General features: G+C 60.9%; 102 protein-coding genes and 2 pseudogenes (2 of these 104 running past the window's edge). 66 read left to right on the forward strand and 38 right to left on the reverse strand.

Annotation, left to right across the window (positions count from 1 at the left end; translation table 11 throughout):
- Together CRO59_RS21680 and CRO59_RS21685 are read left to right on the forward strand one after the other, a co-directional pair.
- Positions 1-1,303, forward strand: the 3' portion of a protein-coding gene (locus tag CRO59_RS21680) for an iron ABC transporter permease (protein ID WP_097089857.1). 293 nt of this gene lie to the left of the window's left edge; 1,303 of the gene's 1,596 nt are visible here — the last part of the coding sequence; its start codon lies off the left edge, out of view; it ends in the stop codon at positions 1,301-1,303.
- On the forward strand, positions 1,300-2,358 hold the full coding sequence (locus tag CRO59_RS21685; RefSeq protein ID WP_097089739.1) for an ABC transporter ATP-binding protein: 1,059 nt from the start codon (positions 1,300-1,302) through the stop codon (positions 2,356-2,358). Before CRO59_RS21680 ends, CRO59_RS21685 begins: the two co-directional genes overlap by 4 nt.
- Here CRO59_RS21685 and xerC read toward each other — a convergent pair whose 3' ends face one another.
- Positions 2,359-3,249, reverse strand: a complete 891-nt coding sequence (gene xerC, locus CRO59_RS21690) for a tyrosine recombinase XerC (protein WP_027611947.1) — start codon at positions 3,247-3,249, stop codon at positions 2,359-2,361.
- Between the two features lie 437 nt (positions 3,250-3,686).
- Between xerC and arnB the strand changes: the two genes are divergently transcribed.
- The 14 genes from arnB to CRO59_RS21760 all read left to right on the forward strand — a co-directional run bounded on the left by arnB (position 3,687) and on the right by CRO59_RS21760 (position 19,362).
- Positions 3,687-4,835 carry a UDP-4-amino-4-deoxy-L-arabinose aminotransferase gene (gene arnB, locus CRO59_RS21695; protein WP_097089737.1) on the forward strand — a complete coding sequence of 383 codons (1,149 nt, stop codon included), beginning with the start codon at positions 3,687-3,689 and terminating at the stop codon, positions 4,833-4,835.
- Positions 4,832-5,863 (forward strand): undecaprenyl-phosphate 4-deoxy-4-formamido-L-arabinose transferase, encoded by a 1,032-nt coding sequence (gene arnC / locus CRO59_RS21700; RefSeq protein WP_097089735.1) that lies wholly within the window; start codon positions 4,832-4,834, stop codon positions 5,861-5,863. Before arnB ends, arnC begins: the two co-directional genes overlap by 4 nt.
- A complete protein-coding gene (gene arnA, locus CRO59_RS21705) occupies positions 5,860-7,851 on the forward strand; it encodes a bifunctional UDP-4-amino-4-deoxy-L-arabinose formyltransferase/UDP-glucuronic acid oxidase ArnA (RefSeq protein WP_097089734.1) in 1,992 nt (663 codons plus the stop codon). The genes arnC and arnA overlap by 4 nt, the downstream gene beginning before the upstream one ends.
- Positions 7,851-8,735: a 4-deoxy-4-formamido-L-arabinose-phosphoundecaprenol deformylase gene (gene arnD / locus CRO59_RS21710; protein WP_097089732.1), complete on the forward strand. Its 885-nt coding sequence runs from the start codon at positions 7,851-7,853 to the stop codon at positions 8,733-8,735. Before arnA ends, arnD begins: the two co-directional genes overlap by 1 nt.
- The gene (gene arnT, locus CRO59_RS21715) at positions 8,732-10,381 is read left to right on the forward strand and encodes a lipid IV(A) 4-amino-4-deoxy-L-arabinosyltransferase (protein WP_097089731.1); all 1,650 of its coding nucleotides are present in this window, start codon (positions 8,732-8,734) and stop codon (positions 10,379-10,381) included. The genes arnD and arnT overlap by 4 nt, the downstream gene beginning before the upstream one ends.
- On the forward strand, positions 10,378-10,722 hold the full coding sequence (gene arnE / locus CRO59_RS21720) for a 4-amino-4-deoxy-L-arabinose-phosphoundecaprenol flippase subunit ArnE (protein ID WP_097089729.1): 345 nt from the start codon (positions 10,378-10,380) through the stop codon (positions 10,720-10,722). Before arnT ends, arnE begins: the two co-directional genes overlap by 4 nt.
- Complete coding sequence (gene arnF / locus CRO59_RS21725) at positions 10,719-11,132, forward strand: 4-amino-4-deoxy-L-arabinose-phosphoundecaprenol flippase subunit ArnF (protein WP_097089727.1); 414 nt, start codon at positions 10,719-10,721, stop codon at positions 11,130-11,132. Before arnE ends, arnF begins: the two co-directional genes overlap by 4 nt.
- Positions 11,129-12,508 (forward strand): UDP-glucose/GDP-mannose dehydrogenase family protein, encoded by a 1,380-nt coding sequence (locus tag CRO59_RS21730; protein ID WP_097089726.1) that lies wholly within the window; start codon positions 11,129-11,131, stop codon positions 12,506-12,508. Before arnF ends, CRO59_RS21730 begins: the two co-directional genes overlap by 4 nt.
- On the forward strand, positions 12,505-14,103 hold the full coding sequence (locus CRO59_RS21735; RefSeq protein ID WP_097089724.1) for a glycosyltransferase family 39 protein: 1,599 nt from the start codon (positions 12,505-12,507) through the stop codon (positions 14,101-14,103). The genes CRO59_RS21730 and CRO59_RS21735 overlap by 4 nt, the downstream gene beginning before the upstream one ends.
- Positions 14,104-14,183: 80 nt before the next feature.
- Positions 14,184-14,702: a GNAT family N-acetyltransferase gene (locus CRO59_RS21740; protein ID WP_097089856.1), complete on the forward strand. Its 519-nt coding sequence runs from the start codon at positions 14,184-14,186 to the stop codon at positions 14,700-14,702.
- A gap of 142 nt (positions 14,703-14,844) precedes the next feature.
- Positions 14,845-16,023: an MFS transporter gene (locus CRO59_RS21745; RefSeq protein ID WP_097089722.1), complete on the forward strand. Its 1,179-nt coding sequence runs from the start codon at positions 14,845-14,847 to the stop codon at positions 16,021-16,023.
- A 154-nt stretch (positions 16,024-16,177) separates the two neighbouring features.
- Positions 16,178-16,864, forward strand: coding sequence for an HPP family protein (locus CRO59_RS21750; RefSeq protein WP_097089720.1), 687 nt, complete (start codon positions 16,178-16,180; stop codon positions 16,862-16,864).
- A 236-nt stretch (positions 16,865-17,100) separates the two neighbouring features.
- The gene (locus CRO59_RS21755; protein ID WP_097089718.1) at positions 17,101-18,207 is read left to right on the forward strand and encodes an enoyl-CoA hydratase/isomerase family protein; all 1,107 of its coding nucleotides are present in this window, start codon (positions 17,101-17,103) and stop codon (positions 18,205-18,207) included.
- A 3-nt stretch (positions 18,208-18,210) separates the two neighbouring features.
- Complete coding sequence (locus tag CRO59_RS21760) at positions 18,211-19,362, forward strand: acyl-CoA dehydrogenase family protein (RefSeq protein WP_007969526.1); 1,152 nt, start codon at positions 18,211-18,213, stop codon at positions 19,360-19,362.
- A gap of 186 nt (positions 19,363-19,548) precedes the next feature.
- Here CRO59_RS21760 and CRO59_RS21765 read toward each other — a convergent pair whose 3' ends face one another.
- The 6 genes from CRO59_RS21765 to CRO59_RS21790 form a co-directional block, all read right to left on the reverse strand.
- A complete protein-coding gene (locus CRO59_RS21765) occupies positions 19,549-20,322 on the reverse strand; it encodes an enoyl-CoA hydratase (RefSeq protein WP_097089717.1) in 774 nt (257 codons plus the stop codon).
- Positions 20,323-20,337: 15 nt separating this feature from the next.
- Complete coding sequence (locus tag CRO59_RS21770) at positions 20,338-21,465, reverse strand: acyl-CoA dehydrogenase (RefSeq protein WP_096796065.1); 1,128 nt, start codon at positions 21,463-21,465, stop codon at positions 20,338-20,340.
- A 142-nt stretch (positions 21,466-21,607) separates the two neighbouring features.
- Positions 21,608-22,801: an acetyl-CoA C-acyltransferase gene (locus CRO59_RS21775; protein ID WP_097089715.1), complete on the reverse strand. Its 1,194-nt coding sequence runs from the start codon at positions 22,799-22,801 to the stop codon at positions 21,608-21,610.
- A gap of 12 nt (positions 22,802-22,813) precedes the next feature.
- Entirely contained in the window at positions 22,814-23,575 is a 762-nt protein-coding gene (locus CRO59_RS21780; RefSeq protein ID WP_097089713.1) for an SDR family NAD(P)-dependent oxidoreductase, read from the reverse strand.
- Between the two features lie 15 nt (positions 23,576-23,590).
- The gene (locus CRO59_RS21785; protein ID WP_097089711.1) at positions 23,591-25,255 is read right to left on the reverse strand and encodes an AMP-binding protein; all 1,665 of its coding nucleotides are present in this window, start codon (positions 25,253-25,255) and stop codon (positions 23,591-23,593) included.
- A gap of 365 nt (positions 25,256-25,620) precedes the next feature.
- Positions 25,621-26,637, reverse strand: coding sequence for an AraC family transcriptional regulator (locus CRO59_RS21790; RefSeq protein WP_097089709.1), 1,017 nt, complete (start codon positions 26,635-26,637; stop codon positions 25,621-25,623).
- Positions 26,638-26,927: 290 nt separating this feature from the next.
- On the opposite strand from CRO59_RS21790, the gene efeU reads away from it, so the two are divergent.
- The 4 genes from efeU to efeO (CRO59_RS21810) are packed head-to-tail and all read left to right on the forward strand — an operon-like array spanning position 26,928 to position 31,156.
- Positions 26,928-27,782: an iron uptake transporter permease EfeU gene (gene efeU, locus CRO59_RS21795; protein ID WP_097089708.1), complete on the forward strand. Its 855-nt coding sequence runs from the start codon at positions 26,928-26,930 to the stop codon at positions 27,780-27,782.
- A gap of 8 nt (positions 27,783-27,790) precedes the next feature.
- Positions 27,791-28,990, forward strand: a complete 1,200-nt coding sequence (efeO, locus tag CRO59_RS21800; protein WP_097089705.1) for an iron uptake system protein EfeO — start codon at positions 27,791-27,793, stop codon at positions 28,988-28,990.
- A 17-nt stretch (positions 28,991-29,007) separates the two neighbouring features.
- Positions 29,008-30,306, forward strand: coding sequence for an iron uptake transporter deferrochelatase/peroxidase subunit (gene efeB, locus CRO59_RS21805; RefSeq protein ID WP_097089703.1), 1,299 nt, complete (start codon positions 29,008-29,010; stop codon positions 30,304-30,306).
- Positions 30,307-30,331: 25 nt separating this feature from the next.
- Positions 30,332-31,156 carry an iron uptake system protein EfeO gene (gene efeO / locus CRO59_RS21810; RefSeq protein WP_097089701.1) on the forward strand — a complete coding sequence of 275 codons (825 nt, stop codon included), beginning with the start codon at positions 30,332-30,334 and terminating at the stop codon, positions 31,154-31,156.
- 123 nt (positions 31,157-31,279) lie between these two features.
- Here efeO (CRO59_RS21810) and pssA read toward each other — a convergent pair whose 3' ends face one another.
- Positions 31,280-32,623, reverse strand: coding sequence for a CDP-diacylglycerol--serine O-phosphatidyltransferase (gene pssA / locus CRO59_RS21815; RefSeq protein ID WP_097089699.1), 1,344 nt, complete (start codon positions 32,621-32,623; stop codon positions 31,280-31,282).
- A gap of 217 nt (positions 32,624-32,840) precedes the next feature.
- Here pssA and CRO59_RS21820 point away from each other — a divergent pair, with 217 nt between their 5' ends.
- Both CRO59_RS21820 and CRO59_RS21825 read left to right on the forward strand, forming a co-directional pair.
- Positions 32,841-33,404 carry a TetR/AcrR family transcriptional regulator gene (locus tag CRO59_RS21820; RefSeq protein WP_096796073.1) on the forward strand — a complete coding sequence of 188 codons (564 nt, stop codon included), beginning with the start codon at positions 32,841-32,843 and terminating at the stop codon, positions 33,402-33,404.
- Positions 33,405-33,460: 56 nt separating this feature from the next.
- The gene (locus CRO59_RS21825) at positions 33,461-33,940 is read left to right on the forward strand and encodes a nuclear transport factor 2 family protein (RefSeq protein WP_007963424.1); all 480 of its coding nucleotides are present in this window, start codon (positions 33,461-33,463) and stop codon (positions 33,938-33,940) included.
- Between the two features lie 122 nt (positions 33,941-34,062).
- On the opposite strand, the gene sfnG is transcribed toward CRO59_RS21825, so the two are convergent.
- On the reverse strand, positions 34,063-35,145 hold the full coding sequence (sfnG, locus tag CRO59_RS21830; RefSeq protein ID WP_097089698.1) for a dimethylsulfone monooxygenase SfnG: 1,083 nt from the start codon (positions 35,143-35,145) through the stop codon (positions 34,063-34,065).
- A gap of 333 nt (positions 35,146-35,478) precedes the next feature.
- Between sfnG and CRO59_RS21835 the strand changes: the two genes are divergently transcribed.
- Positions 35,479-36,258, forward strand: coding sequence for a TSUP family transporter (locus CRO59_RS21835; protein ID WP_027611974.1), 780 nt, complete (start codon positions 35,479-35,481; stop codon positions 36,256-36,258).
- Here CRO59_RS21835 and nudC read toward each other — a convergent pair.
- The 3 genes from nudC to CRO59_RS21850 all read right to left on the reverse strand — a co-directional run bounded on the left by nudC (position 36,226) and on the right by CRO59_RS21850 (position 38,870).
- Complete coding sequence (gene nudC / locus CRO59_RS21840) at positions 36,226-37,056, reverse strand: NAD(+) diphosphatase (protein ID WP_097089696.1); 831 nt, start codon at positions 37,054-37,056, stop codon at positions 36,226-36,228. The two genes, CRO59_RS21835 and nudC, sit on opposite strands and share 33 nt — an antisense overlap.
- 6 nt (positions 37,057-37,062) lie before the next feature.
- Complete coding sequence (locus tag CRO59_RS21845) at positions 37,063-37,875, reverse strand: crotonase/enoyl-CoA hydratase family protein (protein ID WP_097089694.1); 813 nt, start codon at positions 37,873-37,875, stop codon at positions 37,063-37,065.
- Between the two features lie 221 nt (positions 37,876-38,096).
- Entirely contained in the window at positions 38,097-38,870 is a 774-nt protein-coding gene (locus tag CRO59_RS21850; RefSeq protein ID WP_097089693.1) for a class I SAM-dependent methyltransferase, read from the reverse strand.
- Positions 38,871-39,045: 175 nt separating this feature from the next.
- Here CRO59_RS21850 and CRO59_RS21855 point away from each other — a divergent pair, with 175 nt between their 5' ends.
- The 4 genes from CRO59_RS21855 to pncA all read left to right on the forward strand — a co-directional run bounded on the left by CRO59_RS21855 (position 39,046) and on the right by pncA (position 41,559).
- A complete protein-coding gene (locus CRO59_RS21855; RefSeq protein WP_097089691.1) occupies positions 39,046-39,579 on the forward strand; it encodes a tetratricopeptide repeat protein in 534 nt (177 codons plus the stop codon).
- Between the two features lie 63 nt (positions 39,580-39,642).
- Positions 39,643-40,128, forward strand: coding sequence for a sigma-70 family RNA polymerase sigma factor (locus tag CRO59_RS21860; protein ID WP_219738077.1), 486 nt, complete (start codon positions 39,643-39,645; stop codon positions 40,126-40,128).
- On the forward strand, positions 40,125-40,883 hold the full coding sequence (locus CRO59_RS21865) for an anti-sigma factor (protein ID WP_097089690.1): 759 nt from the start codon (positions 40,125-40,127) through the stop codon (positions 40,881-40,883). The genes CRO59_RS21860 and CRO59_RS21865 overlap by 4 nt, the downstream gene beginning before the upstream one ends.
- A gap of 49 nt (positions 40,884-40,932) precedes the next feature.
- Positions 40,933-41,559 carry a bifunctional nicotinamidase/pyrazinamidase gene (gene pncA / locus CRO59_RS21870; protein ID WP_097089688.1) on the forward strand — a complete coding sequence of 209 codons (627 nt, stop codon included), beginning with the start codon at positions 40,933-40,935 and terminating at the stop codon, positions 41,557-41,559.
- A 111-nt stretch (positions 41,560-41,670) separates the two neighbouring features.
- On the opposite strand, the gene CRO59_RS21875 is transcribed toward pncA, so the two are convergent.
- Entirely contained in the window at positions 41,671-42,972 is a 1,302-nt protein-coding gene (locus CRO59_RS21875) for an ATP-binding protein (protein WP_097089686.1), read from the reverse strand.
- A 4-nt stretch (positions 42,973-42,976) separates the two neighbouring features.
- Positions 42,977-43,678 carry a response regulator transcription factor gene (locus CRO59_RS21880; RefSeq protein WP_097089685.1) on the reverse strand — a complete coding sequence of 234 codons (702 nt, stop codon included), beginning with the start codon at positions 43,676-43,678 and terminating at the stop codon, positions 42,977-42,979.
- A gap of 275 nt (positions 43,679-43,953) precedes the next feature.
- Here CRO59_RS21880 and CRO59_RS21885 point away from each other — a divergent pair, with 275 nt between their 5' ends.
- The 8 genes from CRO59_RS21885 to CRO59_RS21920 all read left to right on the forward strand — a co-directional run bounded on the left by CRO59_RS21885 (position 43,954) and on the right by CRO59_RS21920 (position 54,558).
- Complete coding sequence (locus CRO59_RS21885) at positions 43,954-45,111, forward strand: efflux RND transporter periplasmic adaptor subunit (RefSeq protein WP_097089683.1); 1,158 nt, start codon at positions 43,954-43,956, stop codon at positions 45,109-45,111.
- Positions 45,112-45,126: 15 nt separating this feature from the next.
- Entirely contained in the window at positions 45,127-48,225 is a 3,099-nt protein-coding gene (locus CRO59_RS21890; protein ID WP_097089682.1) for an efflux RND transporter permease subunit, read from the forward strand.
- A gap of 176 nt (positions 48,226-48,401) precedes the next feature.
- A complete protein-coding gene (locus CRO59_RS21895; RefSeq protein ID WP_027611985.1) occupies positions 48,402-49,043 on the forward strand; it encodes a DUF1345 domain-containing protein in 642 nt (213 codons plus the stop codon).
- Between the two features lie 165 nt (positions 49,044-49,208).
- On the forward strand, positions 49,209-50,234 hold the full coding sequence (locus CRO59_RS21900; protein ID WP_097089855.1) for a LacI family DNA-binding transcriptional regulator: 1,026 nt from the start codon (positions 49,209-49,211) through the stop codon (positions 50,232-50,234).
- 154 nt (positions 50,235-50,388) lie between these two features.
- Positions 50,389-51,171 (forward strand): sugar phosphate isomerase/epimerase, encoded by a 783-nt coding sequence (locus CRO59_RS21905; protein WP_097089680.1) that lies wholly within the window; start codon positions 50,389-50,391, stop codon positions 51,169-51,171.
- Entirely contained in the window at positions 51,164-52,171 is a 1,008-nt protein-coding gene (locus CRO59_RS21910; RefSeq protein ID WP_097089679.1) for a sugar kinase, read from the forward strand. The genes CRO59_RS21905 and CRO59_RS21910 overlap by 8 nt, the downstream gene beginning before the upstream one ends.
- A gap of 96 nt (positions 52,172-52,267) precedes the next feature.
- Positions 52,268-53,566, forward strand: a complete 1,299-nt coding sequence (locus tag CRO59_RS21915) for an MFS transporter (protein WP_097089677.1) — start codon at positions 52,268-52,270, stop codon at positions 53,564-53,566.
- Between the two features lie 14 nt (positions 53,567-53,580).
- The gene (locus tag CRO59_RS21920; RefSeq protein WP_097089675.1) at positions 53,581-54,558 is read left to right on the forward strand and encodes a D-glycerate dehydrogenase; all 978 of its coding nucleotides are present in this window, start codon (positions 53,581-53,583) and stop codon (positions 54,556-54,558) included.
- A 143-nt stretch (positions 54,559-54,701) separates the two neighbouring features.
- On the opposite strand, the gene CRO59_RS21925 is transcribed toward CRO59_RS21920, so the two are convergent.
- Entirely contained in the window at positions 54,702-55,889 is a 1,188-nt protein-coding gene (locus tag CRO59_RS21925) for a pyridoxal phosphate-dependent aminotransferase (protein WP_097089673.1), read from the reverse strand.
- Between the two features lie 232 nt (positions 55,890-56,121).
- On the opposite strand from CRO59_RS21925, the gene CRO59_RS21930 reads away from it, so the two are divergent.
- A complete protein-coding gene (locus CRO59_RS21930; protein WP_097089672.1) occupies positions 56,122-56,856 on the forward strand; it encodes a hypothetical protein in 735 nt (244 codons plus the stop codon).
- Between the two features lie 68 nt (positions 56,857-56,924).
- Here CRO59_RS21930 and CRO59_RS21935 read toward each other — a convergent pair whose 3' ends face one another.
- The 3 genes from CRO59_RS21935 to CRO59_RS21945 all read right to left on the reverse strand — a co-directional run bounded on the left by CRO59_RS21935 (position 56,925) and on the right by CRO59_RS21945 (position 61,273).
- On the reverse strand, positions 56,925-58,550 hold the full coding sequence (locus tag CRO59_RS21935) for a methyl-accepting chemotaxis protein (protein ID WP_097089670.1): 1,626 nt from the start codon (positions 58,548-58,550) through the stop codon (positions 56,925-56,927).
- Between the two features lie 246 nt (positions 58,551-58,796).
- Positions 58,797-59,939, reverse strand: coding sequence for a glycerate kinase (locus CRO59_RS21940; protein ID WP_097089668.1), 1,143 nt, complete (start codon positions 59,937-59,939; stop codon positions 58,797-58,799).
- A gap of 215 nt (positions 59,940-60,154) precedes the next feature.
- The gene (locus CRO59_RS21945) at positions 60,155-61,273 is read right to left on the reverse strand and encodes a sugar diacid recognition domain-containing protein (protein ID WP_097089667.1); all 1,119 of its coding nucleotides are present in this window, start codon (positions 61,271-61,273) and stop codon (positions 60,155-60,157) included.
- A 172-nt stretch (positions 61,274-61,445) separates the two neighbouring features.
- On the opposite strand from CRO59_RS21945, the gene CRO59_RS21950 reads away from it, so the two are divergent.
- The 4 genes from CRO59_RS21950 to rarD all read left to right on the forward strand — a co-directional run bounded on the left by CRO59_RS21950 (position 61,446) and on the right by rarD (position 66,058).
- Positions 61,446-62,756, forward strand: a complete 1,311-nt coding sequence (locus tag CRO59_RS21950; protein ID WP_027611996.1) for an MFS transporter — start codon at positions 61,446-61,448, stop codon at positions 62,754-62,756.
- A gap of 177 nt (positions 62,757-62,933) precedes the next feature.
- Positions 62,934-63,833: a LysR family transcriptional regulator gene (locus tag CRO59_RS21955; protein ID WP_097089665.1), complete on the forward strand. Its 900-nt coding sequence runs from the start codon at positions 62,934-62,936 to the stop codon at positions 63,831-63,833.
- Positions 63,834-63,902: 69 nt separating this feature from the next.
- The gene (locus tag CRO59_RS21960) at positions 63,903-64,916 is read left to right on the forward strand and encodes an aldo/keto reductase (RefSeq protein WP_097089663.1); all 1,014 of its coding nucleotides are present in this window, start codon (positions 63,903-63,905) and stop codon (positions 64,914-64,916) included.
- Between the two features lie 260 nt (positions 64,917-65,176).
- Positions 65,177-66,058, forward strand: coding sequence for an EamA family transporter RarD (rarD, locus tag CRO59_RS21965; RefSeq protein WP_097089662.1), 882 nt, complete (start codon positions 65,177-65,179; stop codon positions 66,056-66,058).
- A gap of 178 nt (positions 66,059-66,236) precedes the next feature.
- Here rarD and hppD read toward each other — a convergent pair whose 3' ends face one another.
- Positions 66,237-67,313 (reverse strand): 4-hydroxyphenylpyruvate dioxygenase, encoded by a 1,077-nt coding sequence (gene hppD / locus CRO59_RS21970; RefSeq protein ID WP_097089660.1) that lies wholly within the window; start codon positions 67,311-67,313, stop codon positions 66,237-66,239.
- Between the two features lie 245 nt (positions 67,314-67,558).
- A complete protein-coding gene (locus CRO59_RS21975; RefSeq protein WP_097089658.1) occupies positions 67,559-68,506 on the reverse strand; it encodes a DMT family transporter in 948 nt (315 codons plus the stop codon).
- 78 nt (positions 68,507-68,584) lie between these two features.
- On the opposite strand from CRO59_RS21975, the gene CRO59_RS21980 reads away from it, so the two are divergent.
- The 3 genes from CRO59_RS21980 (at position 68,585) to CRO59_RS21990 (ending at position 71,708) form a co-directional block, all read left to right on the forward strand.
- Positions 68,585-69,457 carry a LysR family transcriptional regulator gene (locus CRO59_RS21980; protein ID WP_097089656.1) on the forward strand — a complete coding sequence of 291 codons (873 nt, stop codon included), beginning with the start codon at positions 68,585-68,587 and terminating at the stop codon, positions 69,455-69,457.
- A 115-nt stretch (positions 69,458-69,572) separates the two neighbouring features.
- Complete coding sequence (locus CRO59_RS21985; protein ID WP_097089655.1) at positions 69,573-71,108, forward strand: EAL domain-containing protein; 1,536 nt, start codon at positions 69,573-69,575, stop codon at positions 71,106-71,108.
- Positions 71,109-71,342: 234 nt separating this feature from the next.
- Positions 71,343-71,708 (forward strand): histone-like nucleoid-structuring protein, MvaT/MvaU family, encoded by a 366-nt coding sequence (locus tag CRO59_RS21990; protein ID WP_003224630.1) that lies wholly within the window; start codon positions 71,343-71,345, stop codon positions 71,706-71,708.
- A gap of 217 nt (positions 71,709-71,925) precedes the next feature.
- Here CRO59_RS21990 and CRO59_RS21995 read toward each other — a convergent pair whose 3' ends face one another.
- The gene (locus CRO59_RS21995; RefSeq protein WP_097089854.1) at positions 71,926-72,444 is read right to left on the reverse strand and encodes a DUF4946 domain-containing protein; all 519 of its coding nucleotides are present in this window, start codon (positions 72,442-72,444) and stop codon (positions 71,926-71,928) included.
- Between the two features lie 139 nt (positions 72,445-72,583).
- Here CRO59_RS21995 and gloA point away from each other — a divergent pair, with 139 nt between their 5' ends.
- Positions 72,584-73,105, forward strand: a complete 522-nt coding sequence (gene gloA, locus CRO59_RS22000) for a lactoylglutathione lyase (protein WP_007963339.1) — start codon at positions 72,584-72,586, stop codon at positions 73,103-73,105.
- 176 nt (positions 73,106-73,281) lie between these two features.
- Here gloA and ahpF read toward each other — a convergent pair whose 3' ends face one another.
- The 3 genes from ahpF to CRO59_RS22015 all read right to left on the reverse strand — a co-directional run bounded on the left by ahpF (position 73,282) and on the right by CRO59_RS22015 (position 76,615).
- A complete protein-coding gene (gene ahpF / locus CRO59_RS22005) occupies positions 73,282-74,844 on the reverse strand; it encodes an alkyl hydroperoxide reductase subunit F (protein WP_097089653.1) in 1,563 nt (520 codons plus the stop codon).
- A gap of 132 nt (positions 74,845-74,976) precedes the next feature.
- Positions 74,977-75,540, reverse strand: coding sequence for an alkyl hydroperoxide reductase subunit C (gene ahpC / locus CRO59_RS22010; protein ID WP_003224621.1), 564 nt, complete (start codon positions 75,538-75,540; stop codon positions 74,977-74,979).
- A 136-nt stretch (positions 75,541-75,676) separates the two neighbouring features.
- A complete protein-coding gene (locus tag CRO59_RS22015; RefSeq protein WP_007963337.1) occupies positions 75,677-76,615 on the reverse strand; it encodes a site-specific integrase in 939 nt (312 codons plus the stop codon).
- Positions 76,616-76,792: 177 nt separating this feature from the next.
- Between CRO59_RS22015 and CRO59_RS22020 the strand changes: the two genes are divergently transcribed.
- Positions 76,793-77,809: a DNA-binding protein gene (locus tag CRO59_RS22020; protein ID WP_027612008.1), complete on the forward strand. Its 1,017-nt coding sequence runs from the start codon at positions 76,793-76,795 to the stop codon at positions 77,807-77,809.
- Here the strand turns inward: CRO59_RS22020 and gorA are convergent.
- Both gorA and CRO59_RS28610 read right to left on the reverse strand, forming a co-directional pair.
- The gene (gene gorA, locus CRO59_RS22025) at positions 77,806-79,164 is read right to left on the reverse strand and encodes a glutathione-disulfide reductase (protein WP_097089651.1); all 1,359 of its coding nucleotides are present in this window, start codon (positions 79,162-79,164) and stop codon (positions 77,806-77,808) included. The genes CRO59_RS22020 and gorA overlap by 4 nt on opposite strands.
- 40 nt (positions 79,165-79,204) lie before the next feature.
- Positions 79,205-79,375, reverse strand: coding sequence for a GPO family capsid scaffolding protein (locus tag CRO59_RS28610; RefSeq protein WP_143503118.1), 171 nt, complete (start codon positions 79,373-79,375; stop codon positions 79,205-79,207).
- Between CRO59_RS28610 and CRO59_RS22030 the strand changes: the two genes are divergently transcribed.
- Complete coding sequence (locus tag CRO59_RS22030; RefSeq protein ID WP_097089650.1) at positions 79,362-81,647, forward strand: TonB-dependent siderophore receptor; 2,286 nt, start codon at positions 79,362-79,364, stop codon at positions 81,645-81,647. The genes CRO59_RS28610 and CRO59_RS22030 overlap by 14 nt on opposite strands.
- Before the next feature lie 198 nt (positions 81,648-81,845).
- Positions 81,846-82,055, forward strand: coding sequence for a hypothetical protein (locus CRO59_RS22035; RefSeq protein ID WP_097089648.1), 210 nt, complete (start codon positions 81,846-81,848; stop codon positions 82,053-82,055).
- Between the two features lie 84 nt (positions 82,056-82,139).
- On the opposite strand, the gene CRO59_RS22040 is transcribed toward CRO59_RS22035, so the two are convergent.
- The 5 genes from CRO59_RS22040 to CRO59_RS22060 all read right to left on the reverse strand — a co-directional run bounded on the left by CRO59_RS22040 (position 82,140) and on the right by CRO59_RS22060 (position 86,680).
- Positions 82,140-82,637, reverse strand: a complete 498-nt coding sequence (locus CRO59_RS22040) for a GNAT family N-acetyltransferase (protein ID WP_097089853.1) — start codon at positions 82,635-82,637, stop codon at positions 82,140-82,142.
- A 108-nt stretch (positions 82,638-82,745) separates the two neighbouring features.
- Entirely contained in the window at positions 82,746-83,327 is a 582-nt protein-coding gene (locus CRO59_RS22045; RefSeq protein WP_097089646.1) for a DinB family protein, read from the reverse strand.
- A gap of 17 nt (positions 83,328-83,344) precedes the next feature.
- A complete protein-coding gene (gene zapE, locus CRO59_RS22050; RefSeq protein WP_097089644.1) occupies positions 83,345-84,463 on the reverse strand; it encodes a cell division protein ZapE in 1,119 nt (372 codons plus the stop codon).
- Positions 84,464-84,612: 149 nt separating this feature from the next.
- Positions 84,613-85,572: an agmatinase gene (gene speB, locus CRO59_RS22055; protein ID WP_097089642.1), complete on the reverse strand. Its 960-nt coding sequence runs from the start codon at positions 85,570-85,572 to the stop codon at positions 84,613-84,615.
- A gap of 16 nt (positions 85,573-85,588) precedes the next feature.
- Entirely contained in the window at positions 85,589-86,680 is a 1,092-nt protein-coding gene (locus CRO59_RS22060; protein ID WP_097089852.1) for a polyamine ABC transporter substrate-binding protein, read from the reverse strand.
- A 99-nt stretch (positions 86,681-86,779) separates the two neighbouring features.
- Between CRO59_RS22060 and CRO59_RS22065 the strand changes: the two genes are divergently transcribed.
- The 3 genes from CRO59_RS22065 (at position 86,780) to CRO59_RS22075 (ending at position 89,894) form a co-directional block, all read left to right on the forward strand.
- Positions 86,780-87,673: a LysR family transcriptional regulator gene (locus CRO59_RS22065; RefSeq protein ID WP_097089640.1), complete on the forward strand. Its 894-nt coding sequence runs from the start codon at positions 86,780-86,782 to the stop codon at positions 87,671-87,673.
- A gap of 215 nt (positions 87,674-87,888) precedes the next feature.
- The gene (locus CRO59_RS22070; protein ID WP_097089639.1) at positions 87,889-89,355 is read left to right on the forward strand and encodes a nucleobase:cation symporter-2 family protein; all 1,467 of its coding nucleotides are present in this window, start codon (positions 87,889-87,891) and stop codon (positions 89,353-89,355) included.
- Between the two features lie 65 nt (positions 89,356-89,420).
- Positions 89,421-89,894: an LEA type 2 family protein gene (locus CRO59_RS22075; RefSeq protein WP_007966053.1), complete on the forward strand. Its 474-nt coding sequence runs from the start codon at positions 89,421-89,423 to the stop codon at positions 89,892-89,894.
- Between the two features lie 133 nt (positions 89,895-90,027).
- Here CRO59_RS22075 and CRO59_RS22080 read toward each other — a convergent pair whose 3' ends face one another.
- Positions 90,028-90,951: a carbon-nitrogen hydrolase family protein gene (locus CRO59_RS22080; RefSeq protein ID WP_097089638.1), complete on the reverse strand. Its 924-nt coding sequence runs from the start codon at positions 90,949-90,951 to the stop codon at positions 90,028-90,030.
- 84 nt (positions 90,952-91,035) lie between these two features.
- Between CRO59_RS22080 and CRO59_RS22085 the strand changes: the two genes are divergently transcribed.
- Positions 91,036-91,950 (forward strand): LysR family transcriptional regulator, encoded by a 915-nt coding sequence (locus tag CRO59_RS22085; RefSeq protein WP_096797506.1) that lies wholly within the window; start codon positions 91,036-91,038, stop codon positions 91,948-91,950.
- Between the two features lie 8 nt (positions 91,951-91,958).
- On the opposite strand, the gene CRO59_RS22090 is transcribed toward CRO59_RS22085, so the two are convergent.
- On the reverse strand, positions 91,959-92,213 hold the full coding sequence (locus CRO59_RS22090) for a hypothetical protein (protein ID WP_003224595.1): 255 nt from the start codon (positions 92,211-92,213) through the stop codon (positions 91,959-91,961).
- Positions 92,214-92,366: 153 nt separating this feature from the next.
- Between CRO59_RS22090 and CRO59_RS22095 the strand changes: the two genes are divergently transcribed.
- Complete coding sequence (locus CRO59_RS22095) at positions 92,367-92,684, forward strand: YqjD family protein (protein WP_007961870.1); 318 nt, start codon at positions 92,367-92,369, stop codon at positions 92,682-92,684.
- Between the two features lie 65 nt (positions 92,685-92,749).
- Here CRO59_RS22095 and CRO59_RS22100 read toward each other — a convergent pair whose 3' ends face one another.
- Positions 92,750-93,790, reverse strand: a complete 1,041-nt coding sequence (locus CRO59_RS22100; protein ID WP_097089636.1) for an Ldh family oxidoreductase — start codon at positions 93,788-93,790, stop codon at positions 92,750-92,752.
- 233 nt (positions 93,791-94,023) lie between these two features.
- On the opposite strand from CRO59_RS22100, the gene CRO59_RS22105 reads away from it, so the two are divergent.
- Positions 94,024-98,850 carry a hypothetical protein gene (locus tag CRO59_RS22105; protein WP_371917834.1) on the forward strand — a complete coding sequence of 1,609 codons (4,827 nt, stop codon included), beginning with the start codon at positions 94,024-94,026 and terminating at the stop codon, positions 98,848-98,850.
- A 54-nt stretch (positions 98,851-98,904) separates the two neighbouring features.
- On the opposite strand, the gene CRO59_RS22110 is transcribed toward CRO59_RS22105, so the two are convergent.
- Entirely contained in the window at positions 98,905-99,174 is a 270-nt protein-coding gene (locus CRO59_RS22110; protein WP_007961867.1) for a PepSY domain-containing protein, read from the reverse strand.
- A gap of 152 nt (positions 99,175-99,326) precedes the next feature.
- Between CRO59_RS22110 and CRO59_RS22115 the strand changes: the two genes are divergently transcribed.
- The gene (locus CRO59_RS22115; protein WP_097089633.1) at positions 99,327-100,334 is read left to right on the forward strand and encodes a FecR family protein; all 1,008 of its coding nucleotides are present in this window, start codon (positions 99,327-99,329) and stop codon (positions 100,332-100,334) included.
- Positions 100,335-100,422: 88 nt separating this feature from the next.
- Here the strand turns inward: CRO59_RS22115 and CRO59_RS22120 are convergent, their stop codons facing one another.
- Positions 100,423-102,768, reverse strand: coding sequence for an acylase (locus CRO59_RS22120; protein WP_097089631.1), 2,346 nt, complete (start codon positions 102,766-102,768; stop codon positions 100,423-100,425).
- A 277-nt stretch (positions 102,769-103,045) separates the two neighbouring features.
- On the opposite strand from CRO59_RS22120, the gene CRO59_RS22125 reads away from it, so the two are divergent.
- Complete coding sequence (locus tag CRO59_RS22125; protein ID WP_027612026.1) at positions 103,046-103,423, forward strand: fe2+ zn2+ uptake regulation protein; 378 nt, start codon at positions 103,046-103,048, stop codon at positions 103,421-103,423.
- A gap of 18 nt (positions 103,424-103,441) precedes the next feature.
- Here CRO59_RS22125 and CRO59_RS22130 read toward each other — a convergent pair whose 3' ends face one another.
- A complete protein-coding gene (locus tag CRO59_RS22130; RefSeq protein ID WP_007961862.1) occupies positions 103,442-103,630 on the reverse strand; it encodes a hypothetical protein in 189 nt (62 codons plus the stop codon).
- A 157-nt stretch (positions 103,631-103,787) separates the two neighbouring features.
- Between CRO59_RS22130 and CRO59_RS29025 the strand changes: the two genes are divergently transcribed.
- The 6 genes from CRO59_RS29025 to CRO59_RS22155 all read left to right on the forward strand — a co-directional run bounded on the left by CRO59_RS29025 (position 103,788) and on the right by CRO59_RS22155 (position 111,236).
- Positions 103,788-103,922: a hypothetical protein gene (locus CRO59_RS29025; protein WP_256578470.1), complete on the forward strand. Its 135-nt coding sequence runs from the start codon at positions 103,788-103,790 to the stop codon at positions 103,920-103,922.
- Between the two features lie 264 nt (positions 103,923-104,186).
- Complete coding sequence (locus CRO59_RS22135; RefSeq protein ID WP_097089851.1) at positions 104,187-105,443, forward strand: MdfA family multidrug efflux MFS transporter; 1,257 nt, start codon at positions 104,187-104,189, stop codon at positions 105,441-105,443.
- Positions 105,440-106,570 (forward strand): acyl-protein synthase, encoded by a 1,131-nt coding sequence (locus CRO59_RS22140; RefSeq protein ID WP_097089630.1) that lies wholly within the window; start codon positions 105,440-105,442, stop codon positions 106,568-106,570. Before CRO59_RS22135 ends, CRO59_RS22140 begins: the two co-directional genes overlap by 4 nt.
- Before the next feature lies 1 nt (position 106,571).
- Positions 106,572-108,974, forward strand: coding sequence for an aldehyde dehydrogenase family protein (locus CRO59_RS22145; RefSeq protein WP_097089628.1), 2,403 nt, complete (start codon positions 106,572-106,574; stop codon positions 108,972-108,974).
- A 49-nt stretch (positions 108,975-109,023) separates the two neighbouring features.
- Positions 109,024-110,313, forward strand: coding sequence for a phenylacetate--CoA ligase family protein (locus CRO59_RS22150; protein ID WP_097089627.1), 1,290 nt, complete (start codon positions 109,024-109,026; stop codon positions 110,311-110,313).
- Positions 110,313-111,236 carry a GNAT family N-acetyltransferase gene (locus CRO59_RS22155; protein ID WP_097089625.1) on the forward strand — a complete coding sequence of 308 codons (924 nt, stop codon included), beginning with the start codon at positions 110,313-110,315 and terminating at the stop codon, positions 111,234-111,236. Before CRO59_RS22150 ends, CRO59_RS22155 begins: the two co-directional genes overlap by 1 nt.
- Before the next feature lie 48 nt (positions 111,237-111,284).
- Here CRO59_RS22155 and CRO59_RS22160 read toward each other — a convergent pair whose 3' ends face one another.
- Positions 111,285-111,812 (reverse strand): hypothetical protein, encoded by a 528-nt coding sequence (locus CRO59_RS22160; RefSeq protein WP_027612032.1) that lies wholly within the window; start codon positions 111,810-111,812, stop codon positions 111,285-111,287.
- 381 nt (positions 111,813-112,193) lie between these two features.
- On the opposite strand from CRO59_RS22160, the pseudogene CRO59_RS29315 reads away from it, so the two are divergent.
- The 5 genes and pseudogenes from CRO59_RS29315 to CRO59_RS22180 all read left to right on the forward strand — a co-directional run.
- Positions 112,194-113,324: pseudogene (locus tag CRO59_RS29315) on the forward strand (cache domain-containing protein); the annotation flags it as partial.
- Between the two features lie 333 nt (positions 113,325-113,657).
- Positions 113,658-114,185 (forward strand): annotated as a pseudogene (locus CRO59_RS29320) (methyl-accepting chemotaxis protein); the annotation flags it as partial.
- Positions 114,186-114,349: 164 nt separating this feature from the next.
- Positions 114,350-114,796: a DUF411 domain-containing protein gene (locus tag CRO59_RS22170; protein ID WP_097089624.1), complete on the forward strand. Its 447-nt coding sequence runs from the start codon at positions 114,350-114,352 to the stop codon at positions 114,794-114,796.
- A complete protein-coding gene (locus tag CRO59_RS22175) occupies positions 114,796-115,230 on the forward strand; it encodes a YqaA family protein (protein ID WP_097089622.1) in 435 nt (144 codons plus the stop codon). Before CRO59_RS22170 ends, CRO59_RS22175 begins: the two co-directional genes overlap by 1 nt.
- Before the next feature lie 86 nt (positions 115,231-115,316).
- On the forward strand, positions 115,317-115,343 hold the 5' end (the start) of the coding sequence (locus CRO59_RS22180; protein WP_097089620.1) for an alpha/beta fold hydrolase. The gene runs 1,026 nt beyond the window's last position; the window shows 27 of its 1,053 coding nt (coding positions 1-27); it begins with the start codon at positions 115,317-115,319; its stop codon lies beyond the right edge, outside the window.

Below are 115,343 nucleotides of genomic sequence, written 5' to 3' on the forward strand. Positions count from 1 at the left end.
GCTGACCGAACGCAGCAATCTGCCCGGCCGCCGCTTGTGGTCAGTGCTGGCGGTGGCTCCGCTGGCCGTGCCGGCGTTCGTCCACAGTTATGCGTGGGTCAGCCTGATTCCGTCGATCCACGGTCTGCCGGCCGGTGTGCTGGTGTCGGTGATCGCCTATTTCCCGTTTCTGTATTTGCCGATTGCCGCGACCTTGCGCCGTCTCGATCCGGCGATTGAAGACGTCGCGCAATCCTTGGGACTCAAGCCGTGGGCGGTGTTCTTTCGGGTGGTGTTGCCGCAATTGCGCCTGGCAATCTGCGGTGGCGCGTTGTTGGTCGGTCTGCATTTGCTGGCCGAGTACGGCTTGTACGCGATGATCCGTTTCGACACCTTCACCACGGCGATCTTCGATCAGTTCAAATCGACGTTTAACGGCCCGGCGGCCAACATGCTCGCTGGCGTTCTGGCGCTGTGCTGTCTGGCGATGCTCACCGCCGAATCTGCCGCCCGTGGCAACGCCCGCTATGCGCGAGTCGGTTCCGGCAGCGCCCGGGACCAGCGCAGCGTGCAACTGGGGCGTGGCGCGACAACTCTGGCGTTACTGTTGCAAACCCTGACCTGCCTGCTGGCCCTCGGTGTGCCGTTGCTCACGCTGGGCCGCTGGCTGGTGGCCGGTGGTGTGCAGGTCTGGCAAGGTGACGAGTTGCTGCCGGCGCTGCTGCAAACCTTGTCTTACGGAGTGGCCGGCGCATTGCTGACCAGTGTCGCGGCGATCCCCATCGCGTGGCTGTCGATCCGCTCGCCGGGCAAACTGCAGCGCTTGCTGGAAGGCTGCAATTACATCACCAGTTCACTGCCCGGCATTGTCGTTGCTTTGGCGTTGGTCACCGTGACCATTCATTTCGCCCGGCCGATCTACCAGACCACCATCACCGTGCTGCTGGCTTACCTGCTGATGTTCCTGCCCCGGGCGCTGGTCAGCCTGCGCGCCGGTTTCGCACAGGCCCCGGTCGAGCTGGAAAACATCGCGCAAAGCCTTGGCCGCTCGCCGATACGCGCATTGTGGCTGATCACCGTACGCCTGGCAGCTCCCGGCGCGGCGGCAGGTGCGGCACTGGTGTTCCTGGCAATCACCAATGAACTGACCGCAACCCTGCTGCTGGCGCCCAACGGCACGCGGACCCTCGCTACCGGTTTCTGGGCGATGACCAGCGAAATCGATTACGCCGCCGCCGCGCCCTACGCGTTCTTGATGATCCTGCTTTCACTGCCGCTGACGGCCATTCTCTATCACCAATCCAGGCGTACCGCTGGCCGATGAACGCTCTCGAACTGCTCAACCTCAGTAAAACCTTCGGCGCGCAGAAGGCGCTCGACGACGTCAGCCTCAACGTGCCGACCGGCAGCCGCACGGTGATCGTCGGCCCCTCCGGTTCCGGCAAGACCACGCTGTTGCGGATGATCGCCGGCTTCGAGTTTCCCGACAGCGGCAGCATTACGCTCAACGGCCAGACGCTGGTCGACCGCAGCCACGCAGTGCCGGCCTATCAACGGCAGATCGGCTACGTCCCGCAGGACGGCGCGTTGTTCCCGCACATGACGGTGGCGGCGAACATCGGTTTCGGCCTGGCCCTGACCGGTGCGGCCCGCACCCAGCGCATCCTTGAGTTGATGGACAGCGTCGCCCTCGACGCCAACATGGCCAACCGTTGGCCCCACGAATTGTCCGGTGGCCAGCAACAGCGGGTCTCGCTGGCCCGTGCACTGGCGCAACAGCCACGGCTGATGCTGCTGGACGAGCCGTTCTCCGCCCTCGACACCGGTTTGCGCAGTGCCATGCGCAAAATGGTCGCGCGCCTGCTCGAAGACGCCGGCGTCACCACCATTCTGGTGACTCACGATCAGAGCGAAGCGTTGTCGTTTGCCGATCAATTGGCGGTGATGCGCAGCGGCCGGCTGGTGCAGTCCGGGCATCCGATGGATCTCTACCGCTATCCGCAGGATGAACAGACCGCGCACTTTCTCGGCGAAGCGGTGGTCCTGCCCGCGCGAATCGAGGCGGGTTGGGCGCATTGCGATCTGGGTCAGGTGGCGGTGAACAGCAACGGCTTCAGCGGCGCCGCGCAGATCATGCTGCGCCCCGAGCAATTGCAGATCGCCGAAGGGGCATCTGACAGTCAAGGCTGCCATGCGCTGGTCACCGACCGTGACTTTGCCGGCAACACCTGCACCCTGACGGTTGAACTGAGCTCATCCGCGACTCAGGATCCGGCCCGTTCGATTCTGGTGCGCAGCTCCGGCATGCACGCGCCGCCCGCCGGCAGCGCGGTGCAGCTGTCGGTACTCGGTGCGGCGCATGTGTTTGGCCTGAACTGATCAGAGATCGAAGCGATCCACCGCCCGCCGCCGCTCGTTGTCATCGCGCACATCGTAGTTGGCGGTGGTCTGGATGTTGCTGTGATGCGCCAGTTTCTGCGCGATCGACAGGTCGTGCTCCTCGATCACCCGAGTGATGAACGAGCGACGGAAATCGTGGGGCATGATCTTCACCCCGACCTGCGTGCCGCGCTGGCGAGCGATGTAGTAGATCGCATGCTTGGTGATCCGCTCGCGGGTGATGTGGCTGCCACGGCGAATGCGGTTGAACAGGAAGGCATCGTCGCTCTCGCCTTCCTTGAGTTGTGAACGGCGCAGTTCGAGCCACGCGTCGAGCTTGCTGAAGGCCCATGCCGGTGCGTATTTGATCAACTGTTTGTTGCCCTTGGCGGTGACGCACAGGCTGCGCTCGCTGAAATCGACCTGATTCAGATCCAGGTCCACCGACTCCGACTTGCGCATGCCGGTGCCGTACAGCAACGCGATGATCGCTGCATCACGCAGGCCCTGCGGGCGCGGGTCCGCGGCGCAGACTTCCATCAATTCGTGAATCAGCGTGCGCTTGAGATTGCGCCCCTGAGACAGCCGCGTGCCGGCGATGCCCTTGACCGAACGCATCTTCAGAAGATGTTCCTGGCTGATCAGACTCATGCGCCAGGCCTCGTTCATCACCCCGCGCACCGCATTCACATACAACGAAGAAGTGTTCGGTGCGTAGTTGTCTGCGCGTAATGCAGCGACGAGCGCTACAACATCTTCCGGTTGCAAGGCATGCCAGGGAATCTCTTCGACATTCATGTCTTCAAAGCCCAGGCGATCGGCCGCATCTTGCAGCACGTAACGCATGGTCAATTGGCTGGAGGGCGCCAAACGCGCGAGGTACAGGCTCATCGGGTTGGTTTTTGGAGCGTCGGGGGTTGCAGCAACTAAATCAATCAAACGTTAAACCTTGAGTAAAAAATGTACAGCACTACAACAACTAACAAATGCAATGTACTTGAAGTAAAGAAGGTACTTGAGCGGCACTGTCCGACAAAAAACTGCGATCGACGGCAGAAGCCTGAACAGCGGCTGTATAAGTGACAGATAAACGATTCGCCAACCGGTTTTTCATGTTCCTTTCACAAAAACCGGCATAACCTTAATTCCCATAGGTACGGTAGTGGCTATGCCCAACCTGCCGGGCAAATCGTGAAAAGTCAATCAATCCCCGACGTCATGCTTTTTTCGCCAACTTATTGATGCAATAGCGCTTTTCTGTGTCTACGCTGAGGCTGGATCCAATAATCGCGTGAATCCATCCTTTATTTTTTTGTAATGAGGTGCCCATGAGTCAGGCGTTTCTCCCCTTCTCCCGCCCAAGTATTGGCGACGAGGAAATTGCCGCTGTCGAGCAGGTGTTGCGCTCAGGCTGGATCACCACGGGGCCGAAAAACCAGGCACTCGAAGAGCAATTTGCGCAGTACGTGGGTTGCAAGCACGCGGTGGCCTTGTCTTCGGCCACCGGCGGCATGCACATCACCCTGTTGGCCCTGGGCATCGGCCCGGGCGACGAAGTCATCACCCCGTCGCAGACCTGGGTTTCGACCGCGAACATGATCTCCCTGCTAGGCGCCAAACCGGTGTTTGTCGATGTCGACCGCGACACGCTGATGACCGACGCTGCGCGCATCGAAGTGGCCATCACCCCGCGAACCAAGGCAATCATTCCGGTGCACTACGCCGGCGCTGCGTTCGATCTTGATCCGCTGTATGCCCTGGCCGACAAGCACGGCATCCCGGTCATCGAAGACGCCGCCCACGCCGCCGGCACCCGCTACAAGGGGCGCCACGTCGGTTCGCAAGGCACGGCGATCTTCTCGTTCCATGCGATCAAGAATATGACCTGTGCCGAAGGCGCGATGTTCGTCACCGACGACGAAGCGCTCGCCAGCCGCGTGCGCATGCTCAAATTCCACGGCCTGGGCGTTGACGCCTATGACCGTCTGACCGGTGGCCGCAAGCCGCAGGCGCAAGTGATGGAACCGGGCTTCAAGTACAACCTGGCCGACATCAACGCCGCGATTGCCCTGGTGCAGCTGCAACGTCTGGACGAAATCAACGCCCGGCGCACCGAGCTGGCCACCAGCTACCTGCAAAAGTTCGAAGGCCTGCCGGTGCAACCGCTGGCCCTGCCCGCCTATGCCCAGCAACACGCCTGGCACCTGTTCATCCTGCGCATCGACAGCGAGCGTTGCGGCATGGATCGCGAAGCCTTCATGAAGGCGTTGCAGGATCAGGGCATCGGCACCGGTATCCATTTCATCGCCACCCACCTGCACACCTGGTATCGCCAGCGTGACCCCGACCTCTACCTGCCCAACACCGAATGGAACTCGGCGCGGCTGTGCTCGATTCCGCTGTTCCCCGACATGACCGGTCAAGACCTTGACCGGGTGGTCGGTGCCATCGCACACATCATGGAAAAACGCCTGTGAAACCTTATCCAATCCGTAGCGTGTCGATCGTCATCCCGGTCTACAACGAACAGGAAAGTCTGCCCGAACTGCTGCGTCGTACCGAGGCGGCCTGCCGCCAACTGAATCACGATTTCGAAATCGTGCTGGTCGACGACGGCAGCCGCGACGAATCGGCGAACATGCTCGAAGAAGCCGCCGGGCGTGAAAACAGCCCGTTCGTGGCGGTCATTCTCAACCGCAACTATGGTCAGCACGCGGCGATCATGGCCGGTTTCGAACAGTGCAAGGGCGACGTGGTGATCACCCTCGACGCCGACCTGCAGAACCCGCCGGAGGAAATCCCCCGGCTGGTGGCCGAAGCCGAAAAAGGTTACGACGTGGTCGGCACCGTGCGCGGCAATCGTCAGGATTCGGCGCTGCGTCGCTATCCGTCGAAGCTGATCAACCTTGCCGTGCAGCGCTCCACCGGCGTCGCCATGAGCGACTACGGCTGCATGCTGCGCGCCTACCGCCGCACGATCATCGACGCAATGCTCGCCTGCCGCGAACGCAGCACGTTCATCCCGATCCTGGCCAACAGCTTCGCCCGTCACACCACCGAAATCGTCGTGGCCCACGCCGAGCGTGAACACGGCGACTCGAAGTACAGCCCGATGCGCCTGATCAACCTGATGTTCGATCTGGTCACCTGCATGACCACCACCCCGCTGCGTCTGCTGAGCATCGTCGGCTTCGCCATGGCCGGCTTGGGCGTGCTGTTCGCGATTGCGTTGATTGTCTTGCGTCTGGCCTTCGGTGCCGGTTGGGCCGGTGACGGCATGTTCGTGCTGTTCGCCGTACTGTTTGTGTTCACCGGTGGTCAGTTCATCGGCATGGGGCTGCTGGGTGAATACCTCGGCCGCATGTACAGCGATGTGCGCGCCCGTCCGCGTTTCTTCATCGAAAAGGTGTTGCGCAGCCAGCCGGCCGCTCCGGCCCCTGCCGTCACCGTTGATGGTCTTTCTTCTACCGCTACTTCTTCCACTTCCGATCAGGTTCTCTCATGAGTGCAAAAACTGTTGTCTTCGCCTACCACGATATTGGCTGCGCCGGCATTGAAGCCCTGCTCAACAGCGGCTATGACATTGCAGCAGTGTTCACTCACGCCGATGATCCGAAAGAAAACGCGTTCTATGCCTCGGTTGCACAGCTGTGCGCCAACAAAGGCATCCCGGTGCACGCCCCGGAAGACGCCAACCACCCGCTGTGGATCGAGCGCATCGCCAAGCTGGACCCGGAGTACATTTTCTCCTTCTACTACCGCAATCTGCTGAGCGAACCACTGCTGGCCCTGGCCAAAAAAGGCGCGTTCAACCTGCACGGTTCGCTGCTGCCACGCTATCGCGGCCGCGCTCCGGCGAACTGGGTGCTGGTCAACGGCGAAACCGAAACCGGCGTGACCCTGCACCGCATGGTCAAGCGCGCTGATGCCGGCGCCATCGTTGCCCAGCAGCGCGTTGCCATCGAGCGCAGCGACACCGGCCTGACCCTGCACGCCAAACTGCGCACCGCCGCCAGCGATCTGCTGCGCGACACCCTGCCGAACATGCTGCAAGGCAAGATCACTGAAACCCCACAGGACGAATCGAAAGCCACCGTGTTCGGTCGTCGCACCCCGGCGGACGGCAAACTGGTCTGGGCCAAACCGGCCGAAGAACTGTTCAACCTGGTGCGCGCCGTCACCCGTCCTTACCCGGGCGCGTTCTGCGCCGTGGGCGAACACAAACTGATTGTCTGGAGCGCCGAGGTCGTCAAGGGCAACGAAGGCCAGGCGCCAGGTCGCGTGATCAGCGTCGATCCGCTGCGCATTGCCTGCGGTCAAGACTCGCTGGTGATCAACGCCGGTCAGCGCAACGACAACGGTCTGTACCTCAGCGGCCCGCAACTGGCCAACGAACTGGGTCTGGTCGATGGCTCGTTGCTGCGCGGCGCCGAATCCGGTCGTGCGCCACGTCGCACTCGTGTGCTGATCCTCGGTGTCAACGGCTTCATCGGTAACCACCTGTCCGAGCGCCTGCTGCGTGACGACCGCTACGAAGTCTACGGTCTGGACATCGGCTCCGACGCCATCGACCGTCTGCGCAGCCACCCGAACTTCCACTTCGTCGAAGGCGACATCAGCATTCACTCCGAGTGGATCGAGTACCACATCAAGAAGTGCGACGTGGTCCTGCCGCTGGTGGCCATCGCCACCCCGATCGAATACACCCGCAACCCACTGCGCGTATTCGAACTGGACTTCGAAGAGAACCTGAAACTGGTTCGCTACTGCGTCAAGTACAACAAGCGCGTGATCTTCCCGTCGACCTCCGAAGTCTATGGCATGTGCCAGGACAAGAACTTCGACGAAGACAGCTCGAACCTGATCGTTGGCCCGATCAACAAGCAGCGCTGGATCTACTCGGTCTCCAAACAACTGCTGGACCGCGTGATCTGGGCTTACGGCGCCAAGGGCCTGAATTTCACCCTGTTCCGTCCATTCAACTGGATGGGCCCGCGTCTGGACCGTCTGGATTCGGCCCGTATCGGCAGCTCCCGCGCCATCACCCAACTGATCCTCAACCTGGTGGAAGGCACGCCGATCCGTCTGTTCGACGGTGGCGAGCAGAAGCGTTGCTTCACTGACATCGCTGACGGCGTTGAAGCCCTGGCGCGGATCATCGACAACGACAACGATGTCTGCAACGGCCAGATCATCAACATCGGCAACCCGGACAACGAAGCCAGCATCCGTCAGTTGGGCGAAGAGCTGCTGCGTCAGTTCGAAGCGCACCCGCTGCGTCACAACTTCCCGCCGTTCGCCGGTTTCCGCGACGTGGAAAGCAAGGCGTTCTACGGTGCCGGTTACCAGGACGTGGAACACCGCAAGCCAAGCATCGCCAACGCCAAGCGCCTGCTGAACTGGGAGCCGACCGTGGAAATGCGCGAGACCATCGGCAACACCCTGGACTTCTTCCTGCGTGAAGCCATGCTCGAAATCGCGGACAAGAAGTAATGCAGGCAGGTCTTCGTATCGATGTCGACACCTACCGTGGCACCCGAGAAGGTGTGCCGCGGCTGCTGGAGATGCTCGACGAGGCGCAGGTCAAGGCAACGTTTTTCTTCAGTGTCGGCCCGGACAACATGGGTCGGCATCTGTGGCGCCTGATCCGCCCGCAGTTCCTCTGGAAAATGCTGCGCTCCAACGCTGCCGGCCTCTACGGCTGGGACATTTTGCTGGCCGGCACTGCCTGGCCCGGCAAACCGATTGGCCGTGATCTCGGGCACCTGATGCGTCAGGCCCGGGACGCCGGTCACGAAGTCGGCCTGCACGCCTGGGATCACCATGGCTGGCAGGCCAACGCCGGGCGCTGGAGCGACGCGCAACTGATCGAACAGATCCGGCGCGGCGTCGACACCTTGAGCGACATCCTCGGCGAAAAGATCCAGTGTTCGGCCGCCGCCGGTTGGCGTGCGGACGAGCGCGTGATCGAGGCCAAGCAGACCTTCGGCTTTCGCTATAACAGCGATTGCCGCGGGCAGAGCCTGTTCCGTCCGCTGCTGGCGGACGGCTCGCTGGGAACTCCGCAGATTCCGGTGGACCTGCCGACCTTCGACGAAGTCGTCGGCCCGCACGTGGCAGCCAAGGACTTCAACGCCTTCATCCTCGACCGGTTCCAGGCGCAAGCATTCAACGTCTACACCATTCATGCCGAAGTAGAAGGGATTCTGATGGCTCAGGATTTTCGTCAGTTGCTGGCCGATGCACGCCAGCGCAACATTGACTTCAAACCCTTGGGCGACTTGTTGCCCGAGTTTTTCAACACCCTGCCCGTGGGCCGCGTGCAACGCGGTGTGCTCGAAGGCCGTGAAGGCTGGCTGGGAGTGCAAGGCGCATGACCAGACGCTGGGCACTGCCGCTGTTGGTCGGCCTCTGTCTGCTGGCCTATCTGTTGCCATTGAGCACCCATGGCCTGTGGATCCCCGACGAAACCCGTTACGCACAGATCAGCCAGGACATGCTGCTCAGTGGCAATTGGGTGTCGCCGCATTTCATGGGGCTGCGGTATTTCGAGAAACCGATTGCCGGCTACTGGATGATCGCCATCGGCCAGGAATTGTTCGGACAGAACCTGTTCGGCGTGCGCTTCGCGTCGGCCCTCAGCACGGCTTTGAGTGTGCTGCTGGCCTACCTGGTCGCGCGCAGGTTATGGAACGATCCGCGCAAGAGCTTCGTCTGCGCCCTGCTCTATATGAGCTTCACCGTCGTCGCCGGTCAGGCCGGGTACGCCAACCTCGATCCGCAATTCACCTTCTGGGTCAACCTGAGTCTGGTGGCGCTGTGGTTTGCGCTCGACAGCCGCAGCACCGGGCAACGGCTGGGCGCGTGGGCACTACTGGGGCTGGCCTGCGGCATGGGCTTCATGACCAAGGGCTTTCTCGCCTGGTTGCTGCCGGTACTGATCGCGTTGCCGTGGATGCTTTGGCAAAAACGCTGGCGCGAACTGCTGGTGTTCGGTCCGGTGGCGATCGCCATCGCGATCATCGTCAGCTTGCCGTGGGCGCTGGCGGTGCACGCACAAGAACCGGATTACTGGCGGTTCTTCTTCTGGCACGAACACATCCGGCGCTTTGCCGGTGACGATGCGCAGCACGATGCACCGTGGTGGTTCTACCTGCCGCTGCTGGTGGCGTTCAGTCTGCCGTGGGTTGGCCTGTTGCCGACCGCGTTCAAGCAAGCCTGGCAAACCCGGGCCCAGCCGAACATGGTTTTCCTGCTGTTGTGGCTGTGGCTGCCGCTGGGCTTTTTCAGCCTGAGCAACGGCAAGCTGCCGACCTACATTCTGCCGTGCCTGTTGCCATTGGCACTGCTGCTGGGCAATGCGCTGGCTGATCGCCTGCGTCTGGAACAAGGTCGGGCACTGGGGATCAACGGCCTGTTGAACCTGTTGCTGGGTGTGGTCACGCTGATCGCACTGGTTTACTTGCAATTGAACAAACCGGTGTACGACCACGAACTGCACAGCCTGGTGCTGGTGTTCATCGCCCTGATCGGCTGGATCATCGCCAACCTGGCGCAAGCGTTCCTGCCGTTGCAGTGCTGGGCGGCGCCGGCGTTGGGCAGTCTGTTGCTGGTGGGAATCCTGCCGGCGGCGTTGCCCAAATCGGTGGTGGCCAACAAAACCCCGGATCAGTTCATCCGCCACCATGTCACCGAACTGTCCGGCGCCACGCACCTGCTGAGCAATGATCTGGGTGCGGCGGCAGCGCTGGCCTGGCGCATGAAACAACCAGCGGTCGCGCTGTACAACACGGTCGGCGAACTCAAATACGGTCTGTCCTACCCGGAAGGCGCCGAGCGCCGACTCACCAAGGACAACGTTCAACAATGGGTACGTGAAGCGCGCCGCAGCGGCTCGGTCGGCGTGCTGATGCGTGTCAAGGGTCAGGACGAGCTCGAAGAGCTGGACCTGCTGCCCAAGGACGGCACCCGTTACGAATCGGGCAATCTGGTGATCATGGTGTTGCCCAAGGATCCGTCATGAGCTGGTTGCTGTTACTGACGGCGTGTCTGTTGACCTGCCTGGGGCAAGTCGCGCAGAAATTCGCCGTGGAGAGCTGGCGCGGCGTTGATTCGTCCTGGGCCGACAAACTGCGTTCGCCGTGGTTGTGGCTGGCGCTGTTTTCACTCGGCAGCGGGCTGCTGGTCTGGCTGCTGGTGCTGCAACGTCTTGAAGTGGGCATCGCTTACCCGATGCTCAGCCTCAACTTCGTGCTGATCACCCTGATTGCCCGCTTCGTCTTTCGCGAGCCCATCGACCGCCAGCATTGGCTGGGCGTGGCGCTGGTGATCGGCGGCGTGGTTTTGCTGGGGCAACAGTCATGAACCAGGCTCGTGGAATCGGTTTTGCTCTGGGCAGCGTAATGCTGGTCAGTGGCGCCCAACTGGGCATGCGCTGGAGCATGACGCGCCTGCCACAACCGGAACAATGGCTGACGGCGCTGAGCGCCGGCAGTGTCGATCTGTCGGCAATGGCCGTGGTGGTGGCGGCGATTTTCGCCTACGCCCTGTCGATGCTCTGCTGGCTCGCGGCATTGCGCGATCTGCCGTTGGGCCGGGCTTATTCACTATTGAGCATCAGCTACGCGCTGGTGTACCTGCTGGCGGCCAGTCTGCCGCTGTTCAACGAATCGTTCAGTTTCACTAAATCGCTGGGCGTGGCAATGGTCATGCTCGGGGTCATCACTATTAACACTCGTCCGTCTCGTGCGCCCGAATTCAGGAGTGCTCCATGAAAATCACAGTATTTGGTAGCGGTTATGTCGGCCTGGTACAGGCCGCCGTGTTGGCCGAAGTCGGTCACGACGTCGTGTGCATGGACATCGATCAGAAGAAAGTCGAACTGCTGCGCCAGGGTCACGTCAGCATCTTCGAACCGGGCCTGTCGAGCCTGGTGCGCGAAGGCCTGGACTCCGGCCGCCTGCATTTCACCTCGGATGAAAAGCTCGCCGTACAACACGGTCGCGTGGCGTTCATCGCCGTGGGTACACCGTCCAGCGAAGACGGCTCGGCCGATCTGAAATACGTGCTGTCGGTGGGTGACGCCGTGGCGCGCCATCGTGAGCAGCCGCTGATCCTGGTGGAGAAATCCACCGTACCGGTCGGCACCGGCGACACCCTGCGTGCGCACATTCAGGCCGCGCTGGACAAGGCCGGTCGTGAGCTGCAGTTCGATATCGTCTCCAACCCGGAATTCCTCAAGGAAGGTTCGGCGGTGTCCGACTGCCGTCGTCCGGACCGCATCGTCATCGGCTGTGAAGGTGACGAAGTGCAAGATGTGATGCGCGACCTGTACTCGCCATTCAACCGCAACCATGACCGCATCATGTTCATGGACCTGCGTAGCGCCGAGCTGACCAAATACGCTGCCAACTGCATGCTGGCGACCAAGATCAGCTTCATCAACCAGATTGCCGAACTGGCCGAACACCTGGGCGCCGACATCGAGTCGGTCCGTCAGGGCATCGGTGCCGACACGCGCATCGGTTACCACTTCATCTACCCGGGCTGCGGTTATGGTGGCTCGTGCTTCCCGAAAGACATGCGCGCGCTGATCCACAGCGCCGAGCAGGCACACTGCTCCAGTGACCTGCTGCAAGCGGTCGAGGCGATCAACGAGCGGCAGAAGCACAAGCTGTTCGACCGTATCAACGCGTTCTACAAGGGTGACCTGCGCGGCAAGACCTTTGCCCTGTGGGGCCTGGCGTTCAAGCCAAACACCGACGACATGCGCGACGCACCGAGCCGCGTGCTGCTCGATTCGCTGTTCGCCGCCGGCGCCAGCGTGCGCGCGTTCGACCCGGAAGCCATGCAGGAAACCCAGCATCTGTACCCGAACGAAGAAAAACTGATGCTGATGGGCACCCCGGAATCGGTGCTGGCGGGTTCCGATGCGCTGATCATCTGCACCGAATGGCAGCAGTTCAAGGCGCCGGACTTCGACCTGATCGAGCAACGCCTGAAAGCCCCGGTGATCTTCGACGGCCGCAACCTGTACGACGCCGAGCGTCTGGCGCGCAACGGCTTCAAGTACTTCCCGATCGGCCGTGGCGACTCGCGCAAACTGCCGATGCCGCTGCAGCAATGGTCTGACAAAGCGGACGTCGCTTGATCACGTTGTCGCCTGTCATCCGCCGGCAGTCCCTGATCGCAGGGCTGCTGGCACTGTTGCTGTTCATCGCCGGGGTTTACAGACAGGCGCCCATTGGCTTCGATTCACGTTTCGTACTGTTTGCCCAGGAGATGCTCCGGCACGGGCCAACGGTATTCCCGACCACTTACGGTGAGCCGTACGCCGACTATTCGGCGCTCTCGACGCTGTTCATCTGGTTGTTGTCGTTGCCCTTTGGCGCGGTCAACACCCTCACGGCATGGCTGCCGAGCGCGATTGCCGGCGGGGTGATCGTGACGTTGATGTATCGGTTGCTGGCGGTGCATTCGCAACGCTGGGCCCTGATCAGCATCGCGCTGTTGATGCTCACCAGCACCTTCGTCACCGAAGTGCGCGCGGTGTCGCAAGACCTGATGCTCGCCGCCGTGGCGCTGTCGGTGTTTTATCTGGGCTATGCGCACGACCACTTCGGCTCGCGCCGGCGCTGGCCGCTGATCTTTGTCCTGTTGTTGCTGGGCTTCGGGATTCGCGGGCCTATCGGCCTGGTGGTACCGACCGGCATGCTCTGCAGTTACTACCTGCTCAACCGTGAGTGGAAACGCCTCTTCGTGTTCGGCGTGATCGCTTCTGTGTTACTCGCAGCGTGTGTCAGCCTGCTGTTGTGGCTGGCGAAACTCAGCGGTGGCGAAGCCTTCCTGCAAGACGTGATTCGTATGCAGTTCATGGGGCGCATGGACGGCAGTGAGGGCGTCAGTGGTTCGCTGTATTACTTCACCAGCTCCATCGGTAACTACGCACTGGCGTATCCGCTGGCGATTCTGGCGTTGGCCGCGACCTGGCTGAGCAAGCCGCATCAGCGCGGGCCGGCCTTGCGTCTGGTGCAATATTGCGCCGCCGCCGGGCTGATCGTCATGGTCGGCTTGTCGATTCCACAGGCGAAGAAGGCGCGTTACCTGCTGCCGATGTTGCCGATGGCGGCGATCATCGCCGCGTACCCGTTTCAGGTGCTGCACGGACGAGTGTTCGGCGTATTGCGTGGGGTGATTCAAGGTATCTGGCTGGTGACGCCGGGACTGTTGATGGTGGCCCTGCTGGTTGCCAAACGCCGCTTTCCCGAGCAACTCGACGGCATCACTCTGGTGCTGATCGTACTCGGCGTTCTGCAATTGCTCGCGTTGGCGCGTCTGATGATCCCGCGCTGGCGGGCCGAAGTGTTGGCGCTGTGCTCGGTGTTAGCCTTGTGGACGGTGTATGCCGCGGTGTTCGAACCGGTGGAGCGACGTCTGTACGATACGCAGGCGTTCAGTCGTGCTGCCTTCGCGCAGGTGCAGCAGAACCCGGCCCCGCTGGTGCTGCACGGCATGGGCAAAGACGCCAAGGCGATCAAGTTCATGGTCAACGTCGAGCAGGACCTGCAACCGCAGTTCACCGAAACGGTGCAGCAACTCGAAGCCCTCAAAGCCCCGGTCTGGCTGATGATGGACAGCAAGGACCTGCAATCGCTGCAAGGCACCCCGCTGGCCAGCCTGCAACCGGTGCTGACCGGGCGTTTCGACAAGAACGATTACGTGCTGTTGTATCTGAAGCCCTTGTAGGAACTGATTGAGGCTGCGATCTTTTGCGCTTTCAGGAAAAAGATCGCAGCCTGCGGCAGCTTCTACAGGGACTGTTTACCATGAGTTTTGTTGTACGCCGGGCGCGGCAGAATGATGCCGCCGCCCTCCCCGCCATCGAACGCTCGGCCGCCGAGCTGTTTCGCACAGATCCTACCCTCGCCTGGCTTGCCGACACCGACGTGGCAAGCGCCGCGCAACACCGCCAAGCCATCGACAATGCCTACGTCTGGGTCGCCGAAAACACCTCGGCGCAACTCGCAGGGTTTATCCGCGCGCTGGATTTCGACAACCAACTGCACATTGAAGAACTGTCGGTCAGCCTGGCATTTCAGGGGCAAGGCGTGGGTCGTCGACTGGTGTTGACTGCGATCGAACATGCCCGCCATGAGCAATTGCGCGCGGTGACCCTGACCACGTTTCGCGACGTGCCGTGGAATGCGCCGTTTTATCAGCGGATGGGGTTTGTGGAAGTCGAACCCGGTGAGCACGCAGCGCATTTGCTCGACGCTTTGCAGAAAGAAGTCGAGCATGGTTTTGCCGCCGAGCGACGCTGCGCCATGCACCTGATATTGCCCTGACAGGACAAATCCCTTGTAGGAGCGAGCCTGCTCGCGATAGCGTCCTGTCAGTCAACTGGGTTGGCGCCTGACACTCGGTATTCGCGAGCAGGCTCGCTCCCACAAGGTTTCTCATCATAAAAATAAGGACATTTGCACTGCCGTGGCCACCTACTCCCGCCTGATCCGCCGACTGATGATCACCTCGCTGAGCATCGTCATCAGCCGTGCCCTGATCAGCCCGCTGCTGACCTTGTTTCTCAGCAACAAACTGGGCCTCAACCCGCAGGACGTCGGTCTGCTGTTGGGCATCGCCGTGTTCAGTGCCACGCTGTTGTCGCTGTACGGCGGCTACATCATCGATCGACTCGACAAGCGCCAACTATTGATCCTGACCATGCTTTCCAGCGGTGTCGGCCTGATGCTGCTGACCTTCGCGCAGAATCTGTACCTGGTCACGCTGGTGCTGATCATCAGTGAAACGGCGTCGGCGCTGTTCCTGATCTGTTCCAAAGCGATGCTCAGTGAAAACCTGCCGGTCGGCCAGCGGGTCAAGGCGTTTTCGCTGAACTACACGCTGACCAATATTGGCTACGCCGTCGGCCCGATGATCGGCGTGGTGATTGCCGGGGTTCAGCCTTCAGCGCCGTTTATCGTCGCGGGGCTGATTGCCGCTGGCAGCGTTTTTCTGCTGCTGGGCGTGTCCCGCGAGGCCAGTCCGGAGTCGCAGGCTAGCCCCCCGCAGAGTTTCCTGAACACCCTGATCATTCTGAAAAACGACCGCACGATGATCCTGTTCACCCTCGGTTGCTTGCTCAGCACCCTGGTTCACGGGCGCTTCACCCTGTACCTGTCGCAGTATCTGCTGGTGACCCACACGCAGGAGCAGACCCTCGACACCATGGCCGCCCTGCTCGCCTGCAACGCGATCACGGTGATCCTGCTGCAATACCAGATCGGGCGCTTCCTCAAGCGTGAGCACCTGCGGTTCTGGATTGCCGGCGGCACCACGTTGTTCATCGTCGGCCTGATCGGCTTTAGCCTGGCCGACAGTCTGGTCGGCTGGTGCGTGGCGATGTTCATCTTCACCCTCGGCGAGATGATCATTTACCCGGCGGATTTCCTCTTCGTCGACACCCTCGCTCCCGAAGAGCTGCGCGGCAGTTACTACGGCGCACAGAATCTCGCGGCACTGGGCGGTGCGCTGAGTCCGGTGATGTGCGGGTTTCTGCTGATGCACACGCCGGCGCCGAGCATGTTCTACGCCTTGAGCGCTCTGGCGGGGCTGGGTGGGTATTTGTGTTTTGTCAGCGGACGCCGCGTGGCGACAACTCAAAAATAATGCACTGAAGCAGCATTTATATGAATTTGTCAGCATCGACTTTGCACGGCACACTGTGCGCGTTCCTCCCCCAATAGTTGGAACGCTTCGAGGACTTTCCGAAACGGACAAGTCCTTTTTTTTGCCCCGAATTTACTGCAAGGACCCGATTCACATGCTCGCTCGCTGGTTGCCCGCCGCCATCAACACCCGCCCCACCGAATGGAGCCGCGCCGCGATCGGCATGGCGCTGGGCACTTTGTTCAGCGTCTGGGTGTGCAGTCAGGTGTTCGGCATTGAGGTCGCGTATCACCTGATCGGGCCGTTGGGCGCTTCAGCGGTGTTGCTGTTTGCCGTCTCATCGGGCGCCCTCGCGCAACCCTGGTCGATCATCGGCGGCTACCTGTGCGCCAGCGTGGTCGCGCTGCTGGTGGCCCACGTCCTCGGCCGAACCCTCGGCAGCGCCTGCCTGGCGGCGGGCATGGCACTGATCCTGATGTGTTGGCTGCGTTGCCTGCATCCACCGGCCGGCGCCTTGGCGCTGACGCTGGTGCTGGCCGATCCGGCCACCATCGCCATGGACTGGAAAGCCATGGAACCGGTGATGCTCGCCGCCGCGTGCATGCTGCTCAGCGCGCTGGCCTACAACAACCTGACGCGCATCCGCTACCCCAAGCGCCCGGCCGAGCCAGCACCGGCACTGGCACCGGTCGATAGCCAGGCAATTACCGCTGAGGATTTGAAACTGGCACTGGCCGACATGGAAGCGTTCATCGACGTCACTCCCGAAGACCTCGAACAACTGATCCACGCCAGCGAACTGCACGCCAAACGCCGCAGCATCGGCGAAGTCTTCTCCTGACATCCCACGCTCCCTGTAGGAGCTGTCGAGTGCAACGAGGCTGCGATCTTTCAAGATCAAAAGATCGCAGCCTTCGGCAGCTCCTACACCCGCAGATAGCGATTTTTTCTTAAGGCAAAAACGCAAACTCCCCCTGCACATATCCCGGTTGTACACGGCAAATTTGCACTGTTACGATCCGTCAACGCTCGCGCGCGAGCTTCTCGAATAAAGACAATAAAAGCAGGGAGTTAGTGATGACTGCTCAGGCTTCATCCCCGCGGACGCCGTCCATGGATGCCACGCCAGACGAAGTGCTGGCCGAGGTTCGCAATCACATCGGTCACCTGACCCTCAACCGCCCCGCCGGTCTCAACGCCATCACCCTCGACATGGTTCGTCAGTTGCAGCAGCAACTCGATGCCTGGGCGACTGACGCCAGCGTGCACGCCGTGGTGCTGCGCGGTGCCGGTGAAAAGGCGTTCTGCGCCGGTGGCGACATTCGTTCGCTGTACGACAGCTTCAAAAGCAGCGACACGCTGCACGAAGATTTCTTCGTCGAGGAATACGCCCTCGACCTGACGCTTCATCATTACCGCAAACCGGTGCTGGCCTTGATGGACGGTTTCGTCCTCGGCGGCGGCATGGGCCTGGTGCAAGGTGCGGATTTGCGGGTGGTCACCGAAAAGAGTCGGCTGGCGATGCCGGAAGTGGCGATCGGTTATTTCCCCGATGTCGGCGGCAGCTATTTCCTCTCGCGGATTCCCGGTGAACTGGGGATCTATCTGGGCGTCAGCGGCGTGCAGATTCGTGCGGCCGATGCGTTGTACTGCGGGCTCGCGGACTGGTTTGTCGACAGCAGCAAACTGTCGAGCCTCGACGAACAACTCGATCACCTGGAATGGCGCGACACGCCGCTCAAGGATCTGCAGGGCCTGCTGGCGAAAAACGGCGTGCAAACCCTGGCCGATGCACCGCTGGAGAAACTGCGCCCGGCCATCGACCACTTCTTCGCCCTGCCGGACGTGCCGAGCATCGTCGAGCAACTGCGCGCGGTCACCGTCGCCGACAGCCATGAGTGGGCGACCACCACCGCTGACCTGCTGGAGACCCGCTCGCCACTGGCGATGGCCGTGACCCTGGAAATGCTCCGTCGCGGTCGGCACCTGAGCCTGGAACACTGTTTCGCCCTCGAACTGCATCTGGATCGCCAGTGGTTCGAACGCGGCGACCTGATCGAGGGCGTGCGCGCCCTGCTGATCGACAAAGACAAGACACCACGCTGGAACCCGCCGACCCTTGCTGCGCTGGACGCCGGGCATGTCGCGAGTTTCTTCCACGGTTTTACTGAGAGCGGGAGCTGAGCCATGCACGATCTCGAACTGACTGAAGAACAAGTGATGATCCGCGACATGGCCCGGGACTTCGCCCGTGGCGAAATCGCACCGCATGCGCAAGCCTGGGAAAAGGCCGGCTGGATCGACGACGCGCTGGTGGCGAAGATGGGCGAACTCGGTTTGCTCGGCATGGTGGTGCCCGAGGAATGGGGCGGCACTTATGTCGATTACGTGGCCTATGCGCTGGCGGTGGAAGAGATTTCTGCCGGCGACGGCGCCACCGGTGCGTTCATGAGCATCCACAACTCGGTGGGCTGCGGGCCGGTATTGAATTACGGCAGCGAAGAACAGAAAAAGACCTGGCTGGCGGATCTCGCCAGTGGCCAGACGATTGGCTGCTTCTGCCTCACCGAACCGCAGGCCGGCTCCGAAGCGCACAACCTGCGCACCCGCGCCGAACTGCGCGACGGCCAGTGGGTGATCAACGGCGCCAAGCAATTCGTCAGCAATGGCAAACGGGCGAAACTGGCGATCGTGTTTGCGGTGACCGATCCGGATCTGGGCAAGAAAGGCATTTCCGCGTTCCTGGTGCCCACCGATACTGCGGGTTTCATCGTCGATCGCACCGAACACAAAATGGGCATCCGCGCCTCCGACACCTGCGCGGTGACCCTGAACAACTGCAGCATTCCCGAGGCCAATCTGCTCGGCGAGCGCGGCAAGGGTCTGGCGATTGCCCTGTCCAACCTCGAAGGCGGCCGCATCGGCATCGCCGCGCAAGCCTTGGGCATCGCCCGGGCCGCGTTTGAAGCGGCGCTGGTGTATTCCCGCGATCGCATCCAGTTCGGCAAGCCGATCAACGAACACCAGAGCATCGCCAACCTGCTGGCCGACATGCACATGCAAATCAACGCGGCGCGCTTGATGATCCTGCACGCGGCGCGCCTGCGCACGGCGGGCAAACCGTGCCTGTCGGAGGCCTCACAGGCCAAACTGTTCGCCTCGGAAATGGCCGAAAAGGTCTGCTCCTCGGCGATTCAGATTCATGGCGGGTATGGGTATCTGGAGGACTATCCGGTCGAGAAGTACTACCGCGATGCGCGGATTACCCAGATCTACGAGGGATCGAGCGAGATTCAGCGGATGGTGATTGCGCGGGAGCTGAAGAACTACCAACTGTAAAAGCAAAAGATCGCAGCCTTCGGCAGCTCCTACAGGAAAACTGTGTAGGAGCTGCCGAAGGCTGCGATCTATTGATGTTGCCTCAAAAGCTTCGCGAGCAAGCCCGCTCCCACACTGGATTTGTGTACGACGCAGATCCAGTGTGGGAGCGGGCTTGCTCGCGAAGGCGTCAGTCAGCTCAGCGCATTATTTGCCCTGAAATTCCGGCGCACGCTTGGCCACAAACGCCGCCATGCCTTCCTTCTGATCCTGCGTGGCAAACGCCGCATGGAACACCCGGCGCTCGAAGCGCACGCCTTCGGTCAGGTTGACCTCAAAGGCACGGTTGACGCTTTCCTTGACCATCATCGCAATCGGTAGCGATTTACTGGCGATCACCGCGGCGACTTTCAGCGCCTCGTCGAGCAGCTCATCACTCGGCACGATCCGCGCAACGATGCCGCAGCGTTCGGCTTCCACCGCATCGATCATCCGCCCGCTGAGGCACATTTCCATGGCCTTGGCTTTGCCCACGGCGCGGGTCAGGCGCTGGGTGCCGCCCATGCCCGGGAGCACGCCGAGGTTGATTTCCGGCTGACCGAATTTGGCGTTGTCACCGGCCAGGATGAAGTCGCACATCAGCGCCAGTTCGCAGCCGCCACCGAGGGCAAAGCCGTTGACCGCAGCAATGATCGGCTTACGGCGGTTGGCCACACGGTCGCTGTCGCTGAACAGATCATCCATGTAGATCTGCGGGTAGGTCAGTTCGGCCATTTCCTTGATGTCGGCGCCGGCGGCGAAGGCTTTCTTCGAACCGGTGATGACGATGCAACCGATGTTCGCATCCGCTTCCAGACCATCGAGGGCATGGTTCACTTCGCTGACCAGTTGCGCGTTCAGGGCATTCAGCGCCTGCGGCCGGTTGAGAGTGATCAGGCCGACGCGGCCGTGGTTTTCCAGCAGAATCGTTTCGTAAGTCATGGGCAAGATTCCTTGTCAGAGATTGCGCGAAATAACCATGCGCTGAATGTCGCTGGTGCCTTCGTAAATCTGGCAGACGCGCACGTCGCGGTAGATGCGTTCCAGCGGGAAGTCGTTGAGATAACCGTAACCGCCCAGCGTCTGCAACGCCATCGAGCAAACCTTCTCGGCCATTTCCGAGGCGAACAGTTTCGCCATCGAAGCCTCGACCAGCGCCGGCTGACCGCTGTCACGCAGGGCCGCGGCGTAATGCACCATCTGCCGGGCGACGGCGATCTGCGTGGCCATGTCGGCGAGACGGAAGGCCACCGCCTGGTGCTCGATGATCGGTTTTCCGAAAGTGTCGCGCTCACGTGCATAGTCGCGGGCCGCTTCGAACGCAGCGCGGGCCATGCCCACCGCTTGCGAGGCGATGCCGACCCGCCCGCCTTCGAGGTTGGCCAGGGCGATTTTGTAGCCTTCGCCCTCCTCACCCAAGCGATTGGCGACCGGCACTTTGACGTCTTCAAACAGAATCTGGCAGGTGTCCGACGCGTGCTGGCCGAGCTTGTCTTCGACCCGTGCGACTTTGTAGCCGGGCGAATCGGTGGGCACGATGAACGCCGTGATGCCGCGCTTGCCGGCACTCGGATCGGTCACCGCAAATACAATCACGATCCCGGCGTTCTGCCCGGAAGTGATGAACTGTTTGCAGCCGTTCAGCACGTAGTGCTCACCTTCCAACCGTGCGCGGGTTTTCAGGCTGCTGGCGTCGGAACCGGCCTGCGGTTCGGTCAAGGCGAAGGCGCCGAGCATGGCGCCGCTGGCCAACGGTTTGAGGAAGCGTTCGCGCTGGTCGTCGTTGCCGAACTTGAGAATCGGCACGCAGCCCACCGAGTTGTGCACGCTCATGATGGTCGAGCAGGCGCCGTCGCCGGCGGCGATTTCTTCCAGGGCCATGGCGTACGCCAGGTAGCCGGTGTCACAGCCGCCCCACTGCTCCGGCACGAGCATGCCGAAGAAGCCCAGTTCGGCCATCTCGCCGATGGCTTCCTTGGGGAAACGATGCTCGCGATCCCACTCGGCGGCGAACGGTTTCAGCCGTTCCTCGGCGAACTGCCGGGCCATGTCGCGGATCTGGGTTTGGTCTTCGTTGGGAATCATGGTGAATCCTTAAATCCGGGTTACCACACAGAACCCCTGTGGGAGCGAGCCTGCTCGCGAAAGCGGTGTGTCAGTTAAGCAAACATTGACTGACACGACGCCTTCGCGAGCAGGCTCGCTCCCACACGGATTGGCGTTTGTTTCAATAAACGCATTCCACGGCCATCGCCGTGGCTTCACCGCCGCCGATGCAGATCGCCGCGATCCCGCGTTTCAGGTTTTTCTGGCGCAGGGCCGAGAGCAAGGTCACCAGAATCCGCGCGCCCGAGGCCCCGATCGGATGGCCCAGCGCGCAGGCGCCGCCGTGCACGTTGAGCTTGTCGTGGGGAATTTCCAGGTGGGTCATCGCCGCCATCGCCACCACGGCGAACGCTTCGTTGATTTCGAACAGATCGACCTCGTTCAACGCCCAACCGGTCTTCTTCACCAGCTTCTTGATCGCGCCAATCGGTGCCACCGGGAACAGGCCCGGCGTGTCGGCAAATGCCGCGTGACCATGAATCACCGCCAGCGGTTTAAGCCCGAGTTTCTGCGCTTGCGACTGGCGCATCAGCACCAGTGCCGCCGCACCGTCGGAGATCGAGCTAGAGTTGGCCGCCGTTACAGTGCCGCCTTCGCGGAACGCCGGTTTCAGCGAGGCGACTTTGTCCAGTTTGGCTTTCGGCGGCTGCTCGTCGTTGCAGATCAGCACCTGTTCTTTGCCGACGGTCACGGTCAGCGGCACGATCTCGGCCTTGAAGCTGCCGTCCTTGATCGCCTGTTGGGCCCGAGTGGTCGAAGCGATGGCAAACGCATCCTGGGCTTCGCGGCTGAAGTCGTTGGTTTCGGCGCAGTCTTCGGCGAAGGTGCCCATCAGACGGCCCTTGTCGTAGGCGTCTTCGAGGCCGTCGAGGAACATCGAATCGAGCACCCGGCCATGGCCCATGCGGTAACCGGCGCGAGCACGGTCGAGCAGGTATGGCGAGTTGGACATGCTTTCCATGCCGCCGGCGATCACCACGTCGGCGCTGCCGGCCAGCAGCATGTCGTGGGCGAGAATGGTGGTCTCCATGCCCGAGCCGCACATCTTATTGACCGTGGTGCAGCGCGTCGACTTATCCAGCCCGGCACCCAAAGCTGCCTGCCGCGCCGGCGCCTGACCGAGGCCGGCCGGCAATACGCAACCGAACAACACTTCGTCGACCGCATCGCTGGCAACCCCGGCGCGCTCAACCGCGGCCTTGATCGCAGCAGCACCGAGTTGCGGCGCGGTGAGGCTTTTCAGTTCGCCCTGAAAACCGCCCATCGGGGTGCGGACGGCGCTGACGATAACAATCGGATCGTTGGCAATAGTCATGACAAATCCTCCTTACTTGGCGGCCATGCGCAAGGCGCCGTCGAGACGGATCACCTCACCGTTGAGCATGCTGTTTTCGATGATATGCCGAACCAGCGCGGCGTACTCGGCAGGTTTGCCAAGACGCGGCGGGAACGGCACGCCAGCGGCCAGCGACTCGCGCACTTCCGGGGTCATGCCGGCCATCATCGGGGTTTCGAAAATGCCCGGGGCGATGGTCATCACGCGGATGCCGAAGCGCGCCAGTTCGCGGGCGGCCGGCAGGGTCAGGCTGGCGATCGCGCCTTTGGAGGCGGAATACGCGGCCTGGCCGATCTGGCCGTCGAACGCAGCGACCGAAGCGGTGTTGATGATTACCCCGCGCTCGCCATCGGCATTCGCCTCGCTCTCGGCGATGGCCGCCGCGGCCAGACGCAGCATGTTGAAGCTGCCGATCAGGTTGACGTTGATCACCTGGGCAAAACTCGACAGCGCATGCGGGCCGTTCTTGCCGAGAATCTTCTCGCCACGGACGATGCCGGCGCAGTTGACCAGACCGTTGAGGCTGCCAAAGGCTTTGAGCGTCGCCTGCACCGCAGCTTCGGCAGCGGCTTCATTGCTGATATCGGCCACCACACTTTGCGCGCCAAGGCGCTGGGCCTGAGCGGCTACCGCTTCGGCGTTCATGTCCACCAGCATCACTTTGGCGCCGGCGCTGACCAGCAACTCAGCGCTGGCCGCGCCCAGGCCGGAGGCGCCGCCGGTGACGATAAAAACCTTGTTCTCGATCTGCATGACTGACTTCCTGATTCAAGCTGAAACGTTGTGCGCCGCGGCCTCTTGAGCCTTGGCGATTTCCTGGTTGCGCAAGATAAAGCGCTGCAATTTGCCGCTTGGGGTTTTCGGCAATTCGCTGACAAATTCGATTTCCCGCGGGTACGAATGCGCGGCCAAGCGTTTGCGCACGTGTTGCCGCAACTCTTCGGCCAGCGCCGGTTCGGCGCGGTATTGCGGGTTGAGCACGACGAAGGCCTTGACCAGTTCGGTGCGCTCCGGATCCGGCTTGCCGACCACGGCGGCTTCGACCACCGCCGGGTGTTCGATCAGCGCGCTTTCGACGTCGAACGGGCCGACGCGATATCCGGAAGTGGTGATCACGTCATCACTACGCCCGACGAAGCTGATGCTGCCGTCCGGGTTCCACTCCACGGTATCGCCGCTGAGGTAATAATCGCCGACGAAGGCTTTGGTCGGCACGCCCTCGTAGCCGCCGAACCAGCACATCGGCGACTGGGTGCGGTCGATGGCGAGAATGCCCGGCTGGCCGACACCGAGTTCGTTGTAGTGCTCGTCGAGCACCACGATGCGATGGCCCGGCGAGGCGAAACCAGCGGCGCCGAGGTGGATCGGGTGCTGCAGACCGTGGTGGTTGCACAGGACCATGCCCAGTTCGGTCTGGCCGTAATGGTCGTGAATGACTACGCCGAGATTGTCGGCGAACCAGCGGATCACTTCCGGGTTGAGCGGCTCGCCAGCGCTGCTGACGATGCGCAGCTTGCCCTTGATCGACTTGGCGAACTCGTTGCCGCCGGCAATCAACAGACGATACGCGGTTGGCGAACCGGTTAGGTTGGTGATGGCGTATTTGTTGATCACCCGGCAGGTGCTTTCGAGGGTGAACGGGCCATCGTAAAAGGTGATCGGATGCCCCATCGCCATCGGCCCGGTGACGCCGAAATAGATGCCGTAGGCCCAGCCCGGATCGGCGACGTTCCAGAACGAATCTTCGGGACGCAGATCCACCGCGTCGCGGGTGTAGCTCTGGAACGCGACGATCGCCTTGAGCGGCACCGACAGCGCTTTCGACGGGCCGGTGGTGCCCGAGGTGAACATCAGCAGGAACGGGTCTTCGCCGCTCAGCAGCACCGGCTCGCAGAGATTGGAATAGTTGGCCAGCTCGGCCCAGAAACTGAAATCGCCACGGACGATGCCCTGGCCCTTGGCGCCGCCGACGGTGACGATGGTCGGGCATTCGCTGACTTCAGCGAGTTTCGGCCGGTTGACCGCGTCGGTGACCACTACTTTGGCGCCGGAGCTGTTCAGGCGATGTTCGATGGCCTTGGGGCCGAACGCGGTGAACAGCGGCTGATACACCGCACCAATGCGCCAGGTGGCGAACACGGTGATGAGCAATTCGATGTTGCGTGGCAGCAGACCGGCGACCTTGTCGCCCTTTTGCACGCCTTGTTCGAGAAGGAAATTGGCGAAACGCGCGGCTTGGTCTTGCAGCTCGCTGAAGGTGTACGTGGCACTCGCGCCGTCGCGGCCCTCCCAGAACAACGCAATGCGCCCCGGCAAGGCGTGGCGGTCGCAACATTCGACGCAGGCGTTGAGCGCCTCCAGCGTGCCGCTGAGCGCAGCGTCCACGGTGTGCTGATAGTTGAACTGTTCAGTGGCAGACAAGTAATCGCGCATTGCCAGAATCCCTCGGTGTTTTTATTAGGCTGGGAACCGTAAACAACACAGGGATAGTCGCGCTGCGGCGCTGAGGCGGCAATGGTCAAAGCCATCAAAGTGGCTGACTGGTTTGGCCAAGGTTCGAGAGATGTACAGGCTGGACTGACGCCTTCGGGAGCAAGCCCCCTCCCACAGGGAATTGCATTTCACAATGAGGGATCAGCCACAAAAGCAAGGGAGGCTGCAATCACAGAAGGAATGCATTTCAAATGGAAGGCCACCTGGGTAAGCCAGGCAGGCTGCAAATACCAGGAAAAATGCATTTCAAATGTGGGAGGGGGCTTGCTCCCGAAGAGGCCTGATCAGGCTACAAACAGTCCGGATCAGACCGCTTCGTTGAGGATCAGCGTGCGGTAATGCCCCGGATTGGACCCCGACCACTTGCGAAACGCCTTGTAGAACGAACTCGCATCGGCAAACCCCAGCCGTGTGGCGATCTCGACGAAGCTGATCGACGGCTCCGCCAGCCAGGTGATCGCCAACTCCTTGCGCACGCTGTCCTTGAGGCCCTGATAGGTCTGCCCTTCCTCGGACAAACGCCGGCGCAGGGTCGAGGCGGACATGCACAGCTGTTGCGCCAGCGCCTCGGTCTCCGGCCACTGTTCGGCGGGTAGCTGCCGCAGGTCCTGTTTGATCCGGCTGGCGAGGCTTTCCGGGTCGCGGTACTTGACGAGAATGTTCGCCGGCGCATGGGCCAGAAAGCGTTTCAGTTCTTCGGCCGTACGCTTGATCGGCAGGTCGAGGCAGTCAGCAGCAAAGATCATCCGCGTACGCGGACGCTCGAAGCGCAGGTTTTCCGAGAACATCACCCGGTAGTCGTCGCAGAAGTCCGGCTCGGCGCAGCGCAGTTCGATCGCCAGAATCGGAATCCGCCGCCCCGCCAGCCAACAGGCCACGCCGTGGACGATCATCCAGTAGGTGAAATAGGTAAACGCCCGACGCGGCTCGGGATCGTCTTCGAGCAGGACGATTTCCGCCAGGCTCTGCTGATGCGCCAATTGCGCGGGCATTTTTTCCAGCATCAAGGAGAGGAAATTCAGGCCCATGCCCAGGCCGGCGGCCAGCGTCGGTTGCGCCATGGCGCTGCGGCAAAGGAACTCAAGGCTGCCGGACTTTAGCCGACGCGGATCCATGCCGAAGAACTCGTCATCGCCGCGCCGGGCCAGCAAGCGCCAGAGTCTGGCGTATTGCGAGGCAGGCACCCGACCTTGCTCGCTGTGCAGCAGCGCCGGAGCAATCCCGACCTTGTTCAAGACTTCATCCGTGGCCACGCCCGGGGCACAACTTTGCAGCAGCGCTTCACGCACCAGTTGCACGGCGATGGTGTCTTTTTCCGACATGGAGCGAGGCAGACCTTGTTGTTTTCGGGTGAGTGGCATCTTAACGCAGGATGCGAATTCAGCACGAATCCCCTGTGGGAGCGGGCTTGCTCGCGAAGGCGATGTGTCAGCAACATCCTTATCGACTGACGCGCCGCCTTCGCGAGCAAGCCCGCTCCCACAGGGATTTGTGCGTGGCAAAAAACAGGTTGTTCAGCTTGCGTTCAGGTTTATGTCAATCATTGTCATGTGAGAATGGTTGTCATTATGTTACAACTTGTAACTTCTTCGAATGACTTAGTGGACACCGAATGCTCGTTCCCTTTCTGATCATGCTGCGCGAAGGCATTGAAGCCGCGCTGATCGTTGGCATCATCGCCAGCTACCTGCAACAGACCGGTCGTGGCCAGTGGATGCCGGCAGTGTGGATCGGCGTCTTCCTCGCCGCCGCGCTGGCGCTGCTGGTCGGCGGCGGTCTGGAGCTGGTCAGCGCCGAATTCCCACAGAAACAGCAGGAGTTGTTCGAAGGCATTGTCGGATTCGTCGCGGTGGGTATTCTCAGCTCGATGGTGTTCTGGATGCGCAAGGTTGCGCGCTCAATCAAGCATTCGCTGCAAGCCTCGCTCGATCACGCCCTGACCTCGTCAAAGCATCAGGTGATCGCGCTGATCGCCATGGTGTTCTTCGCCGTGGCTCGCGAAGGCCTGGAAACCGTGTTCTTCCTGCTCGCCGTGTTCCAGCAGAGCGAAGGCCCGGGCGCGCCGATCGGTGCCCTGCTCGGCCTGGTGCTGGCGATTGTTGTCGGCTTCCTGATCTACAGCGGCAGCATGCGCCTGAACCTCTCGGCGTTCTTCAAGTGGACCGGGTTGTTCATTCTGGTGGTCGCCGCCGGGATCCTCGCCAATTCGGTGCAAGCCCTGCATGAAGCCGGCGTGTGGAATCACCTGCAAACCGTGCTGTTCGACTTCAGCGCGACGCTGCCGATGGACGGCCCGCTGGGTTCGGTGCTGGCCGGCATGTTCGGGTATCAGGATGCGCCGACCGTCAGCACTCTCGGTGCGTACCTGATCTATCTGGTGCTGGCGCTGGTGATGTTTTTCTACCCCGCCGCGCCGGCCTCGAGCGCTGACGCCGCCGGCAAATCGTCTTCCGTTTCCAGCCAATAAGGACCTCCATGTCAAAGCCTAATACTCCTCAGGCCTCCCCTCCCCGCGCCTTGCGCTGGGCGGTGGCCGGTTCGGTGGTCGTGATGATCGCCGCCGGCGGCTTGTTCTACTACGCCTCGAAAATGGCCGCGGCCAAGCGTCAGCACAACCATGATGAAGTCGTGGTCAACATCAACGCGCACAGCTGTGATCCGAATGAGCTGACGGTTCCCGCCGGCCGCGCCAGTTTCCGCATCGTCAACCGCTCCGACCGCGCGGTGGAGTGGGAAATCCTCGACGGCGTGCTGGTGATCGAAGAGCGCGAAAACATCGCGCCGGGCCTGAGCCAGGTGATCAACGCCAACCTGCAACCCGGCGACTATGCGATCACTTGCGGTCTGCTGAGCAATCCACGTGGCGTACTGCACGTAACGCCGACTGCGGCTTCCGATGCTGCCGCCAAGGCCAAGCCGTCGATGGTTGCTTTCGTCGGGCCGCTGTCGGAGTTTCGCGTGTATCTGGCGACGCAGGGCAGCGCGCTGATCAAAGCCGTGACCGCGCTGAATCAGGCGATTGCCGGTGGCGACCTGGCCCAGGCGCAAGCGCTGTACCTGCCGGCACGTGCCGCTTACCAGCGTCTGGCACCTGCCGCGCAACGGCTGGCCGAACTGGACAACAGCATCAATGCCCGCGCCGATTACTTCGAAAAACGCGAACAGGATCCGGCCTTCGTCGGTTTCCACCGCATCGAATACGCGCTGTTCCAGCAACGCAGCCTCGATGGCTTGAACCCGGTTGCCGAGCGTCTGCTGGCCGACGTCACCACCCTAAAACAGCAACTGCTGGCCCAATCGCTGCCACCGGAGCAACTGGTGAGCATCGTGGTGCGCAACCTCAACACCCTGGCCGACGTGCGCGCCGCCAGCGGTGAAGAGGCACGCTACAGCCACGCCGACCTCAACGGCTTCGCCAGCAACCTGGAAACCGCGCACAAAGTCGTCGAGCTGCTGCGGCCGATGCTGACCAAGTCAGCGCCGGATCTGCTGCCGAAAATCGACGCGGCGCTGAGCGATTTCGACAGCGTACTGAACAGCTTCAAGGTCAAGGACGGCTACGCCACTTACGACACGGTCAGTGGCGAACAACGCAAACAGATCGCCGACAAGGCTCAGGCCCTGGCTGACGCTCTGGATGGCATCGATCCCGCCCTCGGCCTTTCCGGCCTGTAAGCAGAAGACGAATACCGATGAAAGAATTGCAAAACCTCGACCTGCAACGTCGCCGCCTGCTGATGGGCATGGGTGTCGCCGGCGTCGCCCTGGCCGGTTCGGCCCTGAGCTGTCCGGCGATGGCTGCGGCCCCGGCGCAAGTCACCGAAGCGCCGAGCAGCGACAAGACCGAAGACCGCCACGATTTCCACGGCGTGCACCAGACCGGGATCGTCACCCCGCGTCCGGCGTCCGGCATGTTCGTGTCGTTCGACGTACTGGCTAGCGATCGCGAAGACCTTGAGCGGCTGTTCCGTACCCTCAACGAGCGCATCGCGTTCCTGATGAAGGGCGGCCCGGTGGCGCAGATCGACCCGAAACTGCCGCCACCGGATTCCGGCATCCTCGGCCCGGTGGTGACTCCGGACAACCTGACCATCACCGTCTCGGTGGGCGAGTCGCTGTTCGACGAGCGCTTCGGCCTGGCCGCCGCCAAACCGAAGCGCCTGCAACGCATGGTCGGCTTCCCCAATGATGCACTGGAGGCCGATTGCTGCCACGGCGATCTGAGCCTGCAATTCTGCTCGAACACCGCCGACACCAACATTCACGCCCTGCGCGACATCGTCAAGAACCTGCCGGACCTGCTGCTGGTGCGCTGGAAACAGGAAGGCAGCGTGCCGCCGCAAGCTCCGGCCAAACCGGGGGTGCCGGCGCAATCGGCGCGTAACTTTCTCGGTTTCCGCGACGGCTCGGCCAACCCCGATTCAAACGATGCCAAGGCCATGGACAAGATTGTCTGGGTGCAACCGGGCAGCGATGAGCCGGCGTGGGCGGCCCACGGCAGCTATCAAGCGGTGCGGATCATCCGCAATTTTGTCGAGCGCTGGGATCGTACGCCGTTGCAGGAACAGGAAAGCATCATCGGCAGGGTCAAGACCACGGGTGCGCCGATGGGCGCCAACCATGAAACCGAAGTCCCGGATTACAGCAAAGACCCGGAAGGCAAACTGACCAAGCTCGACGCACACATTCGCCTGGCCAACCCGCGCACCGCCGCGAGCCAGGCCAATCTGATCCTGCGCCGGCCGTTCAACTACTCCAACGGCGTGAACAAGAACGGCCAGCTCGACATGGGCCTGCTGTTCATCTGCTACCAGGCCGATCTGGAAAAAGGCTTCATCACCGTGCAGACCCGGCTCAACGGCGAGCCGCTTGAGGAATACCTCAAACCGGTCGGCGGCGGTTACTTCTTCACCCTTCCGGGTGTCACCGGCGACAAGGATTTCATCGGTCGCTCGCTGCTCAACGCCACCCAACCCAAAACAGCTGCCTAACCATAAAAAACCTCGGAGCCGCTCCATGAAAAAGTCGCCACTCGCGTTACTGCTGACCCTCGGTTTGCTCAACACCCCGCTGTCGGCGTTCGCCGCGACGGCGCCACTGGATCTGGTCGGCCCGGTGTCGGACTACAAGATCTACGTCACCGAGCAACTGGATGAACTGGGCAGCCACACCAAACAATTCACCGATGCGGTGAAGAAAGGCGATCTGGCCACTGCGCAAAAGCTCTACGCGCCGACCCGCGTCTACTACGAGTCGATCGAGCCGATTGCCGAGCTGTTCAGTGACCTTGATGCGTCCATCGACTCGCGCGTCGACGACCACGAAAAAGGCGTGAAGGCTGAAGATTTCACCGGTTTTCACCGCATTGAATATTCACTGTTCTCGGAGAAAACCACTGAAGGCCTGACCGCTCTGGCGGACAAGCTCGACAGCGATGTGAAAGACCTGCAAACCCGCGTTGCCGGCCTGACCTTCCCGCCGGAGAAAGTCGTCGGTGGTGCTGCTGCTCTGCTGGAAGAGGTTGCCGCGACCAAGATCTCCGGTGAAGAAGACCGTTACAGCCACACCGACCTGTATGACTTCCAGGGCAACATCGACGGCGCGAAGAAAATCGTCGACCTGTTCCGTCCGCAGATCGAAAAACAGGACAAGGCGTTCGTCGCCAAAGTCGACAAGAACTTCGCCACCGTGGACAAGATCCTCGCCAAGTACACGACCAAGGACGGTGGTTTCGAGACTTATGACAAGGTGAAGGACAACGATCGCAAGGCGCTGGTTGGCCCGGTCAATACCTTGGCGGAAGACCTGTCCACGTTGCGTGGCAAGCTGGGTCTGAACTGATTGATGTAGAGGCCTTAAGTGCCCCATCGCGAGCAGGCTCACTCCTACAGTTGGAATGCATTCCCCTGTAGGAGTGAGCCTGCTCGCGATAGCGGTTTTAACCGCACCGAATAATCTGAAAGTTTACAAAATCCGGTAGAGCAACCGCTCGATCCGCACCCGACTCACGCGCTTGAGAAACTTCGCCACCCCCGCCGGGTACTCCGGCAAGGTCTCCAGGTTCTGGAAGCTGGCAATCCGCGTGGTGTTGCGGAAAATCTCTTGCTGCTCCTTCGCCCGTGGCTCAAGCCACTCGCCTTGCGGATCATCGATCAGCAGCGCGTTTTCCAGGTCGAGGCGGAACGCCCGCGGATTGAGGTTGTTGCCGGTCAGCAGCGTATAGCGCTGGTCGACCCACATGCCCTTGAGGTGATAGCTGTTGTCGCCGTCACGCCACAGGTGCAGGTTCAACTGGCCGCTGTCGATGTTGCGCTGATGGCGCTGGGCAAAACGCCGCAGGCTGATTTCGTACAGATACGGCAACGCCGCAATCACCTTGAACGGCTCGCTCGGCGGAATGTAGAAATCGTTGGCGGTCTTGTCGCCGACCACGATGTCGATCTTCACCCCACGGGCCAGCGCGCGATTGATCTCGCGGATGATCGGCAGCGGCAGATTGAAGTACGGCGTACAGATGGTCAGCTGCTGTTGCGCACTGGCGATCAGCTCGACAATCACCCGGTTCAACGGATTGTTCTTGCCCACGCCCAGCAGCGGACTTACCGACAGGCCGGTATGCGCGGTGCTGCCGGCGCTGGTGTCGTACGCCGCATATTTGAGACGGCTGCGCAGGTCGCCGATGTCGTTGCGCAAGCTGCGGGTAGTCGGCAGGTTGGGCAGGTCGAGGCGATGCACAGCTTTGGATTCGATCAGGCCGTGCTTGACCAGGTGATGCATTGAATCCGCCAGTTCGCGGCTGTGCAGCACGTGGTAGCGGTCGAAACGGTACTTGTCGAACTTGTGCAGGTAGACGTTGTTCAGGCTCGCACCGCTGTAAACCACGCAATCGTCGATCACGAAGCCTTTCAGATGCAGGACGCCGAACAGTTCGCGGGTCTGCACCGGTACGCCGTAGACCGGCACTTCGCTCTGATGGGTGCGGGTCATTTCCTGATACCACGCCGAGTTGCCCGGCTGTTTGCCGGCGCCGATCAGCCCGCGCTGGGCGCGCAGCCAGTCAACCACCACGACGATCTCCAGCTCCGGGCGCTTGAGCTTGGCGGCGTGCAAGGCATCGAGGATTTCCTGACCGGCCTCGTCGTGCTGCAGATACAGCGCAACGATGTAGATGCGCCGGGTCGCCTCGGCGATTTTCTCCAGCAGGCAACGACGGAACTCGGCGGCGCCGGACAGAATGGTCACGGCCTCGGCAGTCAGCGGAAAGCTGCGCAGTTTGGGCAGCAAAGAGCGTTTGAAAAGCAACGGCATAGGGCTCGCAATGGGTCGAATCCGAAGAACCCGAGAGCTTACACCATCAACCGGTTCGGGTCTTGTTACTGTCTGTAATGCCCCCTTCGCGAGCAGGCTCGCTCCCACAATGGATCGCATTTCAAATGTGGGAGCGAGCCTGCTCGCGAAAGCGGTATGGCAGACACAAAAAAATAACCGCTTGACCAAGGAGAACGATCGTTCTACTGTTAGCCGCATGAACGAAATCACTGACACCTCGACCCGCGACATCATTCTGGACGTCACCGAAAAGTTGATCTACAAAAGTGGCATCGCGGCCACCGGCATGGATCTTCTGGTGAAAACCGCCGGCGTCTCCAGAAAAAGCATCTACCGCTACTTCGCCAACAAGGAGGAGCTGACCGTCGCTGCCCTGCAACGCCGCGATGTGCGCTGGATGCATTGGTACAGAAGTGCTGTCGATCAAGCCGAAACCCCGGCCGACCGCCTGCTCAACCTGTTTACCGTGCTCAAAAGCTGGTTCGCTTCGGAAGGTTTCCGTGGCTGTGCCTTCATCAATACCAGTGGCGAGACCGGTGATCCTGAAGACCCGGTGCGCCAGGTCGCCAAAGACCACAAACAGAAGCTGCTCGACTACCTGTGCGAGCTGTGTACCGAACATGGCGTCGAAGATCCGCAACGTCTGGCCAGACAATTGCTGATCCTGATTGACGGCGCCATTACCGTAGCGCTTGTGATGGGTGATCACAGTGCCGCTGATAATGCGCAATGCATGGCGCGTAAGTTATTGGACCTGTAACGCCTTAAATAAGCCTCAACCGTTGTTTAATCGTTAATTAGATCGGGAGACTGAAAATGTCGACTGCTGCCCAAGTGCGTCCGCCTTTACCGCCGTTCAACCGTGAATCGGCTATCGAAAAAGTACGTCTGGCCGAGGATGGCTGGAACTCTCGCGATCCCGAGAAGGTGTCGTTGGCCTACACCCTCGACACAAAATGGCGCAACCGCGCCGAGTTCGCCAACAACCGAGAGGAAGCCAAGGCCTTCCTGACCCGCAAATGGGCCAAGGAACTTGATTACCGCTTGATCAAGGAACTTTGGGCGTATTCGGACACGCGGATTGCCGTGCGCTATGCCTATGAATGGCGCGACGATTCGGGCAACTGGTTTCGTTCCTACGGCAATGAAAACTGGGAGTTCGATGAGCACGGGCTGATGTTCCAGCGCTATGCCTGCATCAACGACATGCCGATCAAGGAAAGCGAGCGCAAGTTCCATTGGCCGCTGGGTCGGCGTCCGGATGATCATCCGGGGCTTTCTGACCTGGGCCTCTAAGTTCACATAGTTCCAATTGTAGGAGTGAGCCTGCTCGCGATAGCGGTGTGTCAGTCAGCCTGAATATCGACTGTTCATACGCAATCGCGAGCAGGCTCACTCCTACAGGAGATTTGTTGGGGTCAGGCTACTGCGGCAGTCCTTTCAGCCTCCAGCTCGCGCACCAACGGCAACACACGTTTGCCGAAATACTCCACCTCCTCCTGAAAGTGCAGAAACCCCGCCAACACCAGATCCACCCCCACCGCTTTCAGCGCCACAATCCGCTCGGCAATCTGCTGTGGCGTGCCGATCAGGTTGGTCTTGAAGCCATCGTTGTATTGCACCAGATCCTCGAACGTCGATTTCGCCCAGTTGCCCTCACCTTCCGGCGACGCCCTGCCCGCTTGCTTCGCTGCGTCACCAAAGGCGTTAACCGCTTCCGGGTCAGCCTGGTCGATGATCTGCGCCAGTACCGCGCGCGCTTCTTCTTCAGTGTCGCGAGCAATCACGAAGGCGTTGACGCCGATCTTCACCGAATGATTGTTGGCTGCCGCTTTGGCCCGGATGTCATCGACCTGCGCCTTGATCCCTTCGACACTGTTGCCGTTGGTGAAATACCAGTCCGAGACCCGCGCCGCCATGTCTCGTGCCGCACGGGAACTGCCGCCCTGAAAGATTTCCGGGCGGCCCAGCGGTTTCGGTTTGAGGGTGTAATGGTCGAAGCGGTAGAAGTCGCCGCGAAAGCTGAAGTTATCCTGGCTCCAGATCCCGCGCAACGAACGAATGAATTCCTCCGAGCGCCGATAGCGCTCGTCGTGTTCCAGCCAATGTTCGCCGATGGCCTGGAATTCGCCCTTGAACCAACCGCTGACGATGTTCACCGCAATCCGGCCGTTGGTGAGTTGATCGATGGTCGCCAGTTGCTTGGCTGCCAGCGCCGGCTGCCATGGCCCCGGCAGAATCGCCGCGATGACTTTGAGCCTGGTGGTAGCCGCCAGCAGCGCATGACTGAACGCCACCGACTCATGCTGGAACTCGGCACCGTAACCGGCGGTAAAGCGGATCTGCGTCAGGGCGTACTCGAACCCGGCCGCTTCGGCGAGTTGCGCGAGTTTGCGGTTGTAGTCGATGCCCCAGTCGGTGCGCTGCTCGATCTTGCTGACCACCAGGCCGCCACTGACGTTCGGCACCCAGTAGGCGAATTTCACGGCTTGCTTGCTCATTGGCGTGTCCTCGGGACATTGGGAAGGTCAATGGGACAGAGCAGCAAGCGTGCCAGGCTAGGAATGCCTGGTTTTGTTGGGTTTCGGGGTGGAGTTGATGTTTTGTGGAAGGGAGATTTGTTGCCGGGTTGTTGTGTGGGCAACAGTTGGATTGGTGGCGGCATGAAGAATGTCTTCGCGAGCAGGCTCGCTCCCACAGGGTGGAATGCGTTTCAAAATGTGGGAGCGAGCCTGCTCGCGAAGGCGTCAGACGGGTCGCCGCAACAGTTGGATACAGGTAACATGACCGCCTTCCCCGCAGCCCTTCTGCGCCCTGCCGAATAAGCCGATTCCATGCCTTTCGAACTCAGCGTTGACCTCACCACCCTGGCCGTTCTGGCCCTTGTCGCTTTCATTGCCGGTTTCATCGACGCCATTGCCGGCGGCGGCGGTCTGTTGACCACCCCGGCGCTGCTCACTGCCGGCCTGCCACCGCACCTGGTGCTGGGCACCAACAAACTGAGTTCGACGTTCGGCTCGGCCACCGCCAGTTTCACCTTCTACCGACGCAAACTGTTCCACCCCCGGCAGTGGATGCACGCGATCGTCGGCACCCTGGTCGGGGCGCTGACCGGTGCCATCGTCGCCCATTATCTGCCGGCGGAATGGCTGAACAAGATGCTGCCGGTGATCGTCTTCGCCTGTGGCCTGTATCTGTTGTTCGGCGGCACGCCCAAAGCGCCGCTGGACAGCGACGCGCCGATCAAGAAGAAATGGCAATCGACCCAAGGCTTCAGCCTCGGTTTCTACGACGGCGTGGCCGGCCCCGGCACGGGTGCGTTCTGGACCGTCAGCAGCCTGCTGCTCTACCCGATCGACCTGGTCAAGGCCAGCGGGGTGGCGCGCAGCATGAACTTCGTCAGCAACATCGCGGCGCTGTCGGTGTTCGTGTTTTCCGGGCAAGTGGACTGGATCATCGGCCTGAGCATGGGCCTGTCGGTGATGGTCGGCGCGTTCTTCGGGGCGCGCACCGCGATCAGCGGCGGCGCCAAGTTCATTCGTCCGGTGTTCATCACCGTGGTATTGGGTTTGACCGTGCGCCTAGCCTGGCAACACTGGTTCAGCGTGGCCTAAGCGGCGGGCCACGTAGACGTCGATCAGATAACGGGCAATCGATTTTGACGCCGGCAACGGCGGCAGATCGTGCACGTTGAACCATTGGGCGTCTTCGATCTCGTCTTCCTGGCAGACGATCTCGCCCCCGGCGTATTCGGCATGGAAGCCGAGCATCATCGAATGCGGGAACGGCCAGCACTGGCTGCCCATGTACTGGATGTTCTTCACTTCGATGCTGACCTCCTCGCGCACCTCGCGAATCAGACAGTCCTCCGCCGACTCGCCCGGCTCGGCGAACCCGGCCAGCGTGCTGTAGACCCCGGTGACGAAACGCGGTGAGCGCGCCAGCAGGATCTCGTCGCCACGGGTCACCAGCACGATCATGCTCGGCGAAATCCGCGGGTAACTGCGCAGGTCGCACGGCTGGCAATACATCGCTCGCTCGCGCGGCACCTGCGTCATCGCCTGCCCACAGTTGCCGCAGAAGCGATGTTCACGCGCCCAGGTGCCGATCTGCGCGGCATAGCCCAGCACCTTATAGACGGTGTGATCGCCATCGAGCATGAACGCCCGCAGACCTTTCCAGTTGCAGCCCGGCACCTCGCTGGAGCTGTGCAATTCCAGCAGATACACCGGCTCGCCATCGAGATGGCCGATGCCGTGTTCGGTGAGAATCGACAACTCCTGACGCTTGAGCCATTCCCGCGGGAACAGCGCGCCGTTGTCATCGAACAGAAAGCCTTCGGGGCTGCGCGCCACGGCCCAGCCGCCGGGTTGATCGGTGTCCAGTACTGCAGTGGTCCAGCGAGCTGTCATGGTTTCTCAATCCAGAAATTCGGGTTTCTGTTTACTCATATGGGCGGCCATGGCCACGCGCAAGTCGGTGGATTGCAACATGGCGGCGTTCCAGGTGGCAACGTATTCGAGGCCGTCGTCGATGCGATGGTCGCGCATGTAGCTGATCATTTCCTTGGTGCCGGTGACCGCGATTGGCGATTTGCCGGCGATCTCGCGAGCAATGTCCATCACGCCTTCGAGCAGCAGCTCCTTGTCAGCGTAAACGCGATTGACCAGACCGATGCTGCGCGCTTCATCTGCGCCGAAAGTGCGCCCGGTGTAAGCCAGTTCACGCAGCATGCCGTCCCCGATGATCCGTGGCAACCGTTGCAAAGTGCCAACATCGGCGGCCATGCCGATATCGATTTCCTTGATCGAGAATTGCGCGTCTTCGGCGGCGTAGCGCATGTCGCAGGCGGCGATCAGGTCGATCGCACCGCCGAGGCAGTAGCCCTGAATCGCCGCCAGTACCGGTTTGCGACAGTTGTCGACGGCGTTGAACGAGGCTTGCAGGGTGAGAATCTTGCGCCGCAGCAGGCGTGCGTTACGGCCGACGTCCTTGCCCAGTTCGTTGGCGACGCCGGCGAGCATCATCAGGTCGATGCCGGAGGAAAAATGTTTACCGTTACCGCTGAGCACCACCACCCGCACTTCATCGGTGTCATCGATCCACTGGAAAATCTCGACGATCTCGCTCCAGAACGCAGCATTCATCGAGTTGATCTTTTCCGGACGATTGATCTGCACATGCGCGATGTTGTCGGCCAGTTCGACGCTGAAGGCGGTGTATTGAGTCATGGCAGTGATCCTTTACCGGGCTGAAAATGAGGCCCGAACTATACCAAGGCATCACGATGGCGGTTCGGCCAAATGCGGGACTGCTTCGAGAGATGCAGTGTCAGGGCTGGCCTCTTCGCGAGCAGGCTCGCTCCCACATTGATATTCAGTGAACGCAGTTTCTGCATTCACCACCGATCCTCGTGGGAGCGAGCCTGCTCGCGAAGGGCTGCACCGCCGATCTAACAGACCTTCACCGCCACATAAGCCGCCGTCTCATAAGGCACCGTCAGCACATGCCGCCCACGCAACGCCGGCTCCGAGGCAATCAGCGCGCGAATCTGCTCATCAACCTTGTCGCGCTGCGTCTGCGGCAATGCGGCAATAAAGCTCGTGGAGCGCACCCGATTGAAAATCACGTCTTCCGGCGAGCCGGTGTGTCCGTGATGAAACTGCTGCAACTGCAACCGCCCGAACGCCGGATGCGGAAACGCCTGACGCCATTGGCCGGTGTAGTAACGCGGCGTGTCCCCCTCCAGCGCATTCACGATAGCGTCGAGTTTCGGCACCCAGCTGACCTGTGTATCGCGCAGGTTCCAGATAAGGCCAAGCTTGCCGCCAGGCTTGAGCACGCGGGCGATTTCCGTCAGGGCTTCCGGGGTGGCGAACCAATGGAACGCCTGCGCGCAGACCACTGCATCCACCGACGCGTCAGGCAGTGGCAGATCGGTCGCGGTACCGCTCACCGCCAACACCTGCGGCCAGGCAGCGGAAAGTTTTTCCAGCATCTGCGCCACCGGTTCCACGGCGATCACCTGCGCGTCGGTGGCCGCCAGCCGTCCGGTGAACTTGCCGGTGCCGGCGCCCAGATCGATGACGGTCTTGTGACTGTCCAGACCCAACGTCTGGGTCAGCCACTGGCTGACCTGCGGCGGGTAGTCCGGGCGGCCCTTGATGTAGGTGTCAGCGGCAGTCTTGTAGCCGGCAGCAGCGGAGTGATGGACCTGATCTTTCATGGCAGTTCCTCGTGTGTCAGCGCCGGGGCATGGCAAAGCGCTGGATGGACGGCAGGCGTAGCCGAGCATAACGCCGCGATTTGCGCGTACCTTGAACAGAGCCTGACAAAGCAATGAATAAAATGCCGGGCTGTGGTGTTCAAAGTGAAACATAACCCTCTGTGGAGCCTTGCCCATGACTATCCGTTCCGTTATGTTCGCCGCCCCGTTGCTGCTGGTCACCGTGTTGTCCGCATCGATGGCGTTTGCCAACGGTGATGAAAGCGCGCCCGTGCAGAAGCCCAACTGCCCCAAAGGCCAGGTCTGGGACAGCAAATCACAGAAATGTGTGCTGCAGACCAGCAGCGCCGTACGGGATGTCGATCGCACCGACTATGCCTACCGATTGGCCAAGGACGGTCGCTACGAAGAGGCCCTGGCCCTGCTCGACACCCTGCAACAACCGAACACCGCCAAAGCCCTCAACTATCGCGGTTACGCCACGCGAAAACTGGGGCGTACCGATGAAGGCATCGGCTATTACCTGCAATCGGTGAAACTCGATCCGCAGTACGCGCAAGTGCGTGAATACCTCGGCGAAGCCTATGTGATCAAAGGCCGCGTCGACCTGGCGCAGGAGCAATTGCAGCAGATCAAATCGATTTGCGGCACCGCCTGCGAGGAATACCAGGACCTGGCTGAAGCCATCAACGATTCATCGAAAACCTGACATAGATAAAGGAACGCCATCATCGTCAGCGATCAGGCATTCAGAGCGGAACTCGGACAGCATCTGGCGCGGCTGTGGCGCTACGGCCTGCTGCTGTCGCGCAATCGTCACGTGGCCGAGGATCTGGTGCAGGCCACGTGTGTGCGGGCGCTGGAACGTGTCGGCCAATATGTGGCCGGCACGCGCATGGATCGCTGGCTGCTGAGCATCTTGCATTCAATCTGGCTCAACGAAGTGCGCGCCCGCCGGGTGCGTCAGGGCGCCGGTCAGGTCGATGCCGACGGGCAACTGGCCTTCGATGGCGAATACGCCGCGCAGACTCATGTGATGGCGGCGCAGGTGATCCGCCGGGTCGATGCGTTGCCGGAGACCCAACGCGAAACCGTGTACCTGGCCTATGTCGAAGGCCTGTCCTACCGCGAAGTCGCCGAGATCCTGCAAGTGCCGATCGGCACGGTGATGAGCCGTCTGGCCACCGCGCGACTGAAACTGGCTGAATATCCGCCCCTGCAAGCCGTGCCGAAAACCACCGGAGGTGACCACCCATGAACAGGCCCTCCGACGAACAACTGGTGGCCTACCTCGATGACGAGCTGGACCCCGCGTATCGCAGCCAGCTCGACAGCGCGATTGCCGACGACCCGTTGCTCAGCCTGCGCGTGCAATGGTTCGAACGCAGCAGCCTGCCGTACAAGGATGCCTATGACGAACTGGCGCAACAGGCACCGCTGGAACGTTTGCAGGCGCGCCTCGATGCCATCCCCGCCCCTCAGCAGCCAGGCCTGAGCAGACGCTGGTTCATCGGTGCGGCCGCCGCGAGTCTGCTGGCGGGCGGCGTGTTGGCCGATCGCCTGTTTCTCGCCTGGCAAACGCAGCAAACGCATAACTGGCGCGCCCTGGTGGGCGACTACATGGCACTGTATGTGCCGCAAACCCTCGATCACCTGCCCAGTGACGAAGCCAGCCAGCGATCGCAACTGCGTGCGGTAGATGCACGCTTGGGGCTGAGTCTGTCGCCGGCACTGGTGAAGTTGCCGGGCGCCGAACTCAAGCGTGCACAAATGCTCGAGTACGACGGTGTGCCGATTGCGCAACTGACCTATCTCGATGCGAAACACGGGCCGCTGGCCTTGTGCGTGACTCGCTCCAACAGTGGCAGCCAGCCTTTGGCGCACGAACGGCGCCACGAAATGAACGTGGTGTACTGGACCGAAGGTGAGCATGCGTGGATGTTGATCGGGCACAACCCGGCGCCGGCGCTGGAAGACCTGGCAAAACACCTGGTCGACAAGCTGGGCGCGTGAGTGCCGCTCCACTATGCTGAGCGGGTGATTATCCAAGGAGGAAGCCCCGATGCAGATTTCACCCCGCACCGCCCTGCTGGTCATTGACGTGCAGAACGACTTCATCCCCGGCGGCCAGTTGGCCGTGCCCGAAGGCGATCAGATCGTGCCGCTGATCAATCGCCTCGGTGGCCTGTTCAAACAGGTGGTGATTGCCCAGGACTGGCACCCGAGCGGCCACGCGTCCTTTGCCTCAAGCCACCCCGGATACCAGCCTTACGAGGTAATTCAGTTGCCCTACGGCGAGCAGGTACTCTGGCCGGAGCATTGTGTGCAAGGCACTGCCGGCGCCGAGTTTCACCCCGAGCTGAACCTGCCGCACGCGCAACTGATCATCCGCAAGGGCTGTAATCCGGACATCGACAGCTATTCGGCGTTTCTCGAAGCGGACCGGCGCACCACCACCGGTCTGGCCGGTTATCTGAAGGAGCGCGGTATCGACACGGTGTACATGGTCGGTCTGGCGCTGGATTTCTGCGTGATGTTTTCTGCGCTGGATGCACGGGCGGCGGGGTTCAACGCGTTCGTGGTGCTGGATGCCTGTCGTGCCATTGACAGGGATGGGTCACTGGCAGCGGCGATGGAGCGGATGCAGACGGCTGGGGTTGGCTTGATTCAGTCGAACCAACTGATCTGACCAACACAAAACCCCTGTGGGAGCGGGCTTGCTCGCGAAAGGTGTGTCAGATTAATTTATGTCGACTGACACTCCGCCTTCGCGAGCAAGCCCGCTCCCACGGGTTTCGGGTCAAGTCATGTCAGGCAACCACAACCTGAACCGCGCCCCACCCAGCGGCGAACTTTCAACCGTCAAGGTCCCGCCCTGCGCCTCCAGCGCCCGACGGCTGATGGCCAGGCCCAGACCAAAGCCGCCGGTAGCCCGATCACGACTGCGATCAAGTCGATAAAACGGTTCGAAAATCCGCTCACGCTCATCATCCGGGATGCCAATGCCATCGTCGTCGACCCAGATCTCGCAACCATCGGGGCTGACCTGCACGCCAATCTGAATGCGTTTTTCGCAATAGCGCATGGCATTGCGCAGCAGGTTCTGGATCGCTCGGGCGGTCAGGCGCGGATCCAGCGTGAAACGTTCGAGCTGACCGTGCAGCAGCACATCGATGACGATGTCCGGCGAGTCCAGTTCTTCATCGACACTGCCCAGAATGCTGTCGATGAACTCATCCAGCGAAACCTCGACCTGTTCCGGCAACTGCGCCGGGTTCTGCAGGCGGCTGTAGGACAGCAGTTCCAGCACCAGCTCATCCAGTTCCCGAATGTGCGCGACCAGTCCTTGCAGGCGCTCGCGACTGGTCGCCGGCAAATCATCGGACAGCGCCAGGGCCAGACCAAAGTCCAGACGGGTCAGCGGCGTGCGCAATTCGTGGGACACCGCATTCAGCAGGTCGCGCTGCTGGTTGAGCAGATTTTCGATATCGCCGGCCATGGTGTCGAACACGTTGGCCAGGCTGCCGATGTTGGAACTGGCGGGGATCTGCGTGCGCTCGTTCAGGTGGCCCTTGCCGAAGCGTTCGGCAGTGCCCTTGAGGCGCTCCAGATCGCGCCAGTGCGGACGAATCCACAGCAGCAGGCAGGCGAGCATGCTCGCACCGATCAGCACGTTGATGCTCCAGTACAACAGATTGACGTCCAGCGGATCCGGGGGTACCACCATTTGCACGGCGACGTCATCGTTCAGCGGCGTGACCGCCAAGGTGCGCCATCCCCAATCGCCAATGCGCACCACGTTTTCCCCTGCGCGCAAACGCACCTGCTCTGCGGCGGTGAACCCGGCGTCGTCGATACGTGCGAGAGCGATGTGCAGCGGCTGGAAGTCCTTGTCCATCGACTGCGCCAGTGCCGGCCACTGATCCTGCGGCACCGCGTGAAACTGCCGGGTGATCAGCGATTGCAGGCCGCGCGAGTAGTCGAGGTTGTAGGTGATGAAGCGCTCGCGGAACGCCATGATCACCAGATCCGGCACCAGATAGATCGCCGCGCTGTAGGAGACGATCGTCACCAGATACAGGCGAAACAGGATTCTGAACATCAGCTCAGCATTCCCACTCGGAGCGGCTGAACAGGTAGCCCTTGCCCCATACCGTCTTGATCTTGCGCGCCTCGCCGGCGTGGTCGTCGAACTTGCGCCGCAGCTTGGAAATCGCCACGTCTACCGAACGGTCGGTGCCGTTGAACTCGATGCCGCGCAGGCGTTGCAGGATTTGATCGCGGCTCAGCACTTCCCCGGCGTGTCGGGCCAGCACCACCAGCAAATTGTATTCGCCGCTGGACAGCTCCACCGGTTGCTCGCGCCAGGTCACGGTGCGCTCGGACAAGTCGATGCACAGATTGCCCATGACGATGCGGTCATTGACCGTCAGCGGTTCACCGAGGCTGCTGCGCCGCAGCAAAGTACGCACCCGGGCCAGCAAAACCCGGGGCTCGCAGGGTTTGGTGACGTAATCGTCGGCGCCCATTTCCAGGCCCAGCACCTGATCGTGGCTGTCGTCGCGGGCGGTCAGCATCAGGATCGGCAGGGTTGCCGAATCGGCGCGCAGCAAGCGGCAGACTTGCAGGCCGTCGAGGCCCGGCAGCATCAGGTCGAGGATCACCAGATCCGGCGGATTGATCCGTGCCCGCTCGCGCACGTGGTCACCACGGCCAATCACGCTGACGGAATAGCCGTTGCGCTCCAGGTAGCTGGAAATCAGTTCGGCGAGGGCGGTGTCGTCTTCGACCAGGAGGATGTTGGGCATGGGGTGTTCCAGGAAAATGCAGTGGCGACTGTTTGGGCCTCATCGCGAGCAGGCTCACTCCTACAAGGTTCGTGTCTGGCACAGTTCCAATGTAGGAGTGAGCCTGCTCGCGATGGCGGTTTATCTGTCGCAATAAATTTCAAGGCGTAAAGGATATACGCCCTCGCCCGTCCCTGAGTAAAACCCTTACACAATTTCACACAGCGCCTACAAAGCTTCACCGCTACCCTCGGCGTCTGGCCTTAGGATGCGGGCTTCAATATTGGGGGTGGTACATGTCAAAAAATCTTCTGGCCGGGCTCGGCCTGATCGCCGCTGCGCTGTTGCTGAGCGCCTGTGATTCGTCCTCGAAGGCCGAAGAAGAAGCGCCGCCAGCCACCGTGCGCATCGAGACCATCGAGGCCCGCCCCCTGTCGATCAGCAGCGAACTGAGCGGGCGGATCGCCGCGCCACGCATCGCCGAAGTGCGCGCCCGGGTGGCCGGCGTGGTGCTGCAACGGACCTTCCGTGAAGGCAGCGACGTGAAAAAGGGTGACGTGCTGTTTCGCATCGACCCGGCGCCGTTCAAGGCTGACCTGGACAGCGCCGAAGCCGCGCTGCGCAAGGCCGAGGCCAATGCCTTCCAGGCCAGGTTGCAGGAACAACGCTACGCACAGTTGATCGATGACAAGGCCATCAGCGCTCAGGATTACGACAACGCCCGCGCCAATGCCCGGCAAACCGCCGCCGACGTGGCAGCCAATAAAGCTGCGGTAGAACGGGCGAAGCTGAACCTCGGCTACGCCACCGTCACCGCGCCGATTTCCGGGCGTGTCGGTCGTGCTCTGGTCACCGAAGGCGCACTGGTCGGGCAGAATGAAACCACGCCGCTGGCGCTGATCCAGCAGCTCAACCCGATCTACGCCGACCTCACCCAGTCGACCCGTGAGCTCAATGAGCTGCGTCGCGCTTTCCGTTCCGGGCAGTTGCAGGCAGTCGGTCAGGATCAGGTCAAGACCACGCTGATTCAGGATGACGGCAGCCTTTATCCGTTGCCGGGCAAATTGCTGTTCAGCGACATCAGCGTCGATCCGGGCACCGGCCAGATCATTCTGCGCAGCGAGTTCCCCAATCCCGATCTCGACCTGCTGCCGGGCAGCTTCATCCGTGTACGTCTGCAACAAGCCACCGTACAGAACGGCATCACCGTGCCGCAACGTGCGGTGCAGCGTGACAGCGCGGGTATCGCCCAGGTGCTGACCGTCGACGAGCAGATGCGCGTCGCCCAGCAGCCGGTGCAACTGGGCGCGGTGCAGAACGACCGCTGGATCGTCACCGGCGGCCTCAAGCCCGGCGACCGCATTGTCATCGAAGGCCTGCAACACGCCCGTCCAGGCGAAAAAGTGCAGATCGACGACACCCCTCTTCCACTTGCCCAGACCTCTGGTCAGTAAGCAGGACGCTTTCATATGCCGCAGTTCTTTATCGATCGCCCGGTGTTCGCCTGGGTTGTCGCCCTGTTCATCCTGTTGGCCGGTGCGCTGGCCATTCCGCAATTGCCGGTGGCGCAGTACCCCGATGTCGCGCCGCCACAGATCGAAATCTACGCGGTGTACCCTGGCGCCTCGGCGCAGACCGTCGATGAAAGCGTGGTCAGCCTGATCGAAGAAGAGCTCAACGGCGCCGATCACCTGCTGTACTTCGAATCGCAGAGCAGCCTCGGCAGCGCGACGATCAAGGCCACCTTCCAGCCGGGCACTAACCCGGAGCTGGCGCAGGTGGATGTGCAGAACCGCCTCAAAGTGGTCGAGTCGCGCCTGCCGCAGGCAGTCAATCAGCAAGGCCTGCAGGTGGAGAAAGTCTCTGCCGGTTTCCTGCTGCTGATCACCCTGACCTCCAGCGACGGCAAGCTCGATGACGTGGCGCTCAGTGATTATCTGGCGCGCAACGTGATGAACGAGATCAAACGCATCGACGGCGTCGGCAAGGCGCAGTTATATGGTGCCGAGCGGGCGATGCGGATCTGGATCGATCCGCAGAAGCTGATCGGTTTCAACCTGACCCCGGCTGACGTCAACGCCGCCATCGTCGCGCAGAACGCCCAGGTGTCGGCGGGTAGTATTGGCGACTTGCCCAATCCGTCCTCGCAGGAAATCACCGCGACCATTCTGGTCAAGGGGCAGTTGTCGACGCCGGAAGAGTTCGCCGACATCGTGCTCAAGGCCAATCCTGACGGCTCCACCGTGCGCATCGGCGATGTGGCACGGGTCGAAGTCGGCAGTCAGGAATACCAGTTCGGCACGCGCCTGAACGGCAAGCCGTCCACCGCCGTCGGCGTGCAACTGGCCCCGGGGGCCAATGCCTTGGCGACCGCCACTTTGATCCGGGCGAAGATGGACGAGCTGTCGCGCTACTTCCCCGCGGGCGTCGAATACAAGATTCCGTACGACACCTCGCCGTTCGTCAAAGTCTCGATCACCAAAGTGGTTTACACCTTGGGCGAAGCGATGCTGCTGGTGTTTGCGGTGATGTTCCTGTTCCTGCAGAACATCCGCTACACGCTGATTCCAACGCTGGTGGTGCCAGTGGCCCTGATGGGCACCTTCGCCACCATGCTCGCGCTGGGTTTCTCGATCAACGTGCTGACCATGTTCGGCATGGTCCTGGCGATCGGCATTCTGGTGGACGATGCTATTGTCGTGGTGGAAAACGTCGAGCGGATCATGGCCACTGAAGGCCTGTCGCCGAAAGAAGCGACGCGCAAGGCGATGAAGCAGATTACCGGGGCGATCATCGGCATTACCCTGGTGCTGGTGGCGGTATTCATCCCGATGGCGTTCATGCAGGGTTCGGTGGGCGTGATTTACCGGCAGTTCTCGCTGTCGATGGCGACCTCGATCCTGTTCTCGGCGTTTCTGGCCCTGACGCTGACGCCTGCACTGTGCGCCACGCTGCTCAAGCCAATTGCCAAGGGCGAGCACCACGAGAAAAGCGGATTCTTCGGCTGGTTCAACCGCCGCTTCGAGCAACTGACCGATCGCTATCAAGGCTGGGTCGGCTACGCGCTGAAGCGCAGCGGGCGTTATCTGCTGATCTACGGCGTGCTGCTGATCGGCATGGGCCTGTGCTTTGCGCGTCTGCCCTCCTCGTTCCTGCCGGTTGAGGATCAGGGGTACACCATCACCGATATCCAGCTGCCGCCGGGTGCAAGCAAGAACCGTACGGTGCAGGTGGTCGAGCAGATCGAAGCGCACAACGCCAGTGAACCGGGGGTTGGCGACAGCACGGTGATTCTCGGCTTCAGCTTCTCCGGCAGCGGGCAGAATGCGGCGCTGGCGTTTACCACCCTCAAGGACTGGTCGGAGCGCGGCAGCGACGATTCGGCTACGTCGATTGCCGATCGCGCCAATATCGCCCTGAGCCAGATCAAGGATGCCATCGCGTTCGCTGTGTTGCCGCCGCCGGTTGACGGCCTCGGCACGTCGAGCGGCTTCGAATTCCGTCTGCAGGATCGCGGCGGTCTCGGTCACGCGACATTGATGCAGGCGCGCAGCGAACTGCTCGCCGCCGCGGAAAAAAGCCCGGTGCTGATGAACGTTCGCGAAAGCGCGCTGGCCGAAGCGCCGCAGGTGCAACTGGAGGTAGACCGCAAGCAGGCCAATGCGCTGGGCGTGTCGTTTGCTGATATCGGCAACGTGCTGTCCACCGCCGTGGGTTCTTCCTACATCAACGACTTCCCCAATCAGGGGCGCATGCAGCGGGTGGTGGTCCAGGCCGAAGGCGATCAGCGCAGTCAGGTTGATGATCTGCTGAAAATGCACGTGCGCAACAACGCCGGGCGCATGGTGCCGCTGTCGGCGTTCGTTCAGGCCAAATGGACGCAAGGCCCGGCGCAACTGACCCGTTACAACGGTTATCCGGCGATTGCGATTTCCGGCGAACCGTCGCCGGGGCACAGTACCGGTGAAGCGATGGCGGAGATTGAACGCTTGGTCGCTCAGGGGCCGAAAGGTCTGGGTCAGGAGTGGACCGGGCTGTCGTTGCAGGAAAGTTTGTCCGGCAGTCAGGCGCCGATCCTGCTCGGTCTGTCGTTGCTGATCGTGTTCCTGTGCCTGGCGGCGTTGTACGAGAGCTGGTCGATTCCGACTTCGGTGCTGCTGGTGGTGCCGCTGGGTGTGCTCGGCGCAGTACTGGCGGTGACCTTGCGCGGCATGCCCAACGATGTGTTCTTCAAGGTCGGGCTGATTACCATCATTGGTCTGTCGGCGAAGAACGCGATCCTGATCATCGAGTTCGCCAAGAGCCTGTACGACGAAGGTCACGACCTGATCGACGCGACGTTGCAAGCCGCGCGCCTGCGTCTGCGCCCGATCGTCATGACTTCGCTGGCGTTCATCCTCGGCGTGGTGCCGTTGGCCATCGCCACTGGCGCCAGTTCGGCAAGCCAGCAGGCGATCGGCACCGGAGTGATCGGCGGGATGATTACGGCGACATTGGCCGTGATCTTCGTGCCGTTGTTCTTCGTGGTGGTCATGAAGCTCGTACAACGCTTTACCAAACACCACTGATCCCTGTGGGAGCGGGCTTGCTCGCGAAGGCGTCGTGTCAGTCAGTATTCATCTGGCTGACACAGCGCTTTCGCGAGCAAGCCCGCTCCCACAAGGTCATTCGAACAGTCAAGTCAGTGGTCATCCGAGACGTCGCTGGGCTAAGGTGTAAAAACATCCTGGCCCATCGAGTCCCCATGCGCTTTCTCGCCCGCACCCACCCTCGCCTGTCTGCCGCCGCTTTGGTCGGCCTTGCCACCGGCCTGCTGGTCCCTGCCGACTCCGTCGTCAGCAAAATCCTCATCGGCTGGAACGCCGGCGTCTGGACTTACCTGATCCTGATGTTCTGGCTCGCCACCCGAGCCAAGGCACCGGACGTCAAACGCATCGCCGTCGTCGAAGACGAGAATGCCGGACTGGTGCTGTTCGTGGTGTGTATCGCAGCATTGGCAAGCCTGGCCGCCATCACCCTGGAACTGGCCGGCACCAAGGATCTGGATACCCATCACAAACTTCTGCATTACGCGTTCACCGCCGTCACCGTCGTAGGTTCCTGGCTGGTGATCGGGGTGATCTTCTGTGTGCACTACGCGCGCCTGTTTTACACCTGGGACGGCAAGGAACCGGCCCTGCGTTTCGCTGAAGGTCTGACCACGCCCAATTACTGGGACTTCCTGTATTTCTCCTTCACCATCGGCGTGGCGGTGCAGACTGCCGATGTCGGCGTGGCTACCCGCGATATTCGCAAGATCGTCCTGGCGCAATCATTGATCGGTTTTGTGTTCAACACCGCGATTCTGGGCTTTTCGATCAATATTGCTGCCGGCCTGTTTGGCTGAGCATTGCGCAGATACTTCAATAACGCTGAGCACCGCCCGTCGGCGCCAAGTTGAAGTACCACGCGCATTCACTTGACGGAGTGTCAGCTTCTGGTGTTTCCTGAAACCGGTTTCAGCGCCATCGAGGCGCATGAAACGAATAAATCCAATAATAGGTTTCAGACCGTGAACGACTTCTCCGCCGCCCAGCGCAGCCGCGTGACCATGCTTGATGTTGCCGAACGCGCCGGCGTATCCAAGGCCAGCGTCTCGCGCTTCATCGGCGACGACCGCGCCCTGCTCTCCGATGCCATCGCCTTGCGTATCGAGCAGGCGATCAGTGAGCTGGGTTATCGCCCGAACCAGATGGCCCGTGGTCTGAAACGCGGGCGCACGCGCCTGATCGGCATGCTGGTGGCCGATATCCGCAACCCTTATTCGATTGCCGTGATGCACGGGGTGGAAACCGCCTGCCGTGCGCACGGCTACAGCCTGGTGGTGTGCAACACCGACCGCGACGACGAGCAGGAGCGCCAGCATCTGGCGCTGTTGCGCTCGTACAACATCGAGGGGCTGATCGTGAACACCCTTGGCCATCACCGTGACGAACTCCACGAGTTGCACCGGGAAATGCCCTTGGTGCTGGTGGACCGCAAGGTCGATGGCCTCGACAGCGACATGGTCGGGCTGAACAATCCGCAGGCGGTCGAGATGGCCCTGACGCACCTTGAGCAGCGCGGCTATCGCGATGTGTTGCTGGTGACTGAGCCGTTTGACGGCACCAGTTCGCGGATCGAGCGGGTCAGCAGTTTTCAGCAGCAGATGGCCCAGCGTTCCGGTCTGACCGGGGCGGTGCTGGAAACCGGCGCAGAACTCGCCACTCAACTTCAGCACTTTTTGAAACAACCGGCGAATGGGCCGAAAGCGCTGTTCTGCGCCAATGGCGTGGCAGCGTTGGCCTGCACCCTGGCCTTGCGCGAAATCGGTTGCCGATTGTTCGAGGATGTCGGGCTGATTGCCCTGGATGATCTGGATTGGTACCCGTTGGTCGGCAGCGGGATTACCGCCCTCGCCCAGCCCACAGCCGAGATTGGCGCGCGGGCGTTTGAGTGTTTGCTCAAGCGTTTGCGGGGGGATGTCGAGATAGCGCGCAGAGTGGATTTTGCGCCGGTGCTGGTTGAGCGCGGGTCTACCCGAGGATCTTTGCGGTGACTGTTATGGCGCCATCGCGAGCAGGCTCACTCCTACAGGGGGAGCGCATTCCAAATGTAGGAGTGAGCCTGCTCGCGATGGCGCCCGAACGCCCGACGAAGATCAATCAGATTTTTTTGAACAAGAATGAAACCGGTTTCAGAGGTAGATAACAATGAATAAACCTGCCGTTTCCATCAGCCTGTCCAGTTACGGCGCCGAGCTTGTGCGCCAACGCGGGCAGGACTTCTTCATCGATGTGCTGGCCGCCGCTGGCGCTGATCGCATCGAGTGGCGCGAAGAGTTGCTGACTCGCGAAGTGCCCGAGCAACTGCAAGCCGCCACTCGGGCGCAGGGACTGCAAAGCATCTATTCGTCGCCGAGCGAACTGTGGCTCGCCGGTCAGGCGCGGCCCAATCCCGAGCTGATCAACGCCCTGCAACACGCAGAGGCATTCGGCTCGAAATGGCTGAAAGTCTCGCTCGGTTACTTCACCGACAACTGTGATCTGCAAGTGCTGAAACAACTGCTGGGCAACAGCCCGGTGCAGTTGCTGGTGGAAAACGACCAGACCTTGCAGGGCGGCCGCATCGAGCCGTTCCAGCGTTTTTTCGCGGCGGTGGAGCAGCATGATTTGCCGATCAAGATGACCTTCGATATCGGCAACTGGCAGTGGCAAGACCAGTCCGCCGCCAACGCCGCACGCCTGCTCGGACGCCACGTCGGCTACGTGCACTGCAAAGCCGTGGCCCGCCGCGCCGACGGCAAATTGGTGGCGGTGCCGCCCGCCGTCAGCGACCTGCATTTGTGGGAACAACTGCTGCGGCACATGGCCCAAGGCGTTATGCGTGCCGCCGAATACCCGTTGCAGGGCGATGATCTGGTGGCGTTGACCACGGAACACGTCGCCGCCCTCGCCCGCCTTGGTCAATCGCGCCTGGAGCCTGCCCATGTCTGACATCGATATTCTGTCGTTCGGCGAAACAATGGCGATGCTGGTCGCCGAGCAGACCGGTGATCTGGCTGCAGTCGAGCATTTTCACAAACGCATTGCCGGCGCCGACAGCAATGTGGCGATCGGCCTGTCGCGGCTCGGTTTCAATGTGGCGTGGCTGAGCCGGGTCGGCGCCGATTCCCTCGGACGTTTCGTGGTCGAGACCTTGATCAAGGAAGGTCTGGATTGCAGTCACGTCGCGGTCGATCACCAGCACCCGACCGGTTTCCAGTTCAAATCCCGTAACGACGACGGCAGCGACCCGCAGGTCGAGTATTTCCGCCGTGGCTCGGCGGCCAGTCATCTGTCCGTGCAGTCGATCAGCGACACTTTGCTCAGTGCCCGCCACCTGCACGCCACCGGGATTCCACCGGCGCTGTCAGCGAGCGCCCGGGAAATGTCGTTCGAGCTGATGACACGCATGCGTCATGCCGGGCGCAGCGTGTCGTTCGACCCCAATCTGCGCCCAAGTCTGTGGGCCTCTGAGCAAGAGATGATCCGCGAGATCAACCGCCTCGCCGCCCTCGCCCATTGGGTCTTGCCGGGCTTGAGCGAAGGTCGCTTGCTGACCGGCTTCGAAGACCCGGCGGACATCGCGGCGTTTTATCTCGATCAGGGCGCCGAAGCCGTGGCGATCAAGCTTGGGCCGCAAGGTGCCTATTACCGCACGCATCTGGATCAGGGTTTTGTCGCCGGGGTGCCGGTGGCCAACGTGGTCGACACCGTGGGTGCGGGTGATGGCTTTGCGGTCGGCATGATCAGTGCCCTGCTGGAGCATCAGAGTTTTGCCGAGGCGGTGCAACGCGCGAACTGGATTGGCAGTCGGGCGGTGCAGAGTCGCGGGGACATGGAGGGTTTGCCGACCCGATCCGAGCTTATCGCTGAATTCGAGGCCGCTGATCGCGAGCAGGCTCACTCCTACATTGGATCTCCGCCAGTCACAGCTGCAGCGGCAAACACATAACCCTTGTAGGAGTGAGCCTGCTCGCGATGAGGCCCGCTCAGACAACCCATTAATTGAACCTGCTGCGACAAAAACAACAAGCTCAGGAGCAACACCATGAAAACCGCAACCCTCGCCGCCCGCCGCTGGTGGTACATCATGCCCATCGTGTTCATCACCTACAGCCTGGCGTATCTGGATCGCGCCAACTACGGCTTCGCCGCCGCGTCCGGTATGGCCGCCGACCTGATGATCACCCCGGGCCTGTCTTCATTGCTCGGTGCGCTGTTCTTCCTCGGCTACTTTTTCTTCCAGGTGCCGGGTGCGATCTACGCGCAAAAGCACAGCGTGAAAAAGCTGATCTTCTTCAGCCTGATTTTCTGGGGCGGCCTCGCCACCCTGACTGGCGTCGTGTCCAACGCCTACTGGCTGATCGTGATTCGCTTCATGCTCGGCGTGGTCGAAGCGGCCGTGATGCCAGCGATGCTGGTCTACCTGTGCCACTGGTTCACTCGCGCCGAACGCTCGCGGGCCAACACCTTTCTGATCCTCGGCAACCCGGTAACGATGCTGTGGATGTCGGTGGTTTCGGGCTATCTGGTGCAGCACTTCAGCTGGCGCTGGATGTTCATCATCGAAGGTTTGCCGGCGGTGCTCTGGGCGTTTATCTGGTGGAAACTGGCCGATGATCGTCCTGCTCAGGCCAAGTGGCTGAGCGAACAGGAAAAGCACGACCTGGAAAGCGCTCTCGCCGCCGAACAGGTCGGGATCAAAGCGGTGAAGAACTACGCCGAAGCATTCCGCTCGCCGAAGGTGATCATTCTGGCGCTGCAGTTTTTCTGCTGGAGCATCGGCGTCTACGGCTTTGTGCTGTGGTTGCCGTCGATCCTCAAGGCCGGCGCACAAATGGACATGATCGAGGCCGGCTGGCTGTCGGCGCTGCCGTATCTGGCGGCGGTGATCGGCATGCTCGCGGTGTCGTGGGGCTCGGACAAACTGCAGAAGCGCAAACGCTTCGTCTGGCCGCCACTGCTGATCGCCTCCATTGCGTTCTACGGCTCCTACGCCCTGGGCGCGGAACATTTCTGGTGGTCGTACACGCTGCTGGTGATCGCCGGCGCCTGCATGTACGCGCCTTACGGGCCGTTCTTCGCCATCGTTCCGGAGATCCTTCCGGCCAACGTTGCCGGCGGCGCGATGGCGCTGATCAACAGCATGGGCGCGCTGGGCTCGTTCGGCGGCTCGTATCTGGTCGGCTATCTGAACAGCTCCACCGGTTCGCCCGGTGCTTCGTACTTGCTGATGAGCGGCGCGTTGCTGCTGTCGGTGGTGCTGACGATTTTTCTCAAGCCTGGCGCCAGTGATCGCGTCGTGGCCAAAGCCGTAATCACGCGTCCCGTGCCGGCGCATTCCTGAAGAGATTTTTGCTCATGAAAAAGCAAGTCGTGCTGTACAAGAAACTCTCGCCGGCGCTGATGTCGCGTCTGCAGCAACAGTGTGAAGTGACGCTGATCGAAAGCCTCGACGCTGACGGCTTGATGAAACTGCGCGACGCCCTGCCCGGCGCCCACGGTTTGCTCGGCGCCAGCCTGAAACTCGACGCCGCGCTGCTCGATCTGGCGCCACAACTTGAGGCGATTGCCAGCGTCTCGGTGGGTGTCGACAACTATGACATCGACTACCTGACTCAGCGCAAGATCCTCCTCAGCAACACCCCGGACGTGCTCACCGAAACCACCGCCGACACCGGTTTCGCCCTGATCCTCGCCACCGCCCGGCGCGTGGTCGAGCTGGCGAACATGGTGCGCAGCGGCCAGTGGCATCGCAACATCGGCCCGGCGCATTTCGGCACCGATGTACACGGCAAGACCCTGGGCATCATCGGCATGGGCCGCATCGGCGAAGCGCTCGCGCAGCGCGGGCATTTCGGTTTTGGCATGCCGGTGCTTTATCACAGCCAGTCGCGCAAACCGGCGGTTGAGGAACGTTTTGCGGCGCAGTACCGCAGCCTGGAAGCGCTGCTGCAAGAGGCCGATTTCATCTGCCTGACCCTGCCGCTGACTGCGCAGACCGAAGGCCTGATTGGCGCCGAGCAGTTTGCGCTGATGCGCCCCGAGAGCATCTTCATCAATATCTCGCGCGGCAAAGTGGTGGATGAAGCGGCAATGATCGACGCGCTGCGCCATCAACGGATTCGCGCGGCGGGGCTGGATGTGTTCGAGCGTGAACCGCTGAATCATGACTCGCCGTTGTTGCAGCTGAATAATGTGGTGGCAACGCCGCACATGGGTTCGGCGACGCATGAGACGCGGGAGGCGATGGCCAGGTGTGCGGTGGACAATCTGCTGGCGGCTTTGGCTGGGGAGAAGCCGGTGAATCTAGTGAATCCGGCGGCTTGGCAGGGCTGAAAAATGCGCTGAATGGCGGATTGCATTCGCGAGCAAGCCCGCTCCCACAGGGTTCGGTGTGTACAGATAACATTATGTACACACCCATCCACTGTGGGAGCGGGCTTGCTCGCGAAGAGGCCAGTTCAGGCAACACAACACTGTCAGGCACTACGCGCCTGCAACAGCTGCACCGCACACAACGCAATCCGCGCACAGGCATCTGCCAGCTGCACCCGATCCAGCACCAGCCCGATACGAATATGCCCCGCCGCACTCGGCCCGAACGCTTCGCCAGCCAGCACAGAGACCCCATAACCTTCCAGCAAGCGCTCGGCAAACCCCTGCGCGCCAAACCCGGTCTGGCGCACATCGACCATCACGAACATCCCGCCATCAGGCCGGATCGGTTGCAACCCCGGGCAACCACGCAAGCGCTCGCACACCAGATCGCGGCGCAACCGATATTCCTCGCGCATCTGCGTCACCTCCGGCAGATCGCTTGCCAACGCGACCTCCGCTGCTTTCTGCACAAAATCCGGCAGGCCGAAAAGCATGCTCAACGACAGGTTCACCAGATGCTCGGCCAGCACCTTCGGCCCGATCGACCAGCCAATGCGCCAACCGGTCATGGCATGGGATTTCGACAGGCTGTTGATGGTTGCCGTGCGTTCGGCCATGCCCGGCAGGCTCGCCGGGCTGATGTGTTCGCCCTCGTAGAGCAGATCGCTGTAGACCTCATCACTGATCAGCCACAAATCGTGGCGCACGCACAGCGCCGCCAACTCTTGCCAGATCAGCAGCGACAGGCTCGCGCCGGAAGGATTGTTGGGACTGTTGAGCAACATCGCGCGGGTCTTCGGCGTGATCCGCGCAGCGACATCGGCGGGGTCAACGCGAAAGCCATTTTCCGGCCTGACCGGCACCGGCACCACCGTCGCGCCGCACGCGCCGAACACACCCTCGTAGGTCACGTACATCGGCTCGGCGACGATCACTTCGTCACCCGGATCCAACAGACATTGGGCCACCGAATACACCGCGCATTGCGCGCCGGGCAGCACGATCACGTGCTCGGCATCCACCATCTGGCCGCTGCGCCGCTGGTGGCGGGCGGCGATCAATTTGCGTAGCGCCAAGCGGCCACGCACTTCGGAATAATGCGTATCGCCGGCCAGCAGACTGTCGATGGCGCCGTGGATGATCGGCAACGGCGTGTCGAAATCCGGATCCCCTACACTCAGCAGCAGGATATCGACCCCCTCGGCGCGCAACTCCAGCGCTCGGTCATGAATCTGCCAGGCAGCGGCTCCCTCCCCGGCGATGCGTTGGGTCAAGGCTGAATAGCGCATGTACGTCTCCTGATTGCGCGGTTTCCAGCCTTCACCCTAGGTCAAATCACAAACCGCGCCAGCCGCTTTGTCCTTTGGATGAATTTAAAGAAGAACTTCGTACTGTGGTCGATTAGCGGTCGACTGACTACCTGTCAGAGTTGACAGTAGACCCACTTCACAAACGCTCGCTTAATCAACATGAGGAAACAACTGCGGCCCCCTCTAATCGAAACGACGGAGCGTTGAAACGATGACGAATCTGAATGAAAAAATCCTCTTATTGGACGCACCGGAAATCCCCGATGCGCTGCCCAATTTCCCTGGCAGTCAGGTTAACCTGTTGCCATTGAGTGCATTGGTATCGCCACTAAAGGTGTTGATTCCAGACTGGCAGTGTTCACCTCCTGAACCAGTGCCAGTGCAAGTACTGTTGACGCTGTTGTTAAATGAGAAACCGGTGGCGGACTATCCTTTTACGACACCCATCGACCCGGCGCTTTTCCCATTTGCGGCCCATATCCCTGAGACCTACCTGGCACAGGAAGGCGAGCACGAGGTTTCATATATCGTCAATATTGGCGGGAATACAGCGCCGGCAAGGAGCACGCCGATTACGGTTGATCTAACGGCTCCCAACTTCGGCAATCCGGGAGAGCCTCCGCAATTTCCACCAGAAATCGACAGTGAGGGGATCACACAGCAGTATCTCGCCACCCACAATGATGAAGTTCTGGTAACCATTGGCATCTATATGCAGCAGCTAGCCTGCGACAGTATCGAATTTCACTTTGGCTCACTTGCGTCGAAGCCGGTCATCATTGAAACGGTGCGTGACGCAACTTCATCTACCGTTATCAAACTGAGTGGCGCGACTATCCGTGGGATAGGCTCCGGCACCATGTTCGCGTTTTACAGGCTGCGCGATCGTGCAGGAAACCTTGGGCAACTATCTTCGTTTAAGCAAGTCAACGTGGACCTGTCTTGAAGCGCTGACTCTTCGAGGTGGGCCGAACACTCATCTGGTTCGGCCCACTTCAGGCAACTGCGTATTTCTCAAATCACAAAGCGCGCCACCATCGCATTCAAATCCACCGCCAGACGCGACAGTTCATGGGTCGCGGCGCTGGTTTGATTCGCGCCGGCGGCGGACTGCGTGGCCAGATCACGGATGTTGACCAGGTTGCGATCAACTTCACGGGAGACCTGCGCCTGTTCTTCCGAGGCGCTGGCGATCACCAGGTTGCGCTCGTTGATCTGGTGGATCGACTGGGTGATTTGCTCCAGCGCCACACCCGCAGCGCGGGCCATTTCCAGAGTGGTCTGGGTGCGCTGGTTGCTTTGCTGCATCGACGACACCGCTTCGCCGGTACCGTTCTGGATGCCAGCGACCATTTTTTCGATTTCCTGAGTCGATTGCGCAGTGCGATGGGCCAAGGCGCGTACTTCGTCCGCTACCACCGCAAAACCGCGTCCGGCCTCACCGGCACGCGCTGCTTCGATCGCCGCGTTGAGGGCCAGCAGGTTGGTCTGTTCGGCGATGGCGCGGATCACATCCAGCACCTTGCCGATGTCGCGCCCCTGCGCGGCGAGGCCTTCGATCATTTGCGCAGTGCTCTGCACGTCATGGGTCATGGTCTGGATCGCGTCGACGGTTTTCACCACTTGATCGCGACCTTCGCGAGCGGCCTGGGTCGACTGGTTCGAGGCTTCGGAGGTCGAGACCGCGTTGCGTGCGACTTCTTCCACAGCGGCGGTCATTTCGTTGACGGCGGTGGCGGCTTGTTCGATCTCGTTGTTCTGCTGTTGCAGGCCACGGGAAGCCTCTTCGGTGACCGCGCTCAGCTCTTCGGCAGCCGCGCCCAACTGAGTCGCGGAACCGGCGATCTGTTCGATGGTTTTGCGCAGGTTGATCTGCATCGTGGACAGGGCTTGCAGCAGTTGGGTGGCTTCGTCCTTGCCATCGACTTCGATGGACTGGGTCAAGTTGCCGCCGGCGATGGTTTGCGCAGCCTGTACCGCACGGTTCAATGGGGTGACGATGCTGCGAGTCAGCAACAGGGCCAGCAGTACCGTGGCGAGCGCGGCGACCACGGCAACAACGATGATGCCGGTAATGGCGCTGTCGTAATGTTCACCGGCCTGATTGGAGGCGACTTTCGCCCCCGCCGCGTTGATTGCGATCAGCTTGTTGAGCTGCTCGCCCATCTGGTCGGTGCCGTCCTTGATCCGCGTGTTGATCAAGGTGCGCATCTCGTCGACCTTGTCCTGACGCGACAGCTCCATCATCTGGTTTTGCGCTTGCAGGTAGTTGTCGAGCGTGGTCGCGAACGTCTGATACAACGCACGCTCTTCGCTCTCTGCCGGCAACGCGGCGTAACTGGCCTGAGCACTGCGCACCTTGTCCACCAGCACGCCGATGCGCGTTTGCGCTTCTTGCAGACCTGCCGGGTCGCGGTTGACCAGAATCCGGAACGACAGAATCCGCAGGCGCAGAACGTTTTCCGTGACCACGCCAAGGTAGGTGACGCTGGGCAGTTGGTTGGTATCCATGTCGATGGAAGCCTGGCGGATGGTCGACATGCGGTTGACGGCGAACACACCAAGGACAATCACCAGCAAGGCGATAAAGGCAAAACCGAGGAAGGCACGGGGCGCGATATTCAGGTTACGCAAGGACATGGTTGGACTCTCGGATAGAGGTAACTGCGAGCGTCCTTGCCGTCATCACTGGACCTTGGGACGGGTTCAGTGTGGCGTCACTGTTCGAGGGAATCTGTGTGCGCCTGATCTCTGTATCGGCGGGGCTTTAGGAAGATTTCGTGTAAAAGCGAAAATATTTTTCAAGGTGTTTCACCACTGAAACACCCTGACACCAACCCCCTGTGGAGAGGGGATTTATCCCCTCTCCTCAACATCTTCACGCAGTCAGTTATTGAGTTTAGCCATCTGCGAGACGCGGGCAATGTCAGTCGCCCGTTCGCGCAACAAGCGTGGAGCTTCGGCGCAGGCTTGCTCCAAGGTCATCGGGCCGCTGGTGACGGCGAATGCGGCGTCGATGCCGTGCCCGTAGAGTTCCTGATAACCCTCACCCAAGGTGCCGGCGATGACGATCACCGGCACGCCGTGCTGTTTGGCAATCCGCGCCACGCCGAACGGGGTCTTGCCGCGCAGGGTTTGCGCGTCGAACCGCCCTTCTCCCGTGATCACCAGATCGGCGCCGTTGACCGCTTCGGCCAGCCCCACCAACTCGGCCACCACTTCCACGCCGGCCTGAAATTGCGCGCCAAGAAACGCCTTGGCCGCAAAACCCAATCCCCCCGCCGCACCACTGCCCGGCTCATCGCGAACGTCCTTGCCCAACGCTTGCGCGCAGAGCTCGGCGAAATGCCCCAGCGCCTGATCCAGTTGCTGCACTTGTGCCGGCGACGCGCCCTTTTGCGGGCCGAAAATCGCCGAGGCGCCGTGCGGGCCGCACAGCGGATTGTTGACGTCGGCGGCGATGTCGAAGCGCACGTGGGCCAGACGCGGATCAAGCTCACTCAAATCCAGCCGCGCCAGTTGCGTCAGTGCCAAGCCGCCCGGCACCAATGGCTGACCCTGCGCATCGAGCAATTTCACCCCGAGCGCCTGCATCGCGCCGGCGCCGCCGTCGTTGGTGGCGCTGCCGCCAATCGCCAGAATCACCCGTTGCGCGCCGGCATCCAGCGCGGCGCGAATCAGTTCGCCGGTGCCGAAGGTGCTGGTGATGCAGGCATCGCGTTGCCCCGTAGGCACTAATTGCAAACCACTGGCCTCGGCCATTTCGATGATCGCGGTGTGATTGTGTGGCAACCAGCCCCACGCGGCGTCGACCGGCGCACCCAGCGGCCCGCGTACTCGGGTGCGGCGCAGTTCGCCCTCGCAAGCGGCAAGAATCGATTCCACCGTGCCCTCGCCGCCGTCGGCCATCGGGCATTTGACCAGTGTTGCGTGCGGCCAGACCTGCGCCAGCCCCAGCGCAATGGCTTCGGCAACGCCTTGGGCACTCAGGCTGTCCTTGAACGAATCGGGGGCGATGACGATCTTCATGCGAATTCTCCAGTTCCAATGCACCTCATGCTGCCAGTCGGCCTGCGCATTGACGCCGGTCCGCTGCACAAGCGCGGTGGGCGTTTATTGTTCATTTCTACAAAAGCCTGTGTCGAATGTACCGACGCTTTCGCGAGCAGGCTCGCTCCCACAGGGGAATGCATTTCAAATGTGGGAGCGGGCTTGCTCGCGAAGGCGTCGGTGAAAACATCCGATCAGCCCGGATCAATCTGCGGCAGCAATTGCACCCCGAGATATAGCGCCAGCATCCCGTCGAGTTTCAGCGGATCAACCCCGCTCAACTCAGCAATCCGCTCCATCCGATAACGCAGACTGTTGCGATGGATGCCCAGCGCATCGGCGCAGGCCTGACTCTGCCCGTCGTGTTCACACCAGCTGCGCAGGGTTGCGAGCAACTGGCCGTTGCCGTCCTTGGCGATGACCTTGCGCAACGGTTTGAGCAACTCATCCAGCGCATCATCGTTGCGATGGCGCCAGAGCATCACCGGCAAGCGATAGCGATTGAGCGTCAGCAGTCGCAATTGCGGCAGCACTTCCCGGCCATAAGCCAGCAGATCGCCAACCCGCCGATAACAGCGGCGTAACCCGGCCAGCCCATCCGCCTGCCCACCCACAGCGATGCGCAGAATGTTCCAGCCGAGGCCATCGAACTTTTCCAGCAGGCGATCATGCTCAACCGTTTGACTTGCGGGTCGGCACCACAGCAGCGACGACTTAGCCGAACTGACGCACCAGCTGTCCGGATAGCGCGAGGTCAACCACGCGCTCAGCGCCTCGACGGTCTGCCCCGGCCCATGCTCCAGACCCAGTTCGAACAGATACGGCACCCGAGTCAATTGCGGCTTGAGCCCCAGTTGCTGCGCCTCATCGACCAGTCGCGGCGAATCCCCGGCTTCGCTCAACAGCAACGCCAGCAGGTCGTCGCAACGCTGACGCCGCCATTGCTGCTCGGCCTGTTGATTGCGCTGGCCGACGAGCATTTCCGCGGTCATGCGCACCAGTTCGGCGTAGGTGCGCAGTTGCTCCGGTTCGCCGGTAATGCCAAGCACGCCGATCAGGCGTTGATCGAGCAGCAGCGGCAGGTTGATCCCCGGCTGCACGCCCTTCAAATGCACCGCGGTTTGCGCGTCGATCTCCACCACCCGCCCGTTGGCCAGCACCAGTTGCGCGCCTTCGTGACGGGTGTTGATACGCTCCGGCTCGCCACTGCCAAGGATCAGGCCCTGGCTGTCCATGACATTGACGTTATAGGGCAAAATGGCCATGGCCCGGTCGACGATATCCTGAGCGAGGTCGTGATCGAGTTCGAACATGATCGGCAAAATCCTTAAGCAGCGGCGGCGGACGGTTGTTCACCCGCACAGGGTCTGGCGGCAAACCCTGTGCTCAGGCACAAAGACAATCCGGCCACAGGTGGCCGAGACTCTCGGGGCGATCAACGTTAACCTGTGCATCGCAAAAAATCATAATAAAGAGAGAGCCGCTATGTCGCAGAGCGCCGCAGCTACCCAGACCATCGACGACGGTAAAAACGCCGTCTACAAACGCATCACCCTGCGTTTGATCCCCTTCATCTTCATCTGCTACCTGTTCAACTACCTCGATCGGGTCAACGTTGGCTTCGCCAAACTGCAGATGCTCGACGCATTGAAGTTCAGTGAAACCGTATACGGCCTCGGTGCCGGGATCTTCTTCATCGGCTACGTGCTGTGCGGCGTGCCGAGCAACCTGGCGCTGACCCGATTCGGCCCGCGCCGCTGGATCGCGCTGATGATGATCACCTGGGGCACGCTGTCGACCTGTCTGTTGTTCGTCACCACCCCGACCCAGTTCTACACCCTGCGCCTGTTCACCGGGGCCGCCGAAGCCGGGTTCTTCCCGGGTGTGGTGCTGTACCTCTCGCAGTGGTTCCCGACGTTCCGCCGTGGACGGATCATGGCGCTGTTCATGTCGGCAATTCCGGTCTCGGGCCTGCTTGGCAGCCCGTTCTCCGGCTGGATCCTCAATCACTTCGCCGCCGGGCAAGGCGGACTGGCCGGCTGGCAGTGGATGTTCCTGCTGCAAGGCATCCCGACCGTAATCCTCGGCGCCCTCGCCTATTTCCTGCTCAGCGACAGCTTCGCCAATGCCAAGTGGCTGAGCCCGCACGAGCGCGCGGTGCTTGAGGCGGATCAGGCCGAAGACCTGGCGAACAAACCGAAAACCACCTCGGACTCGCTGCTCGCGGTGTTCAAGAACCCGGCGATCTGGGCTTTCGGCCTGATCTACTTCTGCATCCAGAGCGGCGTGTACGCGATCAACTTCTGGCTGCCGTCGATCATCAAGAACCTCGGTTTCAGCGACAACCTGGTGATCGGCTGGCTGAGTGCGATCCCCTATCTGCTGGCGGCGGTGTTCATGCTGCTGGTGGGGCGTTCGGCGGACTTGCGCAAAGAGCGTCGCTGGCACTTGGTCGTACCGATGCTGATGGGCGCGCTCGGTCTGCTGATCGCGGTGAACTTCGCCGCCAACCCGGCCATCGCCATTCTCGGCCTGACCATTGCCACCATGGGCGCGCTGACCGGCCTGCCGATGTTCTGGCCAGTGCCGACTGCGCTGTTGAGCGCGGGCGCTGCGGCCGGTGGTCTGGCGTTGATCAACTCGATGGGGCAGATGGCCGGTTTCCTCAGCCCGTACCTGGTGGGTTGGGTCAAGGACAGCACCGGTTCGACCGATGCGGCGTTGTATCTGCTGGCGGGTGTGATTGTTGGCGGGAGTTTGCTGGCATTGCGCATGACGCGGACGCTGCGCGCGTAATTACGCTTGCAGATCAAAAGATCGCAGCCTGCGGCAGCTCCTACAGGGAAACACGTATTTCCGTGTAGGAGCTGCCGCAGGCTGCGATCTTTTTTTGCTCATTGATTGCCGCGTCAGTTCTTGCCAATCACGGAAAAATCCCGCAAAAACGCACAGTTTTTTAAAGGATTTTTACCAATGAGCTCGATTCTCGATCTGGAGATCTTCGTCCGCGTAGCCGACTCCGGCAGTATCTCCGCCGCTGCCCGCGCGCTGGAACTGACGCCGGCCGCTGCCAGCATTGCACTGAAGAGGCTGGAAACCCGCCTCGGAATCCGCCTGCTCGCGCGCTCTACGCGCAGCATGCGCCTGACCGAAGAAGGTCGGCGTTATCTCGACAGCGTACGCATTGCCCTCGGCGCACTGGCCGAAGGTGAACAAGCGCTCAGGCAACACGGCGAAGGCCTCAGCGGTGTGCTGCAACTGGCGGCGCCGTCGGACTTCGGGCGCAACGTGTTGTTGCCGTGGCTGGACGACTTCAAGCGCGAACACCCGAATATTCAACTGCAATTGCTGCTCAACGATCGGCACGCCGACCTGTTCCGCGAAACCGTGGATGTTGCGCTGCGCTTCGGCGTGCCCAGTGATTCGACATTGGTGGCGATACCGATTCTGCCGGCGCATCGCCGCGTTGCCTGCGCCAGTCCGGACTATCTGGCCCGCCATGGCACCCCGCAACATCCCGGCGAATTGCACGAACACAGCGCCCTGCTCTATCTGCGCAATGGTCGGCCTTACAACACCTGGCGTTTCAGTCGCGAGGACGAAATGCTGGAAGTGGAAGTCCACGGCGACTACTTCAGCGATGACGGCGAAGTCGCACGGCGCTGGGCCCTGGCCGGGCATGGCATCGCCTACAAGGCCTGGCTGGACGTCGCCGAAGACGTCCGCGGTGGACGCCTGTTGACGCTGTTCGATGACTGGCAAGGTGAGAGCGTGCCGTTCAATCTGCTCTGCCCGCACCGGGTACAGGTGTCCGAGCGCGTTCGCGTGTTGCAGGCGTTTTTGCAGGCACGTTGCGCAGCACTGAGCCGATAATTCACTTTGCTGCGTCGGACGCTTCTGGTATTTGATTGGAGTTTTCCCACCCGATAAAAGGATTTCGGCATGAGCTATCGCACACTGGGGCACTCGGGGTTGCAGGTGTCCACCCTCACCCTAGGCACGATGATGTTTGGCGAGCAGACCAGCGCTGAAGACTCGCTGCGCATCATCGACAAGGCCTGGGATCAGGGCATCAATTTCATCGACACCGCCGACGTCTATACCAACGGCCGCTCGGAAGAAATCGTCGGCGAGGCGATTGCCCGCCATAGGCATGAATGGGTGCTGGCGACCAAGGTCGGTTTCGGCCCGGTGGACGGCCTGCCGAACCGCAGCGGCTTGAGCCGCAAGCACATCTTCAATGGTCTGGAGGCCAGCCTGACGCGCCTCGGCACCGACTATCTCGACATCTATTACCTGCACCGCGAAGACCACAACACGCCGCTGGAAGTCAGCGTATCGGCAATTGGCGACCTGATTCGCCAAGGCAAAATTCGCTACTGGGGCCTGTCGAACTATCGCGGCTGGCGTATCGCCGAGGTGATTCGCATCGCTGACAAGCTCGGTATCGACCGCCCGGTGATCAGCCAGCCGCTGTACAACATCGTCAACCGCCAGGCCGAGACCGAGCAGATCAGCGCCGCGCAAACCTATGGCCTCGGCGTGGTGCCTTACAGCCCGCTGGCCCGCGGCGTGCTCAGCGGCAAGTACGCACCCGACGTCACTCCCGACGCCAACAGCCGCGCCGGGCGTCAGGACAAGCGCATTCTGGAAACCGAATGGCGCGTGGAATCGCTGCGCATCGCCCAGCAGATTCAGCAGTACACCCAAGGCCGTGGGGTCGGGATTGTCGAGTTCGCGATTGCCTGGGTGCTGAACAACAGTGCGGTGACCTCGGCGATTGTCGGGCCGCGTACCGAACAGCAGTGGGACGCGTACACCAAGGCGCAGGCGGTGAAGATCACGGCGGAGGATGAAGCGTTTATCGACTCACTGGTGACGCCGGGGCATGCGTCGACGCCGGGGTTCAACGATGTGAGTCATTTTGTGTCGGGCCGTAAACCGCGTCAGGCCTGAAAGCCTCACAAGCCGGGCATCAGCGGCGTCAGCAGATTACGAGGGCAACACAAATCCATTGTGGGAGCGAGCCTGCTCGCGAAGAGGCCGGCACATTCAACATCTGCGTTGTCTGGCACACCGCTTTCGCGAGCAGGCTCGCTCCCACAGGTTTTGTGCTTATCTTCAGGATGTGGGAAATATTGATCACTCGGCCAATATTCAGCACAAAAACCACGTATCCTGCGCGCCCTGTTTGATCACCCATCCGCGAGGACAGTTTGTCTAAAGGTATCGCTCTATCGGTTTCAGCTTCGGTGCTGTTTGCCGTCATGTATTACTACACCTCGCTGCTCACTCCGTTGAGCGGCGTGGAAATCTTTGGCTGGCGGATGCTGCTCACCGTGCCGTGCATGACCGTGTTCATGCTGGTGTCGGGTGAATGGCGGCGGGTGCTGGAGTTGCTGCGCAAGGTGGCGGGCTATCCAAAGCTGATTGGCGGTCTGATTGTTTCGTCGGGTTTGCTCGGCGTGCAGTTGTGGCTGTTCATGTGGGCGCCGCTCAACGGCTACAGCCTCGATGTGTCGCTGGGTTATTTCCTGTTGCCGCTGGCGATGGTACTGACCGGGCGCATTGTGTACGGCGACAGCTTGTCGTACCTGCAGAAAATCGCAGTGTTCTTTGCCGTTCTCGGCGTGGCGAACGAGCTGTATCGGGTCGGCGGATTTTCCTGGGCGACCCTGGTGGTCGTGGTCGGTTACCCGCTGTATTTCGTCCTGCGCAAACGCCTGAAGACCGACAACCTCGGCGGTCTGTGGGTCGACATGACCTTGATGCTGCCGGTGGCGTACTGGTTCGTGCGCGGTGGTGAGCAAGGTTTCACCGTGTTCGATCAGTATCCGGGCTTGCTCTGGCTGATTCCGCTGCTCGGTCTGATCAGTGCTTCGGCGCTGGTGGTGTACATCATTGCCAGCCGCTTGCTGCCGTTCAGCCTGTTTGGTTTGCTCAGTTACGTCGAGCCGGTGTTGCTGCTCGGCGTGGCGCTGTTGCTCGGTGAAAGCATCAAGGCCGGCGAGTGGCTGACCTACATTCCGATCTGGCTCGCCGTTGTGGTGCTGATCTTCGAAGGCTTCAAACACCTGATGCGACAACGCAGGTCTTAAAAGCAACACAAAACTACCGTGGGAGGGTGCTTGCTCGCGAAAGCGTCAGTTCAGTCAACAAAGACCTTGAACGAAAGACCGAATTCGCGAGCAAGCCCGCTCCCACAGTTTTGCTAATGCAAAAAAAATCCCGGCTGTGCATGACTGCAAGCCGGGATTTTTTCATTCTGGTGGAGGATTACTCGGTTGCGAGCACACCACGACGCACCTGATCACGCTCGATCGATTCGAACAAGGCCTTGAAGTTGCCCTCGCCGAAACCATCATCGCCTTTACGCTGGATGAATTCGAAGAACACCGGGCCCATCAGGGTTTCCGAAAAAATCTGCAGCAACAGGCGCTTGTCGTCCGGGTTCGACGAGCCGTCGAGCAGGATGCCGCGCGATTGCAGTTGATCAACCGGCTCGCCGTGATTCGGCAGACGGCCTTCGAGCATTTCGTAGTAGGTGTCCGGCGGCGCGGTCATGAAGCGCATGCCGATCTTCTTCAACTGATCCCAGGTCTTGATCAGGTCGTCGGTGAGGAACGCCACGTGCTGGATGCCCTCGCCGTTGAACTGCATCAGGAACTCTTCGATCTGCCCGGCGCCCTTGGACGACTCTTCGTTCAGCGGGATGCGGATCATGCCGTCCGGTGCGGTCATCGCTTTCGAGGTCAGGCCGGTGTATTCGCCCTTGATGTCGAAGTAGCGGATCTCGCGGAAGTTGAACAGCTTCTCGTAGAAGTTGGCCCAGTAGGCCATGCGGCCGCGGTACACGTTGTGGGTCAGGTGGTCGATGATTTTCAGGCCGGCACCGACCGGGTTGCGGTCAACACCTTCGATGAACACGAAGTCGATGTCATAAATCGAGCTGCCTTCGCCGAAACGGTCGATCAGGTACAGCGGCGCACCGCCGATGCCTTTGATCGCCGGCAGGTTCAGTTCCATCGGACCGGTTTCGATGTGGATCGGCTGAGCGCCGAGTTCCAGGGCACGGTTGTACGCCTTTTGCGAATCCTTGACGCGGAACGCCATGCCGCACACCGACGGGCCATGCTCGGCCGCGAAGTACGAGGCGACGCTGTGTGGTTCGTTGTTGAGGATCAGGTTGATCGCGCCCTGACGGTACAGGTGCACGTTCTTGGAGCGGTGGGTCGCGACTTTGGTGAAGCCCATGATCTCGAAGATCGGCTCCAGGGTGCCAGGAGTCGGCGATGCGAACTCGATGAATTCAAAGCCCATCAGGCCCATTGGGTTTTCGTATAAATCGGTCATGGTGACGCCTCATCATTCTTATCAATTAACCAGAGTTATTTGTCAGTAATGCTGAGACCGGCGGGAGGTGCGCAGGAGATGCCTCGCACACTGCGGGCGAGGAAGTCACCGTAGATCAGTTGAAACCCGAATATCTTCATTGTCGACCCAAGGCTCTTGCGGGCGAGGCTTCTGCTGCCAGAAGACGTTTATTATTGTATGCGTAACCCGATTCTACACAGCGTAAATAGGGTTGTCTGCCCTCTCTATAAAATCCGCCTTTTTCGCATCGGTGCAAGGGGTTTGTTGCACAGGAAAATCCCCACCAGCACCAACCCGCCGCCCAGGCACATGCTCAACGTCAGTTGCTCGCCGAGCAGCAGCGCGCCGAGCACCACCGCGGTCAGCGGATTCAGGGCAATGAACACGCCGGATCGGGTCGCGCCAATTTTGCGGATGCCGTCGTAGTAACCGATGTAGGCCAGCGCCGAGCCGAGTACGCCAAGGTAAATCAGGCTCAGCCACTGTGGCGTGCCGAGGTTGATCAAGGCCGCCCCGCTGACCTCGCCACGCAGCGTTGCCAGCGCCCACAGCATCCCGGTGCCGATCAACACGGAAAACGTCACGGTCTGCAGCGGGCCAATGGATTGGTTCAGCCCCCGGGAAAACAGCGAGTAAACGCCCCAGCTCAACACGCAGCCAAAAATCAACAGATCACCGATCCATGCATCGGGTTTCGCGGCGAGCAATTGAGGATTGCGGCTGACGATCACCAGACTGGCGCCGGCGATGCAAATCGCGATACCGGCGACTTTCACCCGACCCAGGCGCTCCTTGAACAACAGCCACGAGGCCAGACCGATCACGGCTGGATTCAACGCGACAATCAATGAAGCCCGTGAAGCGTTGATGTACTGCAGGCCATAAAAGAAGCACAGGTTGTAGAAGAAAATCCCGAAGAACCCCAGCAAAGTCAGTTGCAGCCATTGCCGGGACGTCGGTCGCGCCAACGGGATACGCGCTATCCACAGAAACCCCAGCAACGCCACGCTGGCGAGCAGGAAGCGCAGGCTGGCGGCGAACAGCGGGCTGAGGCTGCCCGCCAGAAAACGCCCGGCGACAAAGGTCCCGCCCCAAATCATGGTCACCGCTGCCAGCGTCAGGTAAACCGGCCGGTCGGAGGCCGTTATGTGGGTTTGCTCAAGGTTGCGCATGACGTTCCAAACGAAAGAAGTTGAAGGATGGCGTATCATTTCCCTCATGCCCTCTCATCGTAAAATGAGCAAACACTCATGACCCTCACACAATTGGAGATCTTCTCGCTGGTCGCCGAACTGCGCGGATTTACCCTCGCTGCCCATCGTCTGGGGATTTCGCAGTCGGCGATATCCCACGCGATGAAATCACTCGAGCAGGAGTTGGGCGTGGAGTTGTTGCGGCGGCACCAGTCGCAGGTGGAACTCACCGATATCGGCGAGCAGTTGCTCCAACGCGCACGGGCCATGCTCGGTCTGGCCAACACGTTGCGCCAGGAAGCGGCCGATGCACGGGGCATGAAAACCGGCACGTTGCGCATAGGCTCGTTCGGCCCGACGTCATCAATCAAGTTGCTGCCGAAGATTCTGCAGCGCTATCGCGAAGTGCATCCGGGTATCGAAGTGCACATTGATGAGGGGCCGGATCGGCAGGTGCTGCAGTGGCTGGAAGAGCGGCGAATCGACGTCGGTTTTGTGGTGTTGCCCGAGGAACGCTTCGACACTTTTGCTCTGGTCGAAGACCAGATGGTTGCCCTGCTCCCGCTCGATCACCCATTGGCCGCACGTGCGGCGCTGAGCCTTCAGGATTTGTGTGTCGACCCCTTTGTGCTGACCGAGGCCGGGTCATCGGAACTGGTTTCACGTCTGTTCACTGCTGCGCGCCTGCAACCGAACATTCGCTATCGTTGCTCGCAATTGCTCAGTACGCTGGACGTCGTCAGCCGGGGCGATGCCATCACCGTTGTCGCCGAGGGCTCATTGCCGGACGATCCAGCGCCGCGTTACCTGAAGAAACCGCTGTTGCCGGCGGTACAACGCCTGATCGGCCTCGCAGTCCTCGATCAGCGTCAGGCTTCGCCCGCCACGCGGGCATTTATCGAACTCGCCACGCAGATCAACCAGCCGTGAGCGGCACAAGCGCCAACGGCCATCTATCATCCCTTCTGACTTCGCTGTTTTTCACCGGTGCGCCGTTGCCAGGCCTGCATTCGAGAGTTCCACCCCATCGCGACAGGATGCGCCAATGCCCTTGACCGTCAGACCCCGCCGCAAACGCAGCGTACGCATTTTTGTGAGCCTGCTTTGTGGTGTTTTGCCCGTCCTGCTAGGCGGCGGGATTCTGTATCTGCAAGCCGGACGCGCCTTGCAACAGAGCACACAAAATACTGCCGAGGAGGCGTTGCGCCAGTTTGAACTGATGCTCGACAACACCGCCCAGGCCGCCAGTGAATTGTTGCCATTGGCCGGCCAGCCCTGCGATAGCGTGAAACTGGCCTTGCGTGAGCAGGTGACCCGTCGACCTTTTGTGCGCTCGACCAATCTGGTGTGGGACAACAACCTCTATTGCAGCTCGCTGTTCGGGGAGTTCAAGGAGGCCGTGAATCCGGGCGACTATACGCAGGGCAAACTGTGGTTGATGAATGGCAACCCCGTCACGCCCAACACCGCGCTGTTGGTGTATCGCCTCAGCGAAGGTCGCGGTGGCGCGCTGACCACCCTCGATGGTTATCACCTGAGCAACATCCTGCGCCTGATCGGCCGGCAGACGCTGCTGTTGTTGCAGGTCGGCGATAACTGGCTGTCCGTCGATGGCAAGGTGCATCAAGGCGCCCTGCCGCCGTTACCGGTGGCGCAGAGTATGCTCGCGTCTTCGCGCTATGCCTTCAGTGTCAGTGCAGGCTTTCCGCAGGGGCAAACGTGGCGCTACATGGCCGGCGAATACCCGCCGCTGTTCAGTCTGCTGATATTTTTCGGGGTGATCGCGGGCGCTATCGCCCACGTCCTGCAACGGCGCGCCACTTCGCCCAGCCATGAGATGCTGCGCGCGCTGGAGGCTGGCGAATTCATTCCCTACTTCCAGCCGGTGGTGCATGGCGACAGCCGGAAGTGGTCCGGCGCTGAAGTGCTGATGCGCTGGAATCACCCCAAGGAGGGTCTGGTGCGTCCGGATCTGTTCATTCCGTTTGCCGAACATTCAGGCCTGATCGTGCCCATGACTCGTTCGCTGATGCAGCAGACAGCCGCCCTGCTCGGCCCGTTGTCGGCGGAGTTCGACAAACCGTTCCACATCGGCATCAACATCACCGCCAGCCATTGCCAGGATCTGCAACTGGTCGAAGACTGTCGCGGGTTTCTCGCTGCTTTTGCCCCCGGCAGTATCAACCTGGTGCTGGAGCTGACCGAGCGCGAGCTGATTGAGCCAACCGATGTCACGCACCTATTGTTCGAGCAGTTGCACGCGCTGGGGGTGATGATCGCCATCGACGATTTCGGTACCGGCCATTCAAGTCTGGGCTACCTGCGAACATTCAATGTCGATTTTCTCAAGATCGACCAGAGTTTCGTCGCGATGATCGGCATTGATGCGCTGTCGCGGCATATTCTGGACACGATTATCGAACTGTCGGCCAAGCTCGATTTGGGTATTGTTGCCGAAGGTGTAGAAACTCAGGCTCAGGCTGACTATCTGACCGCACACCACGTCAACTTCCTGCAGGGCTATCTGTTCGGAAAACCCATGCCTGGCGCCGACTTCATCGATGCATTAAGTCACCATTAACTAAAAATAAATTAAGCCCGGCGTTGCGACCGGGCGCACCAAATTGATACAAAACACCACTGTTGTTACATGACGACAAGATCAGGATTTACTCTTGGCGCATTAACTACTACAATTTTTTCAGCCTGTGCAAGATTGGCAGGTGAGCCATTATCACCGAGTCGCTTCAAGGCTCTTGGCTTATAGCTTTGTTTGCGGTTGGTATCAGCCAAACACACTATTGGAGTAAAGATATTGTCCAGACTCGCTGAATTTCGTGCAGCTGAAAAGGCCCTTCAGGAACAGCTCAAGCAGTTGGAATCGCTGAAGAACGATGCCGGGCTCAAGAAAGAAATCGAATTCGAAGAAAAGCTCCAGGGGCTGATGAAAACCTACGGCAAAGGCCTGAAAGACATCATCGCCATCCTCGATCCGAACCCGTCCAAGTCCGGCCTGCAAGTGTCTGCCGCACCGAAAACCCGCCGCGCTCGCGTGGTCAAGGTCTATCAGAACCCGCACACCGGTGAACTGATCGAAACCAAGGGCGGCAATCACCGCGGCCTGAAAGCCTGGAAAGAACAGTACGGTGCTGCCACCGTTGATTCCTGGTTACGCGGTTAATCTTGCGTCAACAAACAAGCCCTGCTCTATGCAGGGCTTTTTTTCGACAATATCTAACAAAAGCAACGATTTCCGCCACGCTAGTTATCAATCTGCTTTAACACCCACAAGCCGTGAGGCTAAACATTTTGCGCCGGGATGTTGCAACCGCAACGACCGCTAAACTTTGTGCTTAATTCCTTCGGGTATCTAAACCCGTAGCGGTGCAAACAGACGCTTAAAGTTTCAAGCTGTTTCTCACTGCGACTATTTCCTCGGCGCTCGCCTTATAAACCTCAGCCTGACCCGCGTAAGAAAGTACATAAGCCTTATCCGTCGCGACCGCAGCAACCAATGTTTGCGACAACACATGACGGCCGTTTTCGGTGATCGTGCAGGTGGTCTCCAGTGCATCCAGAACGGCGAGTTTTGCCGGATGTATCTTGTTGCAAACGCTTTGATAGCCACCCTGGAAGAAGTCTTTCTGAATAGATTTGCGCATTTCCAGCAGGACACCCTGCACATTGACCTGATGGCCTGCCTCAACCTGGCTCATGGTCAACTCCATCACCATCACCTGATTGCCGTCAGCATCGTTTTTCACCGCGCGCTGGCGCGAAACCTGAGGGGCTTGATCAGGCAGCGCCTCTACTTCCCAGCCTGCAGGCCAGGTGATACTGGGCTGATCCGCCAGCGCCGGACCGGCAAGCAGCGATGAGAAAAGGCAAACGAACAGCGCTTTGAACGGTCGGATCATTACCAGAGGCACTCGCAGATTGAGCTGCAAAGTCTGAGGCCCGGCCGCCCACAGAGCAAGCCGCGCATTCGGTTTGGCGATGCCGCCCCGCATGCGTATCATTGCGCCCATTCACTCGCCCCATTGTTACGGAGGGCCTATGAGCCTGCACGAACTGAACACTTTCCCCGGCGTCACCGCCACTCCAGACAGCGCAACCCGCAACTTCGTCTTCAACCACACCATGCTGCGTGTGAAGGACATCACCAAGTCGCTGGACTTCTACACCCGCGTACTGGGCTTCTCGCTGGTTGAAAAGCGTGATTTCCCGGAAGCCGAATTCAGCCTGTACTTCCTCGCGCTGGTCGACAAGGCGCAGATCCCGGCCGACGCCGCCGCCCGCACCGAATGGATGAAGTCGATCCCCGGCATTCTGGAACTGACCCACAACCACGGCACCGAAAACGACGCCGACTTCGCCTATCACAATGGCAACACCGACCCACGCGGTTTCGGCCACATTTGCATCTCGGTGCCAGACATCGTTGCCGCGTGCGCACGTTTTGAAGAGCTGGGCTGTGATTTCCAGAAGCGCCTGACTGATGGCCGTATGAAAAGCCTGGCGTTCATCAAGGACCCGGATGGCTACTGGGTTGAAATCATCCAGCCTGCGCCGCTGTAACTGACTGCAAATTTCTCCTGTAGGAGTGAGCCTGCTCGCGATAGCGGTGTGTCAGGCCATGATGTTTTGAATGTGCAGCCGCCATCGCGAGCAGGCTCACTCCTACAATTGGATTGTGGCAGGCATAAAAAAACCCATGATCGCTCATGGGTTTTTTCGTTTCAGCGACTGCCGTTTTACGCCGGCGCCGAAGTACGGATCAAGTGATCGAACGCACTGAGGGAAGCCTTGGCACCCTCGCCCACCGCAATCACGATCTGCTTGTACGGCACAGTGGTCACGTCGCCGGCCGCGAAGATCCCCGGGATCGACGTCTCGCCACGGTTGTCGACGATGATTTCACCACGCGGCGACAGCTCGAGGGTGCCTTTGAGCCAGTCGGTGTTCGGCAGCAGACCGATCTGTACGAAAATCCCTTCCAGCTCGACGCTGCGCAGTTCGTCAGTATTGCGATCCTTGTAACGCAGGCCGTTGACCTTCTCGCCGTTGCCAGTGACTTCAGTGGTTTGCGCACTGGTGATCACGGTGACGTTTGGCAGGCTGTGCAGTTTGCGTTGCAACACCGCGTCGGCACGCAGTTGCACGTCGAACTCCAGCAGCGTCACGTGGGCAACGATACCGGCCAGGTCGATGGCCGCTTCAACGCCGGAGTTACCACCGCCGATCACCGCCACGCGCTTGCCTTTGAACAGCGGGCCGTCGCAGTGCGGGCAGTACGCCACGCCCTTGTTACGGTATTCCTGCTCACCCGGCACGTTCATTTCACGCCAGCGTGCGCCAGTCGCCAGGATCACGCTCTTGGCTTTCAGGGTCGCGCCACTGGCGAAGCGGACTTCGTGCAGCTCGCCGTTTTTGCCGGGAATCAGCTTGTCGGCGCGTTGCAGGTTCATGATGTCGACGTCGTACTGCTTGACGTGTTCTTCCAGCGCCGTGGCCAGTTTCGGGCCTTCGGTTTCCTGCACGGAAATGAAGTTCTCGATGGCCATGGTGTCCAGCACCTGACCGCCGAAGCGCTCAGCCGCAACACCGGTGCGAATGCCTTTACGGGCAGCATAGATAGCGGCCGACGCACCGGCCGGGCCACCGCCAACTACGAGCACATCAAAGGCTTGTTTGGCGCTGATTTTCTCGGCCTGACGCTCGATGGCGCCAGTGTCGAGTTTGGCGAGGATTTCTTCCAGGCCCATACGGCCCTGGCCGAAGTTCTCACCGTTGAGGTAGATGCTCGGCACGGCCATGATCTTGCGATCGTTGACTTCGTCCTGGAACAACGCGCCGTCGATGGCGACGTGACGGATGTTCGGGTTCAACACAGCCATCAGGTTCAGCGCCTGGACCACGTCCGGGCAGTTCTGGCACGACAGCGAGAAGTAGGTTTCGAAACTGAACTCACCCTTGAGCGAGCGGATCTGTTCGATCACTTCGGCACTGGCTTTCGATGGGTGGCCGCCGACTTGCAACAGGGCCAGCACCAGCGAGGTGAATTCATGGCCCATCGGGATGCCGGCGAAACGCAGGCTGATGTCGGCACCCGGGCGATTGATCGAGAACGACGGCTTGCGGGCATCGGTGCCGCTGTCGATCAGAGTAATTTGGCTCGAAAGACTGGCAACGTCTTTCAGCAGGTCAAGCATTTCCCGGGATTTCGCACCGTCGTCGAGGGAAGCAACGATCTCGATCGGCTGGGTAACCCGTTCCAGGTACGATTTCAACTGGGCTTTAAGATTGGCGTCCAACATACGGGCGATCTCCTGTGTCTTTATTCGAGGCGAAAAAAAGCCCGAGCGAATCTCGCCCGGGCTTTTTCAATGGGCGGTGCAGCTTACTGAAGTAGGTGCGGAGTCCCGCCCTGTGTTGCGTGTCTCACAGACTCAGATCTTGCCGACCAGGTCCAGGGACGGAGCCAGAGTGGCCTCGCCTTCTTTCCATTTGGCCGGGCAAACTTCGCCTGGGTGAGCAGCAACGTACTGAGCAGCCTTGATCTTGCGCAGCAGCTCGGAAGCGTCACGGCCAACGCCGCCATCGTTCAGTTCAACGATTTTGATCTGGCCTTCAGGGTTGATCACGAAGGTGCCACGGTCAGCCAGGCCAGCTTCTTCGATCAGCACGTCGAAGTTGCGGGAGATGACGTGGGTCGGGTCGCCGATCATGGTGTATTCGATTTTGCCGATGGCTGGCGAGGTGTTGTGCCAGGCAGCGTGAGCAAAGTGGGTGTCGGTCGAAACGCTGTAGATTTCCACGCCCAGTTTCTGGAACGCAGCGTAGTTGTCGGCCAGGTCTTCCAGCTCGGTTGGGCACACGAAGGTGAAGTCGGCTGGGTAGAAGAACACTACGGACCATTTGCCTTTCAGGTCAGCGTCCGAGACTTGTACGAAGTCGCCGTTTTTGAATGCGGTAGCTTTGAACGGTTTTACTTGGCTGTTGATGATAGGCATTGATGACTCTCCGTCAGGGTTGTGAATTCGATGGGTGAATCCTACCCACTCACTCGACGGATGGCTCATTGGCAAACCTGATGCTGCTGATTTGTTTTCGCTATTAGCGGACTGTATTAATAGAAGAAAACCATATCTACGACGAAGCCGGTTTATCCGTAATCCGGGCCATCCCGTGAAAGGGGCTGGCTTCAACATAGCGCATGGCTGACTTCATATCCTTCCAGCCGACGTAACTCATCAGCGATTTCAGATCCCAGCCGCTTTGATGCGCCCACGTGGCAAAGCCGCGGCGCAGGGAATGGCTGGTGTAGCGCTCGGCTGGGATGCCGGCGCGTTCCAGCGCCTGACGCAACAGCGGAATGATGCTGTTGGCGTGCAAGCCCTCCTCGCTCAGATGGCCCCAGCGGTCAACGCCGCGAAACACCGGGCCGCGCACCAGCGCTGCCTCGGTGATCCAGTCGATATAAGCCTGCACCGGGCACAGCTTGAGCAGCGCCGGCGCCTGATACGTCTGCCCGAGGTTGTCGCGGTCGCCCTTGCTGCGCGGCAGGTAGAGGGTGATGCCGCTGCCGGCGTGCGCCTGCACGTGCTCGATCTGCAGACGGCACAACTCGTCACTGCGGAAGCCCCGCCAGAAGCCCAGCAGAATCAGCGCCCGATCGCGATAGGCCTTGAGCAACTGCGGACGATCCTGATTCTGCCTGGCGCTACTGGCTTCCTGCTCCAGCCAGTCGACCACTTGCTGCAGATCGTGCAATTGCAACGGTTCGGCCTGTTTTTCCTGCGCCGGATGCAGTGCGCGAATGCCTTTGAACACTTTGCGCACCACCGGCGCCTTGGTCGGATCGGCAAAACCCTGACTGTTGTGCCACTGGGCCAGCGCTGACAGCCGCAGTTTCAGTGTGTTGATCGACAGCACCCCGGCATGCTCGACCAGATACCGCGCCACGCTGTCGGCGGTCGCTGGCAGGAAGCCGCCCCACTTCACTTCGAAATGCTCGATCGCAGAACGATAACTGCGGCGGGTGTTGTCACGGGTGGCGGCTTGCAGGTAGCGATCGATCTCGCTCATGGGCAGTGTTCTCGCAGGCGTACTGATTGCTGGATGAAAAAACCGATTCAGGGATCTGACATTGGGTAATACCAGTATATCCCGCCTGTGATTAATCAAGCATTTAACTTTATTTTCAGCGTGGTACACTGCGTACTTTGGTGGCATGTACCACAGTACGTAATGGTAGGAGTTAAAATGGCCCGTGGTGGCGTTAACAAAGCAGTGGTGCAGATCGCGCGCTCAGCGATTCTGGCCCGAGGCGAACACCCCAGCATCGATGCAGTACGCATCGAACTGGGCAACACCGGTTCGAAAACCACGATCCATCGCTATCTGAAAGAGCTGGATGACGGCAGCCAACCGGTCGAAGCGTCCGCGGAACCGATCAATGACGAACTGACCGCACTGGTCTCGCGTCTCGCCCAGCGCCTGAAAGAACAGGCGCAAGAGCCGATCGAACTAGCGCGCGAGCAGTTCGAAGAGCAGCGCGAAACCCTGGAAGCGGAACTCAAGCAGGTGCGCCAGGCACTTGAGCAACTGGAACAACAGCACGACATTCAAGGCGCGGCGCTGGCCAAGGAATCCGAAGCGCTAAAAGAAACCCGCTCGATGCTGCAGACCGAGCAAACCCGCAACGCCGGACTCAATCAGGCGCTGGCTGATTTCGAATTGCGCCTGCAGGACAAGGACGAGCAGATCCGCTCGCTGGAAGAGAAACATCTGCACGCCCGTGATGCTCTGGAGCACTACCGCAACGCCACTAAAGAGCAGCGCGAGCAGGAGCAGGCCCGTCACGAAGGACAGCTGCAGCAGTTGCAGATGGAATTGCGCCAGGCGCAACAAAGTGCACTGGTGCGTCAGGACGAGATCACTCAGTTGCATCGCGACAACGAACGCCTGCTCACGGAAAACCGTGGCACCCAGCGCGAGCTGAGCCTGATGCAGGATCAGCTCAAGCACAGCAACCAGCGTCAGGATCAGTTGCTGGAGCAAGCCACTCGCGTCGACAACGAACGCACCCTCCTCCAGGAACGCCTGCGCGTGGCCCTGCTGGAAAGTCAGACGCTGAAACAGGATGCCGACGAACAGCGGCAGCTCAATCAGTCACTGGAAAAGGAACTGACCAAGACTCAGGCCAGCCTCGAGGACAGCTTGCGTCTGGCGGCTACCGTTGCGGCAGCGCCAGACACAGCCAAAGCGAAGGACGCTTAAGCGCCGACCGGCGTACGCATGGTGACGAACTCTTCGGCGGCCGTCGGGTGCACCCCGATCGTGTCGTCGAAGTCACGCTTGGTCGCGCCAGCCTTCAGCGCGATCGCCAAGCCTTGGACAATCTCCCCCGCGTCCGGGCCGACCATGTGGCAACCGAGGACTTTGTCGGTCTTGCCGTCGACCACCAATTTCATCAGGGTTTTCTCCTGACACTCGGTCAGCGTCAGCTTCATCGGGCGGAAGCGGCTCTCGTAAATAACCACTTCATGCCCCGCTTCCCGCGCCTCTTCTTCGGTCAAGCCGACAGTACCGATGTTCGGCAGACTGAACACGGCGGTCGGGATCATCTTGTAATCCACCGGACGGTATTGCTCAGGCTTGAACAAGCGCCGCGCCACCGCCATGCCTTCGGCCAGTGCCACTGGCGTCAGTTGCACCCGACCGATCACATCACCCAGCGCCAGAATCGACGGCTCGCTGGTCTGGTATTGCTCGTCAACCTTGATGAAACCTTTGTCGGTGAGCTGCACATCGGTGTTTTCCAGCCCAAGGTTGTCCAGCATCGGACGCCGGCCCGTGGCGTAGAACACGCAATCGGCTTCCAGCACGCGGCCATCCTTGAGGGTCGCTTTCAGGCTGCCGTCAGGCTGTTTGTCGATGCGCGCGATGTCGGCGTTGAATTGCAGATCCATACCGCGCTTGGTCAGCTCTTCCTGCAGATGCTTGCGCACCGAGCCATCGAAACCACGCAGGAACAGATCACCGCGATACAGCAACGTGGTGTTCGCGCCCAAGCCATGGAAAATCCCGGCGAACTCGACCGCGATGTAACCACCACCGACCACCAGTACCCGCTTCGGCAGCTCTTTGAGGAAAAACGCCTGATTGGAACTGATCGCGTGTTCGTGCCCCGGGATTTCCGGAATCTGCGGCCAGCCACCCGTGGCAATCAGAATGTTTTTCGCGGTGAAGCGCTCACCGTTGACCTCGACCTCGTGCGGGCTGACGATCTTCGCGTGGGCTTCGTGCAGGGTCACGCCGCTGTTGACCAGCAGGTTGCGATAAATGCCGTTGAGGCGATTGATCTCGCGGTCCTTGTTGGCGATCAGGGTCGCCCAGTCGAAATTCGCTTCGCCCAGGCTCCAGCCGAAACCGGACGACTGTTCGAAGTCTTCGGCGAAATGCGCGCCGTACACCAGCAGTTTCTTCGGCACGCAGCCGACGTTGACGCAGGTGCCGCCCAGGTAACGGCTCTCGGCCACCGCCACTTTCGCGCCGAAACCGGCGGCAAAACGCGCTGCACGTACACCACCGGAACCGGCACCAATCACATAAAGGTCAAAATCGTAGGCCATTGCTATCTCCTCGGCAGGCCAACAGCATACCCGCCGCCGTCTATTGGGCAAGCGCCGTGAGCAGCTTTTCGCCCGTCTCGGCGAAGTCGGGAAATATCTCCAAATAATAATATTTCTTGTTTGTTACTAAATCGTCGTGCTGCGTCTCGTCTTTGAACCAATGGATTTTTTCCCTCGAAGACAAGGAGTCGGCTGCGATGTTCGCGCCCATTACCCGTTCCATGACCCTGACTGTCGGCTTGTTCAGCATGGCGTTGAGTCCCGATCTGCTGGCTGAAACCGATCCTGAAACAGCGCCACAATCCGCCGCCCAGGCGCTGGAACTGGACGCCACCAGCGTCAGCGCCGAAGGCCTCGGCGTTAACACTGAAAACACTGATTCCTACACCACTGGCGCGATGAGCACCGCGACGCGAATGAACCTGTCGATCAAGGAAACCCCGCAATCGGTGTCCGTAGTCACGCGCCAGCAGATGGATGATTTCAAGCTCGGTACCTTATCCGAAGCCATGCGCCAGACCACCGGCATCGTCGTGCAACACAACGACTCGGATCGGGTCAGCTATTCGGCGCGGGGTTACCCGATCAACAATTTCCAGATCGACGGAATGCTCAACACCTTCGGGCGCATGAAGTCAGACTCGGACACCATCATCTACGACCGCATCGAAGTGGTACGCGGCGCCACCGGCCTGACCACCGGCGCGGGTGATCCTTCAGCGACGATCAACATGGTGCGCAAGCGCCCGACTGCCCAGTGGCAGGCACTGGCCGGGGTCAGTGGCGGCAGCTACGACAACTACTACAGCTATGTCGATGTCGGCGGGCCGCTGGCCTTCGATGGTCGGCTGCGCGGGCGCACGGTGCTGGCCTATCGCGACAGCCAGTCGTTCCGTGACAAATACGCGCTGCAACGCGAGGTCGGCTACGGCATTCTCGAAGCTGACCTGACCGACTCCACCGTTCTTGCCGTCGGCTACGACTATCAGGACAAGCAGGTTCAGGGCACCTCCTGGGGCACCGTGCCGTACTGGAACGCTGACGGCAGCAAGGCCGGCCTCGGGCGGTCGACGAACATGGCGACATCCTGGAGTTCCTGGCCGCTGAAGGACAAGACCGCGTTCGTTACCCTGGACCAGCAATTGGGTAATGGCTGGAAGCTGAAGGCCGCCTACACCCACCGCGAAAGTGATACCGACGGCAAGGTCTATTACGGCGGCTCCGGTTTCCCCGAGGCCGACCGCAGCGGCATGACGGCCTACATGGGGCACATGCTCGGCACGCAGAAAATGAGCGTGTACGACTTCAACCTGTCAGGGCCGTACCAGCTGTTCGGCCGCGAACACGAGATGATGTTCGGCTACGGCGAGGCGGAAAACCGCTCGACTTCGCCCTACGCCTTCAACAGCCCCCAAGCCGCCGACTACGGCAAGATCCGCGACTGGAAATACATGGGTGACATCGGCAAATTCGCCGACACTGTCACCAGCCTGCCGGGCGCGCGAGGCCTCACCCGGCAGAAAGCCGGTTATCTCGCGACACGTCTGAGCCTGACTGATGAGCTGCATGCAGTACTCGGCAGCCGCTATGGCAGCTGGGACGAATCCAGCACCGATTACTACTATGATGCGCAGCAAAAACTGACCAGCACCGATTACTACTATGATGCGCAGCAAAAACTGACCAGCACCGATGCCACCCATCAACGCCAGAATGATATCTGGACACCCTACGCCGGCCTGCTTTACGACCTGACGCCGGAGTACACGGTTTACGCCAGCTACACCGACATTTTCAAACCGCAGAGTAAGCGCGACAGCAACCGCAATTACCTCGACCCGGTGATCGGCAGCAACTACGAAGTCGGGCTCAAAGGCAGCCTGCTCGACGAACGCCTGAACCTGGCGACGGCAGTGTTCTGGAGCAAACAGGACAACGTCGCCGAGCGTGACAACTCGGTACCCCCGGACCCGGTGAGCGGCGAGGAGTTTTTCAAGTCCGGCGGCAAGGGTAACAAGGTCAATGGCTTCGAGGCCGAAGTGTCCGGGGAAATTCTCAGCGGCTGGAACATGACCGCCGGCTACACCTACACCCACTCCGTCGACGGCGAAAAACAGCGCAGCAACACCGCTCAACCACTGAACATGCTGCGGCTGTCCACGGCCTATCGCCTGCCGGGCAACTGGCACGCATTGACCGTAGGTGGCGCGGTGAACTGGCAGAGCGACGTCTATGGCGCGGCTAACCGCCCGGTCGGGCGCGGCGCCAACGGCCGGATCATCACTGAACCGGCGCGGATCAACCAGGAGGCCTACACCGTGGTCAAGCTGATGTCGCGCTATGAGTTCGACAAGCATCTGTCGGCGTCGCTGAACGTCGATAACCTGTTCGACAAGAAGTATTACGACAACGTCGGCTTCTACAACGGCGTGTACTGGGGCGATCCGCGCACGGTGACCTTGAGCCTGGACTGGAAGCTCTGAGCGCACCGGTTCAAACACCCCCCTGTGGTGAGGGGATTCATCCCCGACGGGTCGCAAAGCGGCCCCACTCTTCCAAGGGCATACCGTCAGAGCCCCTCACCACCGCTGTTAACCCCGAGTTAATTCCCCGCCGGGACACTGTGCCCCGAGATCTGCTTCATGGACGAACAGCTCCCACGTTTTTCAGTAGGAGGCACCATGAAAACCACCACCGCCATTCTTGCCGGGCTACTCGCCCTCGGTTCCGCCAGCGCCTTTGCCGAGGGCGGCGCCGAACGCATGCGGCATTACTACGACAACTTCCCGGTCCACCACGCGCCAAGCGAACAGCCGACCGATAGCAAAGCAGCGGAACTGAAGGTTCCGAACGATCAGACCGCGCAAGTCACCGAGTCTTATCGCGACTGATTCACCGAGCAACCGATGGACCTCCGATGGCTCCGCTCTGGCCTCGGAGACGACAGTTGGGCGCCCTGTTTGGGGCGCCTTTTTTTATGCCTGCAGATCCTTGATCCAGAACAGCATGCGGCCATGTTCCGGGTCGAACATGCCGGGGGCGAAGCCGAACTTGCGGTAGGAGTTCTGTGCCACCTCGTTGCCTTCGAGCACTTCCAGGGTGATCTTGCAGCAACCGCGCTGACGGCAGATTTCCTCGACCTTGCGCAGCATTTTCTGGCTCAAGCCGAGGCCGCGAAATTTGCTCACGACCGCCACGTCATGGACATTGACCAGCGGCTTGCAGGCAAACGTCGAGAAACCTTCAAAGCAGTTCACCAGCCCTGCCGGCTCGCCACCGACGAACGCCAGCACACTGAACGCGTGAGGCCTGCGGGCCAGCTCTTCAGGCAGGCGACGCAGCAGTTCCGGGTCAAGCGAATGGCCGCCACCCATGGGATCTTCTGCGTAATGATTGAGCACGATGCCGATGGCTTCGGCGTGCAGTGGATTGGTGTAACTGGCTTGCAGCACAAGAATTTCTGCGGAATCCATTTCCATCCCCGATCATGGCCCCGGCGTGCAAAGTGCGCACCTGAAAGGCTGTTCGACCTTACCGCGAGGATGTTGCGGGCCACAACCGGATCTTTTGATTTCCAGGCTTCAGCGCCCCCAGATCAGCTCTTCCGTCCAGCCCAACTCGGCAAAATCCTGAGCACGCAACCCGCTCTCGCCGGCGCAGAAGAACTCATCCAGTTGCGGCGGTTTCACCGTGGTCGCGCTGAGCATCGCGTGCACCTGCCCACGATGATGAATCTGGTGCTCGAACAGGTGCGACAGCATACGCAAGCGACTGTCATGCTGCGGCGTTTCCCGGGCGATGGTGACGATCCGCCCCAGATCGGCATCGCGCAGTTGTTCGCAATAAGCGATCAGTCGACGATCGACGTGCGCCTGCTCTTCACGCAGCGCTGCGGCCTCGGTAAACGGCTCGTCATGGTTGAAAAACACATAGCAATCAGGATGCGGTTCGTCACCGCGCAACTCGCGTTCCAGTGCATCAACGTAGAACCAGTCGCACGTCAGGATGTGATTGAGGGTGAGGCGGATACTCGGAAAGAAGCTCGTTCGCGGCGCCGCCAGCTCAGTGGCGTCGAGCTGATTCCAGGCTTTGCCGAGGCGATAATTGGCCCACGCGTTCTGGTAGGCCATGGTCAGTAAATGATGCGACAACGGTTGACTCATGCTCGCGCCCTCTTCGCTCAGGATTCGGCAAAACGCTGCAGCTGCATCTCCTGCAACCGGCTGAGGGTGCGCCGGAACGGGAATTCCAGATAACCCTCGGTGTACAGCGCCTCCATCGGTACCTGGGCCTCAATGTACAGCGGCACCTTACGGTCGTAACACTCGTCGACCAAGGCAATGAAGCGACGCACGCCGTCGTCGTGCACCGACAGTTGCGGCAACTCACGGTCACCGGCCACCACCTGCGCCGAGCCGTCCTCGGTGCCGCGAGCGATGCGCCCTTCGCGTTTCTGCGCGCTGAGGTTCGGCACGTCGCTCAACAGAATAGACCGATAGTTGTCGCACAGTGCGATGAAATCCATCGCGGCAAATGGTTGCTCGCAGAGATCGGCATAGCGGCACCAGAGCACCGTCGCACTGGCTTGCACCACGTTCAGCACACGATGGCCGACGGGCACCGGCTCGGCGCTGGCGGGCTGCCCGGCGTTGAGTGACTGGAAGACCTGCTCCAGAGCACTGCCCTGTCCCGGCGCAGCGACAAAATAGCGCTGCTGACCCGCGCCCGGATGCAGGCGATGATCCTCGGCACCGTTCACCGCCACCACTTGCATATGCGCCTTGATCGCGGCAATCGCCGGGACAAAACGATCACGGTTGAAGCCGTCGGCGTACAGCTCATCCGGCGGCAGGTTGGAGGTGCAGACCACCACCACGCCTTCGTCGAACATCACCTGAAACAGCCGCCCGAGAATGATCGCATCGCCGATGTCGTTGACGAACAGTTCGTCGAAGCACAACACCCGTACTTCCGCCGCCAACTCTTTGGCCAGCGCTCGCAGCGGGTCGGCGATGCCGGTCAACTGGAACGAGCGCTGGTGCACCCAGCCCATGAAGTGATGAAAGTGCTGCCGTCGGGCCGGCACCCGCAGGCTCTGATAAAACTGATCCATCAACCAGGTCTTGCCGCGCCCGACCGGGCCCCACAAATACACGCCAGTGACCGAACGGGCACCGGTGTGCAAGGCTTCATGGCATTTTTGCAGAGCCCAGACCGCATGCTCCTGGGCTTCATCCTGGATGAACCCCTTGTGCTCGATCGCGTGTTGCCAGGCGCTTAAAGGAGAGTCGAAAGTCATGCGCGGCAGTATGCCACGATGTCCCTGAAAAACAGGTGCCCTTTTGTGGGAGCGGGCTTGCTCGCGAAGGTGTCGGGGCAGCCAACATCATCGTTGAATACACACCGCTTTCGTGAGCAAGCCCACTCCCACATTGGCTTTGCGGTGTTTTAAAGGTCGACTTTGTGTCGCGCGGCGTACAGGCAGAGCATTTCCATCGCCAAGGTGGCCGCTGCCAGCGACGTCACGTCCGCATGGTCATAGGCCGGCGCCACTTCCACCACGTCCATGCCCACCAGATTGATCCCGCGCAAACCGCCGAGGATTTCCAGCGCCTGCACCGTGCTCAGCCCGCCACACACCGGAGTGCCGGTGCCCGGGGCAAAGGCCGGATCGAGGCAGTCGATATCAAACGTCAGGTAAACCGGGTGATCACCGACCCGTGCGCGAATCGCCTCGACAATCGCCTCGCAGCCACGCCGATGCACCTGGCGGGCATCAAGCACGGCAAAGCCCTGATGGTCGTCATTGGTGGTGCGCAACCCGATCTGCACCGAGCGCGCCGGATCCACCAGCCCTTCCCTGGCCGCGTGCCAGAACATGGTGCCGTGATCGACACGTTTGCCGCCCTCGTCCGGCCAGGTGTCGCTGTGCGCATCGAAGTGGATCAGCGACAGCGCGCCGTGTTTACGCGCATGGGCCTTGAGCAGCGGATAGGTAATGAAGTGATCGCCGCCAAACGTCAGCATCGCGCTGCCGGCATCAAGAATGCGCTCGGCGTGGGCCTCGATGCTTTCCGGAACGGTGTGCGGCGACCCGTAATCGAAGTCGCAATCGCCGTAGTCGATCACCGCCAGATGATCGAATGGGTCGAACGTCCACGGCCAGTGGCGTTCCCAGGCGATCCCGGTGGACGCGGCGCGAATCCCCCGTGGCCCGAAGCGTGCGCCCGGGCGGTTGCTAGTGGCGGTGTCGAACGGAACCCCGCTGACCGCCACGTCGACGCCGCGCAGATCACGGCTGTAGCGGCGACGCATGAAACTGGTGATCCCGGCGTAGGTGCTTTCCGCACAGGTGCCGTACAGGCTGTCGCGGGTCAGGGCTTGGTCGTTGAGCATCGGCACGTCCATCGGTGTGCTCCCTTTGTTATTGATGGCTACGGAAAGTGGTCCACAGACGCGTGCGCTGACGCATGTCCTTGAGGCTCATGCTGCGGTCGGCGTACAAGCGCTCGCGCATTTCGGCGGGCGGATAAATGTCCGGATCATTGCGCACGGCTTCGTCCACCAGCGGCGTCGCGGCCTGATTGGCAGTGGCGAAAAACAGCGTATTGGTCAGCTCGGCCACCGACTCGGGGCGCAGCATGAATTCGATGAACGCCCGCGCCGCTTGCGGGTTTGGCGCGTCCTTGGGAATGGCCAGATTGTCCTGCCAGATCAACGTGCCTTCGCGCGGAATCCGATAGGCGACTTCGTAGGCTTTGTTGGCCTTGTGCGCCTGATCGGCGGCCATGCTCACGTCGCCGTTGTAGGTCAGCGCCAGACAGACACTGCCATTGGCCAGATCGTTGATCTGCCGGCCGGTGGCGACGTACAACACCGACGGCTGGAGTTTCTGCAACAAGGTTTCGGCGGCGGCCAGATCACTCTTGTCGGTGCTGTAGGGATCTTTACCGAGGTAGTGCAGCGCCAGACCAATGACTTCCTGCGGCGAATCGAGCACGGCAATCCCGCAGTCCTTGAGTTTGCTCGCGTACTCGGGCTTGAACAGCAGATCGAGGCTGTTCAGCGGCACGTCCGGCAAGCGCTTTTTCACCGCCTCGACGTTCAGCCCCAACCCGAGCGTGCCCCAGGTATAAGGCACGGCGTAGCGATTGCCGGGATCGACGCCGGCGAGTTTCTCCAGCAGGTCGGGATCAAGATTGGCGTAGCCCTTGAGGCCTTCGTGGGAGATTTCCTTCAGCGCACCCGCCGCCAGTCCTCGGGCCAGCACGCTGGACGACGGCACCACCACGTCATAACCGCTGCCACCGGTCAGCAGTTTGGTTTCCAGCACCTCGGAAGTATCGAAGGTGTCGTAGCGCACATGAATACCGGTCTCCTGCTCGAAGCGCTGCAGGGTTTGCGCCGGCACGTAATCGGCCCAGCTGTAGAAATTGAGGGTTTTGTCCCCGGCCTGGGTATTGAGGGCCACGGACAGCAACAGCGCGGGGAAACACAGCTTGGACACGGGAGCCATGACGAACACCTGACCGGAGGAAGTGGTGGCAGGATGCGCCGTCGGATACATTGCAGAAATATCAAGTTTGTTAACCTGACTTTATCCCGGAGTAATTTAATGCTCGGTCAGCTTCACGACGTCGACTTGCAGTTGCTGCGCCTGTTTTTGCGGGTCGTGGAATGTGGCGGCTTCAGCGCGGCGCAGGGTGAACTGGGCCTGAGCCAGTCGAGTATCAGCCAGCAAATGGCCAAACTCGAAACCCGTCTCGGCTATCGCCTGTGCAGCCGGGGCAAGGGCGGTTTCAGGGTGACGCCCAAGGGTGAGCAACTGTTGATCGCGATTCGCGCACTGTTCCAGTCCATCGAGACGTTCCGGCATCAATCCAACGGCGTTGCCGGACGGTTGATCGGTGAAGTGCGGCTGGGCTTATCAGAGGCGGTTGATCAGTCGGTGCTACTGCGTGTGGCGGATGCGATCAGGCGCTTTCGCGAGCGCGATGAGTCGGTGCGTATCGAGTTGATCAGCGCGATGCCCGGCGAGATGGAGCGCCTGTTGCTGCAACAGCGGCTGGATCTGGCGATCGGTTATTTCTCCCAGGTGCAGAGCGCGTTCGATTACCGCGAACTGTTCCGGGAAACCCAGCATTTGTATTGCGCGCAGGGGCATCCGCTGTTCAGCGTCGATGCGCCAGATGACGCGGCGTTGCAGGCCTGCGACCGGGTGGATCATCCGTATCGATTCATGCGCACGGGCGAGCCGTTCCCGGACAAGCGCTTTTCTGCGCGTTCGGAGCAGGTCGAGGGCACCCTCGCCTTCATTCTTTCCGGCAAGCATGTGGATTATCTGCCGGATCACTACGCGCGGGTCTGGGAGGACAAGGGCTTGCTGCGCGCGTTGCGGCCTGGGGAGTTGAGTTTCGAAGTGGCGTTTCATCTGGCCCGGCATCGCGCGCAGGTGCCGGGGGATGCGCAGAAGGCGTTTGAAGAGGATTTGCTCGCAGCCTTTGTTTAAAGATCAAAAGATCGCAGCCTGCGGCAGCTCCTACAGGAATGCAAAATGTAGGAGCTGCCGCAGGCTGCGATCTTTTGATTTAAGGGGAAATCCTTTTCACACCCAATAAAACCTGACCTTTCAGGCAATTTTTGCTCGTTGCCCTCGCCGTCCTCTTCCGGCATCCTGCGCCTCCATTTTCTGACCCGGCCCCGCCTCGCGGCGCGCAAAACACCATGACCGCCTCTGAAAAAGTCCCGCGCAACAACGATCTGATCTACGGCCTCAACGACCGTCCACACCTCACCGCCACCGTCTTCGCCGCGCTGCAACACGTGCTGGCGAGCTTCGTCGGCATCATCACCCCGACCCTGATCATGGGCGGCGCCCTCGGTCTGCAAAGTGAAATTCCGTACCTGATCAGCATGGCGCTGTTCGTCTCGGGCTTGGGTACGTTCGTTCAAGCCAAGCGTTTCGGCCCGGTCGGTTCCGGTCTGCTGTGCCTGCAAGGCACCAGTTTTTCCTTTATCAGCGTGATTCTCAGCGCCGGGTTCATGGTCAAGGCCCGGGGCGGCGGTACCGATGAAATCCTCTCGACGATTTTCGGCGTGTGCTTTTTCGCCGCGTTCATCGAAGTGGTGCTGAGCCAGTTCATCGGCAAACTGCGGATGCTGATCACCCCGGTGGTCACGGGCACCATCATCACCCTGATGGGCCTGTCGCTGATCAAAGTGGCGATGACCGACATTGCCGGCGGCTTCGGCGCGCCCGATCTGGGCGCCGCCAGCCATGTGTTTCTGGCGGCGTTGGTGATCGGCACTATCGTTTTGCTGAACCGTGTCGACGTGCCGTTTCTGCGCCTGGGCGCGATCGTCATCGGCCTGACCCTCGGCTACGTGGTCGCCTGGCTGATGGGCACGGTGGATTTCGCCTCGATGCCCGAAGTGCCGCTGGTCAGCGTGCCGGTGCCGTTCAAGTACGGCTTCAATTTCGACTGGGTGGCGTTCGTGCCGGTGGCGGTGATCTTCCTGGTTTCGCCGCTGGAAGCGGCCGGTGACCTGACCGCCAACTCGATGATCTCGCGGCAACCGGTCAAGGGCCCGCTGTACATCCGCCGAATCAAATCCGGTCTGCTCGCCGATGGCCTCAACTCGGCGATGGCAGCGGTGTTCAACAGCATGCCGATGGTCACGTTCGCGCAGAACAACGGCGTGATCCAGTTGACTGGCGTGGCCAGCCGCTACGTGGCGTTCTTCATCGCCGGCCTGCTGGTGCTGCTGGGGCTGTTCCCGATGATCGGCGCGGTGCTGCAACTGATGCCTAAACCGGTACTCGGCGGCGCTGAACTGGTGATGTTCGGCACCGTGGCCGTGGCCGGGATCAAAATCCTCGCCGAGGCCGGCCTGCATCGGCGCAACATGCTGATCGTGGCGATCTCCCTGGGCATGGGCCTGGGCATCGCCGCTGTGCCGGAAGTGCTGCGCGAGTTGCCGCAAGCGCTGCGTAACATCTTCGAATCGCCGATCACCGTCGGTGCGTTGTGCGCTATCGTGCTGAATATCTTCCTGCCGGAAGAGTTCATTGAGCTGGAAGAAGACGATTTCGATCCGGAAGCGTCGATTCTGCAGGTCATGGAAAACCCCGATCTGCCGGCCAAAGCTGAACCTGCAACGGCAGCGGCGGTCGCACAGTTGAACCGCTGACGCTGCGCCATGAAAAAAGGGCTGAGCCGGCAACGGTTCAGCCCTTTTTCGTTGAGAGACTGTTTATGCGCCGCGTCCACGCCGTCATCCTGTCCCTGCTGCTGTTGTCCCTGAGCGCCTGCGCGCTGTTTCCCAACCGCGATCCGGTGAACATCAACGTGGTCGGCCTCGAACCGTTGCCGAGCCAGGATCTGGAAGTGCGTTTCGCGATCAAGTTGCGGGTGCAGAACCCCAATGAAACGGCCATCGATTACAACGGCATCGCTCTGGATCTGGAGGTCAATGGCCGTCCACTGGCCTCGGGCGTCAGCGATCAGGTCGGCTCGATCCCGCGTTTTTCGGAAACCGTGGTCAGCGTGCCGGTCAGCGTGTCCGCGTTCTCGGTACTGCGCCAGACTCTGGGTTTGAGCCAGACTCAAACCCTCGACAACCTGCCTTACGTGCTGCGCGGCAAACTCGCGGGCGGCGTGTTCGGCACCATGCGATTTGTCGACAGCGGCAAGCTGAGTTTGCCGAAGGCCACTGCTGCGACGTGGTAACCCACTAAACACACAAGTCTCCTGTAGGAGTGAGCCTGCTCGCGATAGCGTCACGTCAGTCAATAAAGGGGTTGGCTGATCAGACGCCATCGCGAGCAGGCTCACTCCTACAGGTTATGTGTCAGTCCTGAGGTTATGCGGTGAAGCGCACCCCCGGTTTGGCCCGCTCATCGACACTCAGCTCAAACACATCCGGCCGCGCATAGTGGCCGACCACGTCATAGTCGTACCGCGCCCGCACCAGCTCATCAGTATCGATCTCAGCCGTCAGCAACCCGGCCTCCCCACGTAGCGGCCCGGCCAGCACATCGCCCATCGGCCCGACAATCACACTGCCGCCGGCAATCAGCGGTCGATCCGCCGGCCAGTTAGCAATTTCCACACCTAACTCGTTCGGCGAAGCCTGCACCTGACAGGCACTGACCACAAAGCAACGGCCCTCGTGGGCGATGTGACGCATGCTGACCTGCCACATCTCGCGCTCGTCCACGGTCGGCGCGCACCAGACTTCAATGCCCTTGGCGTACATCGCCGTGCGCAGCAGCGGCATCATGTTTTCCCAGCACACCACCGCACCAAGTTTGCCGACCTGTGTGTCGAGCACCGGCAGCGTCGAGCCATCGCCCTTGCCCCAGATCAGCCGTTCGGTGCCGGTCGGCATCAGCTTGCGATGCTTGGCCACCAGCCCCGCCTGCGGATCGAAGTACAGCGCCGTGCAATACAACGTGCTGCCGGCACGCTCGATCACGCCGATCACCAGATTGGCCCCGGTGCGCGCCGACAAACCGGCCAGCGCCTCGGTTTCTGCCCCCGGCACGTCAATGGCGTTGGCGAAGTAGCGGGCGTAGGCCTCACGCCCCTCGGGCAAGCGATAGCCCAACTGCGTGCCGAAGCCCTCACCTTTCGGATAGCCACCGAGCAACGCTTCTGGCATCACCACCAGTGCCGCGCCGGACTCGCTGATCGCGTCTTCCCAACTGAGGATCTGTTCCAGGGTTTCACCCTTGCCACCGGGCAAGGCGCCGATCTGCAGGGCGGCGACGATTGATTTGGGCATTGCGGTCACTCCATCGGGTTCAAGTGTTGCCGATTCTGCGGCGGCGCGGGATCATGAATAAACACCGATTCACTGCTGAATGATATGAGCCAAATGAATATCGCAACCGTCGACCTAAACCTGCTGAAAGTCTTCGAAGCCTTGCATGAGGAGTCCAGCGCCAGCCGTGCGGCGCTGCGCCTGGGTGTGACGCAATCGGCGGTCAGCGCTGCCTTGCGTCGATTGCGCGAGGTGTATGGCGATCAATTGTTCGTGCGCACCGGTCGCGGATTGGCGCCGACGCTCAAGGCCAATCAACTGAAACCGGTGGTCAGCGAGGCGCTGAACAAATGTCGGCAGAGCCTGGCGATGGTCGATCCGGCGGCCCACCACTATGACGGCCGATCAGTCACCGTGGGCCTGTCGGATGATTTCGAAATCGCTTATGGCCGGCGCCTGATCGAAGATATTGCCCGCCGTGCGCCGAAATTACGCCTGATCTTCCGCCAGACCCACAGCCAGATCGTCGCCCGCGCCCTGATGGAGCGCAGCATCGACCTGGCGATCACCGCCGGTGGGTTCGCCGAGCGTCTGCTCAGTCGTCAAGTGCTGGGTGAAGGGGATTATGCGTGTCTGGTCGATCCGGGCAGTCTGGCGCCCGGCCAGCAGAACATCGATTTGCCGGAGTTCGTCGCCCGCGAGCACATTCTGGTGTCCTCGGGCGGTTTTATCGGCATCACCGATGAAGGCCTGGCGGCGCTGGGTCTGAGCCGGCGGGTCTGCGCCTCGACCACGCACTTTGCCGCGCTGCCGCATCTGCTCAAGGGCAGCGGCGCGGTGGCAACCATCCCCCGCCATGCCGCTCAGGCCATTGCCGAGCTCAGCGGACTGGTGCTGCTGCCCTGCCCGCTGGCGCTGCCGCGTTACCCGATCGAACTGGGCTGGCGCACCAGCACGCAGATCGATCCGGTGGTGATCAAGGTGCGTGAAGCGATTGTCGGATGTTTCAATGCGGACTGAGGCGGGTGTTACTTGTTGGCTGCCATCAGTCGATTGACCTCACTGCGCACCATGTTGGCGAATTCCGGCGGGGACATGCCATCCAGCTCGGCGCGCACCCACTCGGCCCATTTGCCCTTGCGCTTGGAGCGTTCGCCGAACAACCGCGCGGCTTCGCCTTTGGCTTTGCCCAGATTGTTCTGCCAGAGTTCGAACAGACGGGATTTCTCGTCTTCCAGCGCAGCGCGCTCGGCGAGGGATTTGTCGGCCAGATTGAAACTCATGGGGAAATACCTGCTGCGTAAAATGGCGACATCTTACACGCTCAGCGGAAATCTCCCGCGCAGGTTTTTCTTTCGCACCTAAAATCAGTGCAACTTTTCAGTCAGCGCCACACTCCATTGATCATTGTTCATCCATCTGCAAGGAGTCACCCAATGGCCCGCAAATCCCGCGTGCAAGCCGTCGAAGACCAAATCAAGGATCAAGCCTTCAGCGAACTTCAGGCTTTGATCGAAGAGTCCGACAAACTGCTCAAGAGCAGCGCCTCACTGGTGGGCGAAGAAGCCGAGACCCTGCGCGGACAAATCGCCCTGAAACTGCAACAGGCGCTGGATTCTGTTTCGAGCGTGCGTGAGCGCACCAAACCGGCGGTCGAGGCCACCGAGAGCTACATTGGCGGCCATCCATGGCAGACCGTAGCGATTTCCGCCGGTTTCGGTCTGGTGGTGGGCTTGTTGCTCGGTCGTCGTTGATCGACGTCTGACAAAAAACCTGTGGCGAGGGAGCTTGCTCCCTCGCCACATGGGTTATCTGACAATTATTCCCCGGCCAATTCGCGCAACTGCGCCAGCGTCTGCTCCTCCAGCACAATCCCCTCGGCCAGCGACCTGGCCCGCTGCAAATGCCGACGATCACCCGGCAAGCGCTTCAACCCCACCCCATGCATCTGCCGCACCAGTTCTTCGCTGCGCTCGGCAAAACTTTGCCCGGCGGATTTGCTTGGGTCGATGACGATCAGCAACTGCCCGGTCCACGGGGTCTTGGCCCCGGGATGGTTCGCCCAGTCGAACTCGAAGGAAAAATTGCCCCCGGTCAACGCCGCCGCCAGCAGCTCGACCATCATCGACAATGCCGAACCTTTATGGCCGCCGAATGGCAACAGTGCGCCGCCCTCAAGAATGGCCTTCGGATCCTGCGTCGCCTGACCGAGACCATCCACGCCCATTCCGGCGGGCAGACGTTCGCCCTTGCGCGCCGCGATCTGCACATCACCGTGAGCGATGGCGCTGGTCGCCAGATCGAAGACAATCGGCGCACCACCGGCCCGCGGCGCGGCAAAGGCAATCGGGTTGGTGCCGAACAGCGGCCGATCGGCGCCATGCGGCACCACGCAGGTCATGCTGTTGACCACGCTTAGCGCCACCAGCCCTTCTTCGGCAAACGGCTCGACGTCCGGCCACAGCGCCGCAAAGTGATGCGAGTTGCGAATCGCCAACACCGCGATCCCGGCATTGCGCGCCTTCTCCACCAGCAACGAACGAGCAGCGGCCAGCGCCGGCTGGGCGAAACCGTTGCCGGCATCGACTCGCACGAAACCCGAGGCTACGTCCTCGACTTGCGGCACAGCCTGTCCATTGACCCAACCGCTATTGAGGGTCGAAACATATCCGGGGATACGGAACACGCCATGACTGTGCGCACCGTCGCGTTCGGCACCGGCGCAGTTGGCAGCCAGAGTGCGGGCGACGGACGCCGACGTACCGTGGCGCAGGAAAACCTTTTCAAGCAATTGCGTCAGCGCTTCGAGCGAGAGTGTGGACGCAACGGGGGAAGACACGCAATCGTGTGGCGCAGACATCTGAAGCTCCAGACTAATTATTGGAGGGAACAACAGCGTACGAACAGCTTGCCCAGCGATTAACCACGCCCGGTACGGGTGCTGTCAACCGTTGTGGTGCCGGCTTGTCGCGGCTAGCACATTGCGCTGCCGCTGGTGCGGTAACTATGTACCACCTCTGTAATCGATCCGGTCTTTAGTCTCGTGTCTCAATTTACCGGTGCACCGGACGGTGCCCTGAACGAGACCCGATGATGCCTGCTCCCATTCCTCCCCTGCTGTTCCAGCCCATCCTCAACTCCCCCGGATCGTGGCGCGAACTCGGCAATCTCCATCACTTGTCGACTGCTGACTTTCAATGGCTGAGTCACGTGCAACTGGCGACCCACGCACTGCGCAGTCAGCAGACCCCGCCCATGCTTGCCCAGCGCATCCTGCTCAATACCGCTGGTGCGCCAGCGGTGCCTCTAGCCGGCAGTTTCATACTCAGTGCCACCCCGGATGATCACGGGATCCTGTTGTACACACCTTTCGCCGGGCTGAAAAAACATGCCAGCCTCACCGCCCTGACCGCGCACCTGGAACAGCAGCTGAACAGCGCCAGCGAGGACGACCGACTGCTGGCGTTCCTCGCCTTTTCCCAACGCAAACGACTGGCAGAACAGCACGGCATCAGCGTGACCTACCAGCTCGTCGAAGGCGATATCTTCGAAGATCAACGCGCCGTCATCGAGCATTGCCAGCAGCTCAACACGCAAGCGATGCTTGATGAATTGATGCAACTGCCCGAACTTGGCAGTCTGCTCCAGACCATAGTCGACGCACTGCTGACGCCAACGATGCGCGGCGTCGATCAGACACGCACGCGCGTGAACCTGTACGCGACCACGACTGCCACCGGCCCGGCATCGACCGACCTCGCTTCGCGGCATGGGCTTGAAGCGCTGTCGCTTGGCGATGCGCTGCTGTTGCACTATCGCCACACCGGATGGCCGGTTGGCCAGACCCATGAGTTTTCGCACCCCGACCGGACTTTCCAGGCCAGTGATCAGCAACACTGGGAGACAGCCGTCACCACGGCATCAGGCAAACTGCTGGTGTTGCTGTACCAGCAAATGGAGCGCTACTGGAATGGGCCCAGTGCTGACGGGGCCTCGCGGCGCGACGTATTGGCGCAGATCATTCGGCAGCAGGCGCTGGCGGACTTTTTGCTCAAACGCGAGGCTGGCATCATCGATCAGCGCCAATTCGACAGCCTGCTGACGTCGCTGGGTTTCAGTGAAAGTCTGGCACCTCGCGCGGCCGTGGAAACCGTGCGGTTATGGGAGCACCAGGCAAACTTCGTGGAGCTGGCCGGCGCGCTGATGATCGGCCATTCCGAAAGCTGCCTGTATACCCCGACGCACGGCTTGCAGGTGCTCAAGGACTACGCAGATCTAAAATCCATGCTGCTCGGCAAGTTCGCCAGCCCCGGGCACGAAGACGAACTCTATGGTCTGCTGAGTCTCGACGAGCGCCAGCGCTTCCTCGGTTTCGACCGGCCGCAGGTTTCCGGCAAATCGATCGCCGGAGACGTGTTCAGCGTACTGCTCGAATTGATCATCACCAAGCAACGACAGAACATCGACTATGCCTTGCAGTTGTCCCGGCACAGCGACGGCGTCGTGGATATCCGCGCACTGTTCGATAAGGCCCTGGACATCCGCTCGATGCTCCACGAGCGCCTTGTCACCCTGGATGCTCGCGGGCGCTGGAGCACCCGGCCGATGCTCACCGGCAACCCATTGCCTTCAAGGGTGCTGGCGGACACCGCCGCAGCCGAAGTGCGCAAGTTCGCCAGCATCATGCCAACCATCGCCGCAGACTTCGCCGCCCAGCCGTTGACCGTCACAGCGCTGCAGCGTACCTACCTGCAAGGTATCGCAGCGAAGCTGGCGCACGCCCTGTCTGTTGGCATCAATGGCGAAGCACGGTTGAGAGTCCTGGACGGAACGCTAAGCCGTCATGCACAAACCCTGGTCGACACCGTGTTCAATCCGGATCACCCGGATCGCAGCCGCCGCAAGGCACTCAACGGGATTCGGCCGGATGCCTGGTCATTGACGTTACAGGTCGCCGGTGAGAGCGAAGTGCTGCCGCTGGCCAACTGCGTCCTGCTCACGGAACGCGGTGGCCTCGATACGCAGCACTCCGGACGCGCGATCTTGTGGACCCCGGCTCTGGGCCTGGAAGTCTTCCGCTCGATCGAGCACGCCAGACAGGTTTTGAGCCAGCGGCTGCTGGATCCGCAAAAACGCCTGGTGCTGCTGGAAAACCTTTCACCACAGCACCAGAGGTTCCATCAACGCTACACGCTGGGACGGTTACAGCTGATCAGCGGCAATGTCCTGCAGGATCGCACCGAATCAGCGATCGAACACTTTCTCCAGCGCTGTGAACAGGTACGGGGACGCCAATGGCCAAAGCCGCGCGAAACCCAGATTCTCAAAACGTTGAGTGAGCAAGTCGTGGAGACCAATCTGCAACGTGCCACCGCTCTGGCGCAGGCACTCGGCAAGCAGCATTCACTGCCTGCCTGGCTGGGAATGGCCACGCTTGAAGAGCAGCAGTTGCATCTGGAGCTGCTGGAACAGTGGCGTCACAGCGTCATCGACGATGAGGATTATCTCCACGCGCTGCCAACCTTGCGTGATTACATCCGGCAGACCCTAAAGACGCTGCTGAGCACCCGCTTGCACAGGCAGGATCTCGACCCCGAACAGATCACCGTCACTCCCGCGCTGAGCCTGATCGGGTCTGCAATGAGCCTGACCGATTTCGCCTTGAACCATGCGCATACTGCCCAGGACACTGCATTCACCCTCAGCTCGAGCACCGACCGGGCGCTGCCGACGGGACTCGACCAGCAAGCGGTCAGAAGCCTGCTGTTGTCCTTGAACGTTGCGACAACATTTGCCAATAAAATCACCTCAATGTTGTCCGCGAATGACGTCGACGCCGAACAACGCAAGCTGCGTTTCATCCAGCAACTACCCTGGCAACTGCTGCAACATGCCCATCAGTTACAACTGCAACAACGCTTGTCGACAAAAGCCTTCGACTTGATTTCACAGGTGCTCGACATGCCCGATGCCGTCGCTCGTGCGACCGTGCAAGGGACCGATGCGATTGTCCGGCCGTTGGCGCTGATCAAGACCGCCGGAGCCTCAGCGATCAAGGCGCTGGGGCTGTACTTGATCGGCCCTGCGGAAAAACCCGGCCCTCAGGTGCTTTATGCGCCCTACCATGGAGAGCACGCATTCAGTGAGTTCGAGGACGAGGCGGCAGTGATCGCCGCGCTGAATACGCCGGGCTCACTGCAGGATCTACTGCTGCGCCGCTTGCCGGAAGGTCAGCGTTCGATCTTCAGCGCGTTGTTCAAGGCGAGCAGCGGCCAGACGAGCGAGATGACCCTGGCCACCACCCCGATCAACGGCAACTTGCTGCTGCAGTTGTTCGACGACAATCTGGCCTTGTTGCCACACTTGCTGAGCAGCCATTCGCTGCCATCGGCGCAGGCGGATTGGGACGCCGCGAAGCACCTGTTCAGTTCCGGCATCCAGCAGATCCGGGGCCTGCTGCCGGGTAAACTCGCCTATGTGCAGTCTCTCTGGCAAAGCTACAAGGACTTCATGGGTTCGGCCGAAGCGTTGCAGGATCACCATTGGAAACGTGCGCTGGAAACCTTTGTCGCCGGCGCAGCGCAGATGATCAGTCTCGGGCGACTGGCGCTGGAGTCACGTCTGGAATCTCAAGCCGTGGCAGCGCCGCAACCACCGCAGCCAACCACGCTGAGCGCCCCCGTCCTTGCGCAGACAAAGCCGACCGATCCGCTGCGCACCTCGCTGCAGACATTCGAAGCTCCGACTATCGCCCTGAAGGATCTGACTCACGATGCTGCCGAGGGCACGTATCAGGATCTGACAACCAAAGCGACTTACGCCCCTATCGCCGGCAAAGTCTATCCCGTGGAGCGGCCGGGAGCCGTCTGGCAGATCAAAGGCGCCGAGCAGCCAGGCCCGGTGTTGCAACACACCGCTTCCCGGCAACTGGTGCTGGACCCGGATCGCCATACCGTGCATTTCGGCAAGGCCATGTCGACGATGTTCAACCATTACGCCACCCATCGCCAGGCGCGGTACATGCTGAATATCGAAGCGCAAGGCATGGAAGAAATCCGCGCCCGCCATCCGGAAAAAGCCCGCATGTTGATCGAGGCAATTGATCTGGCCCGGCATTACGCGTTCAACAGCCTGCACAATCTTGCGCAGCTGAGAAACTATGTGCCGGGCACCCGCCTCGATACTTTTCTCAAGTCTTTTTTTGACGTGCAACGGATTGATGCCGACATTCTCGACAAGCTGAAGCAGGCCATCGTGCCGATCTGTGATGCCTTGGTCGATCCAACAGAAGACCTGTTGAACACCAGTCGCTTTGTGGTCGGCTCGAACAGACACAGCAGCTCGGGTGTAATAGCCTTTGTACTGGGTGGCGATTTACTCAAGAAAGTCCATTTCACCGAAAAGTTCTTCAATCAAGGGCTGGATTGGTACAACACAGGCCTGACCGAACCGTTCAATGTTGACGGGCATGCACGGGCAGCGACGCTGATCCACGAGTTTTCCCATCAGTTCAGCAAGACCGTCGACATCGCCTCCCTGGAAGCGCGGCGCCCGTTTGCCGACTTGATTGCTACGGTGACCGGTTACGGAGCTGCCCGCAAACAGGTACAGACACGATTTCAGCGCGAAGCACTGTCACTGTCCACGCGCCGTGAAGAGCTGTTTTCGCGCTGGAGCGACAACCTTCAGGAGTGGCTCGATATCGACGAGTTTGAGGGCATGGAACATGTGCGCAGGGAAGTTCTCAAGACCACGGGGACGAGGAATCTTGAGGACGCGCGAACGGCGTTTCTCAGCCCGACCAACCCGCATCCACGCATCGACACGATATTGCGCAATGCCGATTCGATCGCCTTTCTAATTTGCGAAATGGGCCGCCAGCTGGATCCGGTAACCCAACCTCACGGAGGGCTCAACTGAGGTAAAAAAAATGCGCAGGCGGTTGGCCTGCGCATGGTTTATCGCTGGGTGAACTCAGTCTTTCTGGTCACGCAATACATTGCCCGAGGCGCCATCGATGCGGAACTCATATACCGAACCGTCGGCCTTGCGGCCCTCGCCTTTCCAGTAGCCGTCATTGTCGGCCTCGATTTCATAGACTTCGACGTAACCGGCCTTGGTTTTCACGATCTCGATAGCCTTTTCAATGGTGACCCAGCCCGCACCGGGACGATCAGCCATGGCGGCACCGGCGCTGAACAAAGCGGCGGTGGCGATTGCAGCGGCTAAGGTTTTTTTGATCATTTTTTCACTCCATTTGTGGATGATGTACGTCAGACGTCCTGAATTTTGGCGTCACACGGAAAAATAAGTTCCACTTTGATGGGCAATTGCCATGACTGATGTTCTCGGCACCCGGCTCGCAAGGTTAGAATGCAGCAAATCAGGACGAGTCAATGACCCAAGAATCCCTCTCGGAAGCCGAATACGATGCGATCACCGATGCCGCCGCGCACTGGTGCATGCGTCTGCACGCCGTAGACTGCTCCGCCGAGGAGCGTCTGGCTTTCGAGCAATGGCGCGATGCGCATCCGCTGCATGCATTCGAATACGAAGCGATGCTGGAAATCTGGGACGTTGCCGAACATCTGCCGCGTCCGTCGCTGCCCCCAACGCTCAATGTGCCGAAGACCACTGCGCTGCCCGCCTGGCGGCGCTACGCAATTGCCGCGAGCGTCTGCGCCCTGGCCTTGCCACTGGCGGCGTACGGTGGCTGGAATCTGGGCTGGTTGCCCAACAGCTATCAGCATTTCGCAGCCACCGACAATGTCCGTCAGGTCACCTTGAAGGATGGCAGTCAGGTCGAGCTCAACCTCAATACTGAGTTGACCTTCAGCAATTACAAGGACGAACGCCGGGTCACCCTGAAAAAGGGTGAAGCGTTTTTCGAAGTCAGCCATGACCTCTCCCACCCGTTCGTGGTCAGGGCCGGCGAAGGCAAGATCCGCGTGACCGGCACCCGCTTCAATGTCTGGCTCTACGAAGATCAGGTGCGGGTCAACCTGATCGAAGGCTCGGTGCTGGTAACCAGCAACGCCGCCCTGCCCGGCGACGGTCTGCGCCTGGGGCCGGCCATGCAGGCGCAGTACCGGCATGGCGACTACACGCCACAGATCAGCCAGACCTACGCCAACGATAACGCCCTGGCCTGGCGCAGCGGCAAACTGGTACTCGACAACCTGGCACTCAACGAAGCCTTGCCGCTGATCAATCGCTACCTGAGCAAACCGCTGAAACTGGCCGACGCCAGTACCGGCGCAATCCGTGTCGGCGGCGTCTACAACATCAAAGAGCTCGGCGGCCTCGTCAACACCCTGCCCAAGGTGTTGCCGGTCTACCTTACGCGCAATACCGAGGGTGATCCGGTGATCAACTCGATGCCGCGGCAGCCACCAAAAACCTGAAAGTGGTTCCCGTCGGCCATGGCTGACACAGGGCACAAAAAAGCCGCTGTTCCCGTCAAGGAGCAGCGGCTTTTTCGTTCAGGACACCTTACTGCGCAGCTACTCCGGCAGTCTTGTCCGTCACCTCGCGAACCGTCTGCACCTGATACTGCGGATCGGCAGCGATCTGCTGCTCAGTGAACGGCAACACACTCCACTGTTTTTTCGAAAACGCCTCGGTCTGATCCCGGGAGTATTTCGACTCAGGGTCACTGGACAGCGAGAACGCCAGCAACCCTTGAGCGTGCGGGCCTTTGTCGTCGAAGGTCACCACTTGCAGGTAGCTGGTGCCGCTGACCACTTCGAGTTTGCCGTCTTCACGCGGCACGCTCTGGATCGCGTTGTAGATCCCCAGCGTTCCCGGCCCGCCGTGAATTGCGGTTTGTTGAGCGCCGCTGCTCGCCACCTGAATATCGCCCCAGCGGGTTTCAGGTTTGAGACCCATTTTCTGCGCAGTGGCAGCCGACGCCAGCAGCGCTTCACGCAGTGCCTTGCTCACCGCCGGTTGCTCGATCGCCAGACCGCGTGGCGTGTGCTGCGGGTCTTTTGGATCGAACGGCACACGCCAGACATCCGGCGACGCTTGCAGCGCCTGCATGATGTTCTGGAAGTGCACCAGACCAATGCCCGAATCCAGATTCGCCCGGCCATCCCAACCCTTGAGACTGGCGCAAACCAGCTTCAACGCGGCCGCGTCCGCACCCAGATCCGCAGCGCAGAACTTCAGCAGATCGGGCAGCACCTGAGTCGCCAGATAGACGTTGTCGTCCATCACCATCTGTTGCAGATCCTTCACCGCCAGCGGCCCTTTTTTGCCGAGTATGTTCAGACGTTCTAGCGCAAATCTTGATCGCAGGCCCAGCGGCTGGCCGTCCTGACTGATCAGCGGCGAGAACCCGGTCAGCGGTTGTGCCGGGTTCGCCAGCCACGCGGAATCGTTGGAATGCTGGACGAAGTCTTTGCGCAACAGTTGCGGCAGCTGGCTGGCGGCATAGATGCCCTTCTGCGCAGCTTGCGGATCGATATCCCAGGCGCAAGCGCTGTTGGAACCGTCGAGCACGATCATCTGCAAGCCGATGCGCGGGTCGCTGCACTTGGCCAGTTTGTCGGCGCTGACGTTCGGCACCACCGACAGGTTCATGTACAGCGTCTGCCCCTTGTCATCCACGGCCAGGGTGTTGACCCAGGGGATGCCCTGAATCTTGTGCACCGAATCCTGCAGAGCCTTGAGGCTCGACGCCTGGTTCATCGCGTACCACTGCGTCAGCACGCGATCATTGTCCAGGTTGGCGTCGCGCAGGCTGTAGGCGTACTGATGATCCCAGTCGAGTTTGCCCGGCCATTGCACGATCGGGCCGAACTGCGAGCTGTAGACATCGCGCGAGACCGGCACCACCTGACCGTCCGCCTGTTTGACCTGCACAGTGACCGTCTGCTTGTTCAACGGCAGCGACTTGCCGTCGAGCAGGTAGCGGGTCGGGTCTTTCGGGTCGAGTTGCAGACGATACAGGGTGAAATGTTTGGATGAATCCACGGTGTGGGTCCAGGCCAGATGCTGATTGAAACCGATGTTGATCATCGGCAACCCCGGCAAGGCTGCGCCCATGACGTCGAGTTTGCCCGGAATGGTCAGGTGCATCTGGTAAAAGCGCATGCCGCCAACCCATGGAAAATGCGGGTTGGCCAGCAGCATGCCGCGCCCGTTGAACGAGCGCTCGCTGCCGACCGCCACGGCGTTGCTGCCGCGATCCAGAGCGAAGCGCTGCAGGCGCGCGTCCGCCAATTGATAGGCCTGGGCATTGCTGCCGAGCTGGGCCGTGGCCTGCGGCGGTGTCGCGCCAGCCAGCGCCTCGGCGAACTGCCCGACACCGCCCTCGACCAGCAGGCGCCGAGTGAGTTTCACCAGATCTTCGGCGCTGATATCACGCACCCACTCACCCTGGCACTGTTGCGGCAGACCCTGCTGGCGGCGTTCGGCGAGATAACGGTTATAGCCCGCGGCATAACCTTCCACCAGGTCGCGCACCTGCGCCGGTTGCGCGTCCCAGAACGCCTTTACCGTCGCAGGCGTATTGAGCCAGGTGAAGAACAGGTCGCTGACGCGATTCTCGCGTTGTTCGACGGTGAACTGCTCCGGCCCGAAATAACGCGAGCGCTGGCCATTGACCGTGACGATCTCGTTGGCCAGCAGGCACAGGTTGTCCTGCGCGTAGGCGTAACCGATGCCGAAACCCAGTCCGCGTTCATTTTCCGCGCGGATGTGCGGCACACCAAAGGAGGTGCGGCGGATATCGGCACTGGCTTGTGCAGCGGGACTGAACGCATGGGCGGACAGACTGAGTCCGAGAAACGCACCGGCGAGGGCCAGTCCGGTTAACTGTCGGGAAATAATCACACTCGCTCCTGAACGACAAGACAAGGATCGGCGCTTGCGCCGGATCCACTCTGAAATTGATTCATGCGCCTGGGCGCAAGACGGCTGTTCAGGAAACGAATGCGAGAAAAAAAATTTAGCCCGATTGAGGAAGGTGAAATTCACTGATTACGGGAAAACAACGAATAACCGACAAAATTTCTACATATTTCCTTTCATGATTTGTCGTGCTGAAACGTCTTGTTTACTGAGAGCAGTCAAAACGTTTCCTGATCGGGCTCTGAAAAGGAGTAACCCCATGTACAACTCGCAACTACCAATGGACGGTAGCCAGGCGTCACAAGGAGCTTCCATGAGTTCCCGCGCGAGCAGCTTCGCCCCCAGCCCCGAGCGTCAGGGCAATGAGCGTATTCGTCTGTTGCTGAAAAGCTTCGGCCTGCGCACCAGTCTGATTCGTCTGAAAGTCATCGACGCCCTGCTGGTCGCCGCACAAAGCGATCGACGCCTGGGCGTGCGCGGCGTGCACAGTCAACTGCTGGACCTGGATATTCCGTTGTCCTTTCTCAGCGTGCGCGAAGTGTTGAAGCGTCTATGCGCCGAAGGTGTGGTCACTTTCAACCCGGACAAGAGTTACAGCCTGCATCCACAGGCTGCTGCCGTGCTCAATCACGATTGAAGCGTCCCGCGATCGCCGTCAGGGCTTGACCTTGCGGCGCATCACCCCGTTGATCACCACCACGACCACCGCCACACCCATGGCGATGTACTGGAACATCTTCTGACTGATCATTCCGGCATTTTGCAGCCAGGACAGGCCGAGCATGATCGCCAGCACCGACAGGGCGATCAGGATCGAGTATTTCAAACGTTGCTTCTGGGTCATTGCAGGTTCCTGAAACTTTCGAATGTATCCGGTTTGTATCCGGTTGCATGCCATGCACATACCATGTTGCGGGGATGGGCCTGGCTGAACGCGGTCTCATGTTACAGCCGATGAAGAGTTTTGGCTTCATGCCGGCGTAACCATGAGGATCTTCGAAATGTTCCGTCGAATCACCTGGCTGATTCCTGTCCTTGCCGTACTGACCCTGAGCGGCTGCATCATTTTCCCCCACGGCGGTTGGCATGATGGCCACCATCGTTATCAGGAAGGCCCCGGTTATTACCATCGATAGAACAGGATCGTTCGCCCGCCGGTGCGCCTGAAATACCGGTCGGGATACCTCACCAGCCTTTTCAATGCCAACCATGCCCGCCCGCCAGCGGGCATTTTTGTTGGCGCGCCTGTGCCTCGCAAATGCCTTTTCGATCAGCCTGCGGGGGTCAGTAAATACGCTGTAAGTATTTGAAATTTCATGTCGCAGCAAAGGATTGGCTGCCGCGACAACTCTGCCTCTAGTCTCTGCGAACTTTTCTCGCTTACTGAAACAGGGATGTTTATGCAGAGAACCTTGATCGTAATGGCGCCCGTGCAGGTTATCGGATTCTGCCTGGCCATTACCGCTTTTGAACTGCTCACCTATATGGCCAGCGACATGATCATGCCGGCCATGTTGACGGTGACCGGCGAGTTCAACGCCAATACCCGGCATGTAGCCAACGCCTTCAACCTGTATCTGATTGGCGGCGTATGCCTGCAATGGCTGATCGGCCCCCTTTCCGACCGTTACGGCCGGCGTCGCTTGCTGTTGCTCGGTTGTGCGCTGTTCGGCCTGGCGTGCAGCGCCGCAGTCATAACGCAGCGCATTGAAGCCTTTAATGCGTTGCGCCTGATCCAGGGCATGGGCCTGGGCTTTGTGGTCGCCGTCAGCTACCCGACCCTGCAGGAAGTGTTCTGCGAGGCCGATGCCGTGCGCCTCATGGCATTACTGGGCAACGTGGCGCTGCTGTCGCCGCTGCTCGGCCCTTTACTCGGCAGCCTGCTGCTGGAATGGCTGAGCTGGCGACAGATGTTTCTGGGGCTGGCGGCAACGAGTGTGGTTGTCTGGCTCGCTCTGTTTGCCTGGATGCCGGAAACGATCGACGTCGTGCGCCGTGACGGCCAGCGACAGGCTCCAGCGGCGTTTTCGCTCAGGCAGATCGGCCTGGGTTACCTCGCGCTGCTGCGCAACCGACGATTCATCGGCGCCAGTCTGACACTGGGCCTGATGAGCCTGCCGCTGATTGCCTGGATCGGACTGGCGCCGGTGCTGCTCATGCAACGCCTTGAGCTGTCTGCGCTGGAATATGGCCTGTGGCAAATCCCGGTGTTTGCGGCGGTGATCCTCGGTAATTTACTACTGGATCGATTGCTCGTCGGGCACACGCTCGCCCAGGTGATCGGTCTGGCCCTGTGGCCGTTTTGCCTCGGACTGCTAGGGCTGATCGCTGCTGCCCTGAGTTCGGCTGCGCTGCCATTGGCCGTTTGCGCACTGGCCGTGTATGCACTGGGGCTTGGTATGAGCAACGCCGCGCTGTACCGCCTCGCGCTGTTCTCCAGCGATGCGGGCAAGGGGCTGGTCTCGGCCATGATCGGCATGCTGTCGATTGCCGTGATGGGCAGCGGCGGCTCGCTCATCGCCATCATCGGCGGTGGCTCGAACCTGCAATCCTTTTCCCTGCTCGCCGGCCTCGGCGGCCTGCTGTGCCTGCCCCTGCTCTACCGCCTTCTGCGGCACCCGCCGCGTCCACCACACATCAATAAGGATATTCGATGACTCTGTTCCCCCACAGCGATGCGCTTTGCGCATTGCCGCAGCCCTATTGCCAGGAGGCCGTCCCCAAAGGGCTGTTCAATCTGGCCATGAGCGAAATCACCCGGTTTCACGCTCACCATACGCCCGGTTATGGCCACTGGTTGAACGCCCATGCAATCGCTGTCGATGACCTGGACGAGCTCGACGACTGGTCGCAATTGCCACCGATTTTCGCCAGTTTCTTCAAGCAACAGATGCTGCTCAGTCCGACGGGCGAAGACGCCCTGGAACTGACTTCCTCCGGCACCAGCGGGCAGAAGAGCCGCATGCGCTATGACGCGCGCAGCCTCGGCGCCGCGCAGTACATGGTCGAACGGATTTTCGCCCAATATGGCTGGATTGCCCCGCATGTCCCGTGCAACTACCTGTTGCTCGGCTATGAGCCGGAGCAGAAAAACACCTTGGGCACATCCTTCACCGATCAATTCCTGTGCGGTTTTGCTCCCGCCAATCGGGTGGTTTACGCCCTGCGTCGCAATGGTGACGGCCACCAATTTGATCTGTTCGGCGTGATCAGCGCCTTGCAGGCCTTTGCCGAAGAAGGTCTGCCGGTGCGCATCTTCGGCTTTCCCGCCTTTCTCTGGGAAACCCTGCAACGCATGCGCGCCACCGGCGTGGCAGACCTGCAACTGCCGGCTGGATCGCTGGCATTTTTCGGCGGCGGCTGGAAAACCCGCGCCGCCGAAGAAGTCCCCAGACAAGCTTTATATGCACGGATCCAGCAACAACTGGGCATCGCTACCCAAGACTGTCGCGACGGTTACGGCGCCGTCGAACACGCGGTGCCTTACGTCGAATGCGCCCACCATCACTTTCACGTACCGGTCTACGCGAAAGTGTACGTACGCTGCCCGGTGGATTTTTCGGTCTTGCCCTATGGCCAGCGCGGCCTGCTGAATCTGGTCTCGCCCTACATTTCCTCAAGCCCGGCCCATGCCGTGGTCATGAGCGATCTGGCCACGCTGCATCCCGGCACCCGTTGTGCCTGCGGTCTGGCCAGCGACTGGTTCCAGTTGCACGGCCGCGCCGGCACCACGGCCGCGAGGAGCTGTGCCATGGCCGCGTCCGAACTGCTGGGGAGGCACTGATATGTACTTGATCAACGGTCAGTTGCACACCGAGTGCAGCCTCGACAGCGCCTTGCACCAACTTCAGCGGGAGTTGCCACGAAGGCTGCAGATTCCACTGCAAACCAGCACACTGCTTGCCACTGCCAAGGCCTTCGCCGAACGTCTGCAACAAGAAGAAACGGAACTGCCACTGGCTCCCGGGCAGCGTGAGGCACTGATCGATTTCTGCCAGCCTGCCGCCCTGCAAGCCAAGCTGGATCGTGAACTGGGCTTGCGCCCGGAATCGCTGCGCCGTATCGACTATCGACAGTCACGCTTCGAGCGCTGGAGTCCGCTGGGCCTGGTGGTGCATATCACTCCGGCTAATGCGCCGCTGCTGGCGTTCTGTGCGGTGATCGAGAGTCTGCTGAGCGGCAACGTCAACTGGCTGCGTCCCAGCAGCAGTGACGCTGGCTTCACCGCGCGCCTGCTTCAGGCGTTGGTTGCATGTGATACAAGCGGACAACTCAATGGTTACGTGGCGGTGCTGCCGACCCGCACCGAACAAATCGGCCAGTTGTGCAGGCACGCCAACGGTGTCGCGGCGTGGGGGGGCGAAACCGCGCTGCAAGCCATCCGCCAGCAGATCCCGCCAGGCTGTCGCTGGATCGACTGGGGGCACCGCATCAGCTTCGCCTACCTGACCCCGGACGCCGCATCGCTCGCCGTCCTCGATGCGATTGTCGATGAAGTCTGCCGCCTCGATCAGCAAGCCTGCTCCAGCCCGCAGTGGTTGCTGGTGGACAGCGACGACGCGAGCGTACTGAACGATATCGGGGAGCAACTGGCCGCCGCGTTCGAACGCCGTGCCGGACAATGGCCGGCCCTTGCACCGACGCTTGAAGAGGCTTCGCAAATCACCACCTGCACGGCAATGGCCCGGCTGGCCCAGAGTTTTGCCGGGCAGACCGGCCGGGTCTGGAGTGCGTCGGGCTGGCGGGTGATCTGGAGCCATGATCGCCAGCTCGAACCTTCTGCGCTGTTTCGCAGCCTGTTGCTCAAACCCCTGCCCCGCGAGCGGCTCAGCGCCACGTTGCTGCCCTGGCGCAACGTGCTGCAGAGCTGCGCCTTGCTGTGCCCCGAGGCGCAGATCGCCGAACTGGCGCAAACGCTGATTGCCGCCGGTGTGACGCGCATTACCCCGATCGAGACTATTCACGATGGCTACGCCGGCGAACCCCACGACGGTGTTTATGCGCTGCAGCGCCTGAGTCGACGCGTATCGGTCAGTCTGCCGGCGAACATACTGACCAGCCACTCCACGCTTGATCAGCTGCCTGCCCCACCACTACTGACCGGACTGGCGATCATGGACAAGGGACAATTCGTCCGCCAGCCGCCGGATTCAGCGGCGCAGCTGTTCTTTCGCTCCGGCGGCAGCAGTGGCGCACCCGTGCTTTCCGGCTTCAGTTACCACGACTTCCAGCGCCAGATGCAGGCGGCCGCCGATGGTTTGCTGGCGGCCGGTCTGGACCCGGCCCAGGACAGGGTCATGAACCTGTTTTTCAGCGGCGGACTGTACGGCGGCTTTTCCAGTTTTGCCAAAGTGCTGGAACAACTGCAGGCCCGACACTGGCCGATGGGCGCCCCTGCGGACGACGATTACCGTGAGATCGCGCAGATGATCGAGGCTCAACGGATCACCGTGCTGATCGGCATGCCCGGCACCCTGCACCGGTTGTTTATCAACGAACAACAAATACTCCGGCGCTACGGTGGCGTCGCCAAGGTCTTTCTCGGTGGCGAACACCTGAGTGAGCAAACCCGCGAGCTCTTGCAAAGTTGCGGCGTCAGCCTGATCCGCTCGGCGATTTACGGCAGCGTTGATGCCGGTCCCCTGGGCCATGCCTGCCGGGCCACGGCAGATGGCGTTTTCCATCTGATGAGCGACATCCAGCACCTGGAAATTGTCGATTTCGAGCATGACGTGCCGGTCGGTGACGGCGAATCCGGTCGTCTGCTGGTGACCTCCCGCGAGCGTCAGGGTCAGTCCGTGCAGCGCTATGACATTGGCGACAGCGGACGCTGGTTACCCGGCCTGTGTGCCTGCGGTCTGACTTCGCCGCGCTTCGAACTGCTGCAACGCCACGGCAACCTGCTGCGCATCGGCACCGATTTTATTTCGCTGGCGATCCTGGAGCAGCACCTTCAGGTGCCGTTTCAACTGGTCCTCGACCACGGCCCTGACGGCCTGGAACGCATGCGCCTGCACTGCCCTCTGGAGCCGGCCGAGGCCCACCGCCGACTGCAGAATTATTCGACGCTGATCACGCTGGTGCAGACCGGTTTGCTCACGCTGGACGTCGAGCAATGTGCCGTCGAGCAGTTCGCCCGAAACCGGCACAGCGGCAAGACGCCCCTACTGATTGATACGCGCCGCTGACAGCAGAAACCTGCACGCGGCCCATCGCCACTTCATACAAGAAGAAATCATGAACACGCTCATTGAATTGAACAACTTGCTCGGTTTTACCCGCCAACATTCGGCCTATTGCCGCGAACACTTCAGAGATGTCGCGGCCCCCATCAGCGCCTTGACCGAACTGCCCCTGATCGACCCGGAACAATACTGGCGTGACAGTCAGCATCCGCACCATTGGCCAGTGTTGTCAGGCCCGCTGGAAGACGCGATGGTCTTCAAGACCGGGGGCACCACCGGCTCAGGAAAACTCTCGCTGTTCACCCGCGCAGAATGGCAAACCCTGGTGCGCGATTTCGGCAGCCACCTCACGGCGCAACTGAACCCCGGCGACCGGGTCGCCAATCTGTTCTTCGTCGGCGACCTGTATGCCAGCTTCATTTTTCTTCACGACGCGCTGGCCCATGTCCAGACTCCCGTCAGCGAATTTCCCTTCACCGGGGCCGTCGACAGCGCCGTACTGGCCGAGTCGATCGTTGCGTACCGGATCAATGTGTTGGCCGGTCTGCCGGCGCAAATGCTCAAATTCGCCGCCTGGCTGGAGCGCCAGTCACGGATCCTGGAGGGCGTCGAAACCCTGCTCTACGGCGGCGAGAGCCTGTTCGCCGCCCAGCTGCAAACGCTCCAGCGGGTGTTCCCGAACGCACGCATTGCCTCCATCGGCTACGCCAGTGTCGATGCCGGACTGATCGGCGTCAGCACCCGCGATTGCGCCCTGGGCGAACACCGGATGCTGGAGCGGCACAGCGTGCTGGAGATCATCAATGAGGTGAGCGGTGCCGTCATCGAAGAGTGCAACCGTAACGGCAGGCTGGTCCTGACCAATCTCACCCGGCGCCTGATGCCGGTGATCCGCTATCCGGTCGGCGACCTCGCCTGCTGGCGTGAACCGGCGGGGACGCCGATGCGCAAGTTCGCCCTGATGGGCCGCAGCATGAACAGCCAGCGCGTGCGGGTGAGCGTGTTGAGTCTGGATACCGGTGACATCGGCGAGCTGGTGCGCAAGATCGCCGCCAGCGATGACTGGCAACTGCTCATCGAACAGCGAGCAAGCAAAGATCTGCTGAGCCTCAAGTGGGTACCCTGCACGCAAACGGCTGGCATCAGCCAGGCAAGCTCAACCCTGCGCAGTGCGCTGATCGACCAATACCCGCTGATCGAGAAACTGCAGTCCGATCAATTGCTGGAGCTGAACGTGACCGCCTGTGCGAACGATGAACTGACCTGTCATCCACGCTCCGGCAAACATCAGCGGGTCGTGGATCGACGGGTTTATGACCATCCGCAGCAGGGGCAAGCGTGATGGACACGACAATCATCCGCCGCTATCGCGTCGCCGATGCGCCGGCAGTCAGCCGCCTGTTCGAAGAAATCTACGGCGTTCATTATCCTCAACCCCACGTGTATCTGCCCTGGATGATCAGCCAGAACCACAGCGTCGGTCGCTGGCACTCGCTGGTGGCGGTGGTAAACGAGCATATCTGCGGGCACGCCACTTTGTTTCGCCAATCTGGCCGAACCGCACTGGCGGAGCTGGCACTGACCGTGGTGCACCCGGACACTCGCGGGCAAAACATCGCCACCCAGTTGGGTCAGCAACTGCTGATTCATGCCCAGGCGCTGGATTGCCGAGGCGTGACGATCAAACAGGTCACGCATCACCCGTATACGCAGCGCATGGCCGCCGGCCTGGGGTTTCACAGCTGTGGTCTGTTGCCCGATTACGCGCCTTCGCCGTTCGGTGGAACCGGGCGGGAGACGATTGTGGTGGGTCACTGCAGCATCGACGGTTATCGGCGCCCACTGCCGGCGCTGGCCTGGCCGCAGGATTGCCGCGAGCTGATGTCGCGTCTGGAGGCGGTGTTTGGTACCACCGACCATACCGTGCCATGGAAAGGCCCGAAGATCCGCTTCGATCACGTATCCGGGCGCTACGACCTGCTGCTCAAGGCCCTCGATGACAACCTGCTCGAGCAATTGGGACAACTGCCGGCGCACTGGCTGATTTCGATCAGACTCAGACTCGCCCAAGGGTTTTCCAGCGCGCTGCGCAAACTGGCCGATGCCGGTTTCGCTTTCACCGGGATTGTCCCCGATGACCACAGCGACGGCTGGCTCGCCCTGTTTCATCGTGGCTACCAGGCCTCCACGCTGAGCCTGCACTGTCCACATATGCAGAATCTGCAGGATCAGGCGCAGCAGGCCGGCGAAAGGTATCAGGACTAAAAACGAAAACGGCCCACCCAATCAATGGGTGGGCCGTGGGTGACCGGCTCAGGCCTTGGACTTGACGCCTTGATCCACCGGTTTCGCCGCGTTGCCTTCACCGTAGGTTTTCAGGTTCTGCAGCACATAGATCGCCTTTTTGTATTCAGGGATCAGGTTCTTGCCGTAGGCATTGCCATTGAGGCCATTGTTCTGAATGGCGTCGAGCTGGGTGGCGAAATACTCCAGCGCATTGAATTTTGCATCAGGGTCTTTGGTCACGCCGAAACGGTCGAACTTGTCGCCAGCATTGAGCAATGTAAAGGAGGTGATGTCGGAAATCAGCCCGCGCTCACGCAGGAAAACACTCAGATTGCTCAGTTGCTTGACCGAGACATTCGCCGGATCGAACCCCTTGATATTTTTGCGCAGGCCCTGCTTGTCCATTTCGGCAGTGTTCAGCGCGGTCGGATTGGTGCCGACCTTGGCGAGCATCTGCTGCACCTTGAGGCTCTGCTTGACCTCTTTCTTTGCGCCTGTATTGCGAACCAGCACCCCTGCCTTGCTCTCCCAGCCGCCGACAATGCCGATCGTCATGAGAAGACTCCCTGTGAAATAACCATGAAATGTCCTTGCTGGACTACTTGAATGCCGGGGAGTATCTACCGGCGAACTGGTGGCACCAACCCTTTTAGTGCAGCCGCTTACAATTTTTGTACATTCTCGATACAAATTGCCAGAAGCTCACGGTGTCGCGGTTTCATGGCAGTTTGATGATTGCTCGCGAAGCTTTTTTTGCGCTGGCTGACAAGAGGGTCGATCCATTTGTATCGGAGTCGACACGCCCCTTCCGTCAGCCCGACACTTTCTTGCACCAAAGTACTTAAAGCTTCCCCGTTCGCCGACGATACGCTGGTGTGACCCCGCCATTTTTCCCTCGACCCCACAATAAGAATCGCAGCTCAAGGACCGGTATCCATGCCCGCATTCCGCACCATTCAGGCTCGCTACACGTTATTTCTGGTTCTGTTCATCCTGCTGCTGTCGGTGCTGACCGTGGTCGGTATCAGCCAATTGGTTGCCCCCAAGCTGCGGCATACCGAAGAACAGGTGGTGCTCAACCGGATTGCCGAAGTCGCCGAACAGATTCAGGGCGAACTGAACAAAGTCCAGGCGCAGCAGCGCAGCATCACCCAGACCATTCCCCTGCTCGACAGCGCGGCCATCGACACAGTGTTGCCGGGCCTGGTGGATCAGTACGGCGAACTGAAAGTCTTCGGTGGCGGGATCTGGCCACTGCCGGGTCAGCGTGAGGCCGGGCGCAACAAGTTCAGCACGTTCTGGCACCGCGACGCCTCGGGCAAACTGGCGGTGAATACCTTCTGGAACAGCGACGCGGCGCCCAACTACTACGACCAGAGCTGGTACAAGGGCGGCATGCAGACTCCGCGCGGCCAATGTGCCTGGGCTGCGGCCTATAAAGATGACGCGAGTGCCGAGCCGCGCACCAACTGCGCCATGGCGATCCAGAAAAACGGTGCGGCGTGGGGCGTGTCGACCATCGACGTGACGCTGGGCTTCTTCAACGATCTGGTGGCGCGCAAGGAAAAAGACCTCAACGCCGAAATGCTGATCGTCGAGGCCGACGGCAAGATCATCAGCAACAGCTCGCGCATCAGCGGCCCGATCGTGCTGAAGAACATCAGCGAACTGGCCGCCGGTTCGACCTTCGCCAGTCAGGTCAAGGCCGGCCTGCAAAACCGCGATCAGGCGCAACGCGTCGAGTTCGACAACAACGGCGAAGCCAGCACCTTCTTCATGCGCCCGATCGAAGGCACGCCGTGGTTCCTCGCCACCGCCCTGCCAACGAAAATGCTCACCGCCCAGCGTGACGACGTGCTCAGCAGCCTAAGCCTGTTGCAGATTCCGCTGGTGATCCTGCTGGTGTTGTTGCAGGTGTATGCGATCCGCCAACTGGTATCGCGGATGAAAGCGCTGAAGGCCAACATCGACTTGCTGTCCAGCGGCGATGCCGACCTGACCCGGCGCATCACCATCCGTGCCGAAGACGAACTGGGCGCCATCGGCCACTCGGTCAACACCTTTATTGCCTACCTGCAGAACATGATCGGTGAAGTCACCCAGGCCACCGGCGCCATGGCTTCGAGCCTGGACGACCTGCAGCGTACGTCGGCCAACACCAGCCAGATTCTGCTGCGCCATGCATCGGAAACCGATCAGACCGTTACCGCCATCACCGAAATGAGCTCGACGGCCGAAAGCGTCGCGCAGAATGCCGCTGAAACCGCTGCGTTCACCCAGCGCGCCAACGAAAACGCCGATCGCTCACGGGTGGTGGTCGGTGAAGCGACCAACAGCGTGGTGGCCTTGATCGACGAAGTGGCCAGCGCCACCCAGAAAGTCGAGAGCATGCAGCAGGACGCGCAGCGCATCACCGAGATTCTCGGAGTGATCGGCGCAATCGCCGGACAGACCAACCTGCTGGCGCTCAACGCCGCCATCGAAGCCGCCCGGGCCGGTGAACAGGGTCGCGGCTTTGCCGTGGTCGCCGACGAAGTCCGCGCCCTCGCCGCTCGCACCCAGGCCAGCACCTCGGAAATCAACGAGATGTTGACCCGCCTGACCCAAGGCGTGAGCTCGTCGGTCAGCGCCATGGAAAACACTCAGGCCAGCTGCCAGTCCGCCGCCGACGCCACGGCGCGGGTCAACTCCGGTCTGGATGAAATGGCCGGCTCGGTCAGCCACATCAACAGCCTCAGCACCCAGATCGCTACCGCTGCCGAACAGCAGAGTGCGGTCACCGAAGAGATCAACCGCAGCATGGTGCAGATCCGGCACATGGTCGAAGAACTGGTGCACAGCGGCCAGGCCAGCGAACTCAACACCCGCCAGTTGCTGGAAGCCAACAACCGGGTGAGCGCGATCATGGGGCGGTTCAAGGTTCGTTGAGCCTGACAGATTTGTAATCTCCCGCTCAGCAGGCTGTCAGGCTTGATCCAGGATCATCCTGCCAGCCTGCCTTGTATCAACTTGAAACACTCCGTTGATGCCCGGCAGGATAATCCGGTCAAAATACTTTCCTTTTTGACCGTCATCCTTGTCGAGAGCCCACCATGCGAACCTCCCTGCGACTGGCCGCCCTCAGCGCCCTGCTCCTGTCCTCCCTGGCCCAGGCCGCCGAGCTGATCCCGATCGAAGTGCACCGCGACGCCAATTGCGGCTGCTGCAAGAAATGGATCAGACACCTCGAAGCCAATGGCTTCAAAGTCGAAGACCATGTCGAAAGCGACATGAGCAGCTTCAAGCAGCAACACGGCGTGCCACCGCGCCTGGGCTCGTGCCATACCGCGCTGATCAACGGCAAGTTCGTCGAAGGCCACGTGCCGGCGGAACAAGTGCTGGCCCTGAGCAAGCGCGACGATCTGCTGGGTATCGCCGCACCGGGCATGCCCATGGGGTCACCGGGCATGGAAATGGACGGCATGAGCGATGCCTATCAAGTGATCGGCCTGAAAAAGGACGGCACGGATGTGGTGGTGGCGGACTACCCGGCGCATTGATGGCTGCCGGTTACGTCGGGCTGTTCGCGGCGGCGTTCGGCGCTGCGACGCTGTTGCCGCTGCAATCCGAAGCGCTGCTGGTCGGGCTGATTGCCAGCGACCGTTACTGGCTCTGGGGCCTGCTGGGCGTGGCGACGCTGGGCAATGTCCTCGGTTCGCTGGTCAACTGGTGGCTGGGGCGCGGCCTCGAACGCTTTCAGGATCGACGCTGGTTCCCCGTCAGCCCGAACCACATGGCCACCGCGCGCAAACACTACGAGCGCTATGGTCACTGGTCGCTGCTACTGAGTTGGCTGCCGGTGATCGGTGATCCGCTGACCCTGATCGCCGGCGTCATGCGCGAGCCGCTCGGGCGCTTTCTGCTGATCGTCACGCTGGCCAAAGCGGCGCGTTACGCCGTGGTGGCGATGCTGACCCTGGGCTGGCTCGGTTGAACATTCCGGCCATGGCGTTGCCTGTGGTTAACGTCGCCCTAATCCGGGCGTTCCAGCATCGGCCGATTTCCATGGAGTTTGCCCTTATGTCCGTCACGCTATCCCGCTGGCTG

This window comes from Pseudomonas sp. LAMO17WK12:I5 (assembly GCF_900215165.1).
Taxonomy (GTDB): Bacteria; Pseudomonadota; Gammaproteobacteria; order Pseudomonadales; family Pseudomonadaceae; genus Aquipseudomonas; species Aquipseudomonas putida_A.

Coding starts and splice junctions, on each gene's coding strand:
- CRO59_RS21950 (WP_027611996.1), top strand. CDS start 61,446: ATGTCGCAGAGCGCCGCAGCTACCCAGACCATCGACGACGGTAAAAAC.
- CRO59_RS21865 (WP_097089690.1), top strand. CDS start 40,125: ATGAACAGGCCCTCCGACGAACAACTGGTGGCCTACCTCGATGACGAG.
- CRO59_RS21895 (WP_027611985.1), top strand. CDS start 48,402: ATGCGCTTTCTCGCCCGCACCCACCCTCGCCTGTCTGCCGCCGCTTTG.
- CRO59_RS21955 (WP_097089665.1), top strand. CDS start 62,934: ATGAGCTCGATTCTCGATCTGGAGATCTTCGTCCGCGTAGCCGACTCC.
- CRO59_RS21875 (WP_097089686.1), bottom strand. CDS start 42,972: ATGTTCAGAATCCTGTTTCGCCTGTATCTGGTGACGATCGTCTCCTAC.
- CRO59_RS22115 (WP_097089633.1), top strand. CDS start 99,327: ATGACCCAAGAATCCCTCTCGGAAGCCGAATACGATGCGATCACCGAT.
- CRO59_RS21760 (WP_007969526.1), top strand. CDS start 18,211: ATGCACGATCTCGAACTGACTGAAGAACAAGTGATGATCCGCGACATG.
- CRO59_RS21945 (WP_097089667.1), bottom strand. CDS start 61,273: ATGTTCGAACTCGATCACGACCTCGCTCAGGATATCGTCGACCGGGCC.
- CRO59_RS21910 (WP_097089679.1), top strand. CDS start 51,164: ATGTCTGACATCGATATTCTGTCGTTCGGCGAAACAATGGCGATGCTG.
- CRO59_RS21780 (WP_097089713.1), bottom strand. CDS start 23,575: ATGCAGATCGAGAACAAGGTTTTTATCGTCACCGGCGGCGCCTCCGGC.
- xerC (WP_027611947.1), bottom strand. CDS start 3,249: ATGAGCCTGTACCTCGCGCGTTTGGCGCCCTCCAGCCAATTGACCATG.
- CRO59_RS22075 (WP_007966053.1), top strand. CDS start 89,421: ATGCGCCGCGTCCACGCCGTCATCCTGTCCCTGCTGCTGTTGTCCCTG.
- CRO59_RS21770 (WP_096796065.1), bottom strand. CDS start 21,465: ATGATTCCCAACGAAGACCAAACCCAGATCCGCGACATGGCCCGGCAG.
- nudC (WP_097089696.1), bottom strand. CDS start 37,056: ATGACAGCTCGCTGGACCACTGCAGTACTGGACACCGATCAACCCGGC.
- hppD (WP_097089660.1), bottom strand. CDS start 67,313: ATGACCGATTTATACGAAAACCCAATGGGCCTGATGGGCTTTGAATTC.
- CRO59_RS21850 (WP_097089693.1), bottom strand. CDS start 38,870: ATGAAAGATCAGGTCCATCACTCCGCTGCTGCCGGCTACAAGACTGCC.
- CRO59_RS22090 (WP_003224595.1), bottom strand. CDS start 92,213: ATGAGTTTCAATCTGGCCGACAAATCCCTCGCCGAGCGCGCTGCGCTG.
- arnE (WP_097089729.1), top strand. CDS start 10,378: ATGAGCTGGTTGCTGTTACTGACGGCGTGTCTGTTGACCTGCCTGGGG.
- CRO59_RS21930 (WP_097089672.1), top strand. CDS start 56,122: ATGACGAATCTGAATGAAAAAATCCTCTTATTGGACGCACCGGAAATC.
- arnB (WP_097089737.1), top strand. CDS start 3,687: ATGAGTCAGGCGTTTCTCCCCTTCTCCCGCCCAAGTATTGGCGACGAG.
- ahpC (WP_003224621.1), bottom strand. CDS start 75,540: ATGCCTATCATCAACAGCCAAGTAAAACCGTTCAAAGCTACCGCATTC.
- pssA (WP_097089699.1), bottom strand. CDS start 32,623: ATGCCGTTGCTTTTCAAACGCTCTTTGCTGCCCAAACTGCGCAGCTTT.
- sfnG (WP_097089698.1), bottom strand. CDS start 35,145: ATGAGCAAGCAAGCCGTGAAATTCGCCTACTGGGTGCCGAACGTCAGT.
- efeU (WP_097089708.1), top strand. CDS start 26,928: ATGCTCGTTCCCTTTCTGATCATGCTGCGCGAAGGCATTGAAGCCGCG.
- CRO59_RS21790 (WP_097089709.1), bottom strand. CDS start 26,637: ATGTCGGAAAAAGACACCATCGCCGTGCAACTGGTGCGTGAAGCGCTG.
- CRO59_RS22175 (WP_097089622.1), top strand. CDS start 114,796: ATGGCTGCCGGTTACGTCGGGCTGTTCGCGGCGGCGTTCGGCGCTGCG.
- ahpF (WP_097089653.1), bottom strand. CDS start 74,844: ATGTTGGACGCCAATCTTAAAGCCCAGTTGAAATCGTACCTGGAACGG.
- CRO59_RS21885 (WP_097089683.1), top strand. CDS start 43,954: ATGTCAAAAAATCTTCTGGCCGGGCTCGGCCTGATCGCCGCTGCGCTG.
- CRO59_RS22035 (WP_097089648.1), top strand. CDS start 81,846: ATGAAAACCACCACCGCCATTCTTGCCGGGCTACTCGCCCTCGGTTCC.
- CRO59_RS22125 (WP_027612026.1), top strand. CDS start 103,046: ATGTACAACTCGCAACTACCAATGGACGGTAGCCAGGCGTCACAAGGA.
- CRO59_RS21975 (WP_097089658.1), bottom strand. CDS start 68,506: ATGCGCAACCTTGAGCAAACCCACATAACGGCCTCCGACCGGCCGGTT.
- CRO59_RS22070 (WP_097089639.1), top strand. CDS start 87,889: ATGACCGCCTCTGAAAAAGTCCCGCGCAACAACGATCTGATCTACGGC.
- CRO59_RS21730 (WP_097089726.1), top strand. CDS start 11,129: ATGAAAATCACAGTATTTGGTAGCGGTTATGTCGGCCTGGTACAGGCC.
- CRO59_RS22170 (WP_097089624.1), top strand. CDS start 114,350: ATGCGAACCTCCCTGCGACTGGCCGCCCTCAGCGCCCTGCTCCTGTCC.
- pncA (WP_097089688.1), top strand. CDS start 40,933: ATGCAGATTTCACCCCGCACCGCCCTGCTGGTCATTGACGTGCAGAAC.
- CRO59_RS22030 (WP_097089650.1), top strand. CDS start 79,362: ATGTTCGCGCCCATTACCCGTTCCATGACCCTGACTGTCGGCTTGTTC.
- CRO59_RS21825 (WP_007963424.1), top strand. CDS start 33,461: ATGTCGACTGCTGCCCAAGTGCGTCCGCCTTTACCGCCGTTCAACCGT.
- CRO59_RS21905 (WP_097089680.1), top strand. CDS start 50,389: ATGAATAAACCTGCCGTTTCCATCAGCCTGTCCAGTTACGGCGCCGAG.
- CRO59_RS21985 (WP_097089655.1), top strand. CDS start 69,573: ATGCCCTTGACCGTCAGACCCCGCCGCAAACGCAGCGTACGCATTTTT.
- CRO59_RS21755 (WP_097089718.1), top strand. CDS start 17,101: ATGACTGCTCAGGCTTCATCCCCGCGGACGCCGTCCATGGATGCCACG.
- CRO59_RS21785 (WP_097089711.1), bottom strand. CDS start 25,255: ATGCGCGATTACTTGTCTGCCACTGAACAGTTCAACTATCAGCACACC.
- arnA (WP_097089734.1), top strand. CDS start 5,860: ATGAGTGCAAAAACTGTTGTCTTCGCCTACCACGATATTGGCTGCGCC.
- CRO59_RS22085 (WP_096797506.1), top strand. CDS start 91,036: ATGAGCCAAATGAATATCGCAACCGTCGACCTAAACCTGCTGAAAGTC.
- CRO59_RS29025 (WP_256578470.1), top strand. CDS start 103,788: ATGTTCCGTCGAATCACCTGGCTGATTCCTGTCCTTGCCGTACTGACC.
- CRO59_RS21685 (WP_097089739.1), top strand. CDS start 1,300: ATGAACGCTCTCGAACTGCTCAACCTCAGTAAAACCTTCGGCGCGCAG.
- CRO59_RS21920 (WP_097089675.1), top strand. CDS start 53,581: ATGAAAAAGCAAGTCGTGCTGTACAAGAAACTCTCGCCGGCGCTGATG.
- CRO59_RS22110 (WP_007961867.1), bottom strand. CDS start 99,174: ATGATCAAAAAAACCTTAGCCGCTGCAATCGCCACCGCCGCTTTGTTC.
- CRO59_RS21765 (WP_097089717.1), bottom strand. CDS start 20,322: ATGACTTACGAAACGATTCTGCTGGAAAACCACGGCCGCGTCGGCCTG.
- CRO59_RS21935 (WP_097089670.1), bottom strand. CDS start 58,550: ATGTCCTTGCGTAACCTGAATATCGCGCCCCGTGCCTTCCTCGGTTTT.
- CRO59_RS21890 (WP_097089682.1), top strand. CDS start 45,127: ATGCCGCAGTTCTTTATCGATCGCCCGGTGTTCGCCTGGGTTGTCGCC.
- efeO (WP_097089705.1), top strand. CDS start 27,791: ATGTCAAAGCCTAATACTCCTCAGGCCTCCCCTCCCCGCGCCTTGCGC.
- CRO59_RS22020 (WP_027612008.1), top strand. CDS start 76,793: ATGGCCCGTGGTGGCGTTAACAAAGCAGTGGTGCAGATCGCGCGCTCA.
- CRO59_RS21880 (WP_097089685.1), bottom strand. CDS start 43,678: ATGCCCAACATCCTCCTGGTCGAAGACGACACCGCCCTCGCCGAACTG.
- CRO59_RS21940 (WP_097089668.1), bottom strand. CDS start 59,939: ATGAAGATCGTCATCGCCCCCGATTCGTTCAAGGACAGCCTGAGTGCC.
- CRO59_RS22155 (WP_097089625.1), top strand. CDS start 110,313: ATGGACACGACAATCATCCGCCGCTATCGCGTCGCCGATGCGCCGGCA.
- CRO59_RS22135 (WP_097089851.1), top strand. CDS start 104,187: ATGCAGAGAACCTTGATCGTAATGGCGCCCGTGCAGGTTATCGGATTC.
- zapE (WP_097089644.1), bottom strand. CDS start 84,463: ATGACTTTCGACTCTCCTTTAAGCGCCTGGCAACACGCGATCGAGCAC.
- CRO59_RS22145 (WP_097089628.1), top strand. CDS start 106,572: ATGTACTTGATCAACGGTCAGTTGCACACCGAGTGCAGCCTCGACAGC.
- CRO59_RS21925 (WP_097089673.1), bottom strand. CDS start 55,889: ATGCGCTATTCAGCCTTGACCCAACGCATCGCCGGGGAGGGAGCCGCT.
- CRO59_RS22095 (WP_007961870.1), top strand. CDS start 92,367: ATGGCCCGCAAATCCCGCGTGCAAGCCGTCGAAGACCAAATCAAGGAT.
- CRO59_RS22130 (WP_007961862.1), bottom strand. CDS start 103,630: ATGACCCAGAAGCAACGTTTGAAATACTCGATCCTGATCGCCCTGTCG.
- CRO59_RS22105 (WP_371917834.1), top strand. CDS start 94,024: ATGCCTGCTCCCATTCCTCCCCTGCTGTTCCAGCCCATCCTCAACTCC.
- CRO59_RS21960 (WP_097089663.1), top strand. CDS start 63,903: ATGAGCTATCGCACACTGGGGCACTCGGGGTTGCAGGTGTCCACCCTC.
- CRO59_RS22060 (WP_097089852.1), bottom strand. CDS start 86,680: ATGGCTCCCGTGTCCAAGCTGTGTTTCCCCGCGCTGTTGCTGTCCGTG.
- efeO (WP_097089701.1), top strand. CDS start 30,332: ATGAAAAAGTCGCCACTCGCGTTACTGCTGACCCTCGGTTTGCTCAAC.
- speB (WP_097089642.1), bottom strand. CDS start 85,572: ATGGACGTGCCGATGCTCAACGACCAAGCCCTGACCCGCGACAGCCTG.
- CRO59_RS22140 (WP_097089630.1), top strand. CDS start 105,440: ATGACTCTGTTCCCCCACAGCGATGCGCTTTGCGCATTGCCGCAGCCC.
- arnT (WP_097089731.1), top strand. CDS start 8,732: ATGACCAGACGCTGGGCACTGCCGCTGTTGGTCGGCCTCTGTCTGCTG.
- CRO59_RS22040 (WP_097089853.1), bottom strand. CDS start 82,637: ATGGATTCCGCAGAAATTCTTGTGCTGCAAGCCAGTTACACCAATCCA.
- CRO59_RS22015 (WP_007963337.1), bottom strand. CDS start 76,615: ATGAGCGAGATCGATCGCTACCTGCAAGCCGCCACCCGTGACAACACC.
- arnD (WP_097089732.1), top strand. CDS start 7,851: ATGCAGGCAGGTCTTCGTATCGATGTCGACACCTACCGTGGCACCCGA.
- CRO59_RS21775 (WP_097089715.1), bottom strand. CDS start 22,801: ATGACTATTGCCAACGATCCGATTGTTATCGTCAGCGCCGTCCGCACC.
- CRO59_RS22100 (WP_097089636.1), bottom strand. CDS start 93,790: ATGTCTGCGCCACACGATTGCGTGTCTTCCCCCGTTGCGTCCACACTC.
- efeB (WP_097089703.1), top strand. CDS start 29,008: ATGAAAGAATTGCAAAACCTCGACCTGCAACGTCGCCGCCTGCTGATG.
- gloA (WP_007963339.1), top strand. CDS start 72,584: ATGAGCCTGCACGAACTGAACACTTTCCCCGGCGTCACCGCCACTCCA.
- CRO59_RS21995 (WP_097089854.1), bottom strand. CDS start 72,444: ATGATCCGACCGTTCAAAGCGCTGTTCGTTTGCCTTTTCTCATCGCTG.
- CRO59_RS22080 (WP_097089638.1), bottom strand. CDS start 90,951: ATGCCCAAATCAATCGTCGCCGCCCTGCAGATCGGCGCCTTGCCCGGT.
- CRO59_RS21835 (WP_027611974.1), top strand. CDS start 35,479: ATGCCTTTCGAACTCAGCGTTGACCTCACCACCCTGGCCGTTCTGGCC.
- CRO59_RS21915 (WP_097089677.1), top strand. CDS start 52,268: ATGAAAACCGCAACCCTCGCCGCCCGCCGCTGGTGGTACATCATGCCC.
- gorA (WP_097089651.1), bottom strand. CDS start 79,164: ATGGCCTACGATTTTGACCTTTATGTGATTGGTGCCGGTTCCGGTGGT.
- CRO59_RS28610 (WP_143503118.1), bottom strand. CDS start 79,375: ATGGGCGCGAACATCGCAGCCGACTCCTTGTCTTCGAGGGAAAAAATC.
- CRO59_RS21750 (WP_097089720.1), top strand. CDS start 16,178: ATGCTCGCTCGCTGGTTGCCCGCCGCCATCAACACCCGCCCCACCGAA.
- CRO59_RS22150 (WP_097089627.1), top strand. CDS start 109,024: ATGAACACGCTCATTGAATTGAACAACTTGCTCGGTTTTACCCGCCAA.
- CRO59_RS21740 (WP_097089856.1), top strand. CDS start 14,184: ATGAGTTTTGTTGTACGCCGGGCGCGGCAGAATGATGCCGCCGCCCTC.
- CRO59_RS21820 (WP_096796073.1), top strand. CDS start 32,841: ATGAACGAAATCACTGACACCTCGACCCGCGACATCATTCTGGACGTC.
- CRO59_RS21980 (WP_097089656.1), top strand. CDS start 68,585: ATGACCCTCACACAATTGGAGATCTTCTCGCTGGTCGCCGAACTGCGC.
- CRO59_RS22160 (WP_027612032.1), bottom strand. CDS start 111,812: ATGACGATCGGCATTGTCGGCGGCTGGGAGAGCAAGGCAGGGGTGCTG.
- CRO59_RS21845 (WP_097089694.1), bottom strand. CDS start 37,875: ATGACTCAATACACCGCCTTCAGCGTCGAACTGGCCGACAACATCGCG.
- CRO59_RS21855 (WP_097089691.1), top strand. CDS start 39,046: ATGACTATCCGTTCCGTTATGTTCGCCGCCCCGTTGCTGCTGGTCACC.
- arnF (WP_097089727.1), top strand. CDS start 10,719: ATGAACCAGGCTCGTGGAATCGGTTTTGCTCTGGGCAGCGTAATGCTG.
- CRO59_RS22065 (WP_097089640.1), top strand. CDS start 86,780: ATGCTCGGTCAGCTTCACGACGTCGACTTGCAGTTGCTGCGCCTGTTT.
- CRO59_RS22045 (WP_097089646.1), bottom strand. CDS start 83,327: ATGAGTCAACCGTTGTCGCATCATTTACTGACCATGGCCTACCAGAAC.